The organism is Acidobacterium sp. FHG110202_01 (assembly GCF_059115305.1).
The window spans coordinates 1-115,343 of record NZ_JBZYWJ010000007.1; the positions used below are offsets into that span (position 1 = coordinate 1).

General features: G+C 57.1%; 96 protein-coding genes and 1 tRNA gene (1 of these 97 running past the window's edge). 46 read left to right on the top strand and 51 right to left on the bottom strand.

Annotation, left to right across the window (positions count from 1 at the left end; genetic code table 11):
- Positions 1 to 105: 105 nt before the first annotated feature.
- From AC5S16_RS15270 to AC5S16_RS15280, 3 genes are read right to left on the bottom strand one after another with little or no spacing between them, the layout of a single operon-like run.
- Positions 106 to 741, bottom strand: coding sequence for a TetR/AcrR family transcriptional regulator (locus AC5S16_RS15270; RefSeq protein ID WP_493930951.1), 636 nt, complete (start codon positions 739 to 741; stop codon positions 106 to 108).
- A 3-nt stretch (positions 742 to 744) separates the two neighbouring features.
- Complete coding sequence (locus tag AC5S16_RS15275) at positions 745 to 1,491, bottom strand: ABC transporter permease (RefSeq protein ID WP_493930952.1); 747 nt, start codon at positions 1,489 to 1,491, stop codon at positions 745 to 747.
- Position 1,492: 1 nt separating this feature from the next.
- Positions 1,493 to 2,278, bottom strand: coding sequence for an ABC transporter ATP-binding protein (locus tag AC5S16_RS15280; protein WP_493930953.1), 786 nt, complete (start codon positions 2,276 to 2,278; stop codon positions 1,493 to 1,495).
- A gap of 363 nt (positions 2,279 to 2,641) precedes the next feature.
- Between AC5S16_RS15280 and AC5S16_RS15285 the strand changes: the two genes are divergently transcribed.
- On the top strand, positions 2,642 to 3,811 hold the full coding sequence (locus AC5S16_RS15285) for a hypothetical protein (protein WP_493930954.1): 1,170 nt from the start codon (positions 2,642 to 2,644) through the stop codon (positions 3,809 to 3,811).
- Positions 3,812 to 5,278, top strand: a complete 1,467-nt coding sequence (locus AC5S16_RS15290) for a DUF8832 domain-containing protein (RefSeq protein ID WP_493930955.1) — start codon at positions 3,812 to 3,814, stop codon at positions 5,276 to 5,278.
- A 9-nt stretch (positions 5,279 to 5,287) separates the two neighbouring features.
- On the opposite strand, the gene AC5S16_RS15295 is transcribed toward AC5S16_RS15290, so the two are convergent.
- Positions 5,288 to 6,199 carry a LolA-like protein gene (locus AC5S16_RS15295; protein WP_493930956.1) on the bottom strand — a complete coding sequence of 304 codons (912 nt, stop codon included), beginning with the start codon at positions 6,197 to 6,199 and terminating at the stop codon, positions 5,288 to 5,290.
- An 86-nt stretch (positions 6,200 to 6,285) separates the two neighbouring features.
- On the opposite strand from AC5S16_RS15295, the gene AC5S16_RS15300 reads away from it, so the two are divergent.
- Complete coding sequence (locus AC5S16_RS15300) at positions 6,286 to 6,843, top strand: regulatory protein RecX (RefSeq protein WP_493930957.1); 558 nt, start codon at positions 6,286 to 6,288, stop codon at positions 6,841 to 6,843.
- Between the two features lie 46 nt (positions 6,844 to 6,889).
- On the opposite strand, the gene AC5S16_RS15305 is transcribed toward AC5S16_RS15300, so the two are convergent.
- The gene (locus AC5S16_RS15305) at positions 6,890 to 8,512 is read right to left on the bottom strand and encodes an outer membrane beta-barrel protein (RefSeq protein ID WP_493930958.1); all 1,623 of its coding nucleotides are present in this window, start codon (positions 8,510 to 8,512) and stop codon (positions 6,890 to 6,892) included.
- A gap of 313 nt (positions 8,513 to 8,825) precedes the next feature.
- Between AC5S16_RS15305 and alaS the strand changes: the two genes are divergently transcribed.
- From alaS to AC5S16_RS15340, 7 genes are all read left to right on the top strand, one after another.
- Positions 8,826 to 11,711, top strand: a complete 2,886-nt coding sequence (alaS, locus tag AC5S16_RS15310; RefSeq protein ID WP_493930959.1) for an alanine--tRNA ligase — start codon at positions 8,826 to 8,828, stop codon at positions 11,709 to 11,711.
- 73 nt (positions 11,712 to 11,784) lie between these two features.
- A complete protein-coding gene (locus AC5S16_RS15315) occupies positions 11,785 to 11,994 on the top strand; it encodes a type II toxin-antitoxin system HicB family antitoxin (protein WP_493930960.1) in 210 nt (69 codons plus the stop codon).
- Positions 11,995 to 12,090: 96 nt separating this feature from the next.
- A complete protein-coding gene (locus tag AC5S16_RS15320) occupies positions 12,091 to 12,312 on the top strand; it encodes a type II toxin-antitoxin system HicA family toxin (protein ID WP_493930961.1) in 222 nt (73 codons plus the stop codon).
- A gap of 119 nt (positions 12,313 to 12,431) precedes the next feature.
- Entirely contained in the window at positions 12,432 to 14,810 is a 2,379-nt protein-coding gene (locus AC5S16_RS15325; RefSeq protein ID WP_493930962.1) for an N-acetylmuramoyl-L-alanine amidase, read from the top strand.
- Positions 14,811 to 14,862: 52 nt separating this feature from the next.
- Positions 14,863 to 15,981, top strand: a complete 1,119-nt coding sequence (locus AC5S16_RS15330) for a DUF6599 family protein (RefSeq protein WP_493930963.1) — start codon at positions 14,863 to 14,865, stop codon at positions 15,979 to 15,981.
- Between the two features lie 566 nt (positions 15,982 to 16,547).
- Positions 16,548 to 16,623, top strand: a tRNA-Thr gene (locus tag AC5S16_RS15335).
- Positions 16,624 to 16,816: 193 nt separating this feature from the next.
- Positions 16,817 to 17,752 carry a tetratricopeptide repeat protein gene (locus tag AC5S16_RS15340; protein WP_493930964.1) on the top strand — a complete coding sequence of 312 codons (936 nt, stop codon included), beginning with the start codon at positions 16,817 to 16,819 and terminating at the stop codon, positions 17,750 to 17,752.
- A gap of 26 nt (positions 17,753 to 17,778) precedes the next feature.
- Here AC5S16_RS15340 and AC5S16_RS15345 read toward each other — a convergent pair whose 3' ends face one another.
- A complete protein-coding gene (locus tag AC5S16_RS15345; RefSeq protein ID WP_493930965.1) occupies positions 17,779 to 18,345 on the bottom strand; it encodes a hypothetical protein in 567 nt (188 codons plus the stop codon).
- 393 nt (positions 18,346 to 18,738) lie between these two features.
- Here AC5S16_RS15345 and AC5S16_RS15350 point away from each other — a divergent pair, with 393 nt between their 5' ends.
- Entirely contained in the window at positions 18,739 to 22,158 is a 3,420-nt protein-coding gene (locus tag AC5S16_RS15350) for a carboxypeptidase-like regulatory domain-containing protein (RefSeq protein WP_493930966.1), read from the top strand.
- A 146-nt stretch (positions 22,159 to 22,304) separates the two neighbouring features.
- Positions 22,305 to 23,381: a tetratricopeptide repeat protein gene (locus AC5S16_RS15355; protein WP_493930967.1), complete on the top strand. Its 1,077-nt coding sequence runs from the start codon at positions 22,305 to 22,307 to the stop codon at positions 23,379 to 23,381.
- A gap of 165 nt (positions 23,382 to 23,546) precedes the next feature.
- Here AC5S16_RS15355 and AC5S16_RS15360 read toward each other — a convergent pair whose 3' ends face one another.
- Together AC5S16_RS15360 and AC5S16_RS15365 are read right to left on the bottom strand one after the other, a co-directional pair.
- Positions 23,547 to 24,329: an enoyl-CoA hydratase-related protein gene (locus AC5S16_RS15360; RefSeq protein WP_493930968.1), complete on the bottom strand. Its 783-nt coding sequence runs from the start codon at positions 24,327 to 24,329 to the stop codon at positions 23,547 to 23,549.
- 18 nt (positions 24,330 to 24,347) lie between these two features.
- Positions 24,348 to 27,131: a TonB-dependent receptor gene (locus tag AC5S16_RS15365; protein WP_493930969.1), complete on the bottom strand. Its 2,784-nt coding sequence runs from the start codon at positions 27,129 to 27,131 to the stop codon at positions 24,348 to 24,350.
- A 355-nt stretch (positions 27,132 to 27,486) separates the two neighbouring features.
- Between AC5S16_RS15365 and AC5S16_RS15370 the strand changes: the two genes are divergently transcribed.
- The 3 genes from AC5S16_RS15370 to AC5S16_RS15380 all read left to right on the top strand — a co-directional run bounded on the left by AC5S16_RS15370 (position 27,487) and on the right by AC5S16_RS15380 (position 28,276).
- Positions 27,487 to 27,711, top strand: coding sequence for a hypothetical protein (locus tag AC5S16_RS15370; RefSeq protein WP_493930970.1), 225 nt, complete (start codon positions 27,487 to 27,489; stop codon positions 27,709 to 27,711).
- Between the two features lie 124 nt (positions 27,712 to 27,835).
- Positions 27,836 to 28,021, top strand: a complete 186-nt coding sequence (locus AC5S16_RS15375) for a hypothetical protein (protein WP_493930971.1) — start codon at positions 27,836 to 27,838, stop codon at positions 28,019 to 28,021.
- Positions 28,022 to 28,123: 102 nt separating this feature from the next.
- Positions 28,124 to 28,276, top strand: a complete 153-nt coding sequence (locus AC5S16_RS15380) for a hypothetical protein (RefSeq protein ID WP_493930972.1) — start codon at positions 28,124 to 28,126, stop codon at positions 28,274 to 28,276.
- 506 nt (positions 28,277 to 28,782) lie between these two features.
- Here the strand turns inward: AC5S16_RS15380 and AC5S16_RS15385 are convergent.
- From AC5S16_RS15385 to ribH, 3 genes are all read right to left on the bottom strand, one after another.
- Positions 28,783 to 29,655 carry a sugar phosphate isomerase/epimerase family protein gene (locus tag AC5S16_RS15385; RefSeq protein WP_493930973.1) on the bottom strand — a complete coding sequence of 291 codons (873 nt, stop codon included), beginning with the start codon at positions 29,653 to 29,655 and terminating at the stop codon, positions 28,783 to 28,785.
- A 201-nt stretch (positions 29,656 to 29,856) separates the two neighbouring features.
- Positions 29,857 to 30,285 carry a transcription antitermination factor NusB gene (nusB, locus tag AC5S16_RS15390; RefSeq protein ID WP_493930974.1) on the bottom strand — a complete coding sequence of 143 codons (429 nt, stop codon included), beginning with the start codon at positions 30,283 to 30,285 and terminating at the stop codon, positions 29,857 to 29,859.
- The gene (ribH, locus tag AC5S16_RS15395) at positions 30,282 to 31,157 is read right to left on the bottom strand and encodes a 6,7-dimethyl-8-ribityllumazine synthase (RefSeq protein ID WP_493930975.1); all 876 of its coding nucleotides are present in this window, start codon (positions 31,155 to 31,157) and stop codon (positions 30,282 to 30,284) included. Before ribH ends, nusB begins: the two co-directional genes overlap by 4 nt.
- Before the next feature lie 101 nt (positions 31,158 to 31,258).
- On the opposite strand from ribH, the gene AC5S16_RS15400 reads away from it, so the two are divergent.
- Positions 31,259 to 31,891: a hypothetical protein gene (locus AC5S16_RS15400; protein ID WP_493930976.1), complete on the top strand. Its 633-nt coding sequence runs from the start codon at positions 31,259 to 31,261 to the stop codon at positions 31,889 to 31,891.
- Between the two features lie 164 nt (positions 31,892 to 32,055).
- Here AC5S16_RS15400 and AC5S16_RS15405 read toward each other — a convergent pair whose 3' ends face one another.
- The 4 genes from AC5S16_RS15405 to AC5S16_RS15420 form a co-directional block, all read right to left on the bottom strand.
- The gene (locus AC5S16_RS15405; RefSeq protein WP_493930977.1) at positions 32,056 to 33,210 is read right to left on the bottom strand and encodes an MFS transporter; all 1,155 of its coding nucleotides are present in this window, start codon (positions 33,208 to 33,210) and stop codon (positions 32,056 to 32,058) included.
- A gap of 114 nt (positions 33,211 to 33,324) precedes the next feature.
- The gene (locus tag AC5S16_RS15410) at positions 33,325 to 34,389 is read right to left on the bottom strand and encodes a glycoside hydrolase family 76 protein (protein WP_493930978.1); all 1,065 of its coding nucleotides are present in this window, start codon (positions 34,387 to 34,389) and stop codon (positions 33,325 to 33,327) included.
- Positions 34,390 to 34,492: 103 nt separating this feature from the next.
- Complete coding sequence (gene vapC / locus AC5S16_RS15415) at positions 34,493 to 34,906, bottom strand: type II toxin-antitoxin system tRNA(fMet)-specific endonuclease VapC (RefSeq protein WP_493930979.1); 414 nt, start codon at positions 34,904 to 34,906, stop codon at positions 34,493 to 34,495.
- Complete coding sequence (locus tag AC5S16_RS15420) at positions 34,906 to 35,136, bottom strand: antitoxin (RefSeq protein ID WP_493930980.1); 231 nt, start codon at positions 35,134 to 35,136, stop codon at positions 34,906 to 34,908. Before AC5S16_RS15420 ends, vapC begins: the two co-directional genes overlap by 1 nt.
- A gap of 100 nt (positions 35,137 to 35,236) precedes the next feature.
- Here AC5S16_RS15420 and AC5S16_RS15425 point away from each other — a divergent pair, with 100 nt between their 5' ends.
- From AC5S16_RS15425 to AC5S16_RS15435, 3 genes are read left to right on the top strand one after another with little or no spacing between them, the layout of a single operon-like run.
- The gene (locus AC5S16_RS15425) at positions 35,237 to 35,509 is read left to right on the top strand and encodes a hypothetical protein (RefSeq protein WP_493930981.1); all 273 of its coding nucleotides are present in this window, start codon (positions 35,237 to 35,239) and stop codon (positions 35,507 to 35,509) included.
- Between the two features lie 7 nt (positions 35,510 to 35,516).
- A complete protein-coding gene (locus AC5S16_RS15430) occupies positions 35,517 to 36,047 on the top strand; it encodes a hypothetical protein (RefSeq protein WP_493930982.1) in 531 nt (176 codons plus the stop codon).
- Between the two features lie 12 nt (positions 36,048 to 36,059).
- Complete coding sequence (locus tag AC5S16_RS15435) at positions 36,060 to 36,707, top strand: hypothetical protein (RefSeq protein WP_493930983.1); 648 nt, start codon at positions 36,060 to 36,062, stop codon at positions 36,705 to 36,707.
- A gap of 8 nt (positions 36,708 to 36,715) precedes the next feature.
- On the opposite strand, the gene AC5S16_RS15440 is transcribed toward AC5S16_RS15435, so the two are convergent.
- Positions 36,716 to 37,882, bottom strand: coding sequence for an acyl-CoA dehydrogenase (locus AC5S16_RS15440; protein ID WP_493930984.1), 1,167 nt, complete (start codon positions 37,880 to 37,882; stop codon positions 36,716 to 36,718).
- Positions 37,883 to 38,078: 196 nt separating this feature from the next.
- Between AC5S16_RS15440 and mctP the strand changes: the two genes are divergently transcribed.
- Both mctP and AC5S16_RS15450 read left to right on the top strand, forming a co-directional pair.
- Positions 38,079 to 39,599, top strand: coding sequence for a monocarboxylate uptake permease MctP (mctP, locus tag AC5S16_RS15445; protein ID WP_493930985.1), 1,521 nt, complete (start codon positions 38,079 to 38,081; stop codon positions 39,597 to 39,599).
- A gap of 17 nt (positions 39,600 to 39,616) precedes the next feature.
- Entirely contained in the window at positions 39,617 to 42,526 is a 2,910-nt protein-coding gene (locus tag AC5S16_RS15450; RefSeq protein WP_493930986.1) for an FAD-binding and (Fe-S)-binding domain-containing protein, read from the top strand.
- 134 nt (positions 42,527 to 42,660) lie between these two features.
- Here AC5S16_RS15450 and AC5S16_RS15455 read toward each other — a convergent pair whose 3' ends face one another.
- From AC5S16_RS15455 to AC5S16_RS15465, 3 genes are all read right to left on the bottom strand, one after another.
- Positions 42,661 to 43,626, bottom strand: coding sequence for a 2-hydroxyacid dehydrogenase (locus AC5S16_RS15455; protein ID WP_493930987.1), 966 nt, complete (start codon positions 43,624 to 43,626; stop codon positions 42,661 to 42,663).
- Between the two features lie 69 nt (positions 43,627 to 43,695).
- Positions 43,696 to 44,454, bottom strand: coding sequence for a hypothetical protein (locus AC5S16_RS15460; RefSeq protein WP_493930988.1), 759 nt, complete (start codon positions 44,452 to 44,454; stop codon positions 43,696 to 43,698).
- Positions 44,455 to 44,510: 56 nt separating this feature from the next.
- Positions 44,511 to 45,683: a pyridoxal phosphate-dependent aminotransferase gene (locus AC5S16_RS15465; protein WP_493930989.1), complete on the bottom strand. Its 1,173-nt coding sequence runs from the start codon at positions 45,681 to 45,683 to the stop codon at positions 44,511 to 44,513.
- A gap of 88 nt (positions 45,684 to 45,771) precedes the next feature.
- Here AC5S16_RS15465 and AC5S16_RS15470 point away from each other — a divergent pair, with 88 nt between their 5' ends.
- Positions 45,772 to 45,936, top strand: coding sequence for a hypothetical protein (locus AC5S16_RS15470; protein WP_493930990.1), 165 nt, complete (start codon positions 45,772 to 45,774; stop codon positions 45,934 to 45,936).
- On the opposite strand, the gene AC5S16_RS15475 is transcribed toward AC5S16_RS15470, so the two are convergent.
- The 11 genes from AC5S16_RS15475 to AC5S16_RS15525 all read right to left on the bottom strand — a co-directional run bounded on the left by AC5S16_RS15475 (position 45,929) and on the right by AC5S16_RS15525 (position 56,151).
- Positions 45,929 to 46,600 (bottom strand): 1-(5-phosphoribosyl)-5-[(5-phosphoribosylamino)methylideneamino]imidazole-4-carboxamide isomerase, encoded by a 672-nt coding sequence (locus AC5S16_RS15475; protein ID WP_493930991.1) that lies wholly within the window; start codon positions 46,598 to 46,600, stop codon positions 45,929 to 45,931. The genes AC5S16_RS15470 and AC5S16_RS15475 overlap by 8 nt on opposite strands.
- The gene (hisF, locus tag AC5S16_RS15480) at positions 46,594 to 47,373 is read right to left on the bottom strand and encodes an imidazole glycerol phosphate synthase subunit HisF (RefSeq protein ID WP_493930992.1); all 780 of its coding nucleotides are present in this window, start codon (positions 47,371 to 47,373) and stop codon (positions 46,594 to 46,596) included. The genes AC5S16_RS15475 and hisF overlap by 7 nt, the downstream gene beginning before the upstream one ends.
- 2 nt (positions 47,374 to 47,375) lie before the next feature.
- Complete coding sequence (gene hisH / locus AC5S16_RS15485; RefSeq protein ID WP_493930993.1) at positions 47,376 to 47,963, bottom strand: imidazole glycerol phosphate synthase subunit HisH; 588 nt, start codon at positions 47,961 to 47,963, stop codon at positions 47,376 to 47,378.
- Positions 47,960 to 48,571 carry an imidazoleglycerol-phosphate dehydratase HisB gene (gene hisB, locus AC5S16_RS15490; RefSeq protein WP_493930994.1) on the bottom strand — a complete coding sequence of 204 codons (612 nt, stop codon included), beginning with the start codon at positions 48,569 to 48,571 and terminating at the stop codon, positions 47,960 to 47,962. Before hisB ends, hisH begins: the two co-directional genes overlap by 4 nt.
- Complete coding sequence (gene hisC / locus AC5S16_RS15495; RefSeq protein WP_493930995.1) at positions 48,561 to 49,673, bottom strand: histidinol-phosphate transaminase; 1,113 nt, start codon at positions 49,671 to 49,673, stop codon at positions 48,561 to 48,563. The genes hisB and hisC overlap by 11 nt, the downstream gene beginning before the upstream one ends.
- A complete protein-coding gene (hisD, locus tag AC5S16_RS15500; protein ID WP_493930996.1) occupies positions 49,636 to 50,886 on the bottom strand; it encodes a histidinol dehydrogenase in 1,251 nt (416 codons plus the stop codon). The genes hisC and hisD overlap by 38 nt, the downstream gene beginning before the upstream one ends.
- A complete protein-coding gene (gene hisG, locus AC5S16_RS15505; protein WP_493930997.1) occupies positions 50,886 to 51,761 on the bottom strand; it encodes an ATP phosphoribosyltransferase in 876 nt (291 codons plus the stop codon). Before hisG ends, hisD begins: the two co-directional genes overlap by 1 nt.
- A complete protein-coding gene (gene hisI, locus AC5S16_RS15510; RefSeq protein ID WP_493930998.1) occupies positions 51,761 to 52,111 on the bottom strand; it encodes a phosphoribosyl-AMP cyclohydrolase in 351 nt (116 codons plus the stop codon). Before hisI ends, hisG begins: the two co-directional genes overlap by 1 nt.
- Positions 52,112 to 52,314: 203 nt before the next feature.
- A complete protein-coding gene (solA, locus tag AC5S16_RS15515) occupies positions 52,315 to 53,469 on the bottom strand; it encodes an N-methyl-L-tryptophan oxidase (protein ID WP_493930999.1) in 1,155 nt (384 codons plus the stop codon).
- 18 nt (positions 53,470 to 53,487) lie between these two features.
- Positions 53,488 to 55,095, bottom strand: a complete 1,608-nt coding sequence (locus AC5S16_RS15520; RefSeq protein WP_493931000.1) for a S10 family peptidase — start codon at positions 55,093 to 55,095, stop codon at positions 53,488 to 53,490.
- Between the two features lie 186 nt (positions 55,096 to 55,281).
- Entirely contained in the window at positions 55,282 to 56,151 is an 870-nt protein-coding gene (locus AC5S16_RS15525; RefSeq protein WP_493931001.1) for a creatininase family protein, read from the bottom strand.
- A gap of 258 nt (positions 56,152 to 56,409) precedes the next feature.
- On the opposite strand from AC5S16_RS15525, the gene AC5S16_RS15530 reads away from it, so the two are divergent.
- Positions 56,410 to 57,027: a nitroreductase family protein gene (locus AC5S16_RS15530; protein ID WP_493931002.1), complete on the top strand. Its 618-nt coding sequence runs from the start codon at positions 56,410 to 56,412 to the stop codon at positions 57,025 to 57,027.
- 160 nt (positions 57,028 to 57,187) lie between these two features.
- Here AC5S16_RS15530 and AC5S16_RS15535 read toward each other — a convergent pair whose 3' ends face one another.
- The 3 genes from AC5S16_RS15535 to AC5S16_RS15545 form a co-directional block, all read right to left on the bottom strand.
- On the bottom strand, positions 57,188 to 57,790 hold the full coding sequence (locus tag AC5S16_RS15535) for an HNH endonuclease (RefSeq protein WP_493931003.1): 603 nt from the start codon (positions 57,788 to 57,790) through the stop codon (positions 57,188 to 57,190).
- Between the two features lie 51 nt (positions 57,791 to 57,841).
- Entirely contained in the window at positions 57,842 to 58,735 is an 894-nt protein-coding gene (locus AC5S16_RS15540; RefSeq protein ID WP_493931004.1) for a ComFC family protein, read from the bottom strand.
- A 288-nt stretch (positions 58,736 to 59,023) separates the two neighbouring features.
- Positions 59,024 to 59,917, bottom strand: coding sequence for an EamA family transporter (locus AC5S16_RS15545; protein ID WP_493931005.1), 894 nt, complete (start codon positions 59,915 to 59,917; stop codon positions 59,024 to 59,026).
- 269 nt (positions 59,918 to 60,186) lie between these two features.
- On the opposite strand from AC5S16_RS15545, the gene AC5S16_RS15550 reads away from it, so the two are divergent.
- Complete coding sequence (locus AC5S16_RS15550) at positions 60,187 to 62,382, top strand: OPT family oligopeptide transporter (RefSeq protein ID WP_493931006.1); 2,196 nt, start codon at positions 60,187 to 60,189, stop codon at positions 62,380 to 62,382.
- A 285-nt stretch (positions 62,383 to 62,667) separates the two neighbouring features.
- On the opposite strand, the gene AC5S16_RS15555 is transcribed toward AC5S16_RS15550, so the two are convergent.
- The 5 genes from AC5S16_RS15555 to AC5S16_RS15575 all read right to left on the bottom strand — a co-directional run bounded on the left by AC5S16_RS15555 (position 62,668) and on the right by AC5S16_RS15575 (position 69,404).
- Complete coding sequence (locus tag AC5S16_RS15555) at positions 62,668 to 64,590, bottom strand: ABC-F family ATP-binding cassette domain-containing protein (protein WP_493931007.1); 1,923 nt, start codon at positions 64,588 to 64,590, stop codon at positions 62,668 to 62,670.
- A 292-nt stretch (positions 64,591 to 64,882) separates the two neighbouring features.
- Entirely contained in the window at positions 64,883 to 65,398 is a 516-nt protein-coding gene (locus AC5S16_RS15560; protein WP_493931008.1) for a barstar family protein, read from the bottom strand.
- Between the two features lie 63 nt (positions 65,399 to 65,461).
- Positions 65,462 to 66,796 carry a DUF2252 domain-containing protein gene (locus tag AC5S16_RS15565; RefSeq protein WP_493931009.1) on the bottom strand — a complete coding sequence of 445 codons (1,335 nt, stop codon included), beginning with the start codon at positions 66,794 to 66,796 and terminating at the stop codon, positions 65,462 to 65,464.
- A gap of 3 nt (positions 66,797 to 66,799) precedes the next feature.
- A complete protein-coding gene (locus tag AC5S16_RS15570; protein ID WP_493931010.1) occupies positions 66,800 to 67,741 on the bottom strand; it encodes a carbohydrate kinase family protein in 942 nt (313 codons plus the stop codon).
- On the bottom strand, positions 67,701 to 69,404 hold the full coding sequence (locus AC5S16_RS15575; RefSeq protein WP_493931011.1) for a trehalase family glycosidase: 1,704 nt from the start codon (positions 69,402 to 69,404) through the stop codon (positions 67,701 to 67,703). Before AC5S16_RS15575 ends, AC5S16_RS15570 begins: the two co-directional genes overlap by 41 nt.
- 108 nt (positions 69,405 to 69,512) lie before the next feature.
- Here AC5S16_RS15575 and AC5S16_RS15580 point away from each other — a divergent pair, with 108 nt between their 5' ends.
- The 4 genes from AC5S16_RS15580 to AC5S16_RS15595 all read left to right on the top strand — a co-directional run bounded on the left by AC5S16_RS15580 (position 69,513) and on the right by AC5S16_RS15595 (position 74,957).
- Entirely contained in the window at positions 69,513 to 71,096 is a 1,584-nt protein-coding gene (locus tag AC5S16_RS15580; protein ID WP_493931012.1) for an AsmA family protein, read from the top strand.
- Between the two features lie 207 nt (positions 71,097 to 71,303).
- On the top strand, positions 71,304 to 73,040 hold the full coding sequence (locus tag AC5S16_RS15585) for a glycoside hydrolase family 13 protein (protein ID WP_493931013.1): 1,737 nt from the start codon (positions 71,304 to 71,306) through the stop codon (positions 73,038 to 73,040).
- 343 nt (positions 73,041 to 73,383) lie between these two features.
- Positions 73,384 to 73,776, top strand: a complete 393-nt coding sequence (locus AC5S16_RS15590; RefSeq protein ID WP_493931014.1) for a hypothetical protein — start codon at positions 73,384 to 73,386, stop codon at positions 73,774 to 73,776.
- A gap of 305 nt (positions 73,777 to 74,081) precedes the next feature.
- Entirely contained in the window at positions 74,082 to 74,957 is an 876-nt protein-coding gene (locus AC5S16_RS15595) for a TIM barrel protein (RefSeq protein WP_493931015.1), read from the top strand.
- Positions 74,958 to 75,110: 153 nt separating this feature from the next.
- On the opposite strand, the gene ndk is transcribed toward AC5S16_RS15595, so the two are convergent.
- The gene (gene ndk / locus AC5S16_RS15600) at positions 75,111 to 75,527 is read right to left on the bottom strand and encodes a nucleoside-diphosphate kinase (RefSeq protein WP_493931016.1); all 417 of its coding nucleotides are present in this window, start codon (positions 75,525 to 75,527) and stop codon (positions 75,111 to 75,113) included.
- A gap of 355 nt (positions 75,528 to 75,882) precedes the next feature.
- On the opposite strand from ndk, the gene AC5S16_RS15605 reads away from it, so the two are divergent.
- The 4 genes from AC5S16_RS15605 (at position 75,883) to AC5S16_RS15620 (ending at position 83,394) form a co-directional block, all read left to right on the top strand.
- On the top strand, positions 75,883 to 77,280 hold the full coding sequence (locus AC5S16_RS15605) for an alkaline phosphatase family protein (protein WP_493931017.1): 1,398 nt from the start codon (positions 75,883 to 75,885) through the stop codon (positions 77,278 to 77,280).
- Between the two features lie 482 nt (positions 77,281 to 77,762).
- Entirely contained in the window at positions 77,763 to 79,025 is a 1,263-nt protein-coding gene (locus AC5S16_RS15610; RefSeq protein WP_493931018.1) for a cytochrome-c peroxidase, read from the top strand.
- A 304-nt stretch (positions 79,026 to 79,329) separates the two neighbouring features.
- Positions 79,330 to 81,816 carry an ABC transporter permease gene (locus tag AC5S16_RS15615; protein ID WP_493931019.1) on the top strand — a complete coding sequence of 829 codons (2,487 nt, stop codon included), beginning with the start codon at positions 79,330 to 79,332 and terminating at the stop codon, positions 81,814 to 81,816.
- 279 nt (positions 81,817 to 82,095) lie between these two features.
- Positions 82,096 to 83,394, top strand: coding sequence for an aminotransferase class V-fold PLP-dependent enzyme (locus tag AC5S16_RS15620; RefSeq protein WP_493931020.1), 1,299 nt, complete (start codon positions 82,096 to 82,098; stop codon positions 83,392 to 83,394).
- A 445-nt stretch (positions 83,395 to 83,839) separates the two neighbouring features.
- Here the strand turns inward: AC5S16_RS15620 and AC5S16_RS15625 are convergent, their stop codons facing one another.
- The 3 genes from AC5S16_RS15625 to AC5S16_RS15635 form a co-directional block, all read right to left on the bottom strand.
- On the bottom strand, positions 83,840 to 84,415 hold the full coding sequence (locus AC5S16_RS15625) for a hypothetical protein (protein ID WP_493931021.1): 576 nt from the start codon (positions 84,413 to 84,415) through the stop codon (positions 83,840 to 83,842).
- 177 nt (positions 84,416 to 84,592) lie between these two features.
- Positions 84,593 to 85,480 carry a class II fructose-bisphosphate aldolase gene (locus tag AC5S16_RS15630; protein WP_493931022.1) on the bottom strand — a complete coding sequence of 296 codons (888 nt, stop codon included), beginning with the start codon at positions 85,478 to 85,480 and terminating at the stop codon, positions 84,593 to 84,595.
- A 585-nt stretch (positions 85,481 to 86,065) separates the two neighbouring features.
- Positions 86,066 to 86,638, bottom strand: a complete 573-nt coding sequence (locus tag AC5S16_RS15635; protein ID WP_493931023.1) for a TetR/AcrR family transcriptional regulator — start codon at positions 86,636 to 86,638, stop codon at positions 86,066 to 86,068.
- 123 nt (positions 86,639 to 86,761) lie between these two features.
- Here AC5S16_RS15635 and AC5S16_RS15640 point away from each other — a divergent pair, with 123 nt between their 5' ends.
- A complete protein-coding gene (locus AC5S16_RS15640; protein ID WP_493931024.1) occupies positions 86,762 to 87,286 on the top strand; it encodes a DUF8737 domain-containing protein in 525 nt (174 codons plus the stop codon).
- 43 nt (positions 87,287 to 87,329) lie between these two features.
- Complete coding sequence (locus AC5S16_RS15645) at positions 87,330 to 88,148, top strand: class I SAM-dependent methyltransferase (RefSeq protein ID WP_493931025.1); 819 nt, start codon at positions 87,330 to 87,332, stop codon at positions 88,146 to 88,148.
- A gap of 618 nt (positions 88,149 to 88,766) precedes the next feature.
- On the opposite strand, the gene AC5S16_RS15650 is transcribed toward AC5S16_RS15645, so the two are convergent.
- The 5 genes from AC5S16_RS15650 to AC5S16_RS15670 are packed head-to-tail and all read right to left on the bottom strand — an operon-like array spanning position 88,767 to position 94,335.
- Positions 88,767 to 89,429, bottom strand: a complete 663-nt coding sequence (locus AC5S16_RS15650) for a nucleotidyltransferase family protein (RefSeq protein ID WP_493931026.1) — start codon at positions 89,427 to 89,429, stop codon at positions 88,767 to 88,769.
- The gene (locus tag AC5S16_RS15655) at positions 89,371 to 90,438 is read right to left on the bottom strand and encodes an XdhC family protein (protein ID WP_493931027.1); all 1,068 of its coding nucleotides are present in this window, start codon (positions 90,436 to 90,438) and stop codon (positions 89,371 to 89,373) included. Before AC5S16_RS15655 ends, AC5S16_RS15650 begins: the two co-directional genes overlap by 59 nt.
- Positions 90,439 to 90,441: 3 nt before the next feature.
- Entirely contained in the window at positions 90,442 to 92,646 is a 2,205-nt protein-coding gene (locus tag AC5S16_RS15660; RefSeq protein ID WP_493931028.1) for a xanthine dehydrogenase family protein molybdopterin-binding subunit, read from the bottom strand.
- 15 nt (positions 92,647 to 92,661) lie between these two features.
- Positions 92,662 to 93,642, bottom strand: a complete 981-nt coding sequence (locus AC5S16_RS15665; RefSeq protein WP_493931029.1) for an FAD binding domain-containing protein — start codon at positions 93,640 to 93,642, stop codon at positions 92,662 to 92,664.
- Between the two features lie 18 nt (positions 93,643 to 93,660).
- A complete protein-coding gene (locus tag AC5S16_RS15670) occupies positions 93,661 to 94,335 on the bottom strand; it encodes a (2Fe-2S)-binding protein (RefSeq protein ID WP_493931030.1) in 675 nt (224 codons plus the stop codon).
- Positions 94,336 to 94,784: 449 nt separating this feature from the next.
- Between AC5S16_RS15670 and AC5S16_RS15675 the strand changes: the two genes are divergently transcribed.
- On the top strand, positions 94,785 to 95,585 hold the full coding sequence (locus tag AC5S16_RS15675; RefSeq protein WP_493931031.1) for a transporter: 801 nt from the start codon (positions 94,785 to 94,787) through the stop codon (positions 95,583 to 95,585).
- 15 nt (positions 95,586 to 95,600) lie between these two features.
- On the opposite strand, the gene AC5S16_RS15680 is transcribed toward AC5S16_RS15675, so the two are convergent.
- From AC5S16_RS15680 to AC5S16_RS15690, 3 genes are all read right to left on the bottom strand, one after another.
- Positions 95,601 to 96,734 carry an SIS domain-containing protein gene (locus AC5S16_RS15680; protein WP_493931032.1) on the bottom strand — a complete coding sequence of 378 codons (1,134 nt, stop codon included), beginning with the start codon at positions 96,732 to 96,734 and terminating at the stop codon, positions 95,601 to 95,603.
- A gap of 112 nt (positions 96,735 to 96,846) precedes the next feature.
- Entirely contained in the window at positions 96,847 to 100,191 is a 3,345-nt protein-coding gene (locus tag AC5S16_RS15685; RefSeq protein WP_493931033.1) for a TonB-dependent receptor, read from the bottom strand.
- Between the two features lie 305 nt (positions 100,192 to 100,496).
- Positions 100,497 to 101,183, bottom strand: a complete 687-nt coding sequence (locus AC5S16_RS15690; protein WP_493931034.1) for an N-acetylmannosamine-6-phosphate 2-epimerase — start codon at positions 101,181 to 101,183, stop codon at positions 100,497 to 100,499.
- Positions 101,184 to 101,298: 115 nt separating this feature from the next.
- Between AC5S16_RS15690 and AC5S16_RS15695 the strand changes: the two genes are divergently transcribed.
- The 10 genes from AC5S16_RS15695 (at position 101,299) to AC5S16_RS15740 (ending at position 111,514) form a co-directional block, all read left to right on the top strand.
- Positions 101,299 to 102,075 carry a GntR family transcriptional regulator gene (locus tag AC5S16_RS15695; protein ID WP_493931035.1) on the top strand — a complete coding sequence of 259 codons (777 nt, stop codon included), beginning with the start codon at positions 101,299 to 101,301 and terminating at the stop codon, positions 102,073 to 102,075.
- 12 nt (positions 102,076 to 102,087) lie between these two features.
- A complete protein-coding gene (locus AC5S16_RS15700; RefSeq protein WP_493931036.1) occupies positions 102,088 to 103,203 on the top strand; it encodes a geranylgeranyl reductase family protein in 1,116 nt (371 codons plus the stop codon).
- Positions 103,204 to 103,546: 343 nt separating this feature from the next.
- Positions 103,547 to 104,515, top strand: coding sequence for a cytochrome c oxidase subunit II (gene coxB, locus AC5S16_RS15705; RefSeq protein WP_493931037.1), 969 nt, complete (start codon positions 103,547 to 103,549; stop codon positions 104,513 to 104,515).
- Between the two features lie 23 nt (positions 104,516 to 104,538).
- Positions 104,539 to 106,230 (top strand): cytochrome c oxidase subunit I, encoded by a 1,692-nt coding sequence (ctaD, locus tag AC5S16_RS15710; protein WP_493931038.1) that lies wholly within the window; start codon positions 104,539 to 104,541, stop codon positions 106,228 to 106,230.
- A 12-nt stretch (positions 106,231 to 106,242) separates the two neighbouring features.
- Positions 106,243 to 106,839: a cytochrome c oxidase subunit 3 gene (locus AC5S16_RS15715; protein ID WP_493931039.1), complete on the top strand. Its 597-nt coding sequence runs from the start codon at positions 106,243 to 106,245 to the stop codon at positions 106,837 to 106,839.
- Between the two features lie 18 nt (positions 106,840 to 106,857).
- Complete coding sequence (locus AC5S16_RS15720; protein WP_493931040.1) at positions 106,858 to 107,709, top strand: hypothetical protein; 852 nt, start codon at positions 106,858 to 106,860, stop codon at positions 107,707 to 107,709.
- Positions 107,709 to 108,434: a c-type cytochrome gene (locus AC5S16_RS15725; RefSeq protein ID WP_493931041.1), complete on the top strand. Its 726-nt coding sequence runs from the start codon at positions 107,709 to 107,711 to the stop codon at positions 108,432 to 108,434. Before AC5S16_RS15720 ends, AC5S16_RS15725 begins: the two co-directional genes overlap by 1 nt.
- 19 nt (positions 108,435 to 108,453) lie before the next feature.
- Positions 108,454 to 108,993, top strand: a complete 540-nt coding sequence (locus AC5S16_RS15730) for a QcrA and Rieske domain-containing protein (protein ID WP_493931042.1) — start codon at positions 108,454 to 108,456, stop codon at positions 108,991 to 108,993.
- Positions 108,981 to 110,432, top strand: coding sequence for a cytochrome b N-terminal domain-containing protein (locus tag AC5S16_RS15735; RefSeq protein ID WP_493931043.1), 1,452 nt, complete (start codon positions 108,981 to 108,983; stop codon positions 110,430 to 110,432). Before AC5S16_RS15730 ends, AC5S16_RS15735 begins: the two co-directional genes overlap by 13 nt.
- Positions 110,433 to 110,665: 233 nt before the next feature.
- Positions 110,666 to 111,514, top strand: a complete 849-nt coding sequence (locus AC5S16_RS15740) for a cytochrome c oxidase assembly protein (RefSeq protein ID WP_493931044.1) — start codon at positions 110,666 to 110,668, stop codon at positions 111,512 to 111,514.
- Positions 111,515 to 112,011: 497 nt separating this feature from the next.
- Here the strand turns inward: AC5S16_RS15740 and AC5S16_RS15745 are convergent, their stop codons facing one another.
- Complete coding sequence (locus AC5S16_RS15745) at positions 112,012 to 114,876, bottom strand: Ig-like domain repeat protein (protein WP_493931045.1); 2,865 nt, start codon at positions 114,874 to 114,876, stop codon at positions 112,012 to 112,014.
- Between the two features lie 366 nt (positions 114,877 to 115,242).
- Between AC5S16_RS15745 and AC5S16_RS15750 the strand changes: the two genes are divergently transcribed.
- Positions 115,243 to 115,343: the 5' end (the start) of a hypothetical protein gene (locus tag AC5S16_RS15750; RefSeq protein WP_493931046.1), read on the top strand. The gene runs 2,500 nt beyond the window's last position; 101 of the gene's 2,601 nt are visible here — the first part of the coding sequence; the start codon lies at positions 115,243 to 115,245; the stop codon falls past the right edge of the window.

The window sequence follows — 115,343 nt, forward strand, 5'->3', positions numbered from 1 at the left end:
GTGCCCGGACGGCTAGTCCCGCGAAGCGCGTGTGCCTGGACGGCTAGTCCCGCGAAGCGCGTGTGCCTGGACGGCTAGTCCCGCGAAGCGCGTGTGCCTGGACGGCTAGTCCCGCGAAGCGCGTGTGCCTGGACGGCTGCCCTGAGTGAAACCGAAGGGGCCAGTTCCATAGGCTGCTAGAAACGCATCCACTACATGCATTGCCAGATCAGCAGGAATCTTCCTGCCAAAGCGTTTCATAAAAATGTGCCGGTAGACCATAGGTCCCATCAGCAGCGCAACCGCAATATCCGGATCAATTCCTTTCGTCAGCGTGCCCTGTTCCTCGCCGCGCTTCAGCATCTCCTTGAGTTGTGTGCGCGACCGCTCCAGAACGCGCATCCGCCATTGCCGTCTGAAGATCCGGTTGCGTGCCGAATAGGCAATGAGGTGCGGCATGATCCGCTCCTTCATCCTGCGCCTGTGCTCGGCGGGCTGATAATTCAACTGTGCAATCAGGTCGGCGCGCAAGTCGCCCGAATCAAACACAGGCTGCTCTTCATCCAGCCCATGCAGATAGACCAGTACTTCCAGGCACAGCTTGTCTTTGTCGCGCCAGTGTTTATAGATCGTTGCCTTGCTCACGCCCGAAGCCTCGGCGATTGCGTCCATACTGGTCGCATCGATGCCGCGCTCGGCAAACAGCTTCAACGCGGCTTCCAGTACCTTGTGATGTGCGGCGGCGCTCCTTGTTCTTGCCATTGCTTACAGTTGAATCTTCGAGAACATATATGCACCGAGAGAAAGAAACAGGACCGCGATGAAGACGAGCACTATGACGTCATGCGCAAAGCCGAAGTGCCACGCGCCGGTCAGCGCGCCGCGCAGTCCATCGATGCCGTAGCTCAGCGGATCGATGTGCGTGACGACGGTGAGCGCCTTGGGCAGGTTCGTAAGCGGATAAAGTGCGCCTGAAAGAAAGAACATGGGCATCACCATAAAGTTCATCACAATAGGAAAGCCCTGCATGTCCTTGATGACCGACCCGAAGGCCGTGCCCAGTGCGGCAAAATTAATCGCCACCAGGGCAACAAACACCGCTGCCTGCGGCAAAGCAATCCAGCTATGCGGGCGAAAGCCAACAATCAGGCAAACAATAAAGACCAGCACTCCCTGAATCATCGCCACTGTGGCCGAGCCCAGCGTGCGCCCCAGCATGATCTGCATGCGCGAAACGGGAGCTACAAGCGTTTCCTTCAGAAAGCCGAACTGCCGGTCCCACAGAATCGAGATGCCCGAGAACACGCACATAAACAGCACCGACATGCCGATCACGCCCGGCGCCATGAACTGCAGGTAGCTCCCGTTGCCTGCGCGCTGAAAAACCGGCCCGAAGCCAAAGCCCAGCGCCAGCAGGTAAAGGACGGGCTGGCCCAGCGAGGCCACCATCTGCACGCGCGAGCGTACATAGCGCTTGAGCTCGCGCAGCCAAAGGATGTAAATCGTGCTCATGCTATCTCCTCCACATTCTTGCCGCCTGGCGCAGGCCGTCGGCGGCGCTTGCGCTCTCGTCACGCAGCGATTCTCCGGTAAGCGCGAGAAAAGCGCCTTCGAGCGAGTCGCTGCCGGTCTGCGCCTTCAGCTCTGCCGACGTGCCCTGGGCAATCAGTTGGCCGTGGTCCATGATGGCAATGCGATGGGCGACGCGGTCGGCCTCATCCATGTAATGCGTCGTTAGAAAAACCGTCGTGCGCTCGGTTTCATTCAGCCGCTTCACATGCGTCCACAGCTGGTTGCGGCTCTGCGGATCAAGCCCCAGCGTCGGCTCGTCGAGGAACAGGATTTTCGGCGTGTGCAGAAAGCCGCGCGCAATTTCCAGGCGCCGCTTCATGCCGCCGGAAAACAGTTTCACATAATCATTGCGGCGGTCCCACAGTTCGAAGAGCTTGAGCAGGCTTTCAATGCGCTCCGTGCGCACCTTGCGCGGCACGTGATAGAGCACACCGTGCAGCTCCATGTTTTCGTAGGCGGTCTGCTCGCCGTCGAGGCTCGGGTCCTGAAAGACGATGCCGAATCTCTGCCGCGCTTCCTTCTGTTTGTGCTGCGGATCGAGCCCGTCGAGCTCAATGGTTCCGCCGGTGGGCTTGAGCAGCGTCGTCAGCATCTTGATGGTGGTCGTCTTGCCTGCGCCGTTAGGCCCGAGGAAGGCGAAAATTTCTCCCTGCTGCACTTCAAAGGAGATGCCCTTGACAGCAGTAAAGTCGCCAAAGGTCTTAACCAGGTTCTGGGCGCGGATCATTTGGAAATTCTCCGATGGTAATCACAATACTGAACGGTTCAGTTTAGTTTTGTCAACCCGGAAGCAGATGGAGCAGAAGAAACGCTGCCACAAAGCTGTCATCCTGAGCGAACCCTGAACGGAGTGAAGGGGGAAGTCGAAGGACCCCCCCGAGCAGAAAGAGCCTGCCCTGCGTAGATCGAAGAGCTCGTGGGAGGTCGGCCAAAGGCCGACGGGATGCACATCGAGTGAATGCAACCAATGAAGGCCAATTCCTACGAATTGTCTCCGCTATATAGGGGGAGAAGGTGTCCCAGGGTTCCATGCAAATTTGACGGCAATTCCACGACCTGCGGCGTATTCTGAAACCGGGGAGAGCGAAATATGGCGACAACGACCGCAAACCCGGCGCTTGCCTATGCAAACACGCGCAGCGCAGGTATTCCCTGGTACCTCTGGTGTGCCGCGCTGGCCGTCACCTCGGTGACCATCGGCGCGCACTGGGACGTCTCCTGGCACCGTTCCATCGGCCGCGACACATTCTGGACGCCGGCGCACATGGCCATCTATGCCTGCGGCGTGCTCGCCGGAATCTGCTGCGGCTATCTCATTCTGAACACGACTTTCCGCCGCCAGCCTGAATTCGTGGCATCGTCCGTCAACGTTTTCGGGTTCCGCGCGCCGCTCGGAGCCTTCCTTGCCGCCTGGGGAGGAGTGGCCATGCTCACCTCCGCGCCCTTCGACAACTGGTGGCACAACGCCTATGGGCTCGATGTAAAGATCATCAGCCCGCCGCACACGTTGCTGATGATCGGCATCTTTGCCGTGGACATCGGTTCCTTCTTCCTCATAGCTGCGGCTATGAATCGCGCCAACGGCGAGCTCTTTAACAAACTGCAGTGGCTGCTCCTCTATCTCGGCGGACTGATGATGGTGCTCACCATGTTCTTCCGCATGGAGTACACCTGGGACACCCGGCTGCACACTTCAGGCGCCTACATTGCAGCCGCGATCGGCGTGCCCACATACCTCGCCATGTTCTGGGAGTGCTCACGCCACCGCTGGTCTGCCACTCTGATGACCGCCTTCTACACGCTCTTCCTGATCGGCCTGATCCTGATTCTGCCGCTCTTTCCCGCCGAGCCGAAACTCGGCCCCGTTTATCAGCCGGTGCACCAGTTCATTCCGCCGGCGTTCCCGCTCTTGCTGATTGTTCCAGCCTTCTTCATGGATGTGTTGCTGCAGCGCACACAAGCGTGGAAGCCGTGGCTGATCGCGCTCATCGCCGGACCGCTCTATGTGCTCTCGTTTGTTGCCGCCGAATGGCCGTTTGCCGGCTTTCTTATGAGCGATGCCGCAAAGAACCGCTTCTTCGGCGCAGGGTACCTCGATTACGGAACGCCATCATGGTCGCATGAAGCATTGCGCCAGTTCCTCAATCCCGAGCGCGGTCTTGTTCTATGGAAGGGATTGGCTGTCGCCATGGTCTACGCCGCAGTGAGCACCCTGATCGGAATCGCTCTGGGCAAGTGGATGCGAAAGGTACAGCGATAGATGACGAAGTGGAAATTGTGGTTCGGTTGTTTTGTTGTCCTGCTCTTTGCTCTGCCCGCGCATGCTCATGTTGGTAGCCCGGATGTCTATGTCGAAGGTACAGCAGGGCCGTATAAGCTTTTCGTAGTCGTGCGCCCTCCGTTGGTAATCCCCGGAGTAGCCGAGATCGAAGTCCGCACCAGCGCTCCTGATGTGAACAGGATCACCATCACGCCCCTGGCTCTCACCGGCGACGCCTCGAAGCATCCGCCTGTGCCGGATACGATGACAAAGCCGTCAAAGGATGCGCAATTCTTCACCGGACACCTGTGGATCATGGCTACCGGATCATGGCAGGTGCGCTTCGTCGTCAACGGGAGCCAGGGGCAAGGCGTATTCTCCGTGCCGGTTCCCGCAACAGCCATGGGCACGCGCACCATGCAGCAGGGCCTGGGGATTCTGCTCGCAGTTCTGGGCATAATTCTCGTCCTGGGCATGATTGGCGTAGTCGGCGCGGCAGCGCGTGAAGCCCAGCTGCCTCCCGGAGAAACGGTTCCGGCCATACGAAGGAAGCGCGCTTATGTAGCCATGACGGTTACATTTGCGCTGCTCGTGTCCGCCGTTGTGCTCGGAGGCAGGTGGTGGAAGGCCGAAGCAGCCGACTATTCCGCATATGTATACAAGCCGCTCACGATGAATGCGACCTTGCAGCCGGGAAATGTTCTCGATCTCAAGCTCACCGATCCCGGATGGCTGCATGCCCGCAAGCTCGATGATTTCGTGCTAGACCACAACCACCTCATGCATTTGTATGCCATCCGCTGGCCTGCCATGGACGTGGTTTTCCACCTGCATCCCGACCAGACCGGCACAGGGAATTTTCAACTCACGCTGCCCACCATGCCTGCAGGCACGTATCACCTTTATGCCGATGTCGTCCATGCAAACGGCTTTCCGGAAACACCCGTCACAACCATCACGCTGCCGGATGTCCACGGACGCGCTCTCGCCGGAGATGATTCAAGCGGCACCGCAACCGCTCCCGGCACAGAAAACAGCACCACCTACAAGCTTCCCGACGGATACACAATGACCTGGAAGCGTCCCGCAGCGCTGAAAGCAAACACGCCGGAAGACTTCACCTTCGCATTGCTGGACCCGCAGGGCCAGCCGGTGAAGGACATGTCGCTCTATATGGGCATGGCCGGACACGCAGCCTTCGTCAAGACCGACGGCACGGTCTTTGCGCATATCCATCCATCAGGCACGGTGTCGATGACCGCTCTGATGATGGCGCAGTCGCAAAACCCCGGCAGCCAGCAGGCGATGGCCGACATGCCCGGAATGGACATGAGCGGCAGCGAGGCTGTGTCGAATACCGTCAGCTTTCCTTACGGTTTCCCCAAGCCCGGCGACTACCGCATCTTCGTGCAGATGAAGCACGGAAATATAGTCGAGACCGGCACATTTGATGCATCCGTCGAATAGCGAAGCAATCTATTGCGGCTTCGACGAAGGCTGTGGCTGGGATTGCGGTTGCTGCTGATTGCCGGAACCGTTGCCGATGTCCTGCCCGTCAAACGTGATCTTGACCGACGAGCCGAAGCGCTTGTAATTCGCATACTTCACGGTTTCGCGGATATGCACATCCTGGCTCAGGTATCCGCTGCCGCCGGAGAAGTGAAGCACGCCTTCGCCGCGCGTATAGACCGGGAACCAGTATTTGCCGTCGACCTGCTCGCGATAGGTAGTGAAGGGCGGCGAAAGGTCTTCGTGGCCCTTGCGCGTGTCGTCCGGCACGTTCTTGCCGTTCGTTACAACAATCTGCAGGTCCTTCTGGTCGACCCAGATGCGGCCCTGAAAATAGCGCTTGTTCTTCTCAATGGTCTTGGGCTTTACGTCAAAAGCGTACGTGTCGACATCATCAATCTTCTGCTTACCAATGTATGTGAGGTTGTATTGGTTGGCGTCTTCTTTTGTGAGCACAAAGGGCAGCCGCTGCTCGATGTCCTGAAAATCGGCCGGGCTCATCATGATGCGCTGCAGGCTGCTTGCCGGTGCCAGGACAACCTTTTCATAGCGCCTGCCGGTCGGGTCGAAAGTAATATCGGTCACCTGGTAATACTGGCCGTCAGTTTTGCCGTCATCATCGACCGTCTCCACTTTCACGCTGCGCTCGTAGGTGTAATTCCCCATCGCGGCGCGAAACTCCGACTCCTTGGCAGTGAAGTTGTCGATGACCTGCTGCACCGGCACCGACGGCTGCGAAGTATCAAGCTGCCCAAAGCCCTGATCTAAGGGCATCGCGGTGTAGGACACCTGTGCCAGCACGGTTTTTCCGGCAAGAAGGCCGGCCATCAGCAGTCCAGATACGAGTACGCGGCGAACGGGAAGGTGTGCGCAATCCATGGGAAATCTGCTCCATTTATTAGGATAGACGCGTTACCGGGCGAAAGGGGCGAGAAATTCATTCCTGCCGCTACTATTGGGATAGTATGCCATTCGGCCATGCACCCAGGAAAAAACAGCTGCTCAATGAAGCTGCTCTCTATGAATACGCCATCGGCGCGCTGGGCCGCCGCATGCGCACGGTCGCAGAGCTGAAGCGGCTGATGCGCAACCGCGTCGAGGAAGGCGACAGGGGCGAGGCGAAGATCGACGCCGTCATCGCGCGCTTAAAAGAGCAGCGCTATCTCAACGATACGAATTTCGCGTCAGAGTACGCCCGTCTGCGCCAGGAAAATTCCAGTTTCGGCAAGCGCCGCGTGCGTCAGGACCTGATCCAAAAAGGCGTGCATGCAAACGTGATCGCCAACACGCTCGATGCGGCTTACGAGAACATCAACGAAGAAGAGCTTGCACGCCAGCATCTTGCGCGCAAGCGAATTTCAAAACCGGCAAACGAAAAAGAAGCCGCGCGCGTCATGCGAATGCTGGTGCGCGCAGGCTTCTCGACTGGAGTCATCTTCAAGATTCTCAAGAAGTGGGAAGTGGATGACGAGACGTTGTCCGCGCTCGACTCGATCGACGCAGACGATGACCGCGCCGAGTAATCGAAGAGCAAAGGCTGAAGCCACGACTCCAGCCTTTGCCATCACATCAGAACTTTACGAGGAAGGCCCCGGTGATGCGGTTTTCGCTGTTGCGCAGATCTGGCGCCCAGCCCGGCACCAGCGAACCGGGAGTGCCAGTGTTGCCTCCGGGAGGCGTAATGCCGCCGGGTCCGGAGAAGTAAGGCACATTGGCCGCGCGATGGTTGTACTCCAGCCGCCAGGTAAAGTACTGGCTCGGCATGTAGTCGAAAGTTGCCGAAGCGTCCCACGCCTTGAACTTGTCGCCCGGATTCTCTGTGAAATACGGTGTTCCCGATGTAGCTGTCGCTCCATTGATGGGAGGCAGCAGCACCAGATAACGGCCCGGATTGTTGATCTTTCCTCCGCCGAGAGTCAGCCCGAACAGGTCTTTATCGAACCACAGGCGGTTATAAAGCATGAAGCCGAGAAAGCTCTGCTTTGGCCCTTTGGCTGAAGTGCCTGCGCAGCTTACACCGCCGCCATGCTCGCAGCCCATGTCACCCGTGAGCGAGAAGGCCGCCTTGCTGATGTGCCGCGAAGTTGGATCGTCATAGTATTTGTATTGAATGCTGTCGTCGGTGTGATAGCGAACGCGGCCCGGTGTATTCAGCGCATCTTCGCCAAGAGCGTACTGGTTGCCAAGGATCGACAGCTTGCCATTCGGGCGCCACAGAATCTGGCCGCCGATGCCGGGGCGATTGTTGAACCGTCCATACGACTGCCATCCATTCACAAACCACGGCTCAATCTTCAGCTTGTCGGAAAGAAAAATCTGCGTGCGCACGCCGGTAAAGAACCACGGCGTATTTGACGACACATACGACGGCTGATAGGCCCAGTTGTCGAAGTTGTAGTAGCTGAAGAGCCCTACATACGACATGAAAATACCCGCGTCTACATTGATTCCATGCAGTGCATTGAAGTGGTAACCGCCATACGCCTCTGAAACATAACGATAGGCATCCGCCAGGTCCCAGTTGCCGCGCGAATAGCTCGCGTCATTGCGCGGCGTAGTCGTCGAGTACATGCCGAACTGTGTCATGACGCGGGCGCGCACATTGTCGTAATGGAAGTCCCCGCCAACGCCCATCTGTGTCAGCTGGACCTCGTTCGCGCGGAAGATTTCGCTCGATCCGCCAATCGTGTCATCCTTCGGATGGCGAAAGTCATAAGTGTAGTCCACATCGGCACGAATTTCCGGCGTGAAGAATTTCGAATCAAAGGCCGGCTCTTTGGTGCGCGGATTTCCATTCAGCCAGGTGAAGTCAGCAAAGGCGAAGGGCTCGCTTTTTGTGGGCGGAGTTTTGGTTGCAGAAACACTGCTTTCTGCGGCTGCCTTCACCACTGGTGTTGTTGTCGCAGCCGCAGGCGTGGCACTCGAAGCCAGCAGGTTCTGCCGTGAAATCTGCAACTGCGTGGCTGCGTCAGCAGACATGGCATTGCTTTTCATGCTGGACTGGGCCTTTAACTGAGCTTCCAGTTCCTGAATGCGCGTGCGCATCGCTTCCAGCTCCTGCAAGATGGCCGCATTCGTGGAATTGTTTGAGCCGCCGGAATTGTCGTCCTGACTGGCTGCAGTTTGTGCAGGTAAAGGCAGCGCCGTCAGACAAATCAATATACAGGCGGTCATAGCAGCATGGATTTTCATTCTTGTATTGCTGAGCATGATGTCCTCACTCAAATGTGTTTGCAGACACAAGCCAGCGTACGCTTGCTCAGCCGCAAACAATCCAGAGTAGAAAGAGAGGGATAAGCAGACGGTAAGGGCGATAAAAGGAATTTATAAGGATGATTTAGAGTTGATTTCCCAACGATTTATCGGGTTTTAGGCATTTGATTACGATCATTCTTGCATAGGTGGATAGGCCACAAGCGCCACGGCGAAAGGCGGCGAAGCCGCGCCCGCCCGCAATGGCCAGTTGCCGTCCGCCTGCAACGGTCAGTTGCTAGACTGAGTACATATGCAATCCCTGTCCGGTTCTGAAATACGAGAGATGTTCCTGCGTTTTTTTGAGACGAAGGGGCACCGCCGCGTGCATTCGTCTTCCCTGGTTCCTGCCAATGACCCCACTCTGCTCTTCACCAACGCTGGCATGAACCAGTTCAAAGACGTTTTTCTCGGACTGGAACACCGCGATTATTCACGCGCAACAACGTCACAGAAATGTGTGCGTGCCGGCGGCAAGCATAACGATCTTGAAAACGTAGGCTTCACCCGCCGTCACCATACCTTCTTCGAGATGCTGGGCAACTTCAGCTTTGGCGACTACTTCAAGAAAGACGCCATCGCCTATGCCTGGGAGCTGGTTACCTCGCCCGAGTGGTTCGGCATCCCCAAAGACCGTCTCTACGTCACCATCTTCAAGGGCGAGAATGGCGTCCCGCGCGACGAGGAAGCCTACAACCTCTGGCTTGCCCAGGGAGTCCCCGCCGACCGCATCCACGAATACGGCAGCAAGGATAATTTCTGGCAGATGGGCGACACCGGCCCCTGCGGCCCCTGCTCGGAGATTTTCTACGACATGGGTATCGGGGCTTCAGAAACTGGAGAAGACAAGCCCTTCGGCCAGGACGAATCGCGCTATGTCGAAATCTGGAACCTCGTTTTCATGCAGTTCGACCGCAACGCACAGGGCGAGCTGAACCTGCTGCCCAAGCCATCGATCGATACCGGCATGGGCCTTGAGCGCACCGCCGCTGTGCTGCAGGGTAAGATTTCAAACTTCGAAACGGATTTGTTTACACCTTTGATCCGGCGCGCTTGGGAACTGACCATTGGTGATGCCTCAAATGTCAATTCTTTGAAGGGGCACGACTTCAGTCGTGCCGAAAAGTCCTTGCCAACAGATGGGGCTTTAGCCCCTGAGGGCAATCCAGACCTGACCGGTAATGCCTCGCTCCGCATCATCGCCGACCATGCGCGCGCGGCGACATTCCTGATTTCTGACGGAGTGCTCCCTGCCAACGAGGGCCGCGGCTATGTGCTGCGCAAGATTCTTCGCCGCGGCATTCGTCACGGTCGCCTGCTCGGGCAGGAAAAACCTTTCATGCGCGATATGGTCTACGCCGTCCGCGATGAGATGCAGGATGCATATCCGGAGCTGAAAGAAAGCGCGGATCGGGTCGCGAAGGTGATTGAGGCAGAGGAGCGACAGTTTGCACGGGTATTGAGCGTTGGCTCAGAAAAGCTGCAAATGGAGTTTGCAAGTGCTCGCTCCATCCCTTACGAGCCGCCTAGGATTTTGCAAATTGGAAAGGCTACTGAACTGATAAGAGCCACAGATATTGAAAACGAAGAAACTGAGCCAGTGATACAACGGCCTGTCTCTAAGAAACAATCTGTGTTCTCTGGCGCAGAAGCTTTCCATCTCTACGAAACCTACGGCTTAGCGCTCGACTTTATGATGGATGCCGCGCGCGATGCCGGCATTCATTTCGATCTCGAAGGTTTTGAGAAAGCCCGCGCCGAAGAGCAAGCCCGCGCCCGCGCATCATGGAAAGGCGGAGCAAAGCAATCCGCGAGCCCGGTCTACCGCGAGCTGCCGAAGACCGACTTTGAAGGCTACCGCCAGCTGAAAGTCGAAGGGGCAGAAGTGCTCGCCATCATTAAGGATGGACAGGGCGTTCAAACTGCGAATCCCGGAGACGCAGTCGAAGTCGTGCTAGATCACACCAGCTTCTACGCCGACTCCGGCGGACAGATCGGCGATACCGGCTGGCTCTATTCCGACGATCACAACTCCATCGTCGCCGATGTGAGTGGATGCACCAAGCCCGTCCAGGGAGTCTTCTCGCACAAGGCGATTCTGCGCCAGTCTCTCAAGCTGGGCGACAAGGTGGACTCGGTCGTCGACAGCAATTTCCGCGCCGCAGTACGACGCAACCACACCGGCACGCACCTGCTGCACGCCGCGCTCCGCGAAGTCCTGGGCACGCATGTGAAGCAGGCCGGATCGCTGGTTGAGCCCAACCGCCTGCGCTTCGACTTCTCGCACTTCACCTCCATCGCCGACGAAGAGCTGCAGGACATCGAAGACCTTATTAATAAAGAAGTGCTCCAGAACACGCGCGTCGAGACGCTCGAAGATGTTCCCATCGACGTCGCCATCAACGAGTACCACGCCATGGCGCTCTTCGGTGAAAAATATGGCGAAAAAGTCCGCGTGGTCAAAATCGGCGACTTCTCGACCGAGCTCTGCGGCGGCACGCATACCGGCGCAACCGGCGAGATCGGCGTCGTCAAGCTGCTCGGCGAGGGCAGCGTCTCATCAGGCGTGCGCCGCGTGGAAGCAGTTACCGGATTCGGCGCGCTCAACGAATTCCGCCGCGATTTCGCCGTAGCACAACTCGCGTCCCAGCTTTCGCCGAGTGCGGAACTCACGCCCGCCGACGCGCTGAAGCAGAAACTCACAGCTCAGGATGAAGAGCTCAAAAAACTTCGCCGCGAGCTCGAGCAGATACGCATGAAGTCAGCGGCCTCAGCAGTCTCAAACGCTGCGGAGCAGGCAGTCGAAGTGAAGGGAATCAAAGTGCTCGCGCAGCGCGTCGATTCTCTCGACCGCGGACAGATGCGAACGCTCGTGGACAACCTGCGCCAGAAGCTTGGCTCCGGAGTGGTGGTGCTCGGCTCGGCGCAGGAAGAAGGCAAGGTCGCGCTGATCGTAGGCGTAACCAAAGACCTCACCGGAAAAGTGCAGGCAGGAAAACTCGTCGGTCAGATCGCAAAGCTCGTCGGCGGATCAGGCGGCGGACGTCCAGACATGGCTGAAGCTGGCGGCAAAGATGCAAGCCAGCTCGATGCTGCTTTAAAGAGCGCTCCTCAGGTTGTTGGGGAGCTGACTCAGTAACTTCGGCAAGGCAGATGCATCAAACTTACTGCGTCAGTGCTAGACTGACGCAGTAGTTATTTGGAGCTCTCAGATGATGTTTCATGTCACCCTTGAAAAAGCAGAAGACGGCTGGATTGTTGCCGAATGCCCCGCTCTGCCCGGATGTATCTCTCAAGGACGCGACGAGCGAGAAGCTCTCGAAAATATCCGTGAGGCAATCACAGCATGGATGTGGGCCGAAGATCAAAAGGCGCTGAGCTCCATCTCCGAGGAGCAGATGCCAATTGTTGTTGCGGTTTAGCGTAGTGACTTCTTTGCACATATTGACCCTGTTTTCCACACAATAGGCACCATTCCATACATATGATGTGCTACTCGCCTGCACTAACATCAGTGCATGAGCAGGCTCGGCAACATCTCGGGAAAGGAAGCGGTAAAAGCTTTCCAACGTGCTGGCTGGCAGTTAATAGGACAAGTAGGCAGTCACTGCGTTCTCACGAAGTCTGGTATGCGTGTAAATTTATCTGTCCCCCAGCATAAGGAACTCTCTACAGGTACTTTACGAGCACTGATTCGCGCTTCAGGAATGACAGTCGAAGAATTTCTGGAATTGCTTTAACGTTTCATTCCGGTTTCCATCCGGGTTTCCTCCTGTTAATTTCGAGTTTCCTCCGTTGCCTGCTCTCATCCGCCCACCTATAATCAAGATGTCTCTGGCGTGTGCCTCTGAATTTGCTTATGCCGCATCCTTACCGCACCGGAGGACGCACGCTGCTCCTGCGCATCAGCGCAGGAGCCCTTCAGCTCTTTCTGTTCTTTTCCCCGGCATTTGCAGCACAGCACTCGGCGCTCTCTCCTTTTGAAAAAGCGCAACGGATGCGCGAGGCATTGGAAGGCCGTCCCGAGCAGCAGCGCACGCGTCGTGATTACGAACGCATCATCGATACCTATCGCGCGATCTATCACGGCAATCCAGCATCGCCGAAGGCCGATGCCAGCATTCTCGCTGTGGCTGACCTGCTGGCCGAGCAGGGACGCATCTTTCAGGATGAAAAATCTCTGCACGACGCCATCGGGCAGTATGAATTTCTGCGGAAGCAGTATCCGGCCAGCCGCTATCGCTACAGCGCGCTGCTGACGGAAGGCGAAATCTACCACCGCGACCTTGAAGATCGCGACACTGCAAAGTCGACCTTCGAGCAATTCCTCAAGCTCTATCCAACAAGTCCGCTGGCAGATGAAGCACGCCAGGAGCTCGGCAATATCCGTAAGGAAGAAGTTGCCGAAAAACGCGGTAAGCGGCCGGGGCAGCGCGCGCCTGCTCCTGCTGTGCAGGCAAAGTCTTCAGCGCCCGTCCGTACTCTGCCGCCTCCCGTTGCTGTTCCGAGGGCAACCGCGCAGAACCAGGCCGAGACTGTTCCTCAAGCAGTGCCGCCTCCGCAGAAGACCAGGCCTCAGAACGAACCACCGACAACATCTGCTGAGATGTCCGCTGTAACATCTGCCCAGGCGCCTGCCGTCGATCAGCCAAAGCTGAGCGAGGCTGCAATGAATGCGCCTCCGCCGCCGCGCAAAGGCAAGATGCCGCTGGTGACCGGCATTCGCCACTGGTCAACGCCGGTCTATACGCGCGTCGCCATCGACCTGCAGGACGAAGTGCAGTACGAGGCATCGCGCGTCCCCGGGCCTGATCGTATCTTCTTTGATCTACATGGATCGAAGCTTGCGCCGGAGCTCGTAGGCAAATCAGTCGAAGTCACCGACGATGGGTTCCTGAAGCGTGTCCGCGCCGCGCAGTTCTCGAATGACGTAACCCGCATCGTGCTCGATGTGAGCGACGTAAGCGAGTATTCCGCGTTTCTGCTGCCTAACCCCTGGCGCCTGATTATTGATGTGCATGGCAGAAAACCGGGGACGCAGCCTGCGCCCACGATTGCCGCAGCGCAGCCCCCCGCCCAGCCTGTGCCTCCTCCGGCTGCGGCAACTGCGAACACATCATCCACTACGCAGACTGCCGTTCGCAGAAAACCTGCGGTGACGCAACCGGCTCCCACGCCGCCACAACCGCAGCCACAAACCGCAACGGCACAGCTGCCCGAGGTAGCCGGTAATTCAGCCCCCGACTCTCTCAGAGATATCGCCACACTCGACCGCCAGCCCAACCGCGTGAAAGCCACCCGGCGTCCGACTACCGCGCCGGTGGTTCAATCCGTGGCCGGCACAAAGCAGGAGGACGATGATTCTGATGATGATGACGTCGTTCAGCCCCCGCGGCCAGTCCCGGCAAAGAAGAACGGCAAGCCTTCCCCGCAAACGTCTGTAGCAAGCGCAGCAGCGCCGCCGGTTCACGAAGCGCAGCCTACCGCAGCAGGCGAGCGCTCGATGGTGCGCGCTCTTGGCCTGAAGATCGGCCGTATCGTCGTCGACGCAGGACACGGCGGCCATGACTCCGGCACGCTCGGCCCCGGAGGCATTCAGGAAAAAGATATTGTTCTCGATGTGGCCCTTCGCTTGGGCAAGCTTCTGAAGCAGCGGCTCGGCGCGGATGTTATCTACACGCGCGACGATGACACCTTCATCCCGTTAGAAACGCGCACAGCCATTGCCAACAAAGCCCAGGCCGACCTGTTTATCTCCGTCCACGCAAACTCAAGCTCCGACGCTTCCGCGCGTGGAGTGGAGACCTACTACCTGAACTTCACCACATCCGCCGACGCGCTCGAAGTGGCCGCGCGTGAAAACGCCGTCTCCGATCAATCCATCCATCAGCTCTCAGATCTCGTAAAGAAGATCGCGCTTCAGGACAAGATCAGCGAGTCGCGCGAATTTGCATCCGACGTGCAGCAGAGCCTCTACTCCGGACTCGAAAACGGCAACGCCGGACTGAAAGACCGTGGCGTCAAGAAAGCTCCCTTTGTTGTGCTTATCGGCGCGAACATGCCGTCGATTCTCGCCGAGATTTCCTTCCTCACCAATCCTGACGACGCGCATGAGTTGCGCGAGTCCGACTACCGCCAGCGCATTGCCGAATCTCTCTATAGCGGCGTCGCGCGCTATGTCAGCAGCCTCAGCGGAGTGCGCATCGCGCAGGGCAACTCCCGCTCCACCGGCAATTAAGCCTGTCGCTGCATAACCGGGGCCTGCGGTGGTAGTCTCAGAATCAGGCATTATGCTGCGCCGTTTGTATTCCATCGCGTTCTTCGCCGCTGTTTCCACATCGCTTTATGCGTTCAAGGCTCCGGTTGCGCCCGCACAGCCGCCGCTGCTTCCTGCCGACTTCGCCGGATGGCATCAATCAGGGGCGGGGCAGCAAAGCACTACTCCGGAAGCCGCCGACCAGGCAAACGCTCCCGTGCTGCGCGAGTACGGATTCGCACAATTCTCCGCTGTGACGTACACGCAGCCGGACAACAAGCTGAACGTCCGCGCCATCCGTTTTCAGGACGCCACCGGAGCCTACGGCGCATTCACCTTCTACCGCCGCCCCGGCATGCAGAAAGAGGACATCGGCAAGGAAGGAGCCTTCGATGGAACGCACGTGCTCTTCTGGGCAGGCGCGACGCTGGTGGACGCGACCTTCGATCACCTCACAGCGATGTCCGCAGCACAATTGCGTGAGCTCGCCGGCGACCTGCCGCAGCCTGCAGGCACCAGCGGCATTGTGCCTACACTGCCGAAATATCTTCCTGCAGCGGCGCTCGATGCATTGAGCATCCGCTATGCTCTCGGTACAGAATCATACAGCCGCGGCGGCGGTGCGCTGCCATCCGCAATCGTTGGATTCGATCGCGATGCGGAAGCCGTAACCGCGGGCTATTCTTCTGCGAACGGTGGCGGCACGCTTACGCTGTTCATGTATCCCACGCCGCAGATTGCCATCAACCGCGAGAGGGCATTTCAGGAATTGCTGAAGGCAGGCAACACGCCGCAGGCAGCGTGGCCGCAATCACTCGCGGAAAGTTCGCCTGTAAGCCTGCTGGTTCGTCGCAGCGGACCCATCGTCGCCGTCACCAGCGGAAACTTCTCCGTCAACGAAGCGCATAAGCTTCTCGACGCGGTCAACTACAGCGCGAATGTGACGTGGGATCATCCGCAAGGCTACGTCAGCGAAGCATCGAAGACCGCAAGGCTCATACTGGGCATCGCCGCGCTTACAGGAGTCCTCGGAGGCGCAGCCATCATCCTCGGCTTCTTCTTCGGTGGAGGGCGCATTCTGGTGCGTCGTCTGCGCGGCAAACCGCCTTCATCTTTAAACGATGAGCAGTTCATCAGCCTCAAACTCAAATAGCGGTATTCGAGGCAGGCATCTGAAAAATGCACAAAATATAGTGCATCCGTATGCAACTGACACAAAATAAATAATTTGCTGTTTATCCCGTCCTGTTTGGCGAATAAAAGACGAATGTTTGGTTTCTTCTGTCCGCCAAAAATTGCTCTCGTAATTGATTGATTTTTAATTGTTTACACCTTTGGGGATTTTGCCTTGACACCCCTCCGGCGCACCCATAGTATTTCGCCAGAAAGTTCTGATGGCTTTGCCTCCGTTGGAACTATTCTCCCTAAACGAAGAAAGCCGCCCTGTTGCCGGGCGGCTTTCTTCATCTTTGATCGCTTGTTCAAGCCGCCTCACAGCATTCATGGCGCTTAGATGTATTGATTTTTGGCTCAACTTTTTTATTCGCTGCTTCAACCGCAAAGAGAGAAGTTCGATCACCAGGACACAATGACAAAAAGCGCGACTGATCTACAGTTATTTGCACGCAACGAAGATGACAACTGAGCAGAAGTCTTTTCCTGAGCGCTGTTCACGTAGTATACGCACGCGCACCTTTACGATAAAATTCAAAAAGCAAGGCCGACGTAGCTCAGTTGGTAGAGCAGCCGATTCGTAATCGGCAGGTCACCGGTTCAAGTCCGGTCGTCGGCTCCAGGACTGCTCGTCCAGAGATACGCCCTTCGGGCCCACCGCCCAGACTTCCACAGAAATAAGCCAGGAACCGAATTCAGTACCTCTTTATCCACGGATTTTCACATACAGCCCCTTGTGTGTTCATCTGCGGATGCGCATAATCTGCTCAAGAGACAGGGTGTGTTCTGCCCAAGGGAGTAAACAAGGCCTCACTGTGACCCGATACAGCCGTCAGGACGTGCTGCGCATTCTGCGCATCCATCCCAGGCAACTGCGCGGATGGGAGCGCAGCGGGCTCATGATTCCCGCCGATTCCTATACTTTTCAAGACATGGTGCAGCTGCGTAAATTGCGTGATCTGCGCGCCACACGGCTTTCTGCCGCCAGCATTCGCGCATCTGTCACGGCCATGCGCTCGGTTTCAGGAATGACGAATCCACTGCTTGAGGCAGGAACAGCGCGTCGCGGCACCCGGCTGATCTTCCGCCATTCCGGCTCCGCCATGGAGCCAATCGCGCGCCAGTTTGTCTTTGATTTCGATAGCGATGGCAACCGGACGCCGGCAAGTGTTGGCTCCGTCGCGCTCACCCCGGCACAGCGCGACGCGAGAACCAGCGGTCTGTTTCTTGAGGCGGTAGGCTGCGAAGAGTCAGGCAAGTTAGGCGAGGCCGTCAAGCTTTATCAGGAGATTCTTGATATTGATCCGCGGCACGCTCCATCGTGTATCAATCTCGGCACAATCTTCTACAATCAGCGCGAGTTTCAGGAAGCCGAGCAGCTCTATCGCCAGGCCACGCATGCTGATCCGGACTATGCTCTGGCATACTTCGATCTCGGGAATGTGCTCGACGAGTTGAAGCAGTTGCCGGAAGCCATCGAGGCTTACAGCACAGCCATTCGCATCGTGCCCACCTATGCCGACGCGCATTACAACCTCGCGCTTGCCTTTGAGCGCACCGGCCAGCGCCGCAAAGCCCTCCACCATTGGACGGCCTATCTCAAGCTCGATCCCATCGGCCCATGGGCAAACCACGCGCGCGGCCAGCGCCGCAAGATTCTCGACCGCGAAAAGCTCACCGTCGTTCATACTTCTTTGAAAGCCCAGGGACGCAGTCTTCGCCGCCCGGGAACGATTCTCACGCTTGTCTAAGAGCCGTTAACGAACAAAGTGCGTAGTTAACGGACAAGGTTCGGCGCAGGCCATTCATAGATCACCACGCCAAGATTGTTCAGCACCTGCATGGTTGTTTCCACGTTTCTGCGCACCTGCAGACGGTTGGCGCGCGTCTCTGCCGGATCTTCCTCCACAGCGACTACGCGGCCGTAAGGCCACTCTTCCACAGGCAGCGCGCCCAGTGCGTCGGGCAGATCAGAGAGCCGGATGACCAGTTCCTGCCGCCGGGCCCCGGCCGGTTTCAGCATGGCGCTGGGAAGGGCATTGCTGTGCGTCAGGTCGGGGTAGAGAATGCGCAGCGTCAGGTTCTCGCCGCTTACCACCAGGAACGGATTGCCCCAGCTCTCCGCAGTATGAATGGCCATGTAGCGGCTCTTTGCCGGCGGCGGAATCTCCTCAAGCGACTGCCTTGCTGTGTTGACCTTTTTTGTAACGGTAGTTGCCTGTTCCCGGGCCTCGACGACAGCTGTATTCGACGCAGCAGGTTTCTGCGCGCACCCGCTGGTCAGAAGAGAAACACCCAGAGCAGGAATAAGTACGCGGGGTGTGATAGAAAGGCGAATCTTCACTCCTATAAAGGATATCAAGTCCGCGATCCACAAGGCAGTTAAATTTTTATAGATAAAAGTGTGACGGATGCCGTCCCCATTCAGGATGACTGCAACGCGCTCTGACAAATAAGCGATTTTGTATATCCGGAAAATTCCTCTGGAAAAAAGATTTCATTAAAGCAACAGCCAGGTTAATTGCTTAGAAGCTCCTCTTGTCGTTACTTCAAAAATATTCTTGACAACTGAAATTGCGCTCGTGCTTAATGTCCGACGGTAATAAATAAAACCATTTACTACTGGCGAAAACTCGCCAGATAGTAGACCCGGTATTTCTTGGCAGTTAGCTGAAACATAGAAAGAAATAGACGCGAAAAAAGCTGCCGGGAGGGTTTTCTGGAAGGAGGCGTGGGGATGAGAAGCTTGAGGCATCTCATAGCTCTTAGTGTCTTTGCTCTTTGCGCGTTGCTTACGGCCAGCGCACAGGAGAACGCAGAAATTGCCGGTACGGTCACCGATGCTTCAGGAGCGGCAGTCCCGGGTGTAACCGTAACAGTTACAGATACGGCGACCGGCGCAGCCCGCTCGACTGTTACCAGCGGCACCGGGCTCTACGACCTTCCCGGACTCAATCACGGCGTCTACAATCTCACCGTCACCGCGCCGGGATTCAGAAACTACACAAAATCCGGAATCGTCGTGAACGTCGCGCAGACGCTGCGCTCCGATGTGCAGCTCGAAGTAGGAGCAGCCGCGCAGACAGTTACTGTGCAGGCCAACGCGCTGCAGGTGCAGGCAGAGACAAATGAAGTCAGCTCGCTGATCACCGGTGAACAGGTCCTCCAGCTCTCAACCAATGGCCGCAATGTCATGTCGCTGACGACTCTCGGCACCGGCGTGACCAACACACTGCCGTCATTCAACGGTGTCACCGCACAAGGCAGCAGCGCCGAGATCAATTTCAACGGCATGCGCTATGACCACAACAACTGGCTGATCGACGGCGGAGAAGTCTATGACCGCGGCAGCGGCGGCAAGCTGGACGTGGCCATCAGCCCCGACGCTCTGGCTGAGTTCCAGGTTCTCAGCAGCAACTACAGCCCTGATTACGGCATCGCTTCGGGCGGCACAGTTTCGATGGCGATCAAAGCCGGATCAAACAAATTCCATGGCAGCCTGTGGGAGTTCAACCGCAACGACGCCTTCGATGCCGCGCACTACTTCTCGAAGCAGGCGAACCAGCCCAAGCCTGAACTACGCCTGAATATTTTCGGAGGAAACATCGGCGGCCCGATCTTCAAGAACAAGACCTTCTTCTTCGTCAACGAAGAATGGCGCAAGTTCATCCAGGGAGCCAACCCCGCGGTGGTCAATACCATTCCGGCCGAATCTTTCCCTACAGCCGGTCAGGATTTGCAGTACACGCCGCTCAGTGGAAATCCATTGATTGTTCCGCAGACTCAGGATCCTGCCAAGCTTGCTGCCTATGCCGCGGACGGCCTGGTTGCGGGCCAGCCGTTTAACAGTAACAACGGCGTATACACCATCCCCGCCAATCTCCTGGACCCCAACGCAATTCTCTTCATGGGCACCGGAGCCATCCCCAAGCCGAATTACAACGGCAACCAGGTCATCTCATCACCCAAGCAGCCGACCGATGTGCGCGAAGACGTAGTACGCATCGACCACCACTTTAACGAGAAATATCAGCTGATGGGCCACTGGGTCCACGACCAGATGTCGCAGACCATCTTCCCCACCATGTGGAGTGGCGACAGCTACTACACCGTGGGCAACGTCTTCAAGAATCCATCGTGGGGAACAGTCGTCAAGCTCACGCAGACTCTTTCCCCTACTCTGCTCAATGAAACTTCGCTGAACGTAAATGGAAACACCATCAACATCACTCCGGCAGGCATTTATCAACAGCCTCAGGGCTGGAGCGCGGTCGGCATCTTCAGCGGCAATAACGCGCTCAATCGTCTGCCTCAGATTCAATTCTCCGGCGCGCCCAACACCACCTGGACGGCTCTTTACTGGCCATGGCGCAACTCATACCTGAACTACCAGCTTCGCGATGATCTTTCGCTGACCAAAGGAGCGCACTCCCTGCGCTTCGGCTTCGGCTACATGCGCAACGATAAGAACCAGGAGCAGCAGGCCGATACGGAAGGCGACTACACCTTCAATCAGTCGGCATTCTCCATGGACGCTTACGCCAACTTCCTGCTCGGCTTTGCCAGCAGCTATCAGCAGCTGCAAGAGCAGTCTATCTTCCACTGGCTGAACAATACCTATTCGATCTATGCGCAGGACAACTGGCACGCTCTCCCAGGCCTTACGCTGAATCTAGGCGTCCGGTATGACATACTGCCGCACGTCTATGAAAAGAACAACCGGACTTCGAACTTCGTTCCGGCTGATTTCAGCATGGCCAACGCACAGTCGCCCGATCCCAGCACAGGATCATTGAATCCCAACGGTCCTGGTTTCAGCCAGCCCGCCGGAGCTCCCGTTCCGTTCTATCTCAACGGCGTGCAGCTGGCAGGCGTGAATGGTTTTCCCCGCGGTCTGGTCAAGAACGTCTACAACACCATCCAGCCGCGTATCGGCTTCGCCTATGATGTCTCCGGAAACGGCAAGACCGTCATTCGCGGCGGCTTTGGCATGTTCTTTGAGCGCGTACAGGGCAATGATATTTACGGCACCGATACAAATCCGCCGTTTGCGTATCAGCCCAGCGTCAACTCAGTCTACTTCTCAAATCCGAACACCAGCTCGCTTACCGGACAGACCTCAACAGCACCGTTCTTCCCCGGAAACCTTACCAATCTTGCGTATAACTATCCGCCTCCGGGCACCACACAGTTCAGCCTGGGCGTGCAGCATGAACTCGCGCCTTCAACCATCTTCACGGTCCAGTACGTCGGCATGACAGCCTGGGATCAGAACGACGAGCGCGCCATCAATACGCTGCCGCTCAATGATCTGACCCACAGGCAGGCGGTCTCCGGAGGCGCCAATGCAAACCTCTACCGGCAGTATCAGGGCTTCGGCAGCATCACCCAGATCGAGAACGCAACCAACAGCAGCTATCACTCGCTCCAGTCCGCCCTGCGCATGGAGAACAAACACGGCGTGACGCTCCAGCTCGCCTATACCTGGTCGCATGAGATCGACATTCAGAGCGGCGACCTTACTTCCACCAACCAGCAGGGCTCCGGCGGCTCGCTCTCCAATCCGTTTAATCAGGAATACGACCGCGGTTCAGGCACCATTGACCGCCGGCACGTCTTCAGCGCCAACTACATCTATAACCTGCCGTTCTTCCTGCATTCGCCGAATGGCTTTGCGCGAAGCATGCTGGGTGGCTGGCAGCTCTCCGGCATCACCACGGCGCAAGCTGGAAACCCGGTCAACGTCACCTACTCCGGAGCGGATACGCTGGGTCTCGGCGGTGGCACCACCAACCGTCCCAACTTCAATCCAGGCAATAGAAACTATCCTAAAAAGCAGAGCGCATGGTTCAATACTGCAGCCTTCGCTGCGCCCACCGCTCCGTGGGCTGGAGGAGCTAACCAGGGCTTCGGAACTGCCCGCAAGGATGCAGTCGTAGGCCCCGGCCTCTTTAACTGGAATCTCAGCCTCTTCAAGGAATTCCGCATCACCTCCGGCGAAGGCCCACGGTTCCAGCTTCGTGCCGAGTCCTATAACACCTTCAATCACACCGAGTTCAACGGCATCGACAGCGGGTTCACGGACAAGAACTTCGGACAGGTGACCTCCACTTACGATCCACGCACCTGGCAGTTCGGCGCCAAGTTCCTCTTCTAGCAGCAGTAATGCCTCCCTCGCGCAGTGGAGCAAACACTCCACTGCGTTTTCTTTTTGTGAAAGGCCGTGGTTGACTGTTGAGTGTGCTGATAAAGGCCTTACGATTTGCATTTCTCGCCGCCCTGCTTTTTAGCATCGGCGGAGAGATGCTCCATGCACAGACTCAGACAACACAGCAGGCCCTGGCATTCGAGCAGCAGGGTCAATGGAAGGATGCCGAGACAAGCTGGCGGCAGGTCATCGAGCATAATCCGCAGGACGGAACCGCCTATGCCCATCTCGGGCTCGTGCTCGCACACGAAAACAGTTACGACCAGGCCATCGCCGCCTATCGCAAGTCCATTGCGCTGAAAACGAAACTACCGGGTCTCCAGTTGAACCTTGGCCTCGCGCTTTTCAAGCAGGAAAAGCTCTCCGAAGCCATCGCTCCGCTCAAAGCCGCAGCTGCAGAAACGCCGGACAACATGCAGCCAAAAATCCTGCTCGGCATGTGCTACTACGGAACGGGCCGGTACGCCGAAGCAGTGCCTTATCTCGAAGCTGCAGTCGAAAAAGCGCCGGACAATGTCCAGCTAAGAACAACGTTCGCACAGAGCTGCCTGTGGTCTGCGCATTATGACTGCGTGCTGGAACAATATAAGCAGATCATCGCGCTCGCCCCTGAATCAGCACAGGCCGACATGCTTGCCGGAGAAGCCTACGACGGAATGGCCGACCGCGATAGCGCCATCCGGGAGTTTCAAGCTGCAGCAAAGGCCGGCCCCAATGAGCCCAACGTGTATTTCGGACTTGGCTATCTCCTGTGGAAGGCCCATCGCTATGACGAAGCCAAAGCCGAATTCGAGCGTGAGCTTCAGAACGATCCCGGACACGCGCAGGCACAGGCCTATCTCGGCGACATAGAGATGAAGCAGAATAACAATGCTGCGGCGCAGAGCCTGCTCGAAAAAGCCGCGAAAGAGCCCGGCGCTCCTCGCATTGCGTTTGTAGATCTAGGCATTCTCTACGCCAACCAGAATCGCAACGAAGAAGCAGTAGCAAACCTTCAGCGAGCCATCCAGATGGACCCCGCGCAGATCGACGCACACTGGCGGCTGGCGCGCCTCTACGCAGCGATGGGCAAAAAGGAAGAAGCCAAAGCCGAATTCGATAAAGCCAGCCAGCTGCACAAAACCGAGGACGAATCCCTGGTAAAGAGAATCTCCGGCGCCACTCCAAAATAGGATTTCAACAAAAGGCTGTCATCCTGAGCGGAGCAACGCGGAGTCGAAGGACCCGCACGAGCAACGCTCGTGCGAATCGTTGCAAAGCAACGACCGGCCTTTTGCCGCGTTCAATACGATAAAGGGTGGGAAAGCAAGACACTCAACAAGCTGAGACGGATAAAACTACTTACCCTTCCAGACCGCCACCCGCTTATCAAGAAAAGCCCGAGTCCCCTCAACCTTATCTTCGGTAGCGCAGCACAGCCCAAACAGAGAAGCCTCAAGATCGAGCGCCTGTCGCAGTGGCAAATCATACCCCGCATGCACCGCAGCAATCGACTTCTCAACCGCAACAGGAGCAACCGCCGCAATTGCCTGCGCAATCTGCTCCGCGCGCACAAGCAGTTGGTCCGGAGCAACCACTTCCTCCACCAGCCCCAGTCGCAATGCCTCGGACGCAGAAATGATCTCGCCCGTAAGAATAAGTTTGAGTGCCGCGCCTTTCCCAATCAAACGAGGAAGCCGCTGCGACCCGCCATAGCCCGGAATCAATCCCAGCTTCACTTCAGGCTGTCCGAACTTCGCCGCCTCGCTCGCGATGCGAAGGGTGCAGGCCATCGCCAGCTCGCATCCACCGCCTAGCGCGAAGCCATTCACGCAGGCAATCACCGGCTTGCCGCAGTTCTCAATGCGGTCGAAGATCCGTTGTCCGCGCAGCGCCAGCTCCTGCCCTTCGACCGCATTTACCTTGGCAAGTTCCTGAATGTCTGCTCCGGCAGCGAAAGCTTTTTCCCCCGCGCCAGTAAGAAGAATCGCGCGAACAGCATCGTTCGCAGCAAGCTCGGCAATAGCCATATCCAGCTCGCCCAGGCTTGCAGCATTGAGCGCATTCAAAACTTTAGGACGGTTCAGAGTAACGACAGCAACCGGCCCACGCACTTCAACGAGAATATTTTCGTAGCTCATAGCAAACGAGCGAGTGTATCAGAACCAGAACGCAAGACTGAAATTGATCGTCCGGTTCGCTGCCGGAGAAGTGGTAAAGAATCCCGCCAATGCCGTTGACTTGCCAAAAAGCGGAGAGCTCAGTACGCCCACTGGTTGCGAAGGATTGACATAGTTGAAGACATTCTGGGCGGATACAGCAAGGTTAAGGTTGTAGCGTCGCTGAATCTCTTTCTTCTTGGGCGGCGTCTTCGCTTTCGCATCTGCAGGAGGAGGCGGATTCTCATCCGGCACGACCGGCCCGAAAGAAAAGGTGCGCCCGAGGCGCATGTTTGCTGTGAAGTAAGAAGGTCCCTTGCCGTAATTCATAGGAATGATCGTCTGCCCCGGAAGCGGATCCGCATCAAAGGTGCCCCACTGCGTTCGATATACACTGGACCGGCTCAGGTCCGTTGCAAATGCAGGCCGGTCGTTGAATTGCGAATCGCCATTCAGGTCATCGCCGACCGTAATGTTGAACGGCGTGCTCGACTGATAGATCACGAACGGATTGACGCCGAAGTGATACGGAAGCTGCGCCCATCCGCCAAAGAACACCCGCTGGTGAATGTCGTTGCTCGCGCGTCCCCAGTCCTGATGCAGGTCATATTGATTGGAAGGGAAGTTGCTTGCCCCTGAAGTGTTGGCGTGGCTGTGACCCAGCATATAGAAGCCAAAAAAGCCCGTCTTTTTTGTTCGGTAGCTGACATTCGCGAAGAAGCGGTTTCTCTTTGACGCGCCCTCCGATTCATATTCATAGATATTCTGCGTGCCTCCCATGGGGCGAACGCCGCTCGTCGGATCAGCAGGGTTGTACGTTCCTGGTAGAGGAGCATTGGCATTGCGCGTCAACAGAAGGTCCACGCCGCGTGAGTGGATGTAATTCAGTGAAACATTCAGCTTCTTCGCAATAGTTTTTTCAAGAGAAATGCTCTCCTGCACTGTATAGGGAGTATGAATCAATGGGCTGATCCTGTAGATCGTAGGAGAAACGGCCGTGCCCAGGTCAGGGAAATTAGGATAGGAATCCGGCGAATTCACCACATACTGCAATTCCGTTATGCCATTCTGCCGCTCTGCATTGGCAATGTTGGTCGATGCAAAGCGTGTATAGAAAATGCCTGCGCCTGCGCGCAGAACTGCAATGGGAGGCTTGTTCTTCTTCATTCCAATCGACCACGCATAAGCAAACCGCGGAGCAAAATCAGAATGGTCCGCGATTCCCGTCTGTGTCTCAAAGCGCAGTCCATAGCTGAGCGTCATGCTCGGGCGCATCTTCCAGTCGTCTTCCACATAAACGCCCAGGTCCTGCATCAGCACGACAATGCTCGGAGTGCCGGTCGTAATGCTGAACTGGCTCGCGCCTCCGCCGGCAGCGCGAATCTGCGCAGGCGAGAGCCCTGATGCAAGTCCCTGCTCAGTGATCTGGTAAGCCGTCAGCGAAGGGAAAATAAACTGCCCGTTGAAGCCGCCAGTCGAGCGGTTGGCATCACGCGTCGCGCGATAACGTCCGCCAAATTTCCAGAAGTGGTTGCCCTGCGCAATCGACACGTAATCCTGCAGCTCGTAGCTGTCCTGGTTGTCGCGCGCGTCGCCCAGGTTGTTGCCGCCTCCCGTGAACGCGCCCTGTACGTTAATCGTCGGATCATGGCTCGCCGCTGTCTGAAGATCCCGCGTGCGAATGTACTGGAAGCGCGTCTCATTCACCACCTTCTCGCCATACATCTGCGTATCGCTGAACTGAAAAGTCTGCATCACGTTGTTGGAGCTGGTTGCCTGCGACAGAAGCGAGAACTGGCTGGCGAGGTTATTGGTCTGTGTTGTCTTGTTGAGGCTGTAGCGGGCGCTGATCGTGTGAATATTCCCCAGCTGAAAATCAAATCGCGGATTGATGTTTGTCGTCACCGAAGGGCTCGACACCGCCTGCACCAGCGCCTGCTGCTGAAACGATGAATCGAGCACAATGGCGTTGACGAACGACTGCGTCTGGTTGGTCTCTCTCATGCCGTCAAAAAAGAAGGAGAGATGCTTGCTGAGCGGCCCATTGATATCCCCTTCCATATAGGTCGAATGATAAGGCGGCTGCTCTTGCACATAAGGGTTACGCGCGTTGAACGACGAATCATTGCCCTGGACATACACATCGCCATGCAGCTTGTCCGTCCCCGGCTTGGTGAAAATCTCGATGCGCCCCATGCCCTGCGCATCATACTGCGCGGAGTAAGGATTCTGGTTGATGCGAATCTCGCGTATCGACGACTTGGGCGGCATCCGCCCGCCGCTGAATCCATCTACAAAGAACTGCGTCCCGTTTTCCGGATCAGACCCGGCAATCGCCTGCAGTTGCGTCTGCAGATCATCCGGATTATCCGCCAGCGCATCGAGGTCTTTGCCCTTCAGGATAATCGCGCTGCCGTTCTTCTCCGGGCTTGAGTCGATGTCTTCATCCGACACGGTCACCTGCTGCTCGGCAACCTCGATCTTCATCGAGATATTTACGGCGACCACGTGCCCATCAGTCACCACAACATTCGGTTGTTCGAAGCTCGCAAAACCCGCCGCCGTCGCCGTGATCGTATAAACGCCCGGCGAGACGCTCATGAACTTATATGAGCCCTGCGCATTGCTTTGCGTCACGCTGCTCTGGCCTTTGTTGCTGAGCGTGATCTCCGCCTGGGGAATGATCGCCCCGGAGGGATCTGTAACCGTACCGGATACAGAAGCGCCGTCGGACGCACTCTGGGCCAGCGCAAATTCAAGCGCCGGAATACACAACAGAACCAATACAGTCAGAAACCGCCTGAGTGGACAAGGCATAAGCTTAGTAGGCCCACGACTCGCGCCGGAGACTGCTGGCTCGACCCATAGGGCCGCTCAAGTTCTCCCAATTGAATTAAGCTCTGCGCTCCGCGCAGCAGAGGGAATGCTGCAATTTTAGACGCGGACGGCTGGATTTCCGCTCTATGCGGGCGCAAAATTAATCCTTTTCCAGCGTGGCTGGTCTATATCAGCTCCCTGCGCATGGCCAAAGCGTACAATGAAGGAAGACGTTGAACAGCCTGCTCGGCTGTAGCCTTCCGTTCCGCTTCATACGAGCTCCGTACCACACGCAAGATCACAGTATTGATCGGAGTTCAATATGCGTTCTGAACAGATCCATCGCGTTCTCGCGCAGGGAATTACCCGCTTCGAAATCTGCCAGCTTGTCTCCAAGGGCGTAAAAGCCACCCATATATCAGGGAGGCGCTTTGAAGACTCCATCGGAAATGTGCTGGAACACCTGGGCCGATACGAAGCTTCTCCTGGAAGGATTCGTACCTTGTCCAGGCAGCCGCAGACCGCATTCGTTATACCGGCCGCATGATTTTGCGGAATGCAGCCTTGGAGCGTATCCTTGGCATAGTTGAAGCTTCTTCTCACCTCCAGCCTTAGTTGCTCCGCTCCAGACGAGTCGTTCTCACGATAGTCAACCGCAAGAGTGGAGGCCTATGGCCGTCATCAAAAAGCCGCATATCAGCAAGACTGGAAAGAGTGTGCTGGCTTTCCGCAGGCGGAACACCGCTGGCAATGCTGCCGCAACGCAGCGTGGAACAAAGGGTGAACAGGGCGCAACCAAAACGCCCGCCGTGCGCATTGATCTCGTTTCCGATCCATCGCGCGTATATGGTAAGTAGCCCGTTCCAGCGAGCGCTCCCACTTGGACAGCGAAATTCCACTTCCACTGAAAGGGTTCCACTTGTATGACATTAATCAAAAAATCAGATGTGCATAATCACATGTCCACAAAATCGCGCGAAAGGCGCGAGAAGGCCCATGCTTATAAATCAGGCGAGCAGGGCAAGGAAACGAACAAACCCACGGCCGTGGCCGCCGAAGCTGCATCCGTCAATCCTGCAATAGCGCCACAACATACACCGAAGGCTGACTGAGTCGTAGCTGTATCCCATGCCAGCGCCTTGCAAAACCGGAGAAAGGCTGAGAGAAGCATGGTTGGACGCTGTCCGGCGCCGGGTGCAGATTCATCTGCACATCCGCGACAGGGAAGCGGGCGAGCCAGATCCTCAGTCAGCGGAAATGGATGCGAAGAAGAAATGGTTTGACCACTGCAGAGACGAGGTCTGCCATCAATGCTTTCTTTCATGAGCGGGAGCCAATAGATTTCGCTCTTGTACTTTTATCCCCGGAGGTTTGGATCGATGTTAACCATTTGTTCTGAGAATTCAGAATATAGAGCGAAGTTTGTCGCTTCAGTGCATGAACTTGTGTCTGCTGAGCGCAATTTGCATGAAGAGAAAGAACCGCCGCCATTGGGACATGCCCGCCTTGAACAGGCCCACAACGAATGGTGTAAATGCTGGAGAGACTGGAGAATTCACCGCTCCAGCTGCCCAACCTGCCAGCGTATGCTCGCCTAACCGCGAAATCAGTGAGCTGACTATCCCTGATAGCCCATCCCCGCCAGCACTCCGCGCATATAAGCGAAGCTCTTCGTTACTCCAGGCATGGGATCATCGCCGTGGACCTCATATTCCAGATCCACAAAGCCCTTGTACTTGATCGCGATCAGCGCTTCGAAGATCTCGCGGATGGGCATCTTGCCGTCCCCGACCGGCACCTGGCTCTCTTTGGAAGTGAAGTCCGTCAGATCCTTGGCGTGCATATCGAAAAGGCGCGGCCCGACTTCGTGGATCGCCTGGACTACATCCGTTCCTGCGCGCACGCAGTGACCTATGTCGATGCAGCACCCCATGCGCGGATCCATGCCTTTGAGCGACTTCAGAATATCGAGCGGCGACGGCCATATCTTATCCTCCGGGCCGTGGTTGTGGATGGCCAGGCGAATGTCATACTCCTTCACAAACTTCTCAATGCGCGGAAGCGCCTTTGGCAGAGGATCTCCGGCTACAATTACGCGGACTCCTGCGCGCTTGGCATACTCGAATTTGGAGCGGATATCGTCATCCTCGTCTTTAGGGAAGTAGACCGTGCCGATGGCATGGAGCTTGATGCCGGCAGCAGAGTAGGCGCTGAGCGCCTGCTGCGTGGCATCGGGTGGCGTCATCGGGAGATGGTCCTTCACATCCTTCGCATTCAGATCAGTGAGCTTCAGATCCTTCATCCACTGAATGACGTGAGCGCGGTCGAACTCGCGAAAGGTATAGCTCGCCATTCCAAGCTGAATCGGCGAAGGCTTCAGCGAAGCCGCGGCCGGTGCGCCGTTACCCCAGGCAAACGCTGAACGTGAAGCAGTGGAAGCCACGGCAGCAGCCATCGCGCCATTACGAAGAAATTCCCGACGTGTCGACATAGATAGCCGCATGATAATTTTTCGGTCGCTGTTATGTCTAAGGTTGAATGATCCAGCAGAGCAGGAATGAACCGCATAGCGGTACAACACCACAAATGCGTCATCCTGAGCGAAGTGAAACGGAGTCGAAGGACCCGCACCGTCGGTGCGAGGCCTTGCGCAGCAAGGCGGGATGCCGATCCAGCCACTCTACGATAGGGCTTACGAATTCAACCGCGCCTTAGCCACCGCATCCAGCACACCGTTAAGAAAATTGATCGACTCCGGCGCAGAATAGCGCCGCGCAATCTCAAGCGCTTCATTAATCACAATCGGAGCAGGCGTGCCGGGAAAGCCAAGCATTTCCGCAATCGCCATGCGCAGCACGTTGCGGTCGACGCTGGCCATGCGGTCCAGCCGCCAGTTGGCAGAGTGCTTTTCAATCAGATCGGTGACTTCGTCTTCCCGCGAAACAGCAACACGGAAAATGTCTTCAGCAAAGCCGCGAACATCAGGATCGGCATCCGCCTCATCGCGAGCCTTCCAGAAGGTGCTGCGCACCTGGTCGGGAGTCTGCTTGCCCATATCGAGCTGGAAAAGCATCTGCATGGCGAGCTCGCGTGCTTTCCGCCGCTTTCCGGGAGCGCTCATTTCGCCACGGCCCCCGCTTCCATCTTGCGGTGCAGGGAAACCATCTCAATTGCAGCCGAAGCCGCTTCAAAACCCTTGTTCCCGGCCTTCAGGCCGGCGCGGTCCAGAGCCTGTTCCAGTGTCTCGCAGGTCAGCACGCCAAACGTGTGCGGAATTCCGGTCTCCTGCTGCGACTGCCCAATGCCGCGCGCCACTTCGTTATAGATGGCCTCGTAATGCGCCGTCTCGCCGCGCAGCAGCAGGCCCAGCGTGATGACAGCGTCAAACTTCCTCGACTCCGCAGCCTTGCGCGCCGCTGAAGGAATCTCCCACGCGCCCGGCACGCGGATAATCTCGACATCCTGCTTCTTCGCCCCGCTGCGATAGAGTGCATCGAGCGCGCCCTGCAAGAGGCGGTCGGTAATCACAGCATTCCAGCGCGCCACAACAATCGAAAAGCGCATGCTCTCAGCAGACAGATCGCCTTCAAGAGCCACAGGCTTGCCCTTCAGCGGATCAGTCCATTCCCAGAAAGCAAAAGAGGTGCCAGGAACAGGCTCAATGGTAAAGACGCGTGATTTCCAGTCAGTATCCGAAACTTCGCTGAGACGGGCTGCAGCTTCCGTCTCACCCCAGTTTGTTACCAGCCATTTCTGTGCCACTTCACGCGCGGAATCAAGGCCCGTGACCTCCACCAGCACGTCACCGGGAACACTCGGCATGCCGTAAATAAACTCAAGATTGCCCTGCGGCGCAAGAAACGAGCAGCCGCGGCTCTGCTCATCTTCCCAGCCTTTGCCGGGCTCAAATCCCAGCGCGGAAAAGAAGCTCGCCAGCTTGTCATACACAGCCGGAGTGCTGGTCTGGCGCACGTGGATAATGGCTTTGATCATAATTCGACTTTATCAGCGGGCGGCACAAAGCGGAAATCAGCACCGCGGCAGTTACTCCCATATCGCCGCGCGCATCGTCTACTATGACAAAGGGAGACCAGATGTTGGCAATATACCGGAGTTGGCTTAAGCCCTCGTTCTTTTTTGCGGCGCTGCTCGTCGCACTCTTCTCAGTAAAACCGGCCTGTGCGCAGGGTCCTCTGTCTGTGGTCCGCAACAGCGATGTTTCCATCAGCGCCCTGGGCCAGTTCACCAATTCAACGAATGGAAACGGAATCTCCGTCGACCCTACAAAATCAGTTGGCGGATGGGCGGAGTTTCGCCACGTCTATCATCCGTGGCTTGGCTATCAGGCCGTCTATGGCTACACGCGTTTTACGGATCGCTATTCCTCAGCCAATTTTCCCGTGCAGCACAATGTGCATGAGTTCGGAGGCTCCTTCCTGGCAAGCGCTCCCAATCTTCTCGGGGTCCAGCCCTTCGGCCTCCTCGGATTCAGCGCGCTTCTGTATTCGCCCTCATTAAACGGCGGGCAGAACGCCAGCGCTCAAGCCAGGCCTGCGATCACATTTGGACTAGGCGCAAACTTTCCATTGCTGACGTCGCACTTCGGCGCGCGCCTGCAATACCGCGGCCTCTACCACCCAACTCCCGATTATGATGAAGCAATCTATAAAACCAGCACTTGGCGCCTGACCAGCGAGCCAGCAGCCGGCCTATACTTCAAGTTCTAAGGGGACTGGCCGTCCAGGCGGGCGCGCGCTTTGCGCGCCATTCTTGCTCGGTTGAAAGCTTAGCCATTCGAAGGGCTCCAACCTGCCATGAAGAAGCGACCAGCGGGAGCGGGCAGGAAAGCCGATGCATCAATCTAACTTAGAATTGGCGCGCGAAGCGCGCGTCAGCCAGCCTGCCCTGAGCGAAGCCGAAGGGGCCAGTTCAAATGGCGGAGCGCGGCCAGGGCCAGCAGCAGAAGCCCCAGCGCGCAGACGCCGCTCCATCCCCAGCGTGCCCAGGCCATCGTAGAGAAGAGCGAGCCCAGCGACCCGCCAAGAAAATAGGCGGTCATATAGACGGTGTTGATGCGTCCGCGTGCGCCCGGCTCCAGGCCGAAGATGCGTGTCTGGTTGGCAATCTGGTTGGCCTGCGCGCCCAGGTCAAGCACGATCACGCCCAGCGCCAGTCCGATGATGTGGTAGCCCAGAAGCCAGAGAATCCCATAGCCAAGCGAGAGCAATCCCAGCGCCAGCGTTACGACAGCGCGTGAGCCGTGACGGTCCGAAATGCGCCCGGCCACCGGAGCGATCAGCGCGCCCGTCGCGCCCAGGATGCCGAAGCTGCCTGCCACGCCCGCGCCGAGATGATAATGCTTCGAGCCCAGCAGGAAGACCAGCGTCGTCCAGAACGCGCTGAAAGCCGCAAACACCAACCCGCCCAGCACCGCCGACTCGCGCAGCAGCGGCTGCGTACGAACCAGTGTCCACAACGAACGCAGCGCATCGCGATAGGGCAGCGGTTTATGCGGAGGAAGCTTCGGCAGCCTGCGCAGCATCAGTGGAACAAAGGCCGCACTGCTCATGGCCGCGAAGACGAAGACAGCCCGCCAGCCCAGCAGCGATGCGATCCAGCCGGAAACAGCGCGCGCCAGCAGCACGCCCAGCAGCAGCCCCGTCATCACCGTGCCGATGGCGCGCCCGCGCTCTTCATCCTCAGCCAGCTCCGGAGCAATCGGCACAATAATATGCGTCACTGCCGCCGTAAGCCCGATAGCAATGCTCGCGACAACAAGAACAGCAAATGTGGGAGCAATTGCGCACAGCAGCGCAGAAAGAGCGACTCCAGCAAAGAGGCGCACCATCAGCCCGCGCCGCTCCATTACATCGCCGAGAGGAACAAAAGCAAGAATGCCGACCGAATAGCCAACCTGCGTGGCTACTGCCACGATGCCCATCTGGCCATGATCGGCGTGCAGGCTGCGCGCCATATCCAGCAGCAGCGGCTGATTGTAATAGATATTGGAAACACCCACGCCACACGCGAGGCCGAGAAAGGGCAACAGACTGCGGTGCCGTGGGTGCAGTTCAACAGGAGCTTCTGGAACTATTCTTTCAATGTCTTCCAAATACCAGTTTAGATGAGCCCGGAATGCATCAGGTCGCGGGCACTCTCTTTAGTGTTGTGTCTCCGCAGCAGTAATAAACGGTTCGAGCGCCGAGCTCTGGCTGCCTGCATTCCCGGCATCGAAGGGCCCTGACCACACCTGCCCGAATTGATAATTCGATCCCTGTGAATTGTTCCAGATACTTTCCGCATTCGTGTCAAAGAATTGCTTATATTGCGGATTGGGAAACGCATCGTTCAGCGCCATAAGATTGCGCACGAAGATGCCCTTGAACTGCACGCCATCCGCGCCACAGTTGGGCTCGCAGCTGTCATGCAGAACGCCGTTCGTATCGGTCAGGTTCGTGAGCGTCGCATTTGCAATGGCCCTGGCGGTGGTCACAAGAGTTGGGTTCGGAGTTACTTTATTCAGCTCCGTCAGGCCACCTAAAATCACGCCCTGGTTGTAGCTCCACGTGGTTCCTTGATTGTTCTGGCACGTGGAGAGGTCCAACCCGTCATTGATAAGGTTGTTTGAATTGATCATGCCCGAACTCTTGAACCACGACCATTCCTTCTGCGCCCAGGTCAGATACTGCGCGCGCTCCTTGGGTGGCACGCGGCTCGCGAGATGTGCGGCTACAGATAAAAACAGCTCATTGGCAATGGCATTCTTATAGGTCTTGGCCTTGCTCCACCAGATGCCGCCATTGCAGGTTGAGTCCCATCCTCCGGACATGTCAGAAAAAATCGACTCGGCCATCGACAGGTACTGCGTGTCCTGCGTCAGGTCATATGCGTCAATCCATGCCATCGCCCACCAGCCTTCATCATCGTAGTAATCGTTGATGAAGCCTACGTGGCTGGTCTGCGCCTGCGTGAAGGTATTCGCAAATACCGGGAGGTACTGCTTGCTGTGGCTCACTCTCGAATAGTTGGCGAGCACAGTAGTTGCATTGGCCGAGTTCCACCAGCCGGTGGTCTGGTAAAGCCCGGTGCTTTCTGTGTACCAGGATTGCAGTGTGCTGATGCCGTCCGTGGCTTGTTGGAGGTAATTAGGCTGCTTGGTTTGCGAGATTGCTGCGGTGGTGAAGAGCAAGATCAACAGCGGCGTAAGAGCGAGGCGAGATACCATGCTGTCTCCTTATGGGAACGTTTCCATCGAGCGAAAACAGGGTAGGGACTTACTCTTGAAACTGTCAAGCAGAGCAAATTAATATTTGGGAAAATACGTACTTCTAAGTGAGCCTGCTCCAGTTTTCTATCTTCAGACCACGAATGCGGCGGAACTCGCGCTCATTGTTCGTGACCAGAGTCAATCCGCCGGATAGGGCATGAGAGGCAATCCAGAGATCATTATTGCCAATCATCGTGCCGCGCTTTTCGAGATCGGCGCGCACCATCCCATAAGTTTCAGCGCAGTCCTCCGGGAGATTTTCTACAGACAGGATCTCTCGCAGAGCAGACAGCTTCTCGAATGCCAGTTTGCGTTGCTGGCTTTTCTGTGCCCCGTAAAGAAGCTCTCCGAAAGTAATAATGGAAATGACTGCATCGCCCGCCTGCATCTGCTCAAAACGTGCCAGTACAGTCTGCGGCCGCTTCTGGCGGATATAGATGCAGATATTCGTATCCAGCAGGTATCGCGCCGGCATCAGAGACGTTTCCGTTTCTGCGGCGGCTCATCTTTACGAGATTCAGGAAAAATATCCTCAGGCAGCTCCGTCAGAATCACGAACGCCCGTGCCAGATTCTTCGGCTTCTCACGCAGAATGATCTCTTCTCCGCGCCGGAAGATCTCAACTTCCCGGCTCTTTAAACGGAATTCTTTAGGCAGGCGCACCGCCTGACTGTTCCCGGATTGAAAAACACGCGCTAGTGCCATGAAAAATACCTCCAGACTTGAGTATATACGCGATTGTATATACACAAAGATCAGATTTCGTTCATACAAATCGCTATCCCAAGTATGGTATATATGTACCATGGTAACAAGTCCTGGAGCTTCAAAAGAATTCATAGTCGAGCGGGTACAGACCGGCGTCCGGATGGAAAAGCGCCTGCTGAAAGTGCTGAAAGCATTGGCCGAATATCACGATCTGTCCTTAGGAGACTTGCTCGAAGGAATCGTGCTCCATGCTTTCGATGGCAAATGCGCTTTCGGCAAAGAGAGCCTGCAGCGCATTGCCGATCTGAAGCGTATTTACGGGCTGGAACTTGATTCTTCAGCCAGCCACAAGATGCGTGACCGCAAGTGAGAGAAGCATGAAGCGAACCTGGTCGATTGGATTAGCTGTTGTCATTGCCGCCGCCGCACTGCTCTACGAACACTTGCATGAAGGGCAGGAGCCAGGAGACTTGAAGCACGTGAGCAACAGCTTTGAATTTGAGATCAATGCGCCATTAGCCAAAGCATTTCCACTTTTCGGAGCGGACAAGGAACAGGCGTGGGCCCCGGGATGGAAGCCGCATTTCATTCACCCCTCGCCTGCCGAAGATGTATCCGGCGCTGTTTTCCATGTAAGCCACGGACACCATAAAAGCACATGGATCAACACAGCTTTTGACGAGGCAAACGGACACGTGCAGTACGCATATTTCATCCCCGGCATGCTGGTAACGCTCATCGATATCCACCTGACACAGCTGGGAAATGAGCACACCCATGCCAGGGTAGTGTACGAGCGGACTGCGTTAAGCAGCGATGCAAATGCCGTCGTCATGCAGCACGGCGAGACCGATGCCAAAGCCGGACCGGAATGGCAGGACCAGATCAACAGCTATCTTCAAAAGTAAAAGGCGATTGATATGGTCAGGAATGGATGGCCAACATTTCATGCTTTGCTTGTCGAAGGCGTGCCGGGAATTGGTAAATCAACACTGATCGATAGCCTTATTCGGCGATATATAGAAACAACACGAACAAGACAAATCAGGACTTTTCTTAACCTGACGCAAACCTATACGTATGGGCCTTTAGCTCCTGCGGAAGATGCGGGTACCCTTTCGGCATCTGACAATTTGCATTTATTAGAACGTATTGTGCAGACGCTGGAATGGCTTCACGGCGATATTCAATTTACTGACAAGCCTGTCTTTATTTTCGTGGATTGCCTGCATCTGACACACTGCCTGCGGCCGGGAGTCGTTCAATGGACTGATGTAGAGCCGTTTGATCGTCGACTTGCCAGACTGGGATGCAAATTAGTGTTGCTGACAGCCTCAGAGAAAACAATCTGGGAGAGAAGCATTCAGGGCCGCGACGAATCGCAGTTCCTGAAAGAGTATGCACATAAATTCGGTTGCACACATAAAGAATTGCATGAGCATTTTATAGCTGAGCAGGAAAAATTCCTTCAAATGTTCGAGCAAACGGCCTTATCGAAGCTCCGAATACAGGCTGATGGAGATCTATCAGACATGGTTCATCAGGCTCAATCATTCTGGCTGAGTTAAATCATTTTTCACTTCACTCCACTCAGCACCAGCTTGCCGATCGTAGCCAGCTGCATATTGGAAGTGCCTTCGTAAATCTTCCCGATCTTCGCATCGCGGTAAAACTTCTCTACCGGATAATCCTTCACGAACCCATACCCGCCATAAACCTCAACCGCCTGGCTGGCGACGCGCTCAGCAACCTGCGAAGCAAAGTATTTTGCCATCGCCGCCTCGCGGATATAGCTCTGCCCCGCATCCTTCAACCGCGCAGCGTTATAGACAAGCAACCGCGTCGCTTCGATTTCCGTTGCCATTTCTGCGAGCGCGAATTGCACCGCCTGAAACTCGGCAATGGCTTTCCCGAACTGTTTACGCTCCCGCGCGTATTTTGCCGCGCAGTTCCACGCTCCATGCGCGAGCCCCAGCATCTGCGCGCCAATGCCGATGCGTCCTTCATTCAGCGTTTCAATGGCGATCTTGTATCCTTTCCCCGGCTCGCCAAGAACATTTTCCGCAGGCACGCGGCAGTCTTCGAGAATCAGCTCACATGTCGACGAGGCACGTATACCAAGCTTGTCTTCCTTCTTGCCCACAGAAAATCCAGGAGCATCCTTCTCCACCAGAAAAGCAGTAATGCCCTTATATCCAGCCGCAGGATCCAGCGTAGCGAAGATGATAAACAGTCCAGCTTCCCTGGCATTTGTGATCCAGAGCTTCTGTCCATTCAGAACGTAGTGGTCGCCGCGCAGCTCGGCCCGGCTCTGCAACGCAAAAGCATCGGAACCGGAAGCTGCTTCGGAAAGCGCATACGCGCCGACGGAATTCGCGGCAAGCTGCGCCAGATATTGTTTCTTCTGCTCTTCCGTACCCCAGCGCAGCAGAGCATTGATGCAAAGCGTGTTCTGCACATCGACCAGCACACCCACAGCAGGATCGACCGCCGAAATCTCTTCCACCGCAAGAATCGCTTCAAAAAAAGAGCCGCCGCTGCCGCCATATTCGACAGGAACCTCGATCCCCATCAGGCCCAGGTTGAAAAGCTGCGGAAGCAGCTCCGGAGCAAAGTGCTGTTCCTCGTCCATCTGGCGCACCAGCGGCCCGATCATCTGCTGCGCAAACTCGCGCACAGTAGATCGGAAGAGCTGTTCATCTTCATTCAGATAAGTAAGCGGTGTAGCGGTTGTCTCTGACATAATCCATCAACCTCAATCACAGGGGAAAACGCTAGAGTGTATCAAAATCAAGCGCGCAAAGTTTTCCAGAGACTAGCAAGGAAAAAGCGACCAACGAGAGCGGAAAGAAGCCAATAAAGCGAGCATCAGTGCGAATGGCATGCGAAGCGTGCGTCTCGCTGGACGGCCAGTCCTGCTAAGATCAATTGCACGCAGCATGACATCTTCATTCCATGCAGTTGCCACAGGGATTTTCTGCGTCAGCTTTCTGCTCGTGACGCTTGCCGGGTTCTGGGCTGTGCGCTGGAGACGCGGCGACCTCAACAGCCTCGAAGAGTGGGGCCTCGCCGGGCGCCGCTTCGGTACGCTCATTACGTGGTTTTTGATCGGCGGCGACTTCTACACTGCCTACACCGTCATTGCCGTACCCGCAGCGCTCTACGGCACCGGCGCGCCGGGATTCTTCGCGATCCCATACTGCATCCTGCTTTATCCATACATGATGCTGGTGCTGCCCCGGCTCTGGCATGTCTGTCACCGTCGCGGATACGTCACTCTCGCGGACTTCGTCCGCGGCCGATACGGTAACCGCCCGCTCACCATCGCCATTGCGCTCACAGGAATCCTGGCGACCATGCCCTACATTGCACTGCAGCTTGTAGGCATGCGCGAAGTCATCGCTGCATTGGGAATTCACGGAGAGTGGCCGCTGATTGCAGCTTTCGTGATCCTCGCCGCCTACACCTATTCCAGCGGACTGCGCGCTCCCGCCGTCATCGCTATCGTGAAAGACATCATGCTCTACATCATGGTGGCCGCTGCTGTCATCGTGATTCCGGCAGAGCTCGGCGGTTATGCGAACGTTTTTTCCGCTGCAGGCGCCGCACTCGCGCAGAAAACGCAGCCGGCCTCGATCATCCTCAAGCCCACTCAATACTGGAGCTACGCCACGCTCGCATTCGGCTCAGCCATTGCCATCGTGCTCTATCCCCACACAGCAACTGGAGCGCTCAGTTCCGCGAGCGGCCGCGTCATCAAGCGGAATGCAGCGCTGATGCCGGCCTATAACCTGCTGCTCGCGCTCATTGCGCTGCTTGGGTATTTTGCTCTCGCTGCCGGAATCCATTCCGCGAATACATCCAGCGCAGTGCCGCTGCTCTTCGTCCAGATGTTTCCCGAATGGTTCGCCGGCTTCTGCCTTGCAGCCATCGGCATTGGCGCTCTGGTTCCCGCGGCTATTATGTCCATCGCGGCAGCAAATCTCTTCACGCGCAATCTGTACGGCGAGCTGGTCCACCGCTCCATGACGCCAAAGCAGGAAGCCACGCAGGCCAAGCTGGTTTCGCTTTTCCTGAAAATCGGCGCGCTGGTCTTCGTCTTATTTGTTCGTGCGCAATATGCCATCGAGCTGCAACTGCTGGGCGGTATCTGGATCGGTCAGCTCTTTCCATCCGTAGTCTGCGGCGTCTTCACCCGCTGGTTTCGCGGCTCTGCGCTCTTTGTGGGATGGCTCGCAGGCATGGCCACCGGCACAGGAATGGCCTATGCGCTTGACCTCAAAAGCTCTGTCTACCCGCTGCACATTGCCGGACACGTTTTCCCCGTCTATGCCGCCGTTCCCGCGCTGCTTGTAAATTTACTGGTTTCCGCCGCAGGAACATTACTGCTTGACCTCACAGGGAAGGAACGCGGCGAGGACACAACCGAAGAGAAAGATTACGAATTGCAGGAAGCCTGAGCGGCTAGAATACTGCCGTGGCCCAGGTATCCCAGCTTCCCGTTCTCAACAACACCGAGCATCCGCACGAAAGCTTCAGCGCCTCACAGGAGCTCGAGCGCAAGCTTCAGTCTGCCATCCGCGGAGAAGTCCGCTTCGATCCCGGCTCCCGCGCTCTCTACGCAGCCGACGCCTCCAATTACCGCCAGGTTCCAATCGGTCTCGTCATCCCGCGCGATACCGATGACGTAGTCGCCACGATCGCAGCCTGCCACGAGTTCGGCGCTCCAGTGCTCGCGCGCGGCGGAGGAACCAGCCTCGCAGGGCAATGCTGCAATGTTGCCGTCGTGCTGGACTTCTCCAAGTACATGCGCAACATCCAATGGCTCGATCCGGAAAAGAAGCTCGCGCATGTCGATCCGGGCATCGTGCTCGATCGAGTACGCGAAGCCGCCGAAGAGCACCACCTGACGTTTGCACCTGATCCGGCAACGCACAGCCGCTGCACGCTCGGCGGCATGATCGGCAACAACTCCTGCGGCGTGCACGCTCTGATGGGTGGCAAGACCGTCGACAACATCCACTCGCTAGACATCGTTCTCTACGACGGCACCCGTATGACCGTCGGCGCGACCAGTGAAGAAGAGCTGAACGCCATCATCGCAGCAGGCGGACGCCAAGGTGAAATCTATGCGGGGCTCCGCCGTATCCGCGATCAATATGCTGATCTGGTTCGTCAAAGATTCCCGCGCATTCCGCGCCGCGTCTCCGGATACAACCTCGACGAGCTTCTCCCCGAGAACGGATTTCACGTTGCCCGAGCTTTAGTTGGGAGCGAAGGCACCTGCGCAACCATCTTAGGAGCAACGCTCGATCTCAAACCCAGCCCGCCGCACCGCCGATTGGTAGGCCTGGGATTCGAGAATCCCTTCATCGCCGCCGACTACGTCCCATTCGTACTCGAATACAAGCCCATCGGGCTCGAAGGCTTCGATGGCATGCTTGTCGACTTCATGCGGCGCAAGCGGCTCGCGCTTGACGACATCGGCCTATTGCCCGAAGGCCGCGGCCATCTGCTGGTTGAATTCGGCGGCTGGTCACCTGAGGACGTTGAAGCACAGGTAGACCGCTTTCTCGCTGCAGTTTCGCAGCTTCCCGCCACCATGCATCGTTACACAGCAGAAGAAGCGCCGCGCGTCTGGCATGTGCGCGAATCGGCTCTCGGCTCAACTGTCTTCGTCCCCGGCGAGCCGCATGGATGGGAAGGCTGGGAAGACGCAGCCGTTCCTCCGGAAAAACTGGGCTCCTATCTGCGGCAGATTTTCAAGCTGATGGATGACTTCGGCTATCGCAGTCCCATGTACGGACACTTCGGCCAGGGCTGCGTTCACATGCGCATCAACTTCGATCTCGAAAGCGAAGAAGGCATCCGCAAGTTCCGCGCGTTTCTCGATCAGGCAACCGGCATCGTCATGGATCACGGCGGATCGATCTCCGGAGAGCATGGTGATGGAAACGCGCGCGCTGCATTGCTGCCCAAAATGTTCGGCCCGGAATTGATGCAGGCATTCCGCGAATTCAAGTCGCTCTGGGACCCGCAGAACAGAATGAACCCGGGCAAGCTCGTGGACCCCATCGCCGTCTACGAGCCGCACGAAAATCTGCGCCTGGGCGCCGGATACGAATCGAAAAAGCCTGAGACATATTTTCAATTCCCGGAAGACAAGGGCTCATTCGCCGAGGCAACGCTGCGCTGCGTGGGTGTAGGCGCATGCCGGAAACAGAATCCCGGAACCATGTGCCCCAGCTACATGGCCACGCAGGAAGAGCGCCACTCCACGCGAGGCCGAGCGCATCTCCTGTGGGAAGCGCTCGAGGGCAATGTGCTCCAGCAGGGATGGGATGACGAGCATGTGCACGAAGCGCTCGACCTCTGCCTGTCCTGCAAGGCCTGCAAGAGCGAGTGCCCGGTCAACGTAGACGTGGCGACATACAAAGCCGAATTCCTCGCGCACTATCATGAGAGCCATCCTCATCCTTTGCGCGACTACGCTTTCGGATTCATGGACCGCTGGGCGCACCTTGCCTCAGCAATACCGCTTGCAAACCTGCCGCTCCAGTTTCCCGGAGTCAGCACACTCGTAAAAAATGTTCTGGGAGTTGCGCCACAGCGGAATCTTCCACGATTTGCCTCGCGCAGCTATCAAAGCCGCCTGCATGCGAAAGATATGACAGAGGCGCAGGTCGTTCTCTGGCCTGATACCTGGAATAACTACTATCACCCGCACGTGCTCGAATCAGCGCATCAGGTCCTGACAGACGCAGGCTTCTCTCCCTACACGCCGAAGCAGCACATCTGCTGCGGACGCCCCCTCTATGACTTCGGCTTCCTCAAACAGGCGCGCGCCTACCTCGAAAAAATCCTGCAGATGCTCGCACCGCAGATCGACGCGGGAATCCCATTCGTCTTCCTCGAGCCAAGCTGTGCCAGCGTATTTCGCGATGAGCTGCTGAACTTCTTCCCGGCAGATGATCGCGCCAGAAAACTCAGCGAACAGTCACTGCTGCTGAGTGAGTTCCTCGCGCGCCGCGCGCCCGAATATAAGCCGCCATCGCTGGCAGGGAAGCGCATCGTGCTCCACGGCCACTGTCATCACAAATCATTGATGAAGATGAAGGACGAGACAGCAATCCTGAAGAGAACCGGCGCTGAAGTCGAGTTGCTCGAGTCAGGATGCTGCGGCATGGCCGGCCCCTTCGGATTTGAAAAAGAAAAATATGAAGTATCGCAGACCCTGGGCGAGCGCGTTCTGCTGCCCGCCGTGCGCAGCGCTGCAGCAGAAACGCTCATCGTGAGCGACGGCTTCAGCTGCCGCGAGCAGATTGCTCAGAACACCAGCCGCCGCGCCGTGCACTTTGCTGAATTGCTTGCAAGACCGCGCGTCTAAATGAGTTCCTCGGCCAATCATTTAGGTAGAAGCACCGGCCTTTTAGGCCGGTGAAACAGGCCTGCGATAAGGAGGGGCTTTAGCCCCGGCATGGATATTCCTAATCCATAAAACACATCGAAAACTGGAAGTCATCAATACGCGCCTTCAACCACGTTCCTGAGCGGCTTGCCTTCAGCAAACCGCTTCACCTGCTCTGCAACCAGATCGAATGCCCGCGACATAAAAAGCGGACTCGACCCGCCAACATGCGACGTAAGCAGCAGGTTTGGCGCCTTCCATAACGGATGACCTTCCGGCAGCGGCTCCGGATCGGTTACATCAAGTGCCGCGCGGATACGATGCCCTTCGAGCGCCTTTACCAGGGCATTGGTTTCGACAACCGGCCCGCGAGCTGCATTCACCAGCAGCGCACCCTGCTTCATTTTCGCAATGTTGTCAGCATGGATCAGGTGCCGCGTCTCAGCGGTAAGCGGCACAATCAGGACAACAATGTCCGCATCCGGCAGCAATGCATCCAGCTTTTCTACCGGCTCCACTCCGGGTTTGGCTGTGCGCGCAACACGAAGAAGGTTGACCCTGAAAGGCAGCAGGCGTTCTTCAATGGATTTCCCGATCGAACCATAGCCGACAATCAATACTGTCTTGCCGGCAAGCTCTTCAATCAGCACAGGCGGATACGCATGTGGTTCTTCCTGGTATATAGACCGGTAGTTCTCAGCGGCCAGCTGGGGCGTTGCCCACGTACCCTTTCTCTGAAGATCAAAATAAAAAGGCAGAAACTTTATCATCGCCAGAATCGACGTAACCACCCATTCTGAAGTAGCGACATTATGTACGCCCTGCGCATCGCACAGCACCGCTCCATGAGGAACGAAGTCCCGCTGCCAGTCCACGCCGGCCTGCAATGATTGCACAACCTTCACACCGCGAAGGTATGGAGCAACGGGCCGCGCATCCTTGGCAAACAGAGGCGCAACCCAGAAGTCAATATCAATCGGAGCAGACGGCGCTTTCGGCAAAACAACGACTTCTGCGTCCGGAGAAAATTTGGCAATCAATGAATCGCTTGTCCAGTGCGGCACTCCCACTCTTACCATGCAGACACGTCTCCCTTTGCTCTATCGTAGTTTCTCATCCTTGTGCGGAGGAGCAAGTGGAGGAGGCGATTACTCTTTCTGATGGAAGACAGAGTTATTGATATCGGGCCAGAATTCTTTGAAGACAAAAGTTATTCCATCAAGGCTGACATTGGTGAGCCACCGCTGGCCTACCTTCGTCCAGGTACGCTCTCTGCTCGGATAGTACAGGCTCGATATCCCAGATGCCGCACCTGCGCCGATCACTTCTGAAGCATTGAATGCCTCATTGCCTGCATCCGTGCGCGTAATCAGGATACGGGAGAAGGAATAACCCGTTCTCTTCACGATGCTGCCGCTGCCCAGTGTGTAGTAGCGCGAATCCTGCCGCAGCGCCGATGGAAAAATAGCCTCGACCATGTAATTCTCTACCGCCTGGTCGGCAAGCGAGTGCCAGTAATAGCGCCCATATCCCACCGCGCCCTGGTGAAATTCAGGATAAGAGTTCTGCGCCATGCTCACCCCCGCCAGAGCTCCCGCGAAGATGAATGCTGAATAGTCGAAGCTGTCTTCTGTCGCGGTTATGAATTTATCTTTCACCGATTGAGGAGGCAGCTTTTGATTGACGGAAACAGAACGAAAATTCGGAATCACGCCAAGGATGCGCTTCGTCTGTTTTCCTTCCAGATTCCCATTTAGATCAGCTTGTTGCTGGGTCTGCCCGCCGCCTTGGTCAGGATTATCGGGCAGCGCATTCTGCCCATGCGCACAAGAGAAGGAAACAAATGCGGCCCACCAATAAAAGACAACTCTACTCAGAGAACTCTTCAGCGAAACTCGTAGACGCATGCCGGTTAGACGATGAAGGTGGGACTTCAGTTCACCGAACCTTGAAAGTGTTGTTGTTATTTCAGGAACTTTGACAACGCTTCCAGGCCCGCCTCAATGGCGCGCTTTGAGACCGAGTAGCCGAACCGCACATATCCCTCGCCCTGCGCGCCAAATACAACGCCGGGAATCGTGGCCACATGCGCTTTTTCGAGGAGCAGTGCCGCTGCCTTGCGACTGTCCTTATGAATCTTCGTCACAGAAGGCATCGCATAAAACGCGCCATGCGGAAGCTCACATTCCAGCCCGAGTTCATTGAGCCCTTTCACCAGCAGATCGCGCCGCTCGCGATATTCTTCTCTTCGCTTATCAAGAAAACTCTGCGGCATGGCCAGCGCTTCCAGGGCCGCCCATTGCGACGGCGTAGATACTCCATTCACCGAATAGAGCACCAGCTTGCGCAGGCCCGTCATGAACGGCTCCTTTGCCACGACATAGCCGACGCGCCACCCTGTCATCCCGTAGCTTTTTGAAAATGTATAAGTAGAAATCGTCCGCTGCGCCATGCCCGGCAGCGACGCAATCGATACATGCTCGCCTTCATACACAAGATCTTCGTACGCCTCATCGGCAATCACAATCAGGTTGTGCTTCTTCGCAAACGCCGCAACCTCCTCCGCTTCTTCGCGTGAAAATACAACGCCGGAAGGATTCTGCGGCGTGTTGTAGTAGATCGCTTTGGTATGCGGCGTCGTGAACTGCTCCAGAGTCATTGTCAGACCATTGCGGCGCGCGCTGGCCGTAGGCACCAGCAGCGGACGCGCCTGTGCCCCAGTCACCATATCGCGAATCGGCGTCCAGTAAGGCGAAAACAACAGCAGGTCATCGCCGGGATCAAGCACCGACTGAAAGGCAACATAAAGAGCATGCGCTCCGCCCGCGGTCACCAGAACATCCTCAACTGTGACATCAAGCTGGTTGCGCGTCTTCAGCTTGTGCGTCAGCGATTCTCGCAGCGGCTCAATGCCCGATGATGGTGCATACTTCGTCTTGCTCTCGACCAACGCCCGAACCATGGCATATTTCACCTGCTCCGGCGTTTCAAAAAAAGGCTCGCCGCCATGGAATGCATGCACCACTTCGCCGGCCGCGCGCAGCTCAAGAACCTTATTGCGAACCTGCACAATGTCAGAGAATCCGACTTCATCCAGCCGCTTCGCCAGTCGCAGGGAGCTCTTCTTCGTTGTCATTTAAGTTCTCTCACGCGAGGAATCAGACTCTCCAGCTTATCCGAATCCCGCGGTTTTGGGGCGGAGAGAAAATGATATTCTGCGACGTATGCGGCGCTCCACCATCTGGTTCGTGATTGCGGCATTATGGGCGGTGATTACCCTGCTATCCACAGTCCGCCATCAATGGCAGCTCGCATTGCTGCAGGCCGTGACCGCTCTCATATTCCTGGGCGTCGCCCTTTATTCACGCCGCAAAGAGAGCATCAGGTAGCCAGCGCACCGGTATAGATCGCCATCCCCGCAACAGCATCGACGCCCAGCGCATGCAGCGCGTCAATTTCTTCCTGCTCGCGGATACCCCCGGCAACGATCAGCTGCCGGTCCGTCAAGCCACGCAATTCCCTGGCAATTTCAAGAGGAAAGCCCTGCATCGTGCCTTCCGTATCCACATGCGTATAGAGAAAAGCCCCACAATAGAGATTCAAAGCAGCCATAGCCTCCTGCGGAGTAAGCCCGACCTGCTCCTTCCAGCCTTTCACCGCCACACGCCCGGCTTTTGTATCAATGCTGGCTACAAATTGTTCGCTGCCGATTTTTGCTGCAATCTCCTGCGCCAGTAAAGTGTTCACGCCGTTGCCGAACAACGCCGAGCCGAAGATGACCCGCTTCGCACCTGCAGCAAGCAGCTGCTCGGCGCGGTCGATCGTGGCAATGCCGCCGCCTACCTGGCAGGGCAGACGGAGAGCAATCTGCTCGATCAGCGCAGCATTGTCCCCCTGCCGCATCGCCGCATCGAGATCAATCAGCTGCACCATCGGATACCCGCTGAACTTCTCAATCCAGTGCTCGAAATCATCAAAGGCCAGTTTCAGTTTTTCACCGCGCACCAGCTGCACAATGCGGCCACCCATCAGGTCAATCGAAGGAATCAGCATGGCAGCCTCACTGCAACGCCTCGTTTCGCAATCTCTTCTTTCAATGTCTTCACGTTCGCTATTCCAAAATGAAAGATGCTCGCAGCCAGCGCCGCATCGGCTTTGCCGTCGAGCAGCACATCGGCAAAGTGCTCTGCCGTGCCTGCACCGCCCGAGGCGATCACAGGAATCTGCACTGCCTCGCTCACCCGCGCAGTTAGCTCGCAATCAAATCCCGCGCGTGTCCCGTCCGCGTCCATCGACGTAAGCAGAATCTCTCCCGCTCCACGCGCTTCCGCTTCCCGTGCCCACTCAACTACCCTGCGTCCAGTTGTTTTACGCCCGCCGCTTACAAACACCTCTGCATCATTCACCGGATTATTCCCATCCCGCGCGCGCCGTGCATCAATCGCTACAATCACCGCCTGCGCGCCAAATCGTCTGCCGATCTCTTCAATCAGCTCAGGCCGCGCAATCGCAGCCGAATTCACGCTGACCTTGTCTGCGCCCGCATCAAACACCGCCGAAGCGTCATCCACCGTGCGGATCCCGCCGCCGACAGTAAACGGAACAAATATCTGCTTCGCCGTCCTGGCTACCGTATCGATCAGCGTCCCCCGGCCCTCATGTGTCGCCGTAATGTCGAGCAGAACGATTTCATCCGCGCCTGCCTCAGCATGGCGGCGCGCCAGTTCCGCCGGATCGCCCGCATCGACAATATCAACGAACTGCACGCCTTTCACTACGCGGCCCGCATTCACATCCAGACATGCAATGATGCGTTTCGTCAGCACCTCTAAAGCCTCACAAAGTTTTCCAGAATGCGCAGGCCTGCTTCACCCGACTTCTCCGGATGAAACTGCACGCCCATCACATTCTCATGCTCTACCGCTGCAGAAAAAGGCTCACCATATTCTGTAACTGCAACTGTGCCATTTGTCAGCGGAGCGCGATACGAATGCGTGTAATAAGCAAAAGCTCCTGTCGGAATGCTTTTCAGCAGCTTCGATGAGCTTACTTCAAGTGAATTCCATCCCACATGCGGCACCTTCAAGCCCGATGCGAAGCGCTCGCACTGCCCGCTGAATGCACCCAGCCCCGCAGTCTCGGGAGCTTCCGTGCTGCCCTCAAAAAGCCATTGCAGCCCTACACAGATCCCAAGAAATGGAACACCTGCCTTGATTCGCTCCTGAATCGCAGCCTTCAATCCCTTTTGCTCAAGAAACTCAGTAGCAGCAAAATGTCCCACGCCGGGAAGCACAATCTTGTCCGCGCGCCGCACAGTATCCGGATCAGAAGTGACAGAAGCATCCGCTCCAACAGCATGAAGCGCTTTCATCACCGAGGTGAGATTTCCCGCCTTGTAATCTACAACTGCAATCACAGCAAGCCTTTCGTGCTTGGCAAAACATCGCCCATCTGACCGTCGCGCGTGCAGGCAAAGCGCAGCGCGCGGGCAAAAGCCTTGAAGAGCGCCTCAACCTTGTGGTGATTTGAGCGCCCATACATCGTCTTAAGATGAACATTGGCGCGCGCCCCCCGCGCAAAACCTTCAAAGAAATCATCCACCAGTTCTGATTGCAGATCGCCGACAAGCCGCGTCTTTACCTTCGTATCGATCACCGACGCCACGCGGCCGCTGAGATCGAGCGCAGCAATGCCCAGCGTCTCATCCATCGTCATCAGAAAATATCCGGCGCGCATAATGCCTTTCTTGTCGCCCAGCGCGCGGTCAAAAGCCTCGCCAAGGGCGATGCCAACATCTTCCACCGTATGGTGCTGATCTACATCAAGATCTCCCTTGCAGGTCAGCTCCAGATCAAACGCGCCATGACGTGTAAACAGCTCCAGCATGTGATCGAAAAAGCGAATGCCGGTGCTGATCTTGTAACGGCCCGCGCCTTCAATCGTCAGCTTTAACGCGATCTGCGTCTCTGCTGTTTTGCGATTGATCTCCGCCGAACGCCTGCGCGGCGATTTCTTATTGCTCATCCATGCTCCATTCAATTTCTGCGAGAGATTCTTTCAATGCCTTTATGCCCAGCTCTGTATGCTCGAGCGTCCCCATCGTAATGCGTACACACCCATCGCAGCCCGGATCGTTCGAACGGTCGCGCACCAGCACATTCCTCCGGCGCATGGCGGCAACAAACTCCTTGTGCTTTGCGCCGATCTTCGCCAGAACAAAATTCGCTTCTGAAGCCCAGTAGGAAATACCCGCCTGCTTCAGGGCGGCTGCAAATAGCTTGCGACCCTCAAGCACCTCTCCCACATACCACTCCAGATAAGCTTCATCACTGAGCGCAGCAGGCAGGCACGCCAGAGCAAGCCCATTCACGCTGTAGGGAGAGATCATGCGCCGCAGCCAGTGCATCTGTTCTTCGCTCGCCGCCAGCATTCCGAGCCGTAGCCCGGCAAGTCCATAGACCTTCGAAAACGTGCGCGTAACCACCAGGTTAGGAACACGTCCGATCAAGTCCAGCACTGTTTCGCCATAGAAGTGATAGTAGGCCTCATCCACCAGCACGATTGTGTGCGGCGCGCGCTCCAATATGCGCAGAATCGATTCGCGCGACGCTACACGCCCTGTAGGGCTGTTCGGATTCGCAATGGCAATCAACTTGGTTTGGAGAGTAATGCGGTTCAGCAGAGCTTCAATCGGGAAAGAAAAATCTTCCGCAGCCTGCACAGATACGATCTGTGCATCGGTAGACGACCCATACACCTCATACATGGAGTATGTCGGCACCGGCAGCAAGAACTCATCGCCAGCCTCAAGATAAGTCTGACAGAGAACGTGAATGGCCTCATCAACGCCATTGGTCAGCAGCACCTGCGACGTCTTTAATCCCAGGCGCTCCGCCACCAGGACTTCAACCGGTTCGCGCTCCGGATATTTTGTCAGGTCGGCACGTGAGATTCTGCCGAGCGCTTCAAGCACTTTGGGAGAGCACGCAAAAGTATTCTCGTTGAAGTCCAGGCGCACGCCATCCCGCGAGCCAAGCGGCGGATGATATTCCTTCGTGCGCAGAACTGCGGCGCGCGGTCTGGGAGCCTCAGCCACGGACACCTCGCGTGCGAATCGCTTCCGCATGTCCCTTCAGTCCTTCCGCCTCAGCCAGCGCAATGGCCTTTGGCCCTAGGGTACGCAGGCCTTTGTTGTTGTATTGCTGGAAAGTCACAATCTTCACAAAATCATTCACGCTCAATCCGCCGCGCACCCGCGCAAGTCCGCCGGTCGGCAGCGTGTGGTTTGGCCCGGAGATGTAATCGCCCAACGGCTGTGCCGAATAGTGGCCGATGAACACCGATCCCGCATTCCTCACCCATTCAAGGTCGCGTTCTGCATCAATCGTCAAATGCTCCGGGGCCAGGCGGTTCGTAAGCTCCCGCGCTTCTGCAACTGAATCAGTTACAAAAATCACGCCATTGCTCTTGATCGCCTGAGCCGCAATTGGATTCTCACGGACGCGCTGTTTCACTTCGGCGCTGACTTTGTCCGCGAGGTCCTTTTTCGTAGTGATGAAGATGGCAAGCGCATCCGGATCATGCTCTGCCTGCGCCACCAGGTCCGCAGCAATGAAAGCAGGCTCGCCAGTCTCGCTGGTGACGATAATCTCCGTCGGCCCGGCAAGCATGTCAATAGCACAGTCAAAGGAAACCAGCTTCTTGGCCGCGGTTACATAAGCATTGCCGGGACCGACAATTTTATCCACCCGCGCAATGCTCTCTGTTCCATAAGCGAGCGCCGCCACAGCCTGCGCCCCGCCAATGCGGTAAAACTCTGTAATTCCCAGAAACGCAGCAACAGCCAGAGTTTCCTTAGCTGGCTTGGGCGATACCGCAACAATCCGCTCCACACCCGCAATCTGCGCAGGGATCACCGTCATCAGCAATGTAGAAGGCAAAGGATAACGTCCACTCGGTACATAACATCCAACCGAGCCAAGCGGCTCGACCTTCTGCCCAACAACAAGCCCGGGAACCTGCTCGAAACCGAAATTTTTCGGCAACTGCTTCTGCGCAAAGCGGCGGATATTTTTCGCCGCAGTCTCGATAGACGCGCGGAACTCAGGCGAAACTTCGCGCCATGCCTCTTGCATTTCTTCCGTCGAAATTCGTAACGATGATTGTTTCGGAATACGATCGAGGCGCGCTGCATAGCGGCGCAGGGCAGCATCACCGCCCTTGCGCACGCCATCGATAATGCGCCGAGCCACAGGAACAGCCCGTGCATCGACCGTATTCCGCCGCTGTTCAAGCTCTGCAACCAGCTTGTCGCGGCCCCTGGTTTGGAGCACGCGCATTAAAGAACCACCTTGTTCAGCGGATACTCGACAATGCCTGTGGCATTTGCAGCCTTCAGCTTGGGAAGCACATCGCGCACCACGCTCTCTTCAAGAATCGTGTTTACAGCAACCCATGTGGGATCAGATAAAGCCGAAACCGTAGGCGAATTCAAAGCCGGCAGCACAGAAAGCACTGCCTCCAGATTGGCCTTCTCCACATTCAGCATCAGTCCAACCTGCCCCTGCGCCGCAATCGCGCCTCGCAGCATCAGCGCAAGGTTATCGATCTTCTGCTTCTTCCACGGATCGTCATAGCTTGCAGGATTGGCGATCAGGTGTGTCTCGCTTTCCATCACCGTGTCGATAATGCGCAGACGGTTGGCCTTGAGCGAGCTGCCCGTTTCTGTCACTTCCACAATTGCATCGGCCAGTGTCGGAGGCTTCACTTCCGTCGCGCCCCAGCTGAACTCGACCTTCACCGGAACATTCTTTTCTGCGAAATACCTCTTGGTCACTTCTACCAGTTCAGTTGCAATGGTCTTGTCGGCAAGGTCTTCGGCCTTCTGATATGGCGAATCGTCAGGAACCGCCAGTACCCAGCGAACTTTCTGCCGGCTCTGTTTCGCGTAGGTAAGGCTGGTTACGCTCTTCACATCGCGTCCGCTTTCCACCACCCAATCGATCCCGGTCAACCCCGCATCCAGCGCACCATGGTCCACATAACGCGCCATCTCCTGCGCGCGGATCAGCGTGCATTCAATCTCGCTGTCATCAATCGCAGGGAAGTACGAACGCCCGCTCGCATAGATGTTCCAGCCCGCGCGCTGAAAGAGCGCAATCGTCGCATCTTGCAGGCTGCCTTTGGGGATTCCAAGCTTGAGCTTGATCGCCATTAGCGCACCTCCTGCGCAGCGTTGATCGCAATCGGCCGCGTAAAGCAGCTTACGGTTCCTTCGTGGCATACAAGGCCGTCGCCTTCTACTTCCACGCGATAGAGCACCGTATCGCGGTCGCAATCTGTTGCTGCTTCCACCACCCGCAGGCGATTGCCGCTGGTCTCGCCCTTCATCCACAGCTTCTGGCGTGTGCGGCTCCAGAAAGTCACGAACCCGGTTTCAAGCGTCTTCTGATAGCTTGCTTCGTTCTGGAAGCCGACCATCAGCACCTGCCCGGTCTTCGCGTCCTGCACAATTGCGGGAGCCAGGCCATCCATCTTGGCGAAATCAATTTGCGTATCCGACATTCCTTTTCCTTTTTGTTGCCGTGCCGCTTCCGCGCAGTAAAAAAGCCCGCCTGCGCTTGGCGCATCGGCGGGCTTTAGGTCCTTTGATTTTCCGGTCTACTCGAGGCCGTAAGGATTCGCCGACACGCTCGTCACGTGATGATGGTGATGACGATGATGGCGATGAATCCGCATCTGTTTTTGAAAATATAAGGCTTCCGGCATCATGTCAAGCTGGGGCCAAATCGTTGCGGAGACAGAAACCCAATCGAATGCCTCGTAGATCCATCGATCGCGAGGTCCGCCAGCACTTCGCCGAGAACGCTGGTGAACTTGAACCCGTGCCCGGAGAACCCGCACGCAATCGTCACCTGTGCATGCTCCGGATGCCGCGCGACAATAAAATTCTCATCCGGAGTCATCGTGTACATGCACGTCGCCGCATGCACCAGCCGTCCATTCAACGCGGGCACATACTCCGCAAGCTGCTCGCGGATTTCCGCAATATCGTTTTCTGAAATTCCGCGCTCAATCGAATCCGGCGTACAAGCTTTTCCCCCAGAATGGATCGCAGCCTTTACACCCTCACTCGAACCATCGGTGGCAGGGAAGCCATAAAACACCACACCCGATCTTGCCTCCCATATATAAATAGGTAGCCGATCGAGCGAGAACATCTCCCGTTCAGACACCGGATCGAACCAGGCCATCACATGCCGACGCACATGCAGCGGCAAAGCCAGCGACCGGAGCAACTCCGCAGCCCAGGCCCCCGGAGCAACCACCAGATGCGCCGCCTCATACACTGCCTTCCCCGTACTCACGCGAACCGTACCCGATGCATCTACATGCCATTCGGAAACAGGCTCTTCAAAATGCAAGTCAGCCCCATGCCGCGCAGCAACTTCGAGGTGCGCTTTCACCGCCGCCTCCGGCCTGAGGAAACCGGCCTTCGCCTCGAACACCGCGCAGTCATCCGCATGCGGCCGGAATACCGGAAATCGCCGCTGCAATTCGGCAGCATCGAGGTACTCGCAAGTCAGCCCATGCTGCTTTGTGCTCAGCAGGCTGCCGCGCACGACACTGCTCTCCAACGGTCCGGCAAACAGCCCGCCGGTGATGTGCAGCAAATCGCTGCCTGAATCCCGCTCCAGCTGCTCCCACAGCTCATAAGCGCGCAGCACCAGCGGCACATATTCCGGATTCTCGTGGTATGCCTGCCGGATAATCCGCGACTGACCATGCGACGACCCGCGATCATGCGCCGCCGAGTAGCGCTCCAGTCCAAGCACACGCTTTCCCCGCCGGGCAAGATGGCAGGCCGCAGCGCTGCCCACGCCGCCCAGCCCCAGCACGATCACGTCGTAGGTTTCTGCCATCGTCGCTTTTAGTGTGACTCAGTGCTTGCTGACCATATCCATCACGTCCTTGCGCAGCGCAAGCCTGCTCGCTTCGCGTGTATAGAACATGTGACCGCCGGGATACTCACGCACGGCCACGCGCGTCGTATCCGTGCCCATCAGCGGCATCTGGTTTACCGTCAGAATCGAGCCCATAAACGGGCAGGACAGATCATTCCAGCCATGCGCAATCGTCACGCGCATCTTTGGATCGGCCGCAACCGCCTCGCGCAGGTCCTCCACTGAGCCTTTGCGCAGGGCCTCATCCTGGTCCCACAACCGGCCCACATCATAAGAGAGAGCGTTGTAGCGCGCATCCACTTTCCAGCCCACCGTCTGCGTTACAAAATTCACCATGGCCGTCGTGGTCGGCGCAATCAGCGTTTCCAGCAGGGGATCGTTTGACTTCTGATCAGGAGAAAAGGGAAAAGGATCAAACGAAGTTACATTTGAGTCGTACACCGAGCCAATCTTCCCCTGCTCGCGAAATACCTCGCGCAGATATGCCCCTGTCTCCAGCCGCCCGCCCGAGCGCTTCACAAATGCCGGATCAAGCCCGGTCAGTTCCGTCACGCGCTTCACAATGCGGTCTGTGGCCTGCGTGTCCGAGCGGCCCTTCAGAATATCGGTGGCATACTCGCCCAGCGTATACGAGATCACATCCTGCATCGCCTCCGGCGTGAGCTTATGCTCGCGCTCCATGTGCGCCGCCGTAATCGAAGGCAGTGTCATCAGCCACGGCACTGGAGAAACATCACCGTTGTCCTCAATCGTCGGATTCAGATAAGGCGAAACCAGCACCACGCCGTTCATCGCCACGCCCAGCTGCGACTGCAGATAGTGCGTGATGCGCGGCCCGCGGAACCCGCCATAGCTCTCGCCTACCAGGTACTTCTTCGAGCTGAGCCGCCCGTTTTTGATGAGCCAGTCATAGACCGCGCGCGAAAGATACTGAATGTCGGGAACCGTGCTGTAGAAGAGCTTCTTCGCCTGGTCTTCCGGAACCAGCGCGCGGCTGAATCCTGTCCCGATGGGGTCGATAAAAACGAGATCGGTAAAGTCGAGCCATGTGCCCTGGTTGTCCGTCAGCGTCGGAGCATCCGAGGGGCTGTCGCCTTCATTTCCCACTTCCAGATGCTTCGGCCCAATCGCGCCAAAGTTCAGATAGACCGACGAAGCACCCGGGCCGCCATTGAAGGCAAATGTCACCGGACGGTCGCCCCCGCCCACAACATAAGAGGTATAGACAACACGCCCTGCCTCCTTGCCTTCCTTGTCATACGAAGGCAGCGTGCCGACTGTGACCGTGTAGCGCAGTGTTCTGCCATTCAGCTGTATCGATTGCTCAGTGTGAGCATCGGCAGGAAGCGGCGGCAATGAGGCTTTCTCCGCGGGCGGTTTTTCTGCAGGCTTGTTTTTATCGGCATCCTTATCGGTCTGGGCAGAAAGGGGCAGGCAGGCAAACAAAGCCGCAAGCGCCAAAGCAAAGCGGCGGACAAAATCTCCGGAATGGTTCAGGTTCATGTGGATACCATACACGGAAGGCCGCGCAATCCACACTGTTTCTTGCGCCGAAGCGTGGTTTTCTGCCTGTTGAAATGTCAACCACAGCGTTTGTCATCCTGAGCGGAGCGGAACGCAGTGGAGCGTAGTCGAAGGATCTGCTTTTTGCGTCGATAGCCACAAAAAATGGGTGCCCCATCCTCTCGCGTTTGTGCGAAAGGGGGAGCAATATCCTCGTTGTGCGAGTGGTCCCCGGAACGCGCGGTGTTCGCGTTCTGGGGTTAAAACTCACTGCTGCGTATCCAGTGGATGCTGCGCCTTCTCAAAATACTCCGTCTGCAAAGCAAGACTCGTCCCATCAGCCTTCACCGCGCGGATGACCTTGGCAATATCGCCCACATAAGCCTTCATGTCCGCCTGCCCCAGCTCTTCAGTGGCCACGCTGCCGTCGCCCGCATAGTGATTCGGAAATCGCGCATACCACCAGATGCCCGTATACACGCCTTCAGGCAGATGCAGCCGCGCCTGGTCAGCTCCGGACTGCTGTGCCGCGCGATCCTGATGCACCAGGTCAGGCCGCGAAACCATCGTATGCGCCGTTTCCGATTCGCCCGCATGCAGATCCACCTTCGAATGCTCTGCCGGACGCCCCGGATAATTTGCATGCCAGCGATACACATAGACGACATAGTCGTGCCGGGTTTGTAACTGTGACTGGGCAAAATAAGGCAGCAGGCTTTCATTGCCGCCGTGCCCGTTTACAATGACGATCTTTTTGCAGCCGTTGCGCGACATCTCATCGGTTGTCTCCTGCAACAGATCAAGCTGCATGTGCATGCTGTAAGAAACCGTCCCCGGCTGCTGCCTCGCTTCGGCAATCTGCCCGAAATAATAGGCGGGAAAGATGACAGCAAACTCTTCCTGGGCCGCGTGCTCGGTGGCATAGCGCACATTGATCAGGTCGGTGCCCAGCGGCAGATGCGCGCCATGCTTTTCAATGATCCCGAACGGCAGCAGGCAAACGCCCTGCGACTGGTGAATCGCACTGGCAAAATCCGCAGCGGTCAGCTCTTCCCATTTAGGAGAAAGTTTTGCCTGCGCAAAAGATGAAGGCATGATCCACATCACCGAACACAACAAAAGAAAGAGTCTCTTCAAAATATCCTCCAGCAAATGCGACCATCATACGTAATACACAGGCAGGTTTTTTCTTGAAGGGGTTCAAAAAGGATTTTAGGTAGAAGCACCGGCCTTCAGGCCGGTGAATAAAACGAGACACACATACGGGCTTTAGCCCCGGTCCCTGGAAAAATCGGATTCGTGAGGCATGCCAGCGCTATTGAAGAATATTCACGTCTCGCAATCACAAAATAGAATCTAAGTTGAAACGATCATTTCCCCAAGGAGCATCCCCCTATGTCGCATACGCCTGAAGCCGTAGAGAAGCTGAAGCACGCCCCCGCAGTCCCCGGAGTCGACGACGTCATATTCAGGCGCTGGAGCCCGCGCGCCTTTGCCGACAAGGAAGTCTCCTCTGCCGACCTCAAGAAAATCTTCGAGTCCGCGCGCTGGGCCGCATCCTCCTATAACGAGCAGCCCTGGCGCTTCCTCGTAGGCAAGCGTGGCGATGCCACGTACCAGAAGATCTTCGACTCTCTTGTCGAATTCAATCAGGGATGGGCAAAGAGCGCGCCCGTGCTCATCCTCTCAGTTGCCAGCAAGGAATTCGCCGCGAATGGTAATCCGAACTTCTACGCTTTGCACGATACCGGAGCGGCCACCGCAACGCTTTCCCTCGCCGCCACCGCCCTCGGCCTTCACACGCATAGCATGGCTGGTTTCCATCAGGAAAAGGCGCGAGCCGCCTTCAACATTCCCAAAGACTATGAAATGGGAGCAGTCACGGCCCTGGGCTACTTCGGCGATTCGGCCACACTTCACGAACACCTGCGCAAGAGCGAGGAAGCCCCGCGCCAACGCAAGGAGCTGAAAGAGTTCGTATTCTCCGAGTGGCAAAAACCAGCGACGCTTTAAATCAAAAGGGAAGAGATGGATCAGAATTTTAGAGGCTGCGGAAAGAATTGTAGTTTTGAAGGGGCACGGCTTTTAGCCGTGCCTTAAGTTCAGGGGTTCGGCGCGGCTTTAGCCGCTGAGGGATTGCTTTTTAAACGGCCTTCTTTTAGCCCCGAGGTTCTCAATAATACAAATACTTCCGCCACTTCAAATCACTGTGCCCGATCATCCGCATGATGTGCCGGCTGGTGTGCAGCGTAAACGGACGCGGCTCGCGCATCAGCTTCATCCCCTCAAGCTCATGCAGCAGCTGGTTCCCTTTGCGCCGGTTGCAGGAATGGCAGCACGCCACCAGGTTCTCCCAGGTCGAAAGTCCGCCCCTCGAGCGCGGAATCACATGGTCGAGCGTCAGCTCTGAAGACGGCAGCACCACGCCGCAATACTGGCAGGAATTGCGGTCACGCAGCAGGATATTCTTCCGCGACAGCGCCCGCGTCTGGTGCGGAATCCTCCGGTACTCAAGCAGGCGGATCACCGAAGGCATCGGCATGCGCACGCGCGCAGCATGCAGCGTCGCGCCCTGCTCTTCTTCTGTCTTGGCGACGCCCTTCAACACCAGCACCAGCGCACGCCGCGCTCCGCAGATGTTGATCGGCTCATAGGAGGCATTCAACACCAGCACCGGAGCCTGCATCACCGTGCTTGTATGAACACGCACCTCTTCGCGTGGAATGGCGGCGTGCTTCTGTTTACGCGCGTGAATCATGGCTCTTCCCAGTGACATATTTCTCCCCCAGACCTTGCAAAGACCTGATATGAGCGCAGCCCTTGACGCTTACGCGCCGCCTGCCGCAGGAACCCAGAACGCCACATCCTCGTGCATTGGCACATCCACAGGCTGCTGCTGCGGCAGCATCTCATGCCGCTGCGCCCGCGCCACCGTGGCCACGCGCACACTCGCTGCGCCCGCCCGGCGAAGCGCCTGCGCGCACGCCCGCGCCGTTGCTCCCGTGGTGTAAATATCGTCAATCAGAAGCACATCCGCGCCCTTTACCTTCTCAGGCCTGGGTGCAAAAAAAGCGCCGCGTAAATTGGCGCGACGCTGATGCGGAGTCAGCCCCGCCTGACTGTCGGTGGCGCGCCGCCTTTCGAGAAGGCCGGCCGCCAGTTTCAAATCCCATTCCGGACGCCGCCTCTTGAGCGTCTTCACCGCCGCCCGCGCCAGAACTTCGGCCTGGTTGAATCCACGCTGCCGCCGCTTCGTCCGGAAGAGCGGCACCGGAACCACCAGCATTTTCACCGGAGCATCCTCGAACCGCAGAACCTGGCTGGCGAGCAAAGCACCCAGCCTGTCCGCCACAGGTTCCATGCCGTCATACTTCAGCAGATGGATCAGCTCTCGCAGTCGTCCCTGATACAGCCCATGCGCCACCGCCTGCGCAAACGGCGGCTCCGTCACGCGGCAGGGACGGCACAGCACATCGCCACCCTCAGCTTCAGCATCGCCAAAGCCGCGAGCGCCAAGGGCCTCGCCGCACACAGCGCACAAACTTCCAGTCTGTTCAGGGAGTTGCGTCCAGCAGGAGTCGCAAACAGGAACGCGGGTGAGCCGCGTAAGAGGGTCGCCGCAAAGGCGGCAGGAGGCGGGAAACAGGGCACAGCAGAGGCTGTCCGCCGGACTTCGCAGCACGCGAGCAACCGCTCTCCATGCCGAGGTTCCGGATCGCATCACGTCCAGCGTATGTGAATCACGCTGACTGCGGAAGACGCACCTCTCACAGCGGGTTTGCCACTGTTGGACAAAAGTATACACAAGAAAACTGCACAATTCCAGGTGCTGCGCGCACGGCGACACGCGCTTCGCGCCAAAAACCTCAATCTCTGTGATTGCTCTGTGTCCTCTGCGCCCTCTGTGGTGAAATGGTTTCCTTTACGAACCCCCGTGCCTCCTGTGGTGAAAACATGGGTGCCCCATCCTTTCGCGTTTTTGCGAAAGGGTGGGAGGGGGGATGTAAGCTTACGCCGTCACCCGCTTCGCCGTAAGCGTCGCAAACACCCCGGCCAGCACCAGCACCACCCCCACCATCTGCAGCCCAGACAGCCGCTCCCCCGCCAGCGCCGCGCCAGCAAACAAGGCAATCACCGGATTCACATACGCATAGCTGGCCACCCGCGTCGTAGGCTCATGCGAGATCAGCCACACATAAGCCGTAAACGCCAGAATGGAAGCCGCAAGCACCAGGTACGCCATGCTGACGACCACCCTCGGCTGCAACAGCACTTCCATCGGAGGCAATCTGCGCATCTCGCCCGCCAGCGCAGACCAAACCAGCAACAGTGCCCCGCCAATCGCCATCTGCCACCCGGCATTCGCTGTCTGCGGTTTAGGCAAGGGCAGCCTGCGTGCCAGCAGAGTCCCAAAGGCCCAACACAGCGTTCCACCCACCAGCACTAAAATATCGAGAGCCGATGCCCGCGATCCCGCCCCAGGCGACCGCCAGGCCAGGACGACAACACCCGCAAATCCCAGCACAACTCCAAGCGACGAAAGCCACGAAGCTTTCTGCGTCCGCAGAATCACGAGCTCACCCGCAAAGATCCACACCGGAATCATCGCCGAGATCACCGCCGCAATCCCCGAAGGCACGCGAATCTCACCCCAGAAGAGCGCCGCATACATCAGCGTGAACATGATGAAGCCAAGCAAAGCCGTGCTCAGCAAAGCCCGCTGCGGATACACAACCCCACCGCGCAGATAGCTGTAACCAACCAGCAGCGATCCGGCCAGAAAAAATCGAAATCCTGCCGCAAAGAAAGGAGGCGTAACCGCAACAATCTCGCGAATGGCAAGAAACGACCCACCCCAAAGAATGTAAATCGCAGCATAAGCCAGCAGCGTGCGGGTAGGCATGAACAAGCATATCCCATAATCACAGATGTCCTACCAGCCCCTAACGTGTCATCCTGAGCGAAGTCGAAGGACCCGCACGAACAAACGTTCGTGCGAATCGTTGCGAAGCAACGACCGCTTTTCAAGAAAGTGAACCAATCACAAAAGGAAGCGACCAAAGGAAGCGAAAAGGAAACTGAATATCAAGCAGCAGCAAGAATGGCGCGCAAAGCGCGCGTGTGCCCGGACGGCCAGTCCTGATACACTCACGCTTTCCTGGAGGAGTAGCAGTGCCGCCCACAAAACAAGATTTCCAACCCTTCGTTCCCGCCTCCGAATCCCGCCGCGAGTTCTCCATCCGCGCCGTGCTCCTGGGCTGTATCTTCGGTCTTCTCTTCGGAGCAGTTACCGTCTACGTCGGCCTCCGCGCCGGACTCACCGTCGCCGCCTCCATCCCCATCGCTGTTCTCTCCATCAGCGTGCTGCGCGCACTGGGCAAGGCGTCGATCCTTGAGAACAATATCGTCCAGACCACCGGAAACGCCGGCCAGTCCATCGCCGCCGGAGTCATCTTCACCCTGCCCGCGCTTATTTTTCTTGGCTTCGATCTCGAATACATCCGCATCTTCATGCTGGCCCTGCTCGGCGGATGGCTCGGCGTTCTCTTCATGATCCCGCTGCGCCGCCAGCTCATCGTCGAAGAGCACGGCAACCTCACCTACCCCGAAGGCACCGCCTGCGCCGACGTGCTCATCGCCGGCGAGCGGGGCGGCTCGTTTGCCAGTCGCGTCTTCTATGGATTGGGCTTCGGCGCCCTCTACACTCTCTTCCAGAACGAGAACCTGCTCGGAGCCTGGCCCGGCACTCCCAACTACGAGCCCAAATGGCTCCCCGGCGGCGCCGTTCGCGCCGAAGCCACTCCTGAGTACTTGGGCGTCGGCTACATCATCGGCCCGCGCATCGCCGGCACTCTCTTCGCCGGAGGAATCATCAGCTGGCTCGTCATCATGCCTGCGATTCACTTCTTCGGCGCGCACTATCCCGGAGCGATCTATCCCGGCACCGTGCCCATCGCGCAGATGTCCCCCAGTGATCTGTGGCGAACTTACATCCGTCCCATGGGAGCAGGCGGAGTCGCAGCCTCCGGCCTCATCACGCTGCTGCGTACCATGCCGACGATATTCAACGCGCTGCGTGCCGGCTTCAAGACCATCGGTAAAAGCGCAGCAACCGACCGTTCTTCGCGCACCGACCGTGACATCCCCATGAACATCGTCTTGATAGGAAGTGTCCTGCTGGTGCTCATGATCTTCCTCTTCCTCACCTTTAAGCCCATCCCTGGCGCGCAAACCGGATGGCTCGCCAACCTCGCAGCCGCGCTGCTGATCATGGCCTTCGGCTTTCTCTTCGTCACCGTCAGCAGCCGTATCGTCGGTCTGATCGGAAGCTCCGCAAATCCCGTCAGCGGCATGACCATCGCCACCTTGATGGCGACAGCAGCCGTCTTCCTCGTCAGCGGCTGGACCGCCCCAGCCTTCGGCGCGCTCGCCATCTCCATCGGCGGAGTTGTCTGCATCGCCTCCGCCAACGCAGGCGACACCTCGCAGGATCTCAAAACCGGCTACATCATCGGAGCAACACCGTGGAAGCAGCAGCTCGCCGTCATGGTAGGCGTAATCGTTTCGGTTTTCTCGATAGGCATCACGCTGAACGCTATGAACAAGGGCCTCGAAGAGTTCACGCCCATGAAGCAGCCCATAGCCTTCAATGTGGCCGCACCGCCCGATGGAGTTCAGGTCCAGCAGCAGCACTTCTCCCGCCAGCGCTTTCTTTTGACTAAGCCTGACAACTCAACAGAATTCGTAGAAGGCAGCCAGTACACGCTGCTCAACGCCCTCGGATCGACCGTGCTCCCCGACGGCAAGTACCTCTATAACCCGAAGACCGGCATGATTGAAGTCCAGTGGATGCAGGGCATCGGCAGCGAGAAGGCTGCCGCGCCGCAGGGCCGCCTCATGGCCACCGTCATCAACGGAATCCTCTCGCGCAAGCTCCCCTGGGGACTCGTCTTTCTCGGCGTCTTCCTCGTCCTCGCCGTTGAAGTCCTCGGCGTGCGCTCTCTGTCTTTCGCTGTCGGAGCCTATCTCTCCATCGGCACCACGCTCGCCATGTTCTGCGGAGGCATCGTGCGCTGGATGGTCGAGCGCGCCGTCGCCAAAGCGGGAGGCGACACCGCAGAGACCGAAAGCGAAGTCTCTCCCGGCTCCCTCTACGCCAGCGGACTCATCGCCGCCGGCGGCGTCATGGGCCTTCTCGGAGTAGCCCGCAAGCTCTACGAAACAGCAACCGGCAACCCACTGCACCTCTGGTTCCCGGCAGGCAGCGCGATCGACCGCCTCCTCCAGCACCAGGCCATCTCGATAGCCGCCTTCGCCCTGCTGGCCTTCTCGCTGTATTACTTCGCTCGCAAACCACTAAAAGAATAGCGAAATTATGCTCAGCATTGTTGAAATACGTTGTAAGGCCGCAAAAGCGTCATCCTGAGCGGAGTGAAATGGAGTCGAAGGATCCGCACGAGCAACGCTCGTGCGAATCGTTGCAAAGCAACGACCGCTTTTTGCTACGATAGCCGCATCAACGGGTGCCCCATCCTATCGCGCTGATGTTGCGCGATAGGGTGGGAACCACAAATCTTTCCCAAAATTGTCATCCCGACCGAAGCGGAGGGACCTGCAGTTCCTGCACCCTGAGCGCTGCACGCTGCACCCTGGTTATCCAACCTGCTGTTCCTCCAACTGCCCCATCAACTCCTCCCACTCCCCCGTAAGCGAACCATGCTGCTTCCGCAGCTCCTCCAGCAGCAAAGTAAGCCGGCTCGTCTCCTCGGCACTCACAAAAACCCCAAGCGACTGCTCCGTATCCGCAATCGAAGCCTCCACCCTCGGAATCTCCTCTTCCACAAAAGAGAGCCTCTCCTGCATCTGCCGAAGTTTGATCGGATTCACCCGCCGCGCCTTCTCCGAAGGAGTCGCAGCCGGAGTCTCGACAACCGCCACCGGAACGGAAACAGCTTCAGCAACCGGAGCCGTCACCCCCTGCTTGCGCCACAAATAGTCCTCATAGTTACCGGGATACACATGCACATGCCCGCCCTCCACTTCGAAGACCCGCGTCGCCAGCCGGTCGATAAAGTAGCGGTCATGCGAAACAAAAATCACCGTGCCGGTAAATTTGTTCACCGCATCCAGCAGCACATCTTTCGCCCGCAGATCAAGGTGGTTCGTCGGCTCATCGAGCAGCAGAAAATTCGCCGGACTCACCAGAATCCGCGCCAGCGCATAGCGGTTGCGCTCTCCACCCGAGAGCACCCCCAGCGGCTTGAACACGTCATCGCCTGAAAATAGAAAACACCCCAGCAGACTGCGCAGGTCAGTCTCCGGAACGCGCGGCGCAATGCGCCCTATGTCATCGAGCATCCGCGCCGCCGGATCAAGCACCTTGTACTGGTCCTGCGCAAAATAGTCAGGCAGAACGTTGTGTCCCAGCTTCAGCACGCCCGAAGTCGGCGCCTCCTGTCCCGATAGCATGCGGATGAGCGTCGATTTGCCCGCGCCATTCGCGCCCACCAGCGCAATGCGGTCGCCGCGGTCAATCGTGAAGCTCACGTCTGAGAGCACGAGTTTTTGCCCATAATTCTTATCAAGCCCGGAAACCTCAACCACCGTCCGCCCCGATGCAGGAGGCTGCGGAAAGGTGAAGTGAATCGCCTGCTCCTCCTGCGGAATCTCGATGCGCTCGATCTTCTCCAGTTCCTTGATGCGGCTCTGCACCTGTTTGGCCTTCGTGGCCTGGTAGCGGAAACGATTGATAAACGATTCCAGATGCTCAATGCGCTCCCGCTGGTTGCGGTACGCCGCCTCAAGCTGTGCCCGCCGGTCGGCCTTCTGCTGGATGTATCGCTCGTAATTGCCGGAGTAGAAATGCAGCCCCTTGTTCCATATCTCGACAATCTTGTTCACCGTCACATCCAGAAAGTAACGGTCATGCGAAATCATGACAAAGCCATTCGGATACGTCCGCAGATACTCCTCAAGCCAGTTGCGCGATTCGAGATCAAGATGGTTCGTCGGCTCATCGAGAAGTAACAGATTCGGCTTCTGCAGCAGAAGCTTTCCAAGCGCAATCCGCATCTGCCAGCCGCCCGAAAATTCTTCCGTCCGCCGCGCCCAGTCTTCCTTGCTGAAGCCAAGCCCTGTAAGCACCGTGCCCACCTGCGCATCGAGCGCATAACCGTCATGCGCATGGAACCGCGTGCTCAGGTTCGAATACCGCTCCGCCGCCGCCTCGTATTCGCCGCTTTCCGGATCGAGCTCCGCCAGCGCAGACGACAGTGCATGCAGCTCCTCTTCAATGCTGCGCAGCTCTTCAAAGACGGAGAGGCATTCGTCAAAAACCGTCCGCCCCGAGAGCGCCAGCCCATCCTGCGGCAGATAGCCGATGCTCATCCCGCGCGTACGCTGGAGCCCGCCGTAGTCAAGCGAATCGAGGCCAGCCAGAATTTTGAGAAGTGTAGACTTGCCCGTGCCGTTCGCGCCCACCAGCGCCGTGCGCTCGTTCGCCGTAATCAGCCAGTTAGCATCCCGAAAAAGAAGTTTCGGCCCAAATCGTTTGCCGGCGCCGGCCAGTTGCAGCATGGTTTTATTGTATCGAGCCTATCTGGCGCCAATGGCTCTTGCCCTGAGACGATGTCATCCTGAGCAGAGCGAAGGATCTGCTTTTTCGCATAGGCAGCCCTAACATGGGTGCCCTAGGTTCGCGAAGCTAACCTGGGAGTTTTGCAAAATCCAGCGTAATCAGGTGCTTCATTCAAGCCCGGGTTTGGCTTGGGTGGGGTTAGTTTTGAAAGGGCACGGCTTTAGCCGTGCCATAAACCACAAAAGCGAAAAGGGCTTTAGCCCCTGAGGGAGTGCTTTTCTTTGATCACAATCACAGACCGCGGTTCTTATTGAGCCATTCACGCCAGTTCCATGTTGCTGCTATACCGCCGAGACGTCCGAACTGAATTTTAGGATCGTCTGATTGAACGAGAACCAATAAGCGTTTGCCTACAAGGCTGTGATAACGAATTGCGCGCGCAAATATATCTAGCACGACATCAGCAAAACGGATAGCTCTTACGAAATGATCGTAGTGGTTAAGTACAAGCACCAGCCCACCAATTTCGGGTATGATCACATCGTCCCACATACACTCATCGAGTGCATTGAGGTTTCTCCCATAGTAGTCAGGAAAGGATAGGGCAGTCCGTAGAGAATCATGCATATCCTCTTCAGACTTCCAGTCGGAGGCCTCGAACGAATGAATTACATAGCCATGTGATTGGAGCCAGCCCATATCCTTTGCTAGAATTTCCGGGCGCCAATAGAGAGCTATGCCGCCATCGCGGAGAATTACCCAATCGAGTTGCTGGTCATTTACTTGACTCAGTTCAAACACAGCCATGGTCAATCGCTGTCCCAGCCTGCGTGAATGGCTGTCAAACAGATATAGTCAACATCCAAACAGTCACGCTGACTTGCCGCTCTCCTGACTAGCTGATTTGTTCTTCTTAGGCACATGCCTTGACTTCAAAAGCTCCTGCCAATCCCGCTCCGTCTGATCGGCATAAGCCTCCGCAAACTTCACCAGCGCATCAGCAAAGCGCTTGCCATTACCGATATATCCTGAAAGCAGACAGGCATCCCCCGACCGCGCATGACCCCGGGCCAGCAGCTCGCCGCACATCTCCGCATACTCGAGCAGCCCGGTCCCTTTCAGATCGTCTACTTCGATCCCGGCCTTATGGTCATTCAGTTGCCGCACCAGGTAGTGGCGGTTCACAATCGTCGTCCATCCCAGAAACGGATCGGACGCAAACTGCATCGCCCTCTGGCCCTCCGCCACGCGCTGCCCCTGATGATGCGGTCCATGGTAATCGACATACTTTGCATAGCCCGAAAGCGGCTCTTCCTTGATCTGCAGAAACAGCGGATCGCCCGGCCCATTGCCCTCAAAGTAGACAAGGTAATCACGCAGCCCCACCGACCCCGTCCCGACGACTTTGAATCCCACATCCACCGGCCTGTACTGCGCAAAGAAGTGCCTGCGCTCCGGCAGCAGCGTCTGCGTGTACTCATGCAAAGAAGCCAGAACCGCGCGCGCCTGCGCCGATCCCAGCCGCGTAAGCAGCGGGGGCTCTTCCTTAAAGACGCGCTTCTCCTTTGCCGGAACCGTGAGCTGCTCGAGCGTATGCACCGGAGTAGAGCGCTCCGCCTTCAGCAGCGCAGTCGAAACAGGAGCAATCCGCTGCAGCCGGTGTATCTGGAAGCGCGCCGCATCAATCACCGGCATGCGCGCAAACATCTCCACAAATTTGCGATACTGGGCAACAAGCTTTTGCACGGCTTCTTCGCACTGCGCGCGCTTCATCCCCGTCTCGCGTCCCGCCAGGACAAGGCTCGTGGCCAGGCGTTTCAGGTCCCACTCGAAAGGCGCGCGAATCGTCTCGTCAAAATCGTTGATGTCGAAGACCAGCCGCCCATCTGGAGCAGCATACGCTCCCAGATTGCGCACATGCGCATCGCCGCAAATCTGGTTCACGATCCCCGTCTGCGGCAGCAGAGAAAGGTCCGCTGCCATCACCGGCACAGCGCCGCGGAAAAACCCGAAAGCAGACGCCGCCATGCGCTCGTACTTGATTGCCACCAGCGCAGGCAGCCGTCCGCGCATCGATTCTTCAATCAGAGCAATCGGATTGTGCCGCCGGTGCTGTGGCTGCCAGCTCGCCTGGTCCTGTCGCGGCAGTTGCTTGCGGCGCAGCCGTCCAGCCTCGCGCCGCTCCTGTGCTGTTACATGTTGCATCAATCAGGATTCTACAGCCTGTCTGATCTTCGCTTCGATCTCGCCGCGTATTTCATCCGACAGCGCAGGCATCGCGCCCGGCTGCGACGCAACCCACGCTCCCCAGCGGTTTCCAGCCTCGTTCATTACAGGCAGCGGAGCGCCCTGCAGGAAGTAATGAATCAGCGCTGCGAGAAACGCGTCTCCCGCGCCCACCGTGTCCGCCACCTTCACCGGAATCCCGGGATGCCGGTCATAAGCATCACGCGTGACCAGCAGGCTGCCATGCGATCCCATCGTCACGCAGACAAGCTGCAGCGGAAACTGGTCGAGCAGATGGCGCGCGCCATGCAACAGCGCAGTCTCATCCATACCCGAATGCTCCGCAAACCCAAGCATCGAGAGCACCGCAGGCATCTCCGCATCGTTCAGCTTCACCAGCGTGGCTTTGGGCAGAGAATGCGTCAGCACCTCGGCATCAAAAAACGGTATCCGTATATTCACATCGAAAACCCGCAGGCAATCGGGCGACGCTGCATCGAGAAACTCGCCGATAGTCTCGCGCGAGACCGCGTCCCGTTGTGCCAGCGTATCGAAGCAAACAGCATCAGCCTGCTGCGCAAGTTCCTGCCACTCCGGAGTGAACTCAAAAAAATCCCACGCTACCGGACGATGAATCACATACTCCGGCTGCCCATCGCGCAGCGAAACAGAAACGCTGCCCGTCGCATGCCGCGTGTCCGTCTGCAGATAAGTAGAATCCACGGGAAGGGCAGAAAGATATTCAATAGCATCCGAGCCCAGCTCATCTTCCCCGATACGGCTCGCGATCACTCCATGATTGCCCAGCCGCGCCGCCATCACGGCAAAATTCGCCGATGCGCCGCCCAATTGCTTTCCATCCGGCAGCAGATCCCATCCCAGTTCACCGAGTCCCACGATCAGGCGCCGTTGTCTCTCGTTCACTCTTTGCTCCTGCAGTTGCAAGCAACTGCTGCATCTTCAGGTAGGCGGCATTGGTCCAGCCAAAGCCCACCACGTTTGTTTTATAGCCGGTAGCGACATTCAGCTCCGACGATCCATGCACCACATCATATTTCTCGTGGATGGTGTGATCGCGGTCAAAGTTAGCTCGAATCGTGCCGCTGAATTTCTCCGAGATGCGACGCGCATCTTCAAGATCACCCACCTTCTCAAGACCAGCAATCGCAACACATGAAGGAGGAGCCCAGCCAAACGGCAAGTCCCACTGCGTGCCCGAATCATACGTGCTCATCGCCAGCCCGCCCTGCTGCTCAAACCAGTGCAGCGACTTCTCCACGCCTTTGGTCTGCTGCTCATCGGCAAGCCCCGCCCACAGCGGATAGAACGTCGTTAGATAGCGATACGTGGATTGCTTGTGCGTCATGTAGTCATAGTCAAAGTACATTCCCTCATGCGCGTTCCACAGATATTTGTTGATCGCAGCATTGCGCGCCTCCGCCTGCGCGTTCCACTCCTTCGCTTCCGCAGACTTGCCCAGTTTCTCCGCCATCCAGGCCAGATCGCGCTCATATTTATAAAGCAGGCTGTTCAAGCAGATCGGCGCATAGTGATGCGTCGCCCCGCTGAATGGCCCGAACCGGAAGCTCGGATCATACCCCGACTCACGCATCGCCCGGTCGCCGCGATAGAAATCCTTCGAAAGCCAGTGCCCGTTGACATGCGCCCGCGCGCACACCGCCGAGACACGAACATCGCAGCTCGTCTGTGCCAGCTTCGTCTTTGCTGCTCCATCCGGCTGGTCCGGCACACTCACTAAATAATCCGTATGCACATCAGGATGCGCCAGCAGCCAGCGAATCACATCCGAGTAGTACGTCGTATCATCATCTTCTTCCGGAACCGGCCCCTCGCCCAGATCGTAGTAGCGCGCCAGCCCCGTATCACCCGCGCGATGAGAATCACTCAGCCACAAATTATGATCGCGCACCGCATAGGGATAAGCCTTCGCCAGCCACTCATCATCCTTCTTTCCCGCGCCCTCCGCGTCATGCACATCGCGAATCATCGACGAAAGAAACGGAGGCTGCGACCGCGTCAGATAATACGTGCGGTTCGCATTCAGAATGCTGCCGTAGTGCTCAATCTCAAAGAAGAAATTCTCCACCATGCCGCGCGCAAGATCCGTGTGGCCATCCTTGAGCAGGCCCAGCAGAATAAAGTAGCTGTCCCACCCATACATTTCGTTGAATCGCCCGCCGGGCACAACATATTTATTAGGCAGATAAAGCAGTCCCGGAACCTTGATCGACCGCGGATCAATCTCGCCAATATGCGTAATCCGCTTCGGCAGTCTCTCCACATCTACCTTGCACTGCGCCTTCAGCGCAGCCACCTGCTTCGGCTCGGCAATCTCCTGCGGCAGATAAAGCACCGGAGCAGCCTTCAGCTTGGTATCGGTAAACGAGTGGCAGTCCACCATCGAGCGCGAAAGCGTGCCCCACGCCTGGTGAATATACTCATCGATATTCGTTGAGGAAGAACCTGTCTGCGCTACACCAGGTAGGCACAAGCTGATGACAAGCAAACAGCCCAGGTACTTCACAGCAGAGCCAACAGCAAGACGGAAACGTGCCTCTAATTTCATAAACACCACACCCACAGAAAGGCTTTGAACGTGCAAGACCAGCCTGTAACAGCAATAAAAAAGCATAGTCGCTTCAAGCGCATCTTGCTATGGAGCGCGGGCATTTTTTTGATCCTCTTGATATGCGCCGGCGTTGCAGTTGAGATTCTCCTGCACCGCTCTGAGCCCATTCTGCGCGCCCGCGTCATCGCAGCTCTTAGTGACAGGTTTGACAGCCGTGTCGAGCTCGCGCACTTCGATGTGTATTTTCTCGATGGCGTAGAAGTCCGCGGTTCCGGCCTGCGCCTCTATCCCAACCAGATCACGATGGATCACCCACTCTTTGCCGTCGATGAATTCTCCTTCCACACCGGCTGGCGCGACCTGCTGCATGCCCCCATGAACATCGGTCTCGTAAAGCTCAAAGGGCTGGCTATCCATCTCCCGCCAAAAAGCGAGCGCCATAATATGCCGAAGCTTTCGAGCAGCAGCAGCGGCGGCAACAGCAAACTCTACGTCAGCAGGATGCAGGCGGAGAACGCAACGCTCGTGCTCGAGACAAACAAGCCGGGAAAAATCCCGCTCGATTTTGAGATCAGCCATCTCGATCTTGAATCCATCGGCTCCGGCCAGCCGCTCAAGTTCCACGCCATCCTCACCAATCCCAAACCCGTTGGTGACATCGACTCCAACGGCTACTTCGGCCCCTTCGACGCGCACAATCCCGGCGACTCGCCTGTTGAAGGAAGCTACAGCTTTAGCCACGCCGACCTCGGCACGCTGAAGGGCATCGGCGGCATTCTCTCCTCCACGGGAAAATACAACGGCACGTTGAACAACATTGTTGTCGATGGAGAGACCGACACGCCTGACTTCCAGGTCAACACCGGCGGCCATCCCATGCCGCTGCATACCAGGTTTCACGCCATCGTCGACGGCACAACCGGCGACACATACCTGCAGCCGGTAGACGCGCAGCTGCTGCATTCGCACATCGTCGCCAGTGGAGATGTAGTGCGCGCGCCGCAGGGTGGCCACAACATCACGCTCGATGTCACCGTCGGTCCCGCGCGCATTGAAGACGTATTGCGTCTCGGCGTAAAGTCGCTGCCTCCCATCATGAGCGGCGATCTCACAATGAAGACAAAATTCTTCCTGCCTCCCGGCCAGGCAGCGGTAACCGACAAGCTGCAGCTCAACGGAAATTTCTCCGTGTCGAATGCAATCTTCTCAAGTGATACCGTGCAGGCAAAAGTCGATCAGCTCAGCCTGCGCAGTCAGGGCCGCGCCGGCGAAGCCAAAGCCATCGACAAGCAGAACCCGCAGGGCATCCAGTCCGACATGCGCGGTCAATTTCAGCTAGGCAATGGCAAAGTGACATTTTCCAGCCTCAAGTACAACGTTCCCGGAGCGGACATCGCGCTTCAGGGCGTTTACAGCATGGGGAAAAATGAGTATGACTTCTACGGTAAGGCGCGCCTCACGGCAAAGGTTTCCCAGCTCATGACGGGATGGAAATCCATCCTGCTGAAGCCGGTCGACCCGTTTTTTGCCAAGAATGGCGCAGGCACGGAAGTCCCCATCAGAATCAGCGGCACAAAATCCCAGGCCAGATTCGGCCTCGACTTCAAACACAAGGACAACAGCGGCAGCAAAACCGGCCTCCACGACAAATCGAAAGACTACGGCATCGTCGGCAGCAAGCCGCAATAACTATGCTGCAATCGCTGTGTCCAATGTGGTAGTTTTCTCAAGGATTGAGATGCTGAAGCGCTCTCTGTGTTCTCCGTGCGCTCTGTGGTGAGAGAAGTTTTTCTTTGCGGAATCTTGGCGCGCTTGGCGTCTTGGCGGTTGATTTTCAATCACGAATTCAACAGAGCCCAAAAAGCATTCTAAACACCTTTCCTGGGAGGTCCATCCATGAAGTCAATGCACACAAAAGCATTAAGCTTATTAGGCGCACTCGCATTCAGCGGATGCCTCTGGGCACAGACAGCAACACCGCAAGCCGCAGAGCCCTGGTGGAAAGGCGCCGTCTTCTACGAAATCTATCCGCGCAGTTTTCAGGATTCGAACAACGACGGCATCGGCGACCTGAACGGCATCACCGCGCGCCTCGACTATCTGAAGACCCTCGGCGTCGACGCCATCTGGCTCTCGCCCATCTATCCGTCGCCACAAGTTGATTTCGGATACGACATCTCCAACTACGTAGACATCGATCCGCAATACGGCACGCTCAAAGACTTCGACCGTCTCGTAGCCGAAGCAAAGAAACGCAATATCCACATCATCATGGACCTCGTGTTGAACCACACCTCGGACAAGCATCCATGGTTCATCGCATCGCGCAGCTCGAAGACCGACCCGAAGCGCAACTGGTATGTATGGCGCGACGGCAAAGGCCCGGGCCAGCCGCCTAACAATTGGATTTCGATCTTCGGCCACTCGGCATGGCAGCTCGATCCCAAAACAAACCAGTATTACTACCACAAGTTCTACATCCAGCAGCCAGACCTCAACTGGGACAATCCGCAGGTGCGCAAGGCCATGTATGACGTCGAGCGCTTCTGGGTAAAGCATGGCGTCGACGGCTTCCGTCTCGACGCCATCACCACGCTCTTTGAAGATCCGCAGCTGCGCGACGAAGCCGTCCTCAAAGACGAAAACGGAAAGCCGAAGATCAATGCTTACGGTGATCAGGATCTTGACGATTCGCTGACCAACAACCTGCCCAAAGTGCACGATGTTCTCCGCGAGCTGCGTCAGGTCGCGGACAGCTACAAGGGCCGCAACATCGTCCTCATTGGAGAAACCTATCTCAACAGCATCGACGATCTGAAGAAAATGTATGGCGCCAACAATGACGAGCTGCAGCTGCCCATGGACATGCAGATCGGCTTCATTAATAAGTTCGACGTCGGCACTTTCCGCAAGCGCATCGACGAAGCGCAGAACGACATCAACGGCAATGAGCCGATGATCATCTTCGACAACCACGACCAGCCGCGCTTTGACCGCTACGGCGACGGCTCGCACAATCAGGACATCGGCCGCGTCATCGCTACCATCCTCTTCGCCACGCGTGGAAGCGCTCTCTTCTATTACGGTGATGAGATCGGCATGGTCACTACGCCGCCAACACGCAAGGAAGACGTGAAAGACCCCATCGGCATCACCGGCTGGCCGAAAGAGAAAGGCCGCGACGGCGAGCGCACTCCCATGCAGTGGAATGACAATCCAAACGCCGGCTTCACCGGCGCAGACGCGAAGCCGTGGCTGCCGATTCCTGCGAGTTACAAAAACGTGAATGTGAAGAATGAAGTCGCGGACTTCAACTCGTTACTGAATTGGTACAAGCAGATGATCGAGTTCCGACGCTCCGTTCCCGCGCTTCGCGAAGGCAAGAACATCATGTTGAATACCAGTGACAACAACGTGTTCTCATGGCTGCGCGTCGCTCCCGGCCAGCCCGCAGTCGTTGTCGCATGCAACTTCACCGCGCAGCCGCAGAAGGTGAGCTTCGATCTTTCATCGCAGGGCATCAACAGCAAACAGGCGAAAACATTGATGAAAACACCCGGATCAGGCGATCCCGCATCGCTCGACAGCGTGCAGCTGCCTCCCTTCGGCGTGTACATGGGCCAGATTCAATAGCGGGGCATATGAAGCACTTTTTGATGAATGAGAGGGAGTGGTTTTTCAGGTAGAAGCACCGGCCTTTAGGCCGGTGAAAAATCCTACCTCAACCGCAGGGGCTTTAGCCCCGGCCGCCATGTGAATCGCTATTCGGAACCGTCTGGCGTATTTCTTCAACGCTTTAACGTAAGAACACAACGCCGCAAACTGAAAACGGCTGCTTTGACAACACAGCAGCCGTTTTTCATTTCATCTGATCCGTCAAGAACATCTTCCCAAATTTGACAAGAACTAGACGGCAACTTAACGCCAGGTCTTGCTCCGCCTGCGTACTGTTCATTGCGTAGGGAGGAAACACCTAATGCGACCGATCACGAAGATATTCGCTCTGGCAGTGGCTCTGGTTAGCTCCAGCGCTGCGTTTGCATACACCCGGGCGGCGGTTAACATTCCCTTTAACTTTGAGACCCGCGGAAAAGTATATCCGGCTGGCATATACGATGTGCAGCTGAACCAGGGTCAGAACCTTCTCATTCTCAGCAGCCACGATCACACCAAGCTGTCTCTCATGTGGACTGCATCACCCGCAGATTTTGGTCCCGAAACACCGATGCTGTCGATGAAGTTCGACAACGACGAAAACGGCACGCATGCGCTGCGCACCATTCGCCTCGCATCTCGGACCACACCAGTACTGGACGTACGTGAACGGCACGCCGCACAGCGTGAGGTGTCGATCACGGGCGGACGGTAGTAGCAACCACCCCTTCCAGGAAAGAGCCTGTGTCATCATGCTCCGATGCAGGCTCTCTTTTTTTGCTATTCGAAAATTGTCATCCGGCCAGAGCGACCCTATCTTTAAAATTGTCATCCCGACCGGAGTGCGAAGCACGGAGCGGAGGGACCTGCAGTTTTCCTGATCTGCTCTAAACTTCATCACCACTCCTGAGTGGGATAGTTAGCCGCGCCCCCAAAGCCACACAAGACTTGCGCTCCACCCCAATAACGTGTTCCATTGAAATGGATTTTCAACCAAAGGGGTGGTGATCAATGCACCAGATGACGAGGCGGTCTTTTCTCAAAACAGGTTCCGCAGCCGCAGTCGCAGGACTCGCTGGAACAAAACTATTTGCCGATCCGCTCGGATTGCCGCCGGGCCTGCAGCTCTACAGCGTGCGCGCCCAGCTGCCAAAGGATTACCAGGGCACTCTCAAGCAGATCTCCGCCATCGGATTTCGCGAAGTCGAAGCTGCAGGCTTCTACGGTCACAGCCCCGCTGAAGTCAAGCAGGCCATGTCCAACGCCGGACTGCATTGCGTCAGCGCGCACTATCCTCTCGGCGCGTTGCTCAAGGATGTCGATGGAACGCTGCAGTATGCTAAGGCGCTTGGCCTCCAGTATGTAATCTGCTCATCGCCTTCTCTCGCCGATCCATCCAAAATGTCCCGCGGTTATGTCCTCACGCTCGACGACTGGCGCTGGAACGCCGGCCAGTTCAACGATCTCGGCAAGCGCTTCAAGAGCGAGGGCATTCGTTTCGGATATCACAACCACACCCCCGAGTTTCATGATCTCGGCGGGCAGTTTGGCTACGACGTGCTTCTCAAGGACACAGAACCGAGCCTCGTCACCTTCGAAATGGACTGCGGATGGATTACAGCCGCCGGCCAGAACCCGATCGAGTATCTATCGCGCCACGCCAACCGCATTTCCATGCTCCACATCAAGGACCTGAAGCCGCCCGTCGAAGGTAAAGCTCCAGGCGAGCGCATCTCGACGATCCTTGGCAAGGGAACCATCGACTACAAGCCCATCTTCGCCGCCGCAAAAAAAGCGGGCATCAAGCACTACTTTGTCGAGCAGGAAGAATTCGACGGTGATCCTTTCGAAGAACTGAAAGGCGATTACCAGTACCTGCACGCGATAGCCGGTTGATATCCTCTGTGCCCTCTGTGTTCTCTGTGGTGAAAGAAGTTTCTTTGCGGAACCCTGGCGATAGATTTTTTGAAAGCGTGGAATGCCAGCAAAACCAAATCGGTTATCAGCCCTCGGTACTTACCGGGGACTGATAACTGAAGAACTGATCCCTTAAACCAGCTCGTACCCCGCAAAAAAATACCCGATCTCAAACTTGGCGGTTTCTTCTCCGTCCGAGCCGTGAATGGCATTCTCTTCAATTGAGCCAGCATACTTCTTGCGGATCGTCCCTTCCTCGGCATTCGCAGGATTGGTCGCGCCCATCAGCTTGCGCAGATCGGCAATGGCGTTCTCCTTCTCGAGCACCATCGGAAAAATCGGCCCCGAAGACATGAAGTCGGTCAGCGACCCGAAGAACGGCCGCTCCTTGTGAACGTAATAGAAACCCTCGGCCTGCGCCTTGGAGATGGAGGCCTTCTTGATGGCAACAATCTTGAATCCGGCCTTCTCAATTTCAGCGAGAATGGCTCCCGTATGGCCCTTGCGGACCGCGTCTGGCTTAATGATGCTGAAGGTGCGTTGGGACACCTGATCAATCTCCTTACAAAAAAATGCGTTAGGGAATGCCTGACGAATCACTGAATAAGGTTTTCGGGTAGAAGCACCGGGCTTCAGCCCGGTGAATGAGAGCCGGAAAACATAGGGGCTTCAGCCCCGGCCTTCACCTGATTCGATTCACCAGACACTACGTTGCTTCCAGTGTAAAGCAGCCACGGAACCGCCGTCTCACCGGAGCAGACAACCTGAACGGCTGATTTATCAGAAGGGTCTCACCTCCTCACTCGTGTCCGCAGAATGAAAGAGAATTTTCTTCATTTTGTAATCTGAGCGTAATCATCAGTCGCGACGCTTGGTTGTTCAGACAACTAAGGAGGAAGTACCCATGCCAAGCCTTCGCCTGAAGCGCCTTGCCCCGGTTATTCTTGCGTTTGCATTAGCGGTCAGCGTCACTCACATCGCTTTAGCCGAGAAGCAGGAAGGCCGCGTCCCCACAGCCGCGGCCAACATCAGGCACGTCTTCGTGATCGTGCTCGAAAACAAGAGCTTCGCCGACACCTTCGGGACCAGCACCCAGGACCCTTATCTGCAAAATACTCTGGTGCCCAAGGGCAGTCTGTTGACCGAGTACTACGGCACCGGTCACGTCAGCCTCGATAACTACATCTCGCTCATCAGCGGACAGGCTCCCACGCAGGACACCGACAACGACTGCCTCCCCGGATTCACCGGCACCATCGGAAACTACAACGATGTGAAGCAGACAGGATGGGCGCCGCAGGGACAGGTCATCGCCGATGGCGGTTGCATCTATGCGAAAAATGTCCCCAGCCTTCCGAAGCAGCTCGAAGCCGCAAACCTGACCTGGAAGGGCTACATGGAAGACATGGGGAATGATCCTTCGCGCGAAAGCGAGGCATGCGGTCATCCCCAGATCGGGGTCGGCACAGACAACACGAATGCCGCCGAAGCCCCAAGCGCCGCAGTCCCCGAAGGCGACCAGTATGCCACCCGGCACGATCCCTTCATGTACTTCCACTCCATCATCGACAATCCCCGCAGCTGCGCCAGCCACGTTGTAAATCTCAAGAACCTGCCTGCCGACTTGAAGGAAGAACACGCCACGCCGAACCTCGTCTTCATCACCCCGAACCTCTGCAATGACGGTCACGACGGCAGCGGCACCGGGGCCGCCGGCACCACCTGCGCTAACGGTCAGCCAGGAGGACTCACCTCCGCCGATGCCTTCCTGAAGACCTGGGTGCCGCAGATCATGGACTCGCCCGCTTTCAAAAAGGACGGCCTGCTCATCATCACCTTCGATGAGAGCAACTACACCGGAAGCACCAGCGAAAACCCGACCACCGGCCAGCAGATCGTCGACATCACTTTCCCGGGACAGACCTGCTGCGACCAGCAGCCCGGTCCCAACCTCAGCGGAGTTCGGCCGGGCACATTCACCCTGGTCAACACACCTGCCCTGCAGGAGAACATCGTCATCAACGGATTTGGCGGTGACCGCATCGGCGCCCTGTTGCTCTCTCCCTTCGTCAAGCCGGGCAGCACCTCAGACACTCCGTATAACCACTATGCCCTCCTGAAGAGCATCGAGGACATATTCCATCTCGATCACATCGGCTACGCCGCCGACGATCCCAAGACGCGCTATCACCTCGATACGATCGGAGAAGATGAAGACGTCTTCTTCTCCGGCCCAGGCCGCGGACGGAGCCACCATGGTGACTTCCCGCCCAATCCCTGGTTCAAACTACCCTGGTATTGATAGGCAAGGTTTCGGCCCCCTGCAAAATGCTGTCATCCTGACCCTGACTCTGAGTGAAACGAAGAGGAAGGGGCAGGATCTGCTTTTGCTTCGGTAGCCACAACTAAGTGCGATCGCCAAAATGAATTGTCATCCCGACCGAAGTCGGGGTCCCCGGAACGCGCGGGTTTCGCGTTCTGGGGTGACGGAGCGGAGGGACCTGCAGTTAGCTCCTAGACACAAGACTTCCAATCGTCTCGCAACTATGAGATGGTTCACTTAGCCACAGCGGCACTCTTATGGAAAGCCTTGCGAAGCAAGGCCCGGTAGAAGCACCGGCCTTTAGGCCGGTGAACAAGAGTCGAAAACACAGGGGCTTCAGCCCCGGCTATCATGCGAATCTATTCTTCACACACTGTCTAATGCCGACGAGCGCCGCCGTCCGATCGACGAACCCGGACAGCGGCGCTGCCAGCTGAATTTCTAAAAGGTGTAATCACGAAGTGCATCACCCAGCTCCCAATGGCCGGCTTTCTTATCGGAAGCTGGCCATCGTCATAATGATTGTTGCCGTGCTGGCCGCCATCGGCTCTTCCACCGCCAGGACGGGCGCTGCCGAAGCACCATCCGGCAATACTCCAGCGCTCAGCGCGCTTGGGAAAAAGATTTTCTTCGACGCCTCGCTGTCCGCGTCAGGCCGCATCTCCTGCGCAACCTGTCACAATCCTGAGCACGCCTATGGCCCTCCCAACGGACTTGCAGTGCAGCTGGGAGGCCCCGGAATGGACCGTCAGGGTCCGCGCGCAGTGCCTTCGTTGCGCTACGTGCTCAACCGCACGCCGGTATGGAATAAGGAATACGTCGCCAATCCCGCCGAGCGCATTCTCGAAGGAGAAGAGCCGCCGGCCGGAGGCTTCGGCTGGGATGGCCGCTTCAATTCACTGCGCGACCAGGCAACGTTTCCGCTGCTGTCGTCCAGCGAGATGGCCAATGCCAATCCGGAAGATGTCGTTGCAAAACTGCAGCAGGCCGCGTACGCCGGCGATTTTCGCAAAGCATTCGGCGAGCAGATTTTCGAGGACCCCCACAAAGCCTTCACCGCAATGCTCACCGCGCTGGAGCGCTTCCAGCTCGATGACCCGAGCTTCCATCCATTCAGCAGCAAGTACGACGATTATCTCGACGGCAAGGTAAAGCTCACCGCGCAGGAGCAGCATGGGCTGGCCCTCTTCGATGATCCACAGCGCGGCAACTGCGCCACCTGCCATCTTGACCGCAAGGGTGTAAACGGAGCGCACCCCATCTTCACCGATTATCAGTTCGAAGCACTGGGCGTTCCCCGCAATCCGGAGATTCACGCCAACGCCTCGCCCACGTACTTTGATATGGGACTCTGCGGCCCCTTGCGCACCGATCAGGCAAAAGAGACGAAGTATTGCGGCCTCTTCAAGACACCGACGCTGCGCAACGTCGCCGCGCGAAGCGTCTTCTTCCACAACGGACGCTTCCATACCCTGAAGGAAGCGCTGCGTTTTTACGTACAGCGCGACACCGACCCTCAGCTGTGGTATCCAGCATCCGCTTCAGGCTCAGTTGACAAGTTCGACGACCTCCCGCCACACCTGCGCCGCAACATCGATGTGATCGACGAGCCACTGACCCGCAAAAAAGGCGACCCTCCCGCCTGGACAGACGCCGAAATCGACGACGTAATCGCCTTCCTGAAAACCTTGACCGACCGCGACGTGAAACCATCCAGCCAATAGGCTGCGGCGAAGTAAAGAGAAGCAAATAGTCGATTCAATTCCTTAGAGCGCTGTCATCCTGAGCGGCAAAATTTGGGATGTCATTCTGAGCGAAGCGTGCATGGCACGCGAGTCGAAGAACCCGCACGAGTAGGAAGAATCCTGCCCAGAGCAGAGTCAGAGCGCTCGTGCGAATCGTTGCTTTAGCAACGACCGCCTTTATGCATCGGGGGCCACTACAATCATGGGGCAGCCCACGCCCCACAGATTTCCCCCCATTTCCAAGGCTCCAATGCAACAATGGTTCCCCAAGAGGTAAACCACGGTGCTGAACAACCTTGTAATCGCCGCCCGGACTCTGTGGAAGCATCCCGCCTTCACCATTGTCGCCATATTGACCATCGCGCTCGGCGTCGGAGCCAGCACCACCATCTTCAGCGTCACCAATACCGTGCTATTGCAGCCTCTTCCTCATTACAAAGAGCCGGGCCGCCTGCTCATCGCCGGCATGGAGCTGCGTAAGCGCAACGTCCACGACCTGCCCTTTTCCAACGCCGACTTCATCGACCTGCGCGAAGGCACCAAGTCTGCATTTTCCGACATGGCCGGAGTCGCCACCGGCAAGATGGTCGTGCCCCGCGAAGGCGGAACGACGGAGCAGATTCGCTACGCCACCGTCACCTCGAATTTCTTCAACGTAACCGGCGGCCGGATTCTCTACGGCAGAAACTTCACCGCCGAAGATGGAACCCCGCAGGCACAGCCATCGCCGCAGGACGCACAGGGAACCGCGCCTCCGCAGGCGCCGCGCATGGCCATCCTTAGCTACGAATACTTCATGCGCCGCTATAGCGGAAATAAGGCTGTGATCGGCAAAAGCATGGAGTTCACCGGAGTGCCCGGCCCCATCATCGTCGGCGTCACCGCTCCCGGCTTCCGCCTGTATTTTCCTCCAGCTTCCAATGAGGAAACAGAGCCGGACCTCTGGATCGCCAACCGCCTCAGCTACGACGCCGCCAATCGCAATCAGTTCGGCATCCGTCCCATTGGCCGCCTGCGCGATGGTGTCTCGCTTGAGCAGGCCCGCAGCGCCGCCGATACCGTAGCCGCCGAAGGACGCCGCACCATTCCCATAGACGCCTCCATCGGCTACTACATCGCAATGGAGCCGCTGCAGCAGCACATGGTCGCCGCTGCGCGTCCAGCAATTCTCGCTCTCATGGGCTCGGTCATTTTCCTGCTGCTCATCGCGTGCGCGAACGTAGCCAATCTCCTCTTGGTCCGCGCCTCTCTCCGCGAGCAGGAATTCGCAGTGCGCGCAGCACTTGGAGCAAGCGGATGGCGTCTGGTGCAGCCGCTCTGGCTCGAAGCAATTCTGCTCGCCGGCATAGGCACGCTCCTGGGCCTGGCACTCGCATGGGCTGGCATTCGCGAATTGCAATCGCTCGCCCCAACCAATCTTCCCCGCCTCAACGACATTCGCATCGACGGTTCTGTCTTCGGATTCAGCGCGCTCGCCGGCCTCGTCGCTGCTACTCTCTTCGGCATCGCACCTGCATGGCAGGCCGCGCGTCCTGCTCTGATGAATGTGCTCCGCGGCAGCAGCCGCACTTCCGGGCTCGCTTCCGGAGCAGCCCTCCGCAATCTCGTAGTCATGGCCGAAGTGGCGCTCTCGTTCGTGCTGCTCATCGGCTCAGGGCTCATGTTCCGCAGCTTCCTCGAGCTCCAGCGCGTCGACCCCGGCTTCGATCCGCGCAACCTCCTCACCTTCCAGCTCGCCGGAGTCGTGCCCAACCAGCCATCGCCCGAACAGCGCGCCGTAACCATCCGCCGCATCCAGGAGCGCCTCCGCGCCATTCCCGGAGTCGAGAGCGTGACCGCATCTTTCCCGTTCCCATTGACCGGAAACTTCAGTCCTATCCGTTGGGGAACCGAAGACGCCCAGCGCGATCCAAGCCGATTCCAGGCGACTGACTTTCAGCTCGTGCTGCCCGGATACTTCGAGACGCTGCGGACACCCCTGCTCGCCGGACGCACCTTTACTGAGGACGACAACCTCCCCGGAAGAAACCGCGTCATCATCGACGAAGCCCTCGCAAAGAAAGCCTTCCCCGGCCAATCCGCCATAGGCAAGCGCATCCTGATCCGCATCCGCACGCCCGAGCCCGAATGGGTCGAAGTGATCGGAGTCGTCGGCCACCAGCATCAGGACTCGCTGACCGAAGCAGGCCGCGAGCAGATTTATTTCACCGACGCTTTCCTGAACTCAGGCGTAGTCCGCTCCTGGGCGCTCCGCACCGCCACCAGCCCCGCCGCTTACGAAAATCAGGTGCGCGCCGCCATCGCCGAAATCGACCCGAAAATCCTCATCCTCGAAATGGACCCAGCCGAATCCGTCGTCTTCCACGCGCAGGCAGAAACGCGCTTCTCGCTTCTGCTCATCTCCATCTTCGCCGTCATCGCAGGCACGCTCGCCGGCATCGGCCTTTACGGAGTGCTCGCCACCGCCGTGCGCCAGCGTACCTCCGAGATAGGCGTCCGCATGGCCCTCGGCGCGCAGCGCAGCGACATCGTCCGCCTCGTCGTATCGCAGGGATTGCGCCTCAGCATCATCGGCATCGCCGCCGGAATCATCGCCGCCATCATCCTCGGCCGCCTCATGACCGCCATGCTCGTCGGCATCAAGCCCACCGACCCGGCAACCTTCCTCGGCATGACCATCGTCTTCCTCGCCATCACCGGACTGGCCTCCTGGCTCCCCGCGCGCCGCGCCTCCCAGCTCGACCCAAAGACAGCCCTCCACGAACAATAAAAGGGTGCCCGAGGTGAAATGCTGTCATCCTGACCCTGAACGTAGTGAAGGGGAAGGATCTGCTTTTCGTACCGGTAGCCATAACAAAGGGATTTGTTTTGAAGGGGCACGGCTTTAGCCGTGCCGTAAGAGTTCAAAAAATGGGTGCGGCTTTAGCCGCTGAGGTAGCGCTCTTTCTCGCTACTCTGATTAAGTTGACCTGATACTTGATAACCCAGCGAGTAAAGGAGCGCAGTAATTTTTCTTCCCCTCAAACCCCGAATGCCCTAAATTGCTTCTATGTCCCTGAACGATCGCCGTTCCTTCCTCAAGATGGCGGCCCTTGCCGGCGCATTTTCGTCGAACAGCCTCTTCCGCCAGGCACACGCCGCCGAGTTCGAAGCCGCCTCCCGCGCCGTCAGCCATGATCCCCGCGAGGCCGCGCAAAACGAGGACTACTGGAGCGTCATCCAGCGCGGCTACTCCGTCAGCACCCAGATCATCAACCTCAACAATGGCGGAGTCTCTCCCGCGCCCATCGTCGTCCAGCAGGCCGTCGAGCGCTACAACCAGATGACCAACGAGGGCCCGTCCTATTTCATGTGGCAGATTCTCGACCAGGGCCGCGAGCCGCTCCGCCAGAAGCTCGCCCAGCTCGCCGGCACATCGCCTGAAGAGATCGCCATCAACCGCAATGCCACCGAATCCCTGAACACCATCATCTACGGCCTCCCGCTCAAAGCCGGCGACGAAGTGGTCGGCAGCAAGTTCGACTACCCCAACATGATGAACGCCTGGCGCCAGCGCGCCGACCGCGACGGCATCGTCTACAAGCAGGTCACTTTCAACTTCCCCATGGAAGACAACGACGCCATCGTCAAGGTCTACGAGCAGGCCATCACTCCGCGAACAAAAATCGTGCACGTCACCCACATGGTCAACTGGGTCGGCCAGCTCATGCCCGTCAGGCAGATCGCCGGCCTCGCCCACGCCCACGGAGCCGAAGTCATCACCGACGGCGCCCACTCCTTCGGCCTCATGGACTTCAAAATCCCCGACCTCGACACCGACTACTTCGGCACCAGCCTGCACAAGTTCCTGTCCGCGCCAATCGGATCGGGCATGATGTACGTCAAGCGCGACAAGATCGAGAAACTCTGGCCGCTCATCTGCGCCGGCAACCCGCACTCGAGCGACATCCGCAAGTTCGAATCCCTCGGCACGCGCAGCTTCCCCATCGAGCAGGGCATCGGAGAAGCCATCAACTTCCACGAAGCCATCGGCTCCCGCCGCAAGCAGGAGCGCATCTTCTACCTCAAGAACTACTGGGCCACCCGCGTCCGCGAAACCCCCGGCGTCAAGCTCCACACGTCGCTCGACCCGCGCTTCTCCTGCGCCATCTCCGGAGTCAGCGTCGAAGGCCTCACCCCCGCCCAGCTTATGTCAGAGCTCTTCAACCGCTACAAAATCCACACCGTCGGCATCGACTACGAAAACGTCCACTGCATCCGCGTCACCCCGCACGTCTACACCACCATCGCCGACCTAGACAAATTCGTAGGAGCCATCAACGAAATAGCCACCACGAAAAAATCCTGAAAAAAGTCGCGAACGTCGCCTCTTGCTGCTGTCATCCAGAGCGACAAAAAATTGGGATGTCATTCTGAGCGAAGCGTGCGTAGCACGCGAGTCGAAGAACCCGCACGAGCAAGAAGAACCCGCCCTGAACAAAATCAAAGCGCTCGTGCGAATCGTTGCACAGCAACGACCGCTTTAAGCAGCGGTAGCCACAACAATGGGTGCCCCATCCTGTCGCGCCGATTTTGCGCGATAGGATGGGAGAGCAAAAACCCAAACCAAGAAAAACCAGAAGAGGCGCCAAAGCGCCTCTAGGTAGAAGCGGTGGGCTTTAGCCCACCGAACAAAGACCCGGCCCGAAAGGGCCGCACCTCACTGCCGTAGGCCATCCGGGGTCCCCGGCATGCGGTCTTTGCGTGTTGGGGTGGTGGAGCGCAGGCCAAGCCGAAGCGACTCCCCAAAAACTTCACCGAGCACTATCGTGCAGATAAATCTCAGGAATGGGATTGCCCTCGCTCTCCCGGTCCCATGCAACCTGCGTGATGTACCACCGTCCTCCACTATTGAGCAGCTCAAACGACTTGACCCCGCGAACAAACGGTTTGGGATCGTCCCGGTTCTTGCGCGATTCATAGGAGACATAGACGTGGGCCATCACACCAAACTGCTGCACCTGCATGGCAATCGTGTGATCGAAGAAGCCCTCATCCTTTGTCCCAGCATCGGACATCTCAGCGTAGCCATCAGGACTCACAAACACCACATCCGTCGGCCGCGAGCCCGGCGCAGGAAACGGTATCTCGATTCTCCCATCCGGCACAAAAAGTGACTTGAGGCGCCCGCGATCCAGTGTGCCTCCCTTGGGCGCGGAGATAGCCTCGAAGAATGCCTCAACGATGCTGCGGACCGACCGCACATCGCCCGGCCGCGCCGCAGGCCAATCCGGGTGACTGCGCAGTTCGTGGACCGGCGCAGACGAAGCAGGCGCTGTCTGCGCGCCCGAAAGAACAGAGGCCAGCACTAAAGAAAAACCAATCAGCATAAGACCTCCATTCGATGCAGCAAGCACCTCCAACGCTTCGGGCGCCTCCGTCTCCATTCTTTTGAACAAAAAGGGTGGAAAGCAAAAATCCGAGCCCATAAAAAACAAAGGAGGCGCGAAAGCGCCTCCCACCATAAAGCCAGAAAAGAAAATCTCTCTTACCCGCCGGCCGCCCCCTCAAGCCAGTTGCCCGGCCAATTCCGGATGAGCAAAGAGTTCCAGCCGCGACTTGACCACTTCCTTCACAGCCTCAACAACAGGAGGAAGAATCTTGTAAGGCACAACTTCATCCTTTTTGCTGGCCAGGCTGGCTTCGAGGCTATGCCTCCACGCCACTCGCAGCTCCGTATTGATATGGACAATGTTGATGCCGGCACCAATCGCCTTGCGGAAATCCTCATCATCCGTTCCTGATCCGCCGTGGAGAGTCAGAGGCACTCCGGCAGCCTTCTTGATGGCGGCGATCCGCTCAATATTCAGGTGCTGCTTCGTATCTCCCTGAACCATGCTTCTCGACATACCGTGCATGCTGCCCACAGCAGGAGCGAGAATATCGATCCCCGTCTCTTCAACAAATTGTTTCGCTTCTTCTGGAGTGGTCAGCCGCTTCGAAGCATCAGGCATCGATTCGTGAATTTCAGAGCCGCTGCCGATATCGCCAATCTCTCCCTCCACCAGCATGGAAGGATGGATCGACTTGAGCGCAGTCACCGCTTCCTTCGTCTTGCGGATATTCTCTTCGAACGGCAGTGCAGAGAGATCGAACACGATCGAGTCGAACCCCGCTCTCGCCACTTCCTCGCCGCCCGCAAGGGAATGTGTGTGGTCCGCATTCAGAAAGATAGGGAAGTCAAACTCATCGCGCAGGCTCTTCACCAGATCGGCGATCTGGCGAGCTCCCATAAAGGCCCGCTCGCCTTCAGAAGCCCCCACGATCACCGGAACATCCGCTTCCTGTGCGGCGCTGAAGACTGCCTTCAGCAGAACAAGGTCAGAAATATTGAAATGGCCGACGGCGGCGCCGCGCTGTTCCGCCTGGTGTAGAACGTCCTTTAGCGTTTGCATGGAAATGCACCTCCTTGTGCGTCAGGATTGTGAGTCAGAATTCAGATAAACAGGCCATCTGCCGGCCGCTTATCACATCTTTGGATGATTGCTTCTGTTGCATTTTGATGTAAATAAGTCAGCGCCGGGTGCCACAGTTCGGCGAAGTACTGAGCGCTCCATCTTCCATTACAAATAATGTCATCCTGAGCGATAAAAATAGGATGTCATTCTGAGCGACACGCAAGTCGAAGAACCCGCACGAACAAGAAGAAGCCAACCCTGAGCAAAATCGAGGGTTCGTGCGAATCGTTGCATAGCAACGACCGCTTTTGTGCATCGATAGCCACGACAAAGGGTGCCCCAGAGCCAGCCCTGAGCGAAGTCGAATGGGTTCGCGGAGCTAACCTGGGTAGGCGAGGCTTTTAGCCCTCGCAATAAAGCAAACCAGGGAAAACCAAAAGAGGGGCAGAAGCGCCTCCCGGTAGAAGCAGCGGGCTTTTAGCCCACTGAATAGGACCGGCGCAAAGCGCTGCACCTTACCGCCCGCAGGCCGGAGCGGAGGCAAAGCCGAAGCGACCTCTAAAATCAGCTCAGCCAACAACCTCAAAAACTGCCCAGAAGAAAATCCCGCGCATGCGCCAGCACCTTCTCGCGCACCGGCTCCGGCAGCAACCGCGCAATCTCAATCGCCCCTATCATTGTCGAAAAGATCACAAAAAAGGCGCGTTCTTTGTCGGACGTCCTGCGGCCCGGCATAAATGGAAGCATACGGTCCCTGTAACTCCGCATCTCTTCGAATATCCGCCCCTTCATTTCCTGATCGGTCCGCACCAGCTCCGGCCCCAGAGCTGTGAGCGGACACCAGCTCCCGGCCTGGCTGCAGTGTTCCGCGCTGAGATAGGTCTTCACAATCGCCTTCCACCCCGTTCCCTTCGGAGCGGCTTCCGCAGCCGCTGTCAGGCGGTCCGTGATTTCCCGGAAAGCCTCGCTCAACGACTCGATCAGCAATGCATCCTTGCTCTCGAAATGCTTGTAAAAGCCTCCATGGGTCAGGCCCGTGTCGCGCATCACCTCAGAAACGGCAGCGCCCGTCAGGCCTTCCATGCGGATCCTCCGCGAGGCGTCTTTCACAATCTTCTGGTGGACTTCAGCTTTATGCTCCGGCCGGTAGCGCATAGCTCATTATAGGGATGCCGGACATCATCCCATCGCCGCCCGCTACATGCGCGCCAGTAAAAAAGAAACTTTGCATCCGTAGGATGATGCATATAATCCCATAGCTGTCAGGAGGACACTGTTATGGCGCCGGAAACTCTTTTCCGCATCCATCTCGTTTTAGGTTATGTCGCGTGCCTGCTCTGGTTCAGCGCGTACGCTTGGCCCAAACTCAGGTCGATGGGCCGGTTCGAAGCGCAGCGAGTCATTGCCACCATCCACAGCTTTCGCTTCTTCGGCCTCGTCTTCATCCTTCCCGGAATCGTAGACCCCAGCCTGCCTGCGAGCTTCACCACTGTTGCCGCCTACGGCGACTTCGCCACCGGAGTGCTGGCTCTTCTGGCGCTTCTCACCGTAAGGATACGTCCGCTCTTCTGGTCCCTGGTCGTAGCCTTCAATATCGTGGGTGCGGCCGACATCCTCATCGACTATTACCATGCCGTTCAGGTTAATCTTCCTGCTATGGCGGGGCAGCTGGGCTCCACCTATGTAATCCCGATTCTCTATGTGCCCGTGCTGATGATCACGCACGCAGTCTCTCTCTACTGGTTGCTGCGCCCTCAGCCGAAAACAACCCGGCCCCTCGCTGGCAATGCGGTCGCGGCATAGACGCGTACATCCGTCTCAACCAACAACTATCTTGGAGAACATCATGACCGATACGAACATCAAAGTACGCGAGCACTATAACGCTGCCGGCCTCACCGGCCGGATAAAGTCCGTGCTTGCAACCATTGCTCCCGACGGTCAGCCGCTGACCGTCGCTCAGCTCGCGCCGCTCGATCAGTTCCACACCAGAGGCATCCTTGCCACAACCGAGTTGGGCCAGGCCGCCGAACTGACGCCGTCGACCCGTGTGCTCGATCTCGGTTGCGGGATTGGCGGTCCGGCGCGTTACCTTGCCGCGACTTTCGGTTCTCAGGTAACAGGCGTCGACCTGAGTCCCAGCTTCATCGAAACTGCCAGTTACCTGACCGCACGCTGCGGACTCTCAGGGCATGTCGCATTCCAGATTGGCGACGCCCTGCGCCTTCCATTTCCAGACGAAGCTTTCGACGCGGTGTTTCTGCAGCATGTGGCGATGAATATCGAAGATCGCCCTGCCCTCTACGCTGAGATGCGTCGAATCCTGACCCCAAATGGCCGATTCGTTACCTACGACATCGTGCTTCAGGGTGACGGTATTATCTATCCCGTCCCCTGGGCCCGCACTGCAGAGACAAGCTTTCTCAAGAGCGAGGGCGAGACGCGCAGACTGATCGAGCAAGCCGGGTTCAAGGCAATCCTTTGGCGCGATGACACGCAAACCGCGCTCGATTGGTTCAAGGCCGTCACAACCACCCCGCCACCAGGCGGACTGAACCTCGGTGTAGTCATAGGCCCCGAGTTCCAGGTCATGACCGGCAATCTGGCGCGCAATATCCGTGAGGGCCGCGTTGGGGTGCTGTCGGCAGTACTCATTCGTGAGTGAAGAGGTCTGCATCTCGGAACCCTGTCAAGCCCCTGAAGAGCAAGGAAGTCCCGCAACCCCAACAAATCAAAGCAAAAACAGAAGAGAAAAAGTTGGCATAGTATTCCACCCAAAATTGATAAAATTAAATCAGGGAGCAAGAAAAAGCCCGCCATAAATGGCGGGCTTTCCTGTTTGAGGGAAGAAGTCATGTATCGCACAAAGCTGTCATCCTGAGCGAACCCTGAAAGCGGAGTCGAAGGACCCCCACGAGCAGAAAGAACCTGCCCTGAGCGGAATTAAAGGGCTCGTGGGAGGTCCGCCAAAAAGGCCGACGGGATACAAATCAAGGCAACACAGACAAGCGAAGCCAATACCCTGCGAATTTGTCATCCTGAATGGAATGAAGGATCCATACAGAGCATCGAGCGCCATAGCGCCCGGCTGTTTTCAGCCACGAAACTGACACCCTCCGAATCCTGAAGAACGCTTGTCTGAGCACTGCCGAGAAGGTAACCAAAAAACAGATTACCCGCTAAATATATGAAAACAATGGAGTAGTGCACAAGCAATAGAAGAATCAATCACATAGCAGGGGGTCACCCCCTCGTAAGTCATTGAAAACAAATAAACCAACTGCTACATAGGGGGGAGGGGGGTACCCCCTGAAACCAGTCCTTTCAGGTCATCCTCCGTATCGATATCCACCTCGCCCCCGGGAAAATCCACCACCGACACCTCGCCCCGGAACCGCTCGATAATCTGCCGGGCCCCCCTGTCCCCCTCCACTCCCCGAAGAGCGGGGTACAACTCCCGCCGGAAGACCGCCGGAACCCCCAGCCTTCCCGCATAACAGGAAGCCGCGATCAGCGCCCCATCACTCTTCTCCAGCAGAGCCCGGATCACATCAGGCGACAGCCGCGGCTGGTCGCAAAGCAGAACCAGGACCCGCTCCGGGGGAGGGAGATGACCCTCCATGGCCTCAACCCCGCAGCGCAGCGACGACCCCATCCCCGTCTGCCACTCCGGATTGACGGCCACATCCGCATCCAGATCGCCAGTCTCCCGCCGCATTGCCTCAGCCTCCGACCCGAGCACCACCACAACGGGCGAGCATCCCGCTTCGAGAGCAAGCCGCACCGCCCGGCGGAGGAGAGTCTCCCCCTCAACCTTGACCAACTGTTTCGGCCGCCCCAGCCGCGTCGAAGCGCCGGCAGCCAGCACAATGGCAGCGCAGGGTGAATCAGGCATGAAGAAGCTGGGCGACGGCGCGCTTCTTGAGTGAAAGGCCGTCACGTCCATTCAGGATGGCGAAAATCTCTCCCACAATCGAGAGAGCGATACCTTCAGGAGAATGCGCCCCGATATCGAACCCGACCGGAGCATGAAGGCGCGCCATACACTCCTCCGGCGACAGGTGAAGATCGTCGGCAATCTCGCCGATAAGGCGCAGCGTGCGCTGCCGGGGCCCCAGGATGCCGAGATACTTCGGACCCAGCGGCAGCAGTTCGCCGAGCAGCACTCGGTCTTGTTCATAGCTGTGGGTCATCAGAACGCAGGCGCTGTCGCTGCCGAGGTCAAGGCCATCAAGAGGCGCCGACGACCTGTAATCGAGAACGACGGCCCGGTCCGCAGCAGGGAAGCGCTCCAGCCGCGCCAGGTTCGAGCGCCCATCGGCAACGGTCACATGCCAGCCCAGCTTCTGGACGAACTCAGAAAGCGGCCTGGCATCGTCGCCCGCACCGAAGATCGTCAACGCAGCCGGAGGAGCAACGTACTCGACAAACAGCTCATCAGCAACAGGGAAGGAGTGCCGTTCGGCAACAGCCCGCTCAAAGAAATCCTCGGCCCTGGAACCTGCCGAGAACAAAGTCGTCCCGCTCGCCTGCCGGACAAGCAGCGTCCGCGCCGCACGGATATCTGTGATGACCACAAACGCGCGCCGCGCTTGAACACTCGCCTCAAGAGCATCGAGCACCGCCCGAACTGCGGCACCTCGTTCGAGCAGAACGTGGACAATGCCGCCGCAGCCCAGCCCATAAGGCATCGGAGCGTCATCATCAAAGAAGCTGCTGTAACGCTGGACTGTAGGGCCGTTCTCAGTGAGCCACCAGGCCTTCCTGGTGACCTCACCCTCAAGGCATCCGCCACTGATGGTTCCCGCTCGCTGCCCGCTGCGAGTCAGCAGCATGCGCGCTCCGGGCTTGCGATAAGACGACCCTTCCACACGGACAACGGTCGCCAGGCAAACCTCATCACCCCGTGCCTTGGCAGCACGCCAGAGGTCAACGATTTGTTTCAGTTCGGACATCTGCTAAGCCAGCAACTGCTCAATGCGGATCGGAAGATTGCGCACGCGGACTCCGGTCGCGTGATGGACCGCCATGGTGAGCGCCGAAGCCACGGAGGTAAGCCCGATCTCACCGACGCCGCGTGCTCCATATTCATTCAGGTTCGGGTCAGGGATATCAAGGAAAATGCAGTCAATCTCAGGAATATCGGCGTGAGTGGACACCATATAGTCGGCGAAATTGTTATTGAGCGGCTTGCCATTGCGCGCATCATAGAGCGTCTCTTCAAACAACGCCATGCCGATACCCATCACGACTCCGCCGAGTATCTGATTGCGCGCCGTCTTCTGGTTGATGATGCGCCCCGCATCCATAACAGTAAGCCAGCGGGAGATGCGCAGGCGCGCAATGCCGGGGTCCCAGGTAACCTCACCGAACTGCACGCCGAAGGTATGACTGGAAAATTTCTTCATGCCTTCATCGGGGCTGGTCTTTGCCTGCCCGTCGATGCCGGCAAGGCGGCGCATCGACAGGATCTCTTGAAAGAGCACGCCGCTCTCAGGAGACTTGTCCTGCAGGTGGACGCGGCAGTTGGTCAGCTTCAGAGTTTTAGGATCAGCGCCGTGGAAAGGCGAGCTGGGTGTCTTGACCGCGACCTGCATCAATGTGTCGATGGCGTTCCTGGTGGCTCCTGCTACGGCTGGCAGGACGGAAGCAGTGGCAGTAGAGCCACCGGACATAGGGCCGGGAGTCAATGAACTGTCGCCGAGAGCAACGTCGATCTTGTCAACAGGAATGCCTGTCTTTTCGGAAACGACCTGCGCCAGAATGGTGTAGGTTCCGGTGCCGATGTCCTGCGTTGCGCTGGAAGCACGCGCAGTGCCGTCTGAGTTAAGGCGAACGCGCACTTCTGCCGAGCCGCGGCCTGCGGGCCAGGTGCAGGTGCCCATGCCCCAGCCGAGAATCAGATTGCCATCGCGCATGGAGCCGACTTTGGGGTTGCGTTTGCTCCAGCCGAAGCGCTCCGCTCCGATGCGATAGGCTTCGCGCAGATGCTTGTTCGAGAAAGGCTTGTTGGTGCTTTCGTCGGTTTCTGCATAGTTGCGGAGGCGCAGCTCAAGCGGATCGAGATTGAGCTTGATGGCGAGCTCATCCATGGCCGACTCAATAGCAAAGAGGCCGGGAGTTGTCCCAGGGCCGCGCATTGGCGTAGGCGTGCCGATGTTCAGTCTGGCGAGATGCTGCTGCGCAGTGACGTTCGGGCAACTGTAGAGCAGGGGAGTCGGCTCGGTACAGTTCTCAGCGTACTCATCGATAACGGAGGTGGTTGACAGAACATCATGCTGCAACGAAACAAGCTTGCCATCTTGGGTAGCGCCGAGGCGAACACGCTGCTGTGTGTAAGGTCGGTGCCCGACGGTAGTGAACATCATGGTGCGCGGAACCGATACTTTTACCGGGCGATCGAGGCGGCGCGCGGCCATGGCGGCAAGCATGGAGTGCGGCCAGGGAAAGAGTTTTCCGCCGAATCCTGAACCGCAGAACGGAGAGATGACATGGACATTTTCGAGCGGGAGCCCAATCATCTCGGACATGACCTGCTGGTGATTGACCACTCCTTGCGTTGTCTCATAGAGCGTGACCTTATCACCGTTCCACACGGCGATGGTGGCATGCATCTCCATGGGATTGTGTGTTTCAGCGGGTGTGGTATAGGTCTGGTCAATCTGCACGGTAGCGCTCTTGAATGCGTTGTCGGCGTCTCCACGTTTGTAACGCTTTGCCGGTTCGCCCATCGGAGCAGGAGCGTCAGTAAGGCGAATGGTTGATTTCTGCTCCTGGTAAATGACTTTGACGCGCGCGGCCGCGTCCTGCGCCTGCTCGAACGTATTTGCAACTACCAGAGCTACAAATTGCCCGTAGTAGTAGACAACATCGTCTTCGAAGGGAGGGCGGCTTTCTCCGGCGCGGCTGTTGTTCTCAATGCCGCTTGCGGGACGGAAGAGAGGATCGGTATTGCCATGATGAAGAATCTCCAGTACTCCAGGCATTTTTTCCGCCGCAGAAGTATCGATGCGCGCAATTTTGCCGCTGGCCACGTTGCTGGGGACACCGACGCCGTAAGCCATGTCTTCGAGAGGATGGTCGACGGCATAACGCGCTGCTCCGGTGACTTTAAGCTTGCCGTCAATCCGGCTGACAGATGCTCCTATGACTGCTGCACCCATATGTTTTTGTCCTGATTAAGCTGCTTGCGTTGTCACCTGAAGAGCGCGGACGATTGCGCGCTTCGCTAATTCGACCTTGAATGCGTTGTCGCGCAGAGGCTTTGCCGGCCTGAGCGCGGCTTCTGCCGCTGCGCGGAAGGTTTGCTCATTGGCTTCTCGCCCATGCAGCACCTGTTCGGCTTCTCTGGAGCGCCAGGGCCTGGTTCCTACTCCGCCCATGGCGACACGCGCATATTGAATTTTTCCTCCGCTGACCTGAACGATGACTGCGGCTGAGGCGAGCGCGAATTCATACGATGCTCGGTCGCGCAGCTTGAGGTAATGGGATCGCGCGCCCTGCGGCAGGGCCGGAAGCGTGACGTGCGTGATGAGCTCGCCGGGATCGAGAACGTTTTCCCTGTTGGGCGTTGTGCCGGGAAGCAGGTAGAAGTCATTGAGCGCAATGCTGCGTTCGCCTTTTGACCCACGCGTATGCACGGTGGCTTCGATTGCCATCATGGCGACGGCCATATCAGAAGGATGCGTGGCGATGCAGTGTTCGCTGCCGCCCAGCACGGCGTGGATGCGATGAAATCCATCGATGGCGGAGCAGCCGGAGCCGGGCTCGCGCTTGTTGCACTTGTAGTTGGTGTCACGGAAGTAGTAACAGCGGGTGCGCTGCAGCAGATTGCCTCCGGTGGTCGCCATGTTGCGCAGCTGCGGCGATGCACCTGAAAGGAGAGCCTCAGAGAGCACAGGATAGCGCTGCTTCACTTCTGCATTCCAGGCAAGGTCGCTGTTTCGCACAAGAGCCCCGATTCGCAGGCCGCCGCCAGATGCGGGTTCGATGCGATCGAGCGGCAGTCCATTGATGTCGACCAGGGCCGCAGGTGTTTCGACGTTGAGCTTCATCAGGTCGACAAGCGTTGTGCCGCCGGCGATGAACTTGCCGTTCTGGCCGGTATTAGCAACAGCGCCTTCGACGGATTTCGCGGGAGTGTAGCTGAAAGTCTGCATGGGCATCGCCTCCCTGGATTATGCTGAGCGCCGGGCCTGCTGCACGGCGGCAACGATGTTGTTGTAAGCGCCGCAGCGGCAGATATTGCCGGCCATGGCTTCACGTACATCGGCATCTTCCTTGCCGATCGGTTCTTTGAGAAGCGCTGAGGCGGACATGATCTGTCCTGGAGTGCAATAGCCGCACTGGAAACCGTCATGCTCAATGAATGCCGCCTGTACAGGATGCAGTTCGCCATTCTGTGCGAGGCCTTCGATAGTGGTGATTTCATCGCCCTGGTGCATGATGGCGAAGCTGAGGCAGGAGTTCACGCGGCGGCCATTCACGTGGACGGTACAAGCGCCGCACTGGCCGTGATCGCAGCCTTTCTTGGTACCGGGCATCTGAAGATTTTCTCGCAACGCATCGAGCAGGGTAACGCGCGGCTCCAGCATGACGCGGTGGTCCTGACCATTCACTTTGAGGGTGACCGGGACAGCGCCCGGGACAACGAACTTACCATCGCCATCGGTTGGAGCGGAAGCTGTAGCGGCAGCATGAGCCAGCGGCGCAGTGGTTGCAGCAATGCTGGCTGCGCCAAGCTGAGTCAGGAACGAACGGCGGGAAAATCTTCCAAACAAAGGTTTGGAATCCTGAGCGTCCGCGGCTTTTTCCTGTTGTTCGGGGCTTTCAAGGTCCGGCAGTTTTGGCATACCGATGATCCTTTAGTTGCAGTTGGGTGGTCTGACCATTATACGTTTGGATACGTTTTCAGGACGCAGAGGTGCATTTCCTTAAGGATGCCACTGTGTAGAGGAATTTTACAGGTCCGCCCCCTGCGTTCACCCAATATTTATTACGGTTCGCCTAATAGATTGGATGAGGTCGATTCTTAAGAAAGAATGAACGCGCTGCTTTCGCGTGCCCAGAGCAGCATGCACAGATAAGACGCGTTGCTACTCCTGAACGACAACCTTGGCCGGGTTTCACGAGCTATCTACGTCGATCTCGTAAAGAATCGCGGTGAGGTCCCTGCATAATCGGTAACTTCTTCTCTCTCAGAGTCGTCAAATATGACATTGCATTATCGATTTTATTAATAGTAATTCGCATATTTCATGGAGAGAGGAATTCCTTGGCGCATTTTCAGCGAAGACTGGTTTTGGCACTTTGCGCGGCGTTTGCTGCTGTTTCAGCACAAGCGCAGCAGTCGTTTATTGATCATTGGCAGGAGCGTGTCAATCGCACGCAAGCGGAGCAGCCGCACTGGGTGACTCCACTGGTGACCGTCACGCCACGCCTCGAGCAGGAGTTTCGTACTGATTTCACCCGGCAAATTATGCCGAATCTTACGGACACCTGGAATTTCGGCAACGGCAAGGGACTGGAGTTGATTCCAGCGCGAAGGATCGAGTTGTTGATGAACGTGCCTCCTTATATCCAGCACAACGTCCCTACTGCCAAGGATGGTTTCGGTGATGCGACGTTCACTATGAAATATCGCTTTTATGCCAGCAATGAAGAGCAGCACAATGCCATCATCACTGCCTTTATTGCAGGCAGTATCCCCACAGGAAGCTACAGCAACGGCAGCACCGATGCTTCAGTAACGCCGACGCTGGCAGGAGGCAAGGGCTTTGGACGGTTCGATGTGCAGTCGACCCTGGGCGCCACCTTGCCTGTCGCCAATTCAAACAAACTGGGACGGCCTATCGCCTGGAATACGGCAATGCAGTGGAAGTGTGATCCGCACTGGTGGCCTGAAGTAGAGTTCAACACAACGTTCTATAAGGGCGGACCAAACGACGGGAAAACGCAGAACTTTATCACGCCCGGCATTGTGGCACGGTATCCATTGCATCATCGTCTTGGCGTAACCTTGGGCGCGGGAATACAGACTGCGACATCAGCCTTCCATACTTACAACCACGGGCTTCTGTTTTCGGCGCGCATGCCATTCTGAGCAACTGGATCCGCCCTATTCCTGAATGACGGCTTTTACCAGGTTACGCGGGGAGTCCACATCAATTCCGTGAAGAATCGCGGTGAAATAAGCGAAGAGCTGCAGCGGAACAACTTCGAGGATGGTTAGCAGATATTCGCTGGCGTCTGGAATGGAAACAGTGAAGTGGGCGAACTTCGATACTTCGGTGTCGCCTTCAGATGCGAGCGCAATAATCTCGGCACCCTGCGCCTGCATGTCCTTCATGAGCTGCAAGGTCTTTTCATAGCGCAGGATGGAGTCGGGATCGTTGCGGTCCTGCGTCGCGATCATCACGAGCGGCGCATCCTTGCTGACGAGCGCATTGGGTCCGTGCTTGAGCTCGCCGGCAGGGTAGCCTTCGGCCTGCACATAGGCTGATTCCTTCAATTTCAGGGCGCCTTCACGGGCAATCGCATAGTGGATGCCTCGTCCTAAATAGAGGAAGCCACGCGCATTTTTCGTGTGTTCTGCAATGGAATGGAGCTGCTTCTCCCATGCGGGGAGCGAAGTTTCGAGCAGTTCCGGCAGCTTTTCAAGCTGTTCGATCAGTGCAGAGGAAGAGTGCGCGGTCATGCGTCCGCGCAGGCGCGCCATGGAAAGCGTCAGCAGATAGAGCACGGTGAGCTGTGTGGTAAAACTCTTGGTTGCGGGGATGGCTTTTTCCCTGCCGGCAATGGTCGGCAGCGACGCATCTGCCTCCTTCGCCATGGTAGAACCTGCGTTATTGGTGATGGCCACCGTTGAGAGGCCGCGCGATTTGCCTTCGCGTAGAGCAGCGAGGGTGTCGGCAGTTTCGCCCGACTGCGAAATGACGATAACGCCCGGGTCCTGCAGCGTATGCGTGGAGCGGTAGCAGTACTCGCTGGCATACTCGACATCGACGGTCATTCCGGCAAGGTCTTCGAGCATGATTTCACCGGCAAGACCGGCATGGCGGCTCGACCCACTGGCCGCGATGACGACCCGCTGGTGCCCGCGCAGGGCTTCGGCTACAGTGGCGAAGGCTTCAGGCTCGAGCGCGCCGTTTGCAACATAGTTACGAATGGTGGCAACGAGGGCCTCGGGCTGTTCATAGATCTCACGCAGCATGGCGTGCGGAAATACGCGCGTGTCGAGCGATTGTGGCATAATCCTATTCTCGCTCAACTGGAACCTGTATGGACAGCTATACCTCCTAAATTTCTTAAAAGAAACAAGGCGCAGAAGATTTTCTGCGCCTTGTTTGGGAGATCCAGATCACCTAGAAGGTGAATTTCAAAGCGAGCTGAATTTGCCGTTCTGTTGAGTTGGTGTTAGTAATCTGTCCGAAGTTGCTGTCGGAAATACTCTGGTCCGGGTTGGCTAAACTGACTGTATTCAGAATATTGAAAAAGTCGGCACGGAATTCCAGGTTGCTCCCTTCGGTAATGGCGAAGCGCTTGCTTGCTGCCATATCGAAGTTTTTAAAACTAGGAGCACGCTCAGAGCCAACTCGGGCAGTACCGAAGCCTGTAGTCAATTCCTCACCATAGGCGCAGGTATTGTTCGCATTGCTAGTCCAAATTGGATTGTCAGTTGTTCCGGCATTGACAGCATTTGCATTGTTAGCGCTGTTGAGACAGCCGGCAGCCGTCGAGTCGTTGCCGAACCACTGGTTAGTAGATTGGTTGCGGATTTTCAACGCTGCATAATGATTGGCGCGGTTTGTGCGCTGGTTAGCGTTGTAGAACTGGTTTGAGTTAATGGTGACAGGGAACCCAGAATGCAAGCTGGCTATTGCTCCCAACTTCCAGCCGCCGAGGGCAGCATCTTCAAGCCGGTTCATGTTTGAGCCAAACAGCTTTCCACGCCCAAAAGGCAAATCATAATATCCCGAGAATGAGAAGATGTGTTTTGCGTCAAAGAAGGCTGGGCCGTAATCGCCGCCGCCGTTGTAGGCGTCCTGCCAGTATGCTGATTGCGACGAGACGCCGCCCGCGCCGTAATAGCCAAGGTTGTTTGAGAGTGACTTGCTGTAGGTGTAGTTGGCCAGAAACTCTAAGCCATTGCTGGTGCGCTTGCGGAGTGATGTCTGGAGCGCGTTGTAATTCATCATGGATTCAGATTCGGTGTAGCTGACTACACTTATTCCGCTAACGTTTGGTGCAAACTTAGAAAATGGCAATGCGCAAGGAGTTGGCTGAGTGGGCAGTGCAATAAGAGAGCAAGGCGCCTGATTGCCTTCACGCGGGTCGACAAGGTGATTGCCGACCTGGCCCAGATAAGCAACGACCAGCGATAGGTCATTGCCAAATTGTGTTTCTGTAGTCAGATTGAACTGCTGAATCAATGCAGGTTTCAAGTCAGGTTGCCATGCGCGTACGTTCTGCCCTGTATAGTCATTCAAGTCAGTTGGCTGAGGGAAGCCATTCTGCGTCTGAAAACTTGTAGTTGTTGCTGTTGCTGAGGAGTCAACAAAAAATGGCAAGTTCAGAGGGAGGCGCAGGTTGGCGCCAGTGCCTTCCATGAAGTTTGTGATTGCATAACCACCACGAACAACAAACTTGTCATGAAAACGGTCTGGGGAGAAAGCGAAGCCCACGCGTGGCATGAATCCGCCCCAGAATGGTTTATAAAGAGCACGGCTTGCACCATTCTGTCCAGCAGCAGTGACTTCGCCGGTATAGATGTCAATATTGACCTGTTTGTTGTTGACTTCGTAGAGAGGTTGATCGTATTCCCAGCGTAGACCCAGATTCAGAGTCAAATTGGGCATGACCTTCCAGTCATCCTGAACGAAAAGAGCATCCCGCCATTGTCGCTGTCCCCAGCGGTTTACAACACTTTCTCCTTGGCCATAGGAAAACGCATCGTCCTGTAAAAAGTCAGCCCAACTGTCGCCAGTAAACTTACCTGAATAGCCAAACTGTCCTAAGGCGCCATCGTTGCCCGAGTAATAACGGTTCTGTTGATAACGAAGAGCCTGGCCACCGAATTTCACAGTATGCTTGCCGAGCTGCCAGCTTACGTTATCGCCATAGACAAAGGTATTGATAATGCTGTCAGAAGCGATGCCGCCATTGGAGCTGCCATTGCCTCCACTGGCACCAATGGGGGTGACCTTGCTCCCGCCATTGAAGACAAAAGTACTAAAACCCGGAAGGCCCTGTGCGCCGGGAATACCCAAAGTTTGATTGCCTGTCAGCCCGAAGTGGCCGGCGATATCTACTGGCAGTTCAGTGTATCGAGGGCGGCCATAGCCAGCGCGCGCCTCGCTCACTACATTTGGCGAAAAGGTGTGTGTCCAATTGATGGCAAAGCCGGTATATGGATTGGAGTTGTTTTGCGGGAACTCTGTTGCCATACTCACGGTGCTGTTGCCATCTGTCTGACGTCCCATGGTAAAGCGGCCTGAGAGCAGATCACTCTGACGAACTTGCCAATCGATTTTTACATCGCCCTGATCGTTCTGCACGAATTGTTTTGCCACGCCTATGTAGTTATTGGAAGGTAAATAAGCGCCTGGCGCTAAGTTTCCTGGTGCATTCGCCAGAGGATAAAGCTCCGGGTGTGCCAGCAGGTATTGGGCCGCGGGATTCGTGATAGTTACGGTTTGTCCGGTGGCAGGGTTGTATCCGGCACGCATTGCCGCATCGGGAACGGTAAATGTTTCGGTGGTACCGGTGTGTTGACGGCCGCCCTGATAGTCGACAAAGAAAAAGAGCTTGTCGCGTTTGATAGGCCCGCCGAATGTGCCGCCGAATTGGCTGCGGTTGAATGGGCTTACTGGCAAAGGCGTTCCAGAAGTGTGTTTATTGAGCCAGCTGTCAGCGTTCAAGTTTTGATTTTCGAGAAACCAGAAGGCGTTGCCATGGAAATGATTGGTGCCGCTCTTGGTGACCATGACAATCTGGCCACCGTTCGCATTGCCGTATTCGGCTGTGGCATCGCCGGTAATGACTTTCATTTCACCGATCGCATCTACGTTCGGACTGTAACCGATGTAGTTATCAATGGATTCGTTAATGTCTATGCCATCGAGCGTGTAGTTGTTGGTCTGCTCGCGGTTGCCGTTCTGGAAGTAGCCGCCGTTATAAGCAGAGCGCTTAATGCTGTTCTGTGTCGATGGGCTTGTCGTTACGGCCCCGGCTACCAGCAGGGAAAGATAAGAGAAGTTGCGGGCCTGCAACGGCACTTCTGTCGCAGTTGCTGAGGTGATGGTGTCGCCTGTTGTGGGGTTCTGGGTATTCAAAATGGGTGCGGCGCTTGTGACTAATACATTCTGGCTGACCTGGCCAACAGTGAGTTTAGCGTCTATGCGGGCTTCCTGCGCAACTTCCAATGCGAAAGGGCCAATAGTTGATTTCTCAAAGCCAGCTGCTTCCACTGAGACGTTGTACTGGCCGATGGGCAGGAAGCGCAATGTATAAACGCCGGCGCCATTGGTCTGCGTTGAGGAAGTGACGCCTGTTGCAGTGTTGATAGCAGTGACCGTGGCTCCACTGATGGTTGCCCCGCTTGCATCAGTGATGGTGCCGGTTACGGAACCGGTAATCGTTTGAGCAAGGGACATGGCACAACACATCAGCAGCAAGAGAAAACTAGGGAGAAACTTTCGTACTCGCATGTTGAGTTTAGGACCTCCGACTTGAAAAGGTGTTGATGGAAAACCGCGACGGAACTGACGTCCGCTTGCGCGACCTGTCTTTGCAATCCTGAAAATCCAGGCGCATTTTTATGGACTGGGTTTTCAGATTCCAGCTAATGTATAGACAACTGTACTAGCTAGCAAGAAAAAAATAATCGGCAGAAGAAAAACCTATGGGCCATATAAATGGTGGCGGCCGGTTCGGGTTAGAGAGCCCGGGTTATGTCTGAGAAAATCTTGATGTTGTGGAAACCAAGGGTGGAAAGGAAACGTTTCTATGAAAATCAGGCTCCGATGGCCTTCACGAACCTGGCAGTAATGGATTCTGGCTGTGTAATGGCAGCGCCCGCCACAACGGCAAAGACGCCGCAGTCGAAGGCGCGCCGGATATCCATGGTTTCGCGCACGTGGCCTTCTAGGATTACAGGGACCCTCAGGAGCTTTACAAGCTGCTCTACAAGATTCCAGTTGATGGAACGATGGCCGACCGTTTCCAGTGTGTATCCATACATAGTGGTTGCGACTGCGGCAGCGCCGGCCTTTTCTGCGGCGAGTGCTTCTTCGAGGGTGGCAATGTCGGCGAGGACGGGCTTGCCGAGCTCTGCAGTGATGCGGGAGATCAGCTTTGGCCATGGCTCGCAGGAAGCGGAGCGGTTTGCGCTGCAATCGAGGCCGACAATGTCGGCTCCTGCATCGGTGATGCTCTTGGCAGACGCGAAGTCAGGCGTGATGAATAGATTTTCCGCTTCAAAACGCTTGAAGATGCCGACGATAGGCAGGGGTGTTTCCTTGCGGAAGACAGCGATGTGCTCTGCACCATTTGCGCGCAGACCGCCAGCTCCTCCGCGCAAAACGGAGACGGCCATGCGGCGCAGCGTGTCTGTGTGGTCGAGCGGATCGCCGGGGAGGGCCTGGACGGAAACGATGAGTTTGTTTTTTAGGCTGGCAGGAAATAACGCGGTTGATGTCATATATAGCTGCCGGGACGTGATTGCATGTTAAATGAATTGAAATTTCCTAGAAACGAAAGATGATTTCCCAGCTGGTTGCTGTTGTTGGGACAAACTGTTTCGAGCGAGGATCAAAGTGGCGAAGGGCCGTACACAAAATGAATCAGCATTTCATCCATTAGATAAGAATGGTTTCATACCGCTTTATTACCAGATCCAGCGCGCTTTGATGGAGAAGATCCAATCGGGCGAGCTTTCTGAAGGCGACCCTCTGGCCTCAGAAGAAGAGCTCTCCCGCTATTACCAGGTCAGCCGCATGACGGCGCGGCAGGCGTTGCACGGGCTAAAGATGAGCGGTTATGCCTTCAGCGAAAAAGGCCGCGGCACATTCGTTACCAAACCGAAGCTGGAAAAGAACATCATGCATCTCCAGGGCTTTACGGAAGAGATGCGGCAGCGCGGCATGAAGCCGAGCTCGAAGTTGCTTGACCAGGCGGTTATTGTGGCAACGGACGATCTGATTCAGAAACTGAAGCTCGAGAAGAATGACAAGGTGGTTCGGCTGCGTCGCCTTCGCATTGCTGACGGCATTCCCATGGCAATAGAAGAGTCGCATATTCCGCTGAAACAGTTTCCCGGCCTGGATCGCATCGATTTCGCGAAGCATTCGCTTTATCAAACATTGCGCGAGCGCTACGGGGTGCGTGTCGGTTACGCGGATGAGATCATCGAAGCGCTCGCAGCCACGAAGGAAGAATCGGAGTTGCTGACAATTCCGCGCAAATCAAGCATTCTTTCCATCACGCGGGTGATCATGACAACGCAGGAGACGCCGGTGGAAGCGGCATGTTCGCGTTATCGCGGTGACCGCTACCGCGCATCCATTCGCGTGCCGATGACGGCCATCGAATAATCTGTAATTCAAATGAAAGTCTGGGATGCAATTGTGGTGGGGGCAGGGCCGGCAGGCTGTGCTTGCGCGTATGACCTCGCTCTTGCGGGTGGATCTGTTCTGCTGCTTGATAAATCGGAGTTCCCGCGAAAAAAAGCATGCGCCGGAGGGCTGACGGTGAAGACGATGCGTGCGCTGCGTTACTCCGTTGAGCCGGTGGTACGGCAGGCGGTAAAGCGCATTGTGCTTGAAGGTAGAGACTCCGTATGCATTCCTGTAGCCAGCAGCAGGTCCATCTGCGCCATGACTGTTCGCGAAGAACTCGATGCATTCTGTCTGAAGAAAACGATTGAAGCCGGGGCAGTTTTTGAGAGGATCGGCAGGATCGAAGCAATCGATGAAGGCGAAGACGCGATTGCCATGACAACACAGGATGGAGTGATGCATGGGCGTTTTCTTGTTGGCGCTGATGGAGCCAACAGCCGGGTGCGGCGTTTGACCAGTGATGAGAGCTGGTTTCGCAAGGCCTTTGCCATTGAAGCTGACGTGCAGCGCAATGCAGAGGAAGAGGATCTGGTATTTGATTTCGCTTCAGTCGGTTCAGGCTATGGATGGGTCTTTCCCAAGCGCGATCATGTGAATGTTGGACTCTATAGCTCGGATCCTGATGAGAAAATCAATCGCAGCAGGTTGTCCTTATATATCGCGAACCGTTATGGAGAGAGCGCACAGGCGTCCAATTTTATTGGACAGTATGCCGGATTTGGAGCCCCGCAGCACCGCGTAGAACGCAGCCGTGTCTTTCTGGTGGGAGATGCCGGCGGTTTTGTTGATCTGCTGACCGGCGAGGGAATTTATGGAGCCGTGTTGAGCGGCCAGGCTGCGGCGGCAGCCATCGCTTCTGATCTCGAGAACAAGACAGTGGCTAAGGAGACGTTTGTCCGGCTTACGGAAAATCTCAGGGAGAATCTCCATATTGCCGAACGCATCGCAGGTTCTTTTTACGTGAATCCACAACGCGGGTTTCGGGCAATGAAGACGCCCTTTCTGCGGAGCGCTATTTTAAAAGGCTATGCTGATGGATTTAATTTGTCCGTGATCACAGGTCTTGTTGATCGCTTTCTGCCGAAGACTTCAGCTCCGCAATAAATTGCGCAAAATTTCGTTTTCGATGTGACGAGCACACGCATAAAAGCATCATTACTGTTACGATAGGAGGGTAACTCCCTGTTGTTCGCAGTGATGTAAAGTAGCCTGTTCTGTTTCTTCACAGTGGTTTCGTCACTGTTTGAAGAAGACCCAGCGAGATGTGCTAAAATCGCGCTTTCTGGCGCACCTTTACAAGGCTTCATCTTGTCTTTCGCTCGGTTTGCCTAACTGCCGTCTGGCACGGTGAGGGAAGTAAGATTCGATGCTCGCGGAATGTTTAAGACGAGTAAAGTGGTCTGCCAAATGTCTTTCTCTGTTGATGGTGGTTTCTGCATGGCAGGCCATGTTTGCAGAGGGCCCGCAAGCCACGCCCAGCACTTTTGCGCCTGCTTCCACGCCCGCAAGCTCAATTTATGAGCTGTCGCTGTTTGTGCTGTCGATCACGGGTGCAATTTTCGTCGTTGTCGGTGTGCTGTTCGCTTACATTGTGATTCGCTATCGGCAGCGTAAGCAGGATGACAACAGCGAGCCTGCACAGATCTATGGTTCTGTTCAGGTGGAACTGGCATGGACAGTGATTCCGGTGCTGATTGTCGTAGTGCTGTTTCTGACGACGGCGCGCATGATTTTCGCCATCCAGGATGCGCCTAAGCCGCCTGCGGCCGTGGATGTGACGGTTGTCGGCCATCAATTCTGGTGGGAGTTCAATTATCCGAAGCTCGGAATTCGTGCTGTCAATGAACTGCATGTGCCTGTGAGTAGCCCGCAATCGCCGACGCCAACTTATCTGAAGTTATTGTCTGCGGATGTAATTCACAGTTTCTGGGTGCCCCAGTTGGCAGGAAAGACAGACCTGCTTCCGAACAATGTGAATCAGCTGTGGATTGATCCACAGCATACCGGTGTTTATGTAGGGCAGTGCGCTCAGTTCTGCGGCGTGCAGCACGCCAAGATGCTTTTGCGCGTCTATGTGCAGACGCCCGAGGACTTCGCCGCATGGGTAAAGAACCAGCAAAAAGTCGCGGTGTCCGATGAATCCGTAGCGCAAGGCCGCCATGTCTTCGAGACGCAGGCGTGCATGAACTGCCACACGATTCAGGGTACGGTGGCAACGGGACGCTTCGGGCCTGACCTGACGCACCTGATGAGCCGCGATACGCTTGCTTCCGGTGCCACGCTCAATACGAGAGAGAATCTGCGCGAGTGGATCAGGCATCCCGACACTTTTAAGGAAGGTTCGCTGATGCCCGCGATGCAGTTGAACGACCAGCAGCTCGACCAGGTAACGGCATACCTGTCGACACTTCGCTAGTTTTTGTAGGAGCACAACGGAATATGGCAGATTCAACCTATCCGATTCCCGGCTCACTGGAGGCAGCTCCGCGGCGCTGGTCGCAGGCTGCGATTCTTGAGTGGCTGAACAGCTGGGTGATCACGGTCGATCACAAGAAGCTGGGCATCCTCTACATGGTTTACTCCATCTTCTTTCTGCTCGTCGGCGGAGCAGAGGCTCTTGCGATCCGCATTCAGCTGGTGCAGCCGAACATGCACTTCATCTCGCCGCAGGTTTTCAACCGTCTCTTCACCATGCACGGCACCACGATGGTGTTTCTCGTGGGCATGACTTACATTTTCGGATTCGCGAACTACCTGATCCCTCTGATGATCGGCGCACGCGACATGGCGTTTCCGCGGCTCAATGCGTTCAGCTTCTGGTTGACCTTTTTTGGCGGCCTGCTTCTCTACTACAGCTTTATCGGCGGCGGCGGACTTTATGGAGCGGGCAACGCTCCGGATACGATGTGGTGGGCCTACGCGCCTCTTACGGAGCGCGCATTCTCGCCCGGCCACGCCCCTGACTACTGGGCCCTCTCGCTGATCGTCACGGGATTCGGGACAATTGGCGCTTCCGTTAACGTAATCGCAACCGCTCTCTGCATGCGCTGCAAGGGTATGACGCTGATGCGGCTGCCGCTGCTGGTCTGGCTGAACATGGTTGTCTCCGGCCTGGCGCTGGTCACGATTACTCCGCTGACAGCGGCGCAGGTCATGCTGCTGATTGATCGCTACCTTGGCGGTCACTTCTTTGATACGCAGGCCGGCGGCTCTGCGCTTGTGTGGGCGCACTTTTTCTGGATCTTCGGACACCCTGAAGTGTATGTGCTGGTGCTTCCCGCCTTTGCGATTGCGAACGAGGTGATTCCGGTCTTCTCTCGCAAGGCAATCTTCGGCTATCCGGCCATGGTCGCGGCCTCGGTCGGAATTGCGTTCGTCAGCCTCGGCGTCTGGGCGCACCACATGTTCTCGATTGGAATGACATCAGTGGGCAATGCCTTCTTTGTGCTCTCGACCATGCTGGTCGGCATTCCGACGGGGATCAAGATTTTTAACTGGCTGGCCACGATGTGGGGTGGAAAGATACGCTTTGCCACGCCCATGCTTTTCTGTTCGGCCTTTGTCATTCAATTCCTTCTTGCTGGACTCACCGGCATCATGTTGTCTGTGGCTCCATGGAACTGGCAGCTGCATAGCTCCTATTTTGTGATTGCGCATTTTCACTATGTGCTGGTAGGCGCCATCGTCTTCTGCATCTTCGGCGGAATCTACTACTGGTATCCCAAGGTCACGGGGCGCATGCTTAGCGAGACACTGGGCAAGTGGCACTTCTGGCTTTTTGTCATCGGCTTTCACGTCACGTTCGACACGATGCATATTCCCGGCCTGATGGGGATGCCGCGATCCATCTACACCTATGAAGCGGACCGCGGATGGGCGCACTGGAACGTGATTATCTCGATTGGCGGATTCATTCAGGCGATTGCTGTTTTGATTTTTGCTGCGAACATGGTGCTGTCCTACTTCAAGGGAAAAGTTGCCGGCAATGATCCATGGGATGCCTGGACTCTCGAGTGGGCAACGCCTTCGCCGCCGCCGGCCTACAACTTCGCGAGTGATCCGGTGGTGACCAGCCGCCGGCCTTTGTGGGACATGAAGCATCCGGAAGATCCGGACTGGAAGTATGAGTGAGGCCGTAACACGATGAGCACAGTTGCAGTGGCGCAGGCAGAGACAGAACACGCATGGGTGCAGCCCTCAAAAGGCCGCGTCGCCATGTTCTCTCTCATCATTGCCGAGTCGGCCATCTTCACCATCTTCGTGGTGGCCTACATCTATAACATCGGACGGAGCCTCTATGGGCCCACCCCGCAACAGGTGCTGGAAGTTCCCGTATTCAACAGCATCATCCTGCTTTCGAGCAGTTTGACGATCTGGCTTGCAGAACACGCCATTGAGCGCGGCAGGACCAAGGCCTTCGGCCTGTGGTGGGCTCTGACGTTTGCTCTGGGCGCGGGCTTTCTTATCGGCACGGGCATCGAGTGGCACAAGCTGATTTACCAGGACGGCCTGACGATCAGCACGAATTTATTTGGAACCACCTTCTACTCGCTGGTTGGACTGCATGCTACGCACGTTATTATCGGCCTGATTGCTCTGTTCATTGTGCTGCTCTTCAACATCACCGGCCATATCCGGAAGGAGCATGCGGAGCGCATTCAGACGCTGGCTTTGTACTGGCACTTTGTCGATGCCGTCTGGATCGTGGTCTTTACCGTTGTCTACATCATTGGCCGTTAGCCATTAAGAGATTTGTTTATGGATTCGCACGATCAACATAACGGTGAAACGATCCATCTGCCGGCGCCGACGGCGTGGCCGATCGTCCTTGCCTTCGGCGTCACCCTGGTTTTTGCCGGTGTGGTGACGCATGCGGTGATCAGCATTCTTGGTGCAGTGTTGATGGTTTCCGCCTGTGTAGGATGGTTCCGTCAGGTACTGCCGCATGAGGCGCACGAAGACGTTCCCGTCGAGGAGCATGAGATCACAATCGCCTCGGCGCGCACGCATGTGACCCGCATCGAGATCAGCGAAGAGCATCGCGCCCATCTTCCGGTGGAGACGTATCCGGTGCTCTCTGGAATCAAGGGCGGCATCGCCGGCGGCATTGCGATGATTCTCCCTGCGCTGCTGTATGGAATCATCGGCTATCACAGCATCTGGTATCCGGTGAACCTGCTGGGAGGCGCTGGTGTTGCGCACTGGACGAATCCGACGACGTCCGATATTGCGTCCTTCCATCTGGAGGCGCTGGTTATCGCCACCATTATTCACATTGCTGCCAGTGTTCTCGTCGGACTGCTTTACGGCGCCATGCTGCCGATGCTGCCGCGGCATCCGATTCTGCTCGGCGGCATCATTGCTCCGTTGCTCTGGACGGGGCTTCTTCACTCGTCTCTCGGCATTGTGAATCCGGTGCTCAATGCGCGGATTGACTGGGGATGGTTTGTTGTGTCGCAGGTAGCCTTTGGCCTGGTTGCAGGATGGGTGGTTGCGCGCCAGGAGAGAATCCGGACCGGCCAGGCAATGCCGTTTGTTCTGCGCATGGGTATTGAAGGTTCCGGTCTGAGTCACGAGCAAGGGCACAAGGAAGGAGAGGGTCACCGCTGATGAATGCACGTCAATTCTGTAGCGGGGCTCTCCTGTTCGGCAGCATTCTGCTGGCCGGTTGCCATCAGCCATCTGCCGGCACTGAGGCGATGCGGCCCGAGGAGGTCCACGACTTTAAGCAGCTTTATTCGCAGAACTGCTCGGCCTGCCATGGTGCCGACGGGCAGCACGGGCCGGCGATGGCGCTGGCCAATCCCGTCTATCAGGCGATAGTCGATGACAACACGCTGCATTCGGTGATCGCCAACGGTGAGCCGGGAACACTGATGCCCGCATTTGCGACGAGCGCAGGCGGCATGTTGACGGATAAGCAGATCGACGCGCTGGTGAAGGGCATCCGCTCGCAGTGGTTCAAAGCCGGATACCTGCAGGGCGTTTCGGCTCCTCCGTACAAGAGCGATAAGCAAGGCGATGCGGCGCATGGGCAGCAGCTCTTCACTGCGAACTGCGCCAGCTGCCATTCGACGGGAACGCAGGCGGAGAAGGCGAAGGCCAGCTCGGTCACTGACGGATCGTATCTGGCGCTGGTGAGCGACCAGACGCTGCGGACGACGATCATTGCGGGGCGGCCTGACCTGGAGCATCCGGATTGGAGAAGCTTGCAGAGCGGCCACGCGTTGAGCGACCAGGATGTATCGGACCTGGTTGCATGGATTGCGAGCCAGCGACAGAAGACACCGGGACAGCCGTATCCGTCGCAGCCAGCTCAAGCGTCGCAGCAGTAAGTCAGCAGAGGAAAGAATTATGAGTGAAGAAAAACAGGTAACGCGGCGATCACTGCTGATGAAGATTGGCATTGCCTTCAATGCGATTGTGGGGCTTGCCATTGCCACTCCTGTCATCGGTTATTTGTTTTCGCCGGTGAAGCGCAAGGGCGCTTACAACCAGTGGATCTCCCTGGGGAACCTGAGCCAGTTTCCGGAAGGGCAGACGCGGCTGGCGGAATTTGTAAATCCCTTCAATCGCCCGCAGGACGGCGATACCGCCAAGACTCCCTGCTGGGTGCGCCGCCTCAGCGCGGACAAGTTCCAGGTCTTTGCCATCAACTGCGCCCATCTTGGCTGCCCGGTGCGCTGGTTTCCGCAGTCGGAGCTGTTCATGTGCCCGTGCCATGGCGGCGTTTACTACGCTGACGGCGAACGTGCCTCGGGGCCTCCGGAGCGCGGATTGTTTACCTATGACTACAAGGTTGTGAGCGGCGAGCTGCGCATCAACGCCGGACAGATGCCTACGCTGGCCGACCAGGCCATGGCCGGGAAAGGGAAATCTCCATGCCTTGGCTGAAGAAGACTTACGACTGGTTTGAGCAGCGGCTGCAGCTGGAAGGGCCGGTGAAGGAAGCTGCTCTGCACCCGGTCCCACGCAATACGGCGAGCTGGTGGTATGTCTTTGGCAGCGCCGCCACAACGCTGCTGATCCTGCAGGTTGTTACCGGCATTCTGCTGGCGCTGATCTATGTGCCTTCCGCCAGTGAAGCGTGGAAGACGCTCGATCAGCTTAACCATCAGCTTTACCTCGGCTGGTTTCTGCGCGCCATGCACGGATGGGGATCGAATTTCATGGTCGCCGTCGTACTCGTCCACATGGCGCAGGTCTTCATGTTCGGCGCGTACAAGTTTCCCCGCGAGCTGACCTGGACTCTCGGCGTTTTCATGCTGCTGATGACGCTGGGCATGGCCTTTACCGGGCAGGTCCTGCGCTTCGACCAGGACGCATACTGGGGACTCGGCATCGGCGCTTCCATCATGAGCCGCGTGCCCGTGATTGGCGGGCCTCTGGTCAATCTGCTGCTGGGTGGACCGATTATCGGCGGCGCGACGCTGTCACGTTTCTTTGCCCTCCATGTCTTCGTAATTCCGGGGACGCTGCTCTTCTTCACTGCTGTGCATATCTGGCTGGTGCTGAAGCTCGGCATTAACGACTGGCCGATGCCTGGACGCATCGTGCGCCGCAGCACCTATCTGCAGGAGTATCACGACCTGACTCACAAGGACGGCGTGCCGTTTGTTCCGGACGCGCTCTGGAAAGATCTGGTCTTTTCGGCGGCGATCCTTGCGGCTGTCGCGGTCTGCGCCATTGTCCTCGGGCCCTTAGGACCGGGCGGCATTCCTGATCCGACGATTATTCAGACTGCTCCCAAGCCGGACTTCTTCTTTCTCTGGCTCTATGCGGTGCTCTCTTACCTGCCGCCGAGCCTGGAGACGCCGTTTGTGCTCATCGTCCCGGTGATCGGCATCTGCATTCTGCTGGCGCTACCGTTTGTGGCCGGCGAGGGCGAGAAGAGCTGGCATCGCCGTCCAGTGGCTGTGCTGGTGCTGGTGACGGTTGCGGTGGCGTTCGGCATCTTCACCCATCTTGGAACCTATACTCCGTGGAGCCCGATCATGAATGCGTGGAGCGGCGATCCGCTTCCGCAGAAGATAGTGCACAAAGCTACTCCGTTGGAACGGCAGGGCCAGGTGGTCTTCCAGGCCAAGCAGTGCCGCAACTGCCATGCGATCGGCGGCTCTGGTGGCCAGCGCGGCCCGGCTCTCGATTCGGTGGCGACGCGGCTGACCGAAGACCAGCTGATCCGGCAGGTGCTTCAAGGGGGCGGCAACATGCCGGCTTATGGGAAGAACCTGAGTCCACCGGAAACGACGGCTCTGGTGAAGTTTCTCGAGACTCTGAAGCCTGAGGGGCAGCCGGCGGCGGCGGATGCTTCGCAGACTGCGCAGAAATAGGGCTCAGCGTACAGGGTTGTAAGGTTCAGAAAAACAACCCCACCCTGACTTTGTCAGGATGGGGCCCAGGCTGGACACCGTAGTATGAATTGTCATCCTGAGCGGAGCGAAGGACCTGCTTTTCCCTCAGACGGGATCAACAACCGACGCGAAAAGCAGGTCCTTCGACTACGCGCTTTGCGCTCCGCTCAGGATGACAACTTTTTTAAAGTAGGCTTCAAAATATTCTGTTGATGTCGCCTGAAGTTCAATCCGTTCTGCTTGACTGGAACATTCCTCCGCTGACGACTGTTCTGCTGCTGCTTACCGCAGTCATTTATCTGCGGGGATGGCTGCTGATCGGGCAGACTCGGCCACGGCAGTTTCCGGAGTGGCGGCTGGGGTGTTTTCTGCTGGGGCTCTTCTCCCTTTTTCTTGCGGTGGCTTCACCGCTCGATACGCTGGATGGCGAGCTGCTTTCGGCGCATATGGGGCAGCATTTTGTCTTCATGACTGTGGCGCCTCCGCTGCTGCTGCTCGGGATGCCGCAGGTTCCCCTGCTGCGCGGGCTGCCGCGAGTGATAATCCGGAAAGTGCTGGGGCCGCTGTTTCGTCTGCGGTGGCTCACGAAGGTGGGGCACTTCCTGACCAGCCTGAAGCCGGCTTGGATCCTGATGAACCTGGCCTATATTGGCTGGCACATTCCGGCGTCCTATGAGCTGGCGCTGCGGTCGCAGGGCTGGCATAACCTGGAGCATGCCTGCTTCTTCTTTACCAGCGTGCTGTTCTGGTGGCCGATCATCCGTCCCTGGCCCGACCCGCGGCAGAAGCTCAGCTGGATGCTGGTGCTGTACATTCTGGGCTCAGACCTGATCAATACGGTGGTCTCGGCCTCGCTCTGTTTTGCGGGAAAGGTGGTCTACCCGAGCTATGCGCTGAAGCCGAATATTCTCGGCGTTAGTCCATTGATAGACCAGGCGGCGGCGGGGGCCTTCATGTGGGTCTTCGGGTCGACGGTCTTTCTTGTTCCTGCCTTCTGGATTGTAATGTGTCTGCTGGCTCCGAACCGCGGGCGGAGGCGCGCTCCGGTGACGGCGCACTGATTCTCCCCCTTTGTCTTGTACGGAGATTGTTTATTTTCAATTGGTTGGACTAAGAGCCCACCCCCCGGTGCTTTTGTACGGAGATTCTTTGTTTTCAATGATTTACGGGGATAAACTTGTACGGAGATCGTTTATTTTCAGTGGGTTATGGGTTTGTGCGCTTGCATCCTTGGAATCTCCCCACACGCTTTGCAAGTAGCTTTGCAAGTATAGGTGCCTTCTATTTTCCCTATTTCCAGTTTATCAAATTAAATGGTAATTCCCTGCAGGCATAAGTGACTTCTTATCTGGTGTTTAGATGATTTAGGGCTTGACAGGCAGTTCTTCCTTCCCAAGGACAGGTTTGGAGGAACAGGTGGATAAGCAGGTTCTTCGACTGCGCGTGCTTCGCATGCGCCGCTCAGAATGACAATTCCTGGGCCGTTGTGAGTTATAGCTGTTTCCAAGAAAATACCCCACCCTGACTTCGTCAGGATGGGGCACCGGGTTTGTGGTTCTTACTGGACGGTCAGAGTCAGGTTGGTGGAGTGGCTGATAGCGCCGGCTCCGGAGCAGGTTGCGGTAACTGTGACCGTGCTGGTTCCAGCTGGCGTGCCAGAGTTGGCTGTGGATTTCGTGCTGCCGCCTCCGCAGGCGGTGATGGAGACAGCCGCAGCGGTGAGGATCAGGAGGGCACTGAAGAAGCGTACTCCTCTGGATACATTTTTCCTCCGGCGCGCGACGAGGCCGAGCATCATTCCCAGTCCGGGCAATACGAAACCGTAGAAGGTGCGAGGCAGGCCGCTCCGTTCATGCTGCAGCATGGCGCTGGACGCTGCTCCAACGACAGTGATCTTGGTGGTGGTGGAGTTGGTCCCATCCGGCGTCACCGTCTGGGGGCTGAAACTGCACTGGGCTCCGGCGGGCAGTCCGGTGCAACTGAAGGAGAGGGCGGAGTTGAAGCCATTGGCGGGTGTAATGGTCAGGGTAGTTGCACCTGACATGGCCGTAGGCGTGAGCGTCAGCGTGCCGGGGTTAAGGGCTATGGTGAAATCCGCCGCTGGAGGCGCGTTTACCGTGATGACCACAGGGGAAGAAGCTGAGGCAGCAAACGATGCCGTGGCGGCATATTGAGCAGTGATGGAATCGCTGCCTACTGGCAGGGCATTGGTGGTGAAAGTTGCCGTGCCGGTGCTGTCCAGGGTTCCGGTTCCGAGGGCTGTCGTTCCATTCAGGAAGGTCACTGTTCCCGCGGGGATGGCTGCGTTGCCTGTCGCGACTGTAGCGGTGAGTGTGACGTTCGATCCGGCAGTGAGCGTAGTGGCGGATGGCGTCAGAGTAGTTGTCGTGGCGGCAGGCGAAACTGTGACGCTCACGGCCGAGGACGTTGAGGCGGCAAACGATGTCGTCGCCGTGTACTGAGCAGTGATGGAATCCGTGCCCACGGGCAGGTTGCTGGCTGTGAAAGTTGCCGTGCCGGTGTTGTCCAGGGTTCCGGTGCCGAGGGCCGTGGTTCCGTTATAGAAGGTCACGGTTCCGGTCGGCGGCGTCGTGGTTGATGCGGAGACCGTGGCAGTCAGAGTCACCGGCGCTCCGAACAATGCACTGGTCGGTGTTGCAGTAAGGGCCGTAGTGGTCGTAGCAGGGTTCACCTGGATGGCTGCCATCATGCCGAGGTCCTCATGAGAGAGGACGTGGCAGTGATAGACGAAGGTGCCGACGATATTGGGATCGCGGAAATCCATCAGCAGGGTGACGCTCGGGTAAGGGTCGGAGGAATTGCCGCTCCAGTGCGGGACGTTGATGGTGTCGCGCATGGTCGGGTCATTGACCGTCTGGCCATTGATGGCGAGGGTCTGGAAGTGGATCTGGTGGATGTGGAAGGCGTGATCCATCTGCGAGCGGTTCTGAATGGTCCACTGCTCGACGGTGCCGTCCTGAATGGTCAAGGCAGGGGCAGCATTCATGTCGAAGACGGCCGGGGTCTGGCCGTCAACGGTGATTAAGAACTGCGCTGGCGAGGTGCTGAGATCGGTCGAGAAATAAATGGTGCGCGTGGTTGTGGGTGAAACGGTGTCGAGGGCCGCGAAGCGGGTGATCCGTTGAGGATGGGTCGTCTGCGGGAGCCTTCTTGCCGATACGGTCTGTACGGTCTGCGCTGTCTGGCCCGTTCGTGCGGATTGCGCGACTACGGATGACGAGGTTGTGCTGGCGGTGGCCTGGATGTTGGCCAGAGTCCTGCCCGGGTCAGGCTTACCCTGCGGGCCGGTGTCCCAGGTCTGGGAGACGAGCGTCGCGGTCTGGCCGGAGGCTGGGGTGGTGAGGGTGAACTCTACGCGTCCGGCGGGAGGCACGACGTAATTGGTCGCGGTAATGGGGGCTGGGTTTCCGTTACTGTCCTTGACCGGGACGCCGTCGACGGCGACGATTTTGAGGGTCTGGGCTGTGCTGCCAACCATAACCTGCAGGTTGAAGACCGTATCGGCCGAGGCGTTGAGAACGCGCCAGAATTCAGTCTCAGAGGGCGCTACCTGCATGACCGCGGGAGTATTGGTGGGGTAGAGGATGGGAACGTAGTTGATCGAGATGTCGTTTTCCGGCTTGGTGACGCTGGAGTCCGTTCCCGTGTAGGCGACAGGCTGGTCGCGCAGGACGATTGTCTTTTCCGGGAGATTGGCGAGATCCGTATCGAAGTTCTGGATGCCCTGAACTACGATGGCGCCGGAAGCTCCGCCGAGCACCTGCGCTTCGCTGTATCCATGGGGATGGGGGTGATACCAGTAAAGGCCTGGGGGCTCGTTCGCGGGTATATCAACGGAGTAGTCAAAGGTCTGGCCCGGCTGGATCAGGGTATGAATGACCTCGTCCTGGTGGCAGGTAGGGGCCACGTTGAAACCATGAAAGTGCATGTTGGTGAAGGTGGATTGCATGGTCGTGACATTGCAGGCTGCGTCAGTGGAGCTGCTGGTGTCATTCGCCTTCACCTTGTCGTCTTCGGAAAGGTGCATCTTCATGCCGGGCATCTGCTCGCTTGAGGTCTGCGATGCCGGGATGTCGTTCGTGAAATGGATGATGAGCTTGTCCCCGGGATTGACGATGAGGGTCGGGGACTCAACGCCTGTGTCGGTGACGAAGCAATAGCGCGTCAGCCCTGCGGCATCGACCACGGTCTGAAACTTAAATGTGACTTCCAGGGTGCCATTCTGGCTGGTGAGCGTGGGGGGCTCCGCGATGGTGGAGCCAGCGGCGTAGCGGGCGCAGACTGAGTCTGCGGGATCTGTGGTTGCCGCCGTGGACTGGGCAAACGCGGAGAAGGCAAGTTCATTCGCGCGAAGCGCCTTGCCTGGGCTTTGAGCATGTGCCGCAAAAAAGGTTAAGAACATCAATACGGATAGACACAGAGGTCGGGCGAGCGCTCGATTCAAGTGCATAAGGTCCCTTTTTAAATTCTGAAGTTGGTAAGCTGCCTGATGCCGTGCATTACTTACAGGTAACTAGCGGGTATTACCTGAGGATGCACGAAACGGCCGGCGTGTTGTGTCGCGGCGAGGAACAAGTCACTTTACCAAGGGTGGGAAATTCGATTTTCCGCCGCGATACAGGCCCATTTGTTTTTGATGGCCTGAAAATAAGTATAACCAATATGCGGCCCTCGAATAAAGATTCTGTCTCCTATAAAATAATGAGGCGAGCCTGTTCTTCCGCATCCATCTGCATCGAAAGGGTTGTAGAAACTGGCTTTGTTTCCTATGCCGATTCGTTTTCGCCTGCTGGTAGCCTTCCTGTTGTCGGCCACACTGCTGGCTGCAGCTGATCCTGCGCCTTTTGACCTGAATGGACCCAAGATTGA

What these genes read in the sequence shown, in the direction of transcription:
- AC5S16_RS15270 (WP_493930951.1), bottom strand. Translation starts at nt 741, where the DNA reads ATGGCAAGAACAAGGAGCGCCGCCGCACATCACAAGGTACTGGAAGCC.
- AC5S16_RS15275 (WP_493930952.1), bottom strand. Translation starts at nt 1,491, where the DNA reads ATGAGCACGATTTACATCCTTTGGCTGCGCGAGCTCAAGCGCTATGTA.
- AC5S16_RS15280 (WP_493930953.1), bottom strand. Translation starts at nt 2,278, where the DNA reads ATGATCCGCGCCCAGAACCTGGTTAAGACCTTTGGCGACTTTACTGCT.
- AC5S16_RS15285 (WP_493930954.1), top strand. Translation starts at nt 2,642, where the DNA reads ATGGCGACAACGACCGCAAACCCGGCGCTTGCCTATGCAAACACGCGC.
- AC5S16_RS15290 (WP_493930955.1), top strand. Translation starts at nt 3,812, where the DNA reads ATGACGAAGTGGAAATTGTGGTTCGGTTGTTTTGTTGTCCTGCTCTTT.
- AC5S16_RS15295 (WP_493930956.1), bottom strand. Translation starts at nt 6,199, where the DNA reads ATGGATTGCGCACACCTTCCCGTTCGCCGCGTACTCGTATCTGGACTG.
- AC5S16_RS15300 (WP_493930957.1), top strand. Translation starts at nt 6,286, where the DNA reads ATGCCATTCGGCCATGCACCCAGGAAAAAACAGCTGCTCAATGAAGCT.
- AC5S16_RS15305 (WP_493930958.1), bottom strand. Translation starts at nt 8,512, where the DNA reads ATGAAAATCCATGCTGCTATGACCGCCTGTATATTGATTTGTCTGACG.
- alaS (WP_493930959.1), top strand. Translation starts at nt 8,826, where the DNA reads ATGCAATCCCTGTCCGGTTCTGAAATACGAGAGATGTTCCTGCGTTTT.
- AC5S16_RS15315 (WP_493930960.1), top strand. Translation starts at nt 11,785, where the DNA reads ATGATGTTTCATGTCACCCTTGAAAAAGCAGAAGACGGCTGGATTGTT.
- AC5S16_RS15320 (WP_493930961.1), top strand. Translation starts at nt 12,091, where the DNA reads ATGAGCAGGCTCGGCAACATCTCGGGAAAGGAAGCGGTAAAAGCTTTC.
- AC5S16_RS15325 (WP_493930962.1), top strand. Translation starts at nt 12,432, where the DNA reads ATGCCGCATCCTTACCGCACCGGAGGACGCACGCTGCTCCTGCGCATC.
- AC5S16_RS15330 (WP_493930963.1), top strand. Translation starts at nt 14,863, where the DNA reads ATGCTGCGCCGTTTGTATTCCATCGCGTTCTTCGCCGCTGTTTCCACA.
- AC5S16_RS15350 (WP_493930966.1), top strand. Translation starts at nt 18,739, where the DNA reads ATGAGAAGCTTGAGGCATCTCATAGCTCTTAGTGTCTTTGCTCTTTGC.
- AC5S16_RS15355 (WP_493930967.1), top strand. Translation starts at nt 22,305, where the DNA reads ATGCTCCATGCACAGACTCAGACAACACAGCAGGCCCTGGCATTCGAG.
- AC5S16_RS15360 (WP_493930968.1), bottom strand. Translation starts at nt 24,329, where the DNA reads ATGAGCTACGAAAATATTCTCGTTGAAGTGCGTGGGCCGGTTGCTGTC.
- AC5S16_RS15370 (WP_493930970.1), top strand. Translation starts at nt 27,487, where the DNA reads ATGCGTTCTGAACAGATCCATCGCGTTCTCGCGCAGGGAATTACCCGC.
- AC5S16_RS15375 (WP_493930971.1), top strand. Translation starts at nt 27,836, where the DNA reads ATGGCCGTCATCAAAAAGCCGCATATCAGCAAGACTGGAAAGAGTGTG.
- AC5S16_RS15380 (WP_493930972.1), top strand. Translation starts at nt 28,124, where the DNA reads ATGTCCACAAAATCGCGCGAAAGGCGCGAGAAGGCCCATGCTTATAAA.
- AC5S16_RS15385 (WP_493930973.1), bottom strand. Translation starts at nt 29,655, where the DNA reads ATGTCGACACGTCGGGAATTTCTTCGTAATGGCGCGATGGCTGCTGCC.
- nusB (WP_493930974.1), bottom strand. Translation starts at nt 30,285, where the DNA reads ATGAGCGCTCCCGGAAAGCGGCGGAAAGCACGCGAGCTCGCCATGCAG.
- ribH (WP_493930975.1), bottom strand. Translation starts at nt 31,157, where the DNA reads ATGATCAAAGCCATTATCCACGTGCGCCAGACCAGCACTCCGGCTGTG.
- AC5S16_RS15400 (WP_493930976.1), top strand. Translation starts at nt 31,259, where the DNA reads ATGTTGGCAATATACCGGAGTTGGCTTAAGCCCTCGTTCTTTTTTGCG.
- AC5S16_RS15410 (WP_493930978.1), bottom strand. Translation starts at nt 34,389, where the DNA reads ATGGTATCTCGCCTCGCTCTTACGCCGCTGTTGATCTTGCTCTTCACC.
- vapC (WP_493930979.1), bottom strand. Translation starts at nt 34,906, where the DNA reads ATGCCGGCGCGATACCTGCTGGATACGAATATCTGCATCTATATCCGC.
- AC5S16_RS15420 (WP_493930980.1), bottom strand. Translation starts at nt 35,136, where the DNA reads ATGGCACTAGCGCGTGTTTTTCAATCCGGGAACAGTCAGGCGGTGCGC.
- AC5S16_RS15425 (WP_493930981.1), top strand. Translation starts at nt 35,237, where the DNA reads ATGGTAACAAGTCCTGGAGCTTCAAAAGAATTCATAGTCGAGCGGGTA.
- AC5S16_RS15430 (WP_493930982.1), top strand. Translation starts at nt 35,517, where the DNA reads ATGAAGCGAACCTGGTCGATTGGATTAGCTGTTGTCATTGCCGCCGCC.
- AC5S16_RS15435 (WP_493930983.1), top strand. Translation starts at nt 36,060, where the DNA reads ATGGTCAGGAATGGATGGCCAACATTTCATGCTTTGCTTGTCGAAGGC.
- AC5S16_RS15440 (WP_493930984.1), bottom strand. Translation starts at nt 37,882, where the DNA reads ATGTCAGAGACAACCGCTACACCGCTTACTTATCTGAATGAAGATGAA.
- mctP (WP_493930985.1), top strand. Translation starts at nt 38,079, where the DNA reads ATGACATCTTCATTCCATGCAGTTGCCACAGGGATTTTCTGCGTCAGC.
- AC5S16_RS15455 (WP_493930987.1), bottom strand. Translation starts at nt 43,626, where the DNA reads ATGGTAAGAGTGGGAGTGCCGCACTGGACAAGCGATTCATTGATTGCC.
- AC5S16_RS15460 (WP_493930988.1), bottom strand. Translation starts at nt 44,454, where the DNA reads ATGCGTCTACGAGTTTCGCTGAAGAGTTCTCTGAGTAGAGTTGTCTTT.
- AC5S16_RS15465 (WP_493930989.1), bottom strand. Translation starts at nt 45,683, where the DNA reads ATGACAACGAAGAAGAGCTCCCTGCGACTGGCGAAGCGGCTGGATGAA.
- AC5S16_RS15470 (WP_493930990.1), top strand. Translation starts at nt 45,772, where the DNA reads ATGCGGCGCTCCACCATCTGGTTCGTGATTGCGGCATTATGGGCGGTG.
- AC5S16_RS15475 (WP_493930991.1), bottom strand. Translation starts at nt 46,600, where the DNA reads ATGCTGATTCCTTCGATTGACCTGATGGGTGGCCGCATTGTGCAGCTG.
- hisB (WP_493930994.1), bottom strand. Translation starts at nt 48,571, where the DNA reads ATGAGCAATAAGAAATCGCCGCGCAGGCGTTCGGCGGAGATCAATCGC.
- hisC (WP_493930995.1), bottom strand. Translation starts at nt 49,673, where the DNA reads ATGCGGAAGCGATTCGCACGCGAGGTGTCCGTGGCTGAGGCTCCCAGA.
- hisD (WP_493930996.1), bottom strand. Translation starts at nt 50,886, where the DNA reads ATGCGCGTGCTCCAAACCAGGGGCCGCGACAAGCTGGTTGCAGAGCTT.
- hisG (WP_493930997.1), bottom strand. Translation starts at nt 51,761, where the DNA reads ATGGCGATCAAGCTCAAGCTTGGAATCCCCAAAGGCAGCCTGCAAGAT.
- hisI (WP_493930998.1), bottom strand. Translation starts at nt 52,111, where the DNA reads ATGTCGGATACGCAAATTGATTTCGCCAAGATGGATGGCCTGGCTCCC.
- solA (WP_493930999.1), bottom strand. Translation starts at nt 53,469, where the DNA reads ATGGCAGAAACCTACGACGTGATCGTGCTGGGGCTGGGCGGCGTGGGC.
- AC5S16_RS15530 (WP_493931002.1), top strand. Translation starts at nt 56,410, where the DNA reads ATGTCGCATACGCCTGAAGCCGTAGAGAAGCTGAAGCACGCCCCCGCA.
- AC5S16_RS15535 (WP_493931003.1), bottom strand. Translation starts at nt 57,790, where the DNA reads ATGTCACTGGGAAGAGCCATGATTCACGCGCGTAAACAGAAGCACGCC.
- AC5S16_RS15540 (WP_493931004.1), bottom strand. Translation starts at nt 58,735, where the DNA reads ATGCGATCCGGAACCTCGGCATGGAGAGCGGTTGCTCGCGTGCTGCGA.
- AC5S16_RS15545 (WP_493931005.1), bottom strand. Translation starts at nt 59,917, where the DNA reads ATGCCTACCCGCACGCTGCTGGCTTATGCTGCGATTTACATTCTTTGG.
- AC5S16_RS15555 (WP_493931007.1), bottom strand. Translation starts at nt 64,590, where the DNA reads ATGCTGCAACTGGCCGGCGCCGGCAAACGATTTGGGCCGAAACTTCTT.
- AC5S16_RS15560 (WP_493931008.1), bottom strand. Translation starts at nt 65,398, where the DNA reads ATGGCTGTGTTTGAACTGAGTCAAGTAAATGACCAGCAACTCGATTGG.
- AC5S16_RS15565 (WP_493931009.1), bottom strand. Translation starts at nt 66,796, where the DNA reads ATGCAACATGTAACAGCACAGGAGCGGCGCGAGGCTGGACGGCTGCGC.
- AC5S16_RS15575 (WP_493931011.1), bottom strand. Translation starts at nt 69,404, where the DNA reads ATGAAATTAGAGGCACGTTTCCGTCTTGCTGTTGGCTCTGCTGTGAAG.
- AC5S16_RS15585 (WP_493931013.1), top strand. Translation starts at nt 71,304, where the DNA reads ATGAAGTCAATGCACACAAAAGCATTAAGCTTATTAGGCGCACTCGCA.
- AC5S16_RS15590 (WP_493931014.1), top strand. Translation starts at nt 73,384, where the DNA reads ATGCGACCGATCACGAAGATATTCGCTCTGGCAGTGGCTCTGGTTAGC.
- AC5S16_RS15595 (WP_493931015.1), top strand. Translation starts at nt 74,082, where the DNA reads ATGACGAGGCGGTCTTTTCTCAAAACAGGTTCCGCAGCCGCAGTCGCA.
- AC5S16_RS15605 (WP_493931017.1), top strand. Translation starts at nt 75,883, where the DNA reads ATGCCAAGCCTTCGCCTGAAGCGCCTTGCCCCGGTTATTCTTGCGTTT.
- AC5S16_RS15620 (WP_493931020.1), top strand. Translation starts at nt 82,096, where the DNA reads ATGTCCCTGAACGATCGCCGTTCCTTCCTCAAGATGGCGGCCCTTGCC.
- AC5S16_RS15625 (WP_493931021.1), bottom strand. Translation starts at nt 84,415, where the DNA reads ATGCTGATTGGTTTTTCTTTAGTGCTGGCCTCTGTTCTTTCGGGCGCG.
- AC5S16_RS15630 (WP_493931022.1), bottom strand. Translation starts at nt 85,480, where the DNA reads ATGCAAACGCTAAAGGACGTTCTACACCAGGCGGAACAGCGCGGCGCC.
- AC5S16_RS15635 (WP_493931023.1), bottom strand. Translation starts at nt 86,638, where the DNA reads ATGCGCTACCGGCCGGAGCATAAAGCTGAAGTCCACCAGAAGATTGTG.
- AC5S16_RS15640 (WP_493931024.1), top strand. Translation starts at nt 86,762, where the DNA reads ATGGCGCCGGAAACTCTTTTCCGCATCCATCTCGTTTTAGGTTATGTC.
- AC5S16_RS15645 (WP_493931025.1), top strand. Translation starts at nt 87,330, where the DNA reads ATGACCGATACGAACATCAAAGTACGCGAGCACTATAACGCTGCCGGC.
- AC5S16_RS15650 (WP_493931026.1), bottom strand. Translation starts at nt 89,429, where the DNA reads ATGGACGTGACGGCCTTTCACTCAAGAAGCGCGCCGTCGCCCAGCTTC.
- AC5S16_RS15655 (WP_493931027.1), bottom strand. Translation starts at nt 90,438, where the DNA reads ATGTCCGAACTGAAACAAATCGTTGACCTCTGGCGTGCTGCCAAGGCA.
- AC5S16_RS15660 (WP_493931028.1), bottom strand. Translation starts at nt 92,646, where the DNA reads ATGGGTGCAGCAGTCATAGGAGCATCTGTCAGCCGGATTGACGGCAAG.
- AC5S16_RS15665 (WP_493931029.1), bottom strand. Translation starts at nt 93,642, where the DNA reads ATGCAGACTTTCAGCTACACTCCCGCGAAATCCGTCGAAGGCGCTGTT.
- AC5S16_RS15670 (WP_493931030.1), bottom strand. Translation starts at nt 94,335, where the DNA reads ATGCCAAAACTGCCGGACCTTGAAAGCCCCGAACAACAGGAAAAAGCC.
- AC5S16_RS15680 (WP_493931032.1), bottom strand. Translation starts at nt 96,734, where the DNA reads ATGCCACAATCGCTCGACACGCGCGTATTTCCGCACGCCATGCTGCGT.
- AC5S16_RS15685 (WP_493931033.1), bottom strand. Translation starts at nt 100,191, where the DNA reads ATGCGAGTACGAAAGTTTCTCCCTAGTTTTCTCTTGCTGCTGATGTGT.
- AC5S16_RS15690 (WP_493931034.1), bottom strand. Translation starts at nt 101,183, where the DNA reads ATGACATCAACCGCGTTATTTCCTGCCAGCCTAAAAAACAAACTCATC.
- AC5S16_RS15700 (WP_493931036.1), top strand. Translation starts at nt 102,088, where the DNA reads ATGAAAGTCTGGGATGCAATTGTGGTGGGGGCAGGGCCGGCAGGCTGT.
- coxB (WP_493931037.1), top strand. Translation starts at nt 103,547, where the DNA reads ATGTTTGCAGAGGGCCCGCAAGCCACGCCCAGCACTTTTGCGCCTGCT.
- ctaD (WP_493931038.1), top strand. Translation starts at nt 104,539, where the DNA reads ATGGCAGATTCAACCTATCCGATTCCCGGCTCACTGGAGGCAGCTCCG.
- AC5S16_RS15715 (WP_493931039.1), top strand. Translation starts at nt 106,243, where the DNA reads ATGAGCACAGTTGCAGTGGCGCAGGCAGAGACAGAACACGCATGGGTG.
- AC5S16_RS15720 (WP_493931040.1), top strand. Translation starts at nt 106,858, where the DNA reads ATGGATTCGCACGATCAACATAACGGTGAAACGATCCATCTGCCGGCG.
- AC5S16_RS15725 (WP_493931041.1), top strand. Translation starts at nt 107,709, where the DNA reads ATGAATGCACGTCAATTCTGTAGCGGGGCTCTCCTGTTCGGCAGCATT.
- AC5S16_RS15730 (WP_493931042.1), top strand. Translation starts at nt 108,454, where the DNA reads ATGAGTGAAGAAAAACAGGTAACGCGGCGATCACTGCTGATGAAGATT.
- AC5S16_RS15735 (WP_493931043.1), top strand. Translation starts at nt 108,981, where the DNA reads ATGCCTTGGCTGAAGAAGACTTACGACTGGTTTGAGCAGCGGCTGCAG.
- AC5S16_RS15740 (WP_493931044.1), top strand. Translation starts at nt 110,666, where the DNA reads ATGTCGCCTGAAGTTCAATCCGTTCTGCTTGACTGGAACATTCCTCCG.
- AC5S16_RS15745 (WP_493931045.1), bottom strand. Translation starts at nt 114,876, where the DNA reads ATGTTCTTAACCTTTTTTGCGGCACATGCTCAAAGCCCAGGCAAGGCG.